General features: G+C 73.1%; 66 protein-coding genes and 1 riboswitch. Of the genes, 48 read left to right on the forward strand and 18 right to left on the reverse strand.

Going from position 1 to position 89,869, the window contains the following annotated elements; genetic code table 11:
* Positions 1 to 568: solute symporter family protein (locus AMK27_RS43625; protein WP_445194849.1), on the forward strand; the 568-nt coding region annotated here is incomplete at its 5' end.
* Between the two features lie 127 nt (positions 569 to 695).
* Here AMK27_RS43625 and AMK27_RS13630 read toward each other — a convergent pair.
* The gene (locus AMK27_RS13630) at positions 696 to 1,385 is read right to left on the reverse strand and encodes a DUF7342 family protein (RefSeq protein WP_073906327.1); all 690 of its coding nucleotides are present in this window, start codon (positions 1,383 to 1,385) and stop codon (positions 696 to 698) included.
* Positions 1,382 to 3,169 (reverse strand): sensor histidine kinase, encoded by a 1,788-nt coding sequence (locus AMK27_RS13635; RefSeq protein WP_073906329.1) that lies wholly within the window; start codon positions 3,167 to 3,169, stop codon positions 1,382 to 1,384. Before AMK27_RS13635 ends, AMK27_RS13630 begins: the two co-directional genes overlap by 4 nt.
* Positions 3,170 to 3,290: 121 nt before the next feature.
* On the opposite strand from AMK27_RS13635, the gene AMK27_RS13640 reads away from it, so the two are divergent.
* On the forward strand, positions 3,291 to 4,346 hold the full coding sequence (locus AMK27_RS13640; protein ID WP_073906331.1) for a CobW family GTP-binding protein: 1,056 nt from the start codon (positions 3,291 to 3,293) through the stop codon (positions 4,344 to 4,346).
* Positions 4,347 to 4,521: 175 nt separating this feature from the next.
* Here AMK27_RS13640 and AMK27_RS13645 read toward each other — a convergent pair whose 3' ends face one another.
* The gene (locus AMK27_RS13645; protein ID WP_073906333.1) at positions 4,522 to 6,981 is read right to left on the reverse strand and encodes a DNA gyrase/topoisomerase IV subunit A; all 2,460 of its coding nucleotides are present in this window, start codon (positions 6,979 to 6,981) and stop codon (positions 4,522 to 4,524) included.
* Between the two features lie 181 nt (positions 6,982 to 7,162).
* On the opposite strand from AMK27_RS13645, the gene AMK27_RS13650 reads away from it, so the two are divergent.
* The 4 genes from AMK27_RS13650 (at position 7,163) to AMK27_RS13665 (ending at position 11,978) form a co-directional block, all read left to right on the forward strand.
* Complete coding sequence (locus AMK27_RS13650) at positions 7,163 to 8,521, forward strand: M16 family metallopeptidase (RefSeq protein ID WP_073906335.1); 1,359 nt, start codon at positions 7,163 to 7,165, stop codon at positions 8,519 to 8,521.
* 26 nt (positions 8,522 to 8,547) lie between these two features.
* The gene (locus AMK27_RS13655) at positions 8,548 to 9,915 is read left to right on the forward strand and encodes a M16 family metallopeptidase (RefSeq protein WP_073907479.1); all 1,368 of its coding nucleotides are present in this window, start codon (positions 8,548 to 8,550) and stop codon (positions 9,913 to 9,915) included.
* A 199-nt stretch (positions 9,916 to 10,114) separates the two neighbouring features.
* Positions 10,115 to 10,280, forward strand: a riboswitch (cyclic di-AMP (ydaO/yuaA leader).
* A gap of 12 nt (positions 10,281 to 10,292) precedes the next feature.
* On the forward strand, positions 10,293 to 11,063 hold the full coding sequence (locus AMK27_RS13660) for a M23 family metallopeptidase (protein WP_073906337.1): 771 nt from the start codon (positions 10,293 to 10,295) through the stop codon (positions 11,061 to 11,063).
* A gap of 231 nt (positions 11,064 to 11,294) precedes the next feature.
* The gene (locus AMK27_RS13665) at positions 11,295 to 11,978 is read left to right on the forward strand and encodes a GntR family transcriptional regulator (RefSeq protein ID WP_073906338.1); all 684 of its coding nucleotides are present in this window, start codon (positions 11,295 to 11,297) and stop codon (positions 11,976 to 11,978) included.
* Between the two features lie 166 nt (positions 11,979 to 12,144).
* On the opposite strand, the gene AMK27_RS13670 is transcribed toward AMK27_RS13665, so the two are convergent.
* A complete protein-coding gene (locus AMK27_RS13670; protein WP_015036698.1) occupies positions 12,145 to 12,426 on the reverse strand; it encodes an HPr family phosphocarrier protein in 282 nt (93 codons plus the stop codon).
* Positions 12,427 to 12,751: 325 nt separating this feature from the next.
* On the opposite strand from AMK27_RS13670, the gene AMK27_RS13680 reads away from it, so the two are divergent.
* The 6 genes from AMK27_RS13680 (at position 12,752) to AMK27_RS13705 (ending at position 19,602) form a co-directional block, all read left to right on the forward strand.
* Positions 12,752 to 15,820, forward strand: a complete 3,069-nt coding sequence (locus tag AMK27_RS13680) for a GNAT family N-acetyltransferase (protein ID WP_073906339.1) — start codon at positions 12,752 to 12,754, stop codon at positions 15,818 to 15,820.
* Between the two features lie 40 nt (positions 15,821 to 15,860).
* Positions 15,861 to 16,457, forward strand: coding sequence for a DUF5998 family protein (locus AMK27_RS13685; protein WP_030325407.1), 597 nt, complete (start codon positions 15,861 to 15,863; stop codon positions 16,455 to 16,457).
* On the forward strand, positions 16,457 to 17,662 hold the full coding sequence (locus AMK27_RS13690; RefSeq protein WP_073906340.1) for an alkaline phosphatase family protein: 1,206 nt from the start codon (positions 16,457 to 16,459) through the stop codon (positions 17,660 to 17,662). Before AMK27_RS13685 ends, AMK27_RS13690 begins: the two co-directional genes overlap by 1 nt.
* A 77-nt stretch (positions 17,663 to 17,739) precedes the next feature.
* Entirely contained in the window at positions 17,740 to 18,387 is a 648-nt protein-coding gene (locus AMK27_RS13695) for a thymidine kinase (protein WP_073906341.1), read from the forward strand.
* 103 nt (positions 18,388 to 18,490) lie between these two features.
* Entirely contained in the window at positions 18,491 to 18,928 is a 438-nt protein-coding gene (locus tag AMK27_RS13700; protein WP_073906342.1) for a hypothetical protein, read from the forward strand.
* Between the two features lie 203 nt (positions 18,929 to 19,131).
* A complete protein-coding gene (locus AMK27_RS13705; protein ID WP_143204851.1) occupies positions 19,132 to 19,602 on the forward strand; it encodes a hypothetical protein in 471 nt (156 codons plus the stop codon).
* 94 nt (positions 19,603 to 19,696) lie between these two features.
* Here the strand turns inward: AMK27_RS13705 and AMK27_RS13710 are convergent, their stop codons facing one another.
* Positions 19,697 to 22,744, reverse strand: coding sequence for an AfsR/SARP family transcriptional regulator (locus tag AMK27_RS13710; RefSeq protein ID WP_198955863.1), 3,048 nt, complete (start codon positions 22,742 to 22,744; stop codon positions 19,697 to 19,699).
* Between the two features lie 194 nt (positions 22,745 to 22,938).
* On the opposite strand from AMK27_RS13710, the gene AMK27_RS13715 reads away from it, so the two are divergent.
* Positions 22,939 to 24,327: a helix-turn-helix domain-containing protein gene (locus AMK27_RS13715; RefSeq protein WP_073906344.1), complete on the forward strand. Its 1,389-nt coding sequence runs from the start codon at positions 22,939 to 22,941 to the stop codon at positions 24,325 to 24,327.
* Positions 24,328 to 24,482: 155 nt separating this feature from the next.
* Positions 24,483 to 25,406: an ornithine carbamoyltransferase gene (locus AMK27_RS13720; protein ID WP_073906345.1), complete on the forward strand. Its 924-nt coding sequence runs from the start codon at positions 24,483 to 24,485 to the stop codon at positions 25,404 to 25,406.
* 90 nt (positions 25,407 to 25,496) lie between these two features.
* Here AMK27_RS13720 and AMK27_RS13725 read toward each other — a convergent pair whose 3' ends face one another.
* Positions 25,497 to 25,709 (reverse strand): MbtH family protein, encoded by a 213-nt coding sequence (locus AMK27_RS13725; RefSeq protein WP_055602877.1) that lies wholly within the window; start codon positions 25,707 to 25,709, stop codon positions 25,497 to 25,499.
* 157 nt (positions 25,710 to 25,866) lie between these two features.
* On the reverse strand, positions 25,867 to 26,136 hold the full coding sequence (locus AMK27_RS13730) for a hypothetical protein (protein WP_073906346.1): 270 nt from the start codon (positions 26,134 to 26,136) through the stop codon (positions 25,867 to 25,869).
* Between the two features lie 258 nt (positions 26,137 to 26,394).
* Here AMK27_RS13730 and AMK27_RS13735 point away from each other — a divergent pair, with 258 nt between their 5' ends.
* The 12 genes from AMK27_RS13735 to AMK27_RS13790 all read left to right on the forward strand — a co-directional run bounded on the left by AMK27_RS13735 (position 26,395) and on the right by AMK27_RS13790 (position 57,027).
* Positions 26,395 to 26,967 carry a cobalamin B12-binding domain-containing protein gene (locus AMK27_RS13735; protein WP_198955864.1) on the forward strand — a complete coding sequence of 191 codons (573 nt, stop codon included), beginning with the start codon at positions 26,395 to 26,397 and terminating at the stop codon, positions 26,965 to 26,967.
* Positions 26,964 to 28,286, forward strand: coding sequence for a methylaspartate mutase (locus tag AMK27_RS13740; RefSeq protein ID WP_073906348.1), 1,323 nt, complete (start codon positions 26,964 to 26,966; stop codon positions 28,284 to 28,286). Before AMK27_RS13735 ends, AMK27_RS13740 begins: the two co-directional genes overlap by 4 nt.
* Entirely contained in the window at positions 28,283 to 29,305 is a 1,023-nt protein-coding gene (locus tag AMK27_RS13745) for an asparagine synthetase A (protein WP_073906349.1), read from the forward strand. Before AMK27_RS13740 ends, AMK27_RS13745 begins: the two co-directional genes overlap by 4 nt.
* A complete protein-coding gene (locus AMK27_RS13750; protein WP_073906350.1) occupies positions 29,302 to 30,597 on the forward strand; it encodes a glutamate synthase-related protein in 1,296 nt (431 codons plus the stop codon). Before AMK27_RS13745 ends, AMK27_RS13750 begins: the two co-directional genes overlap by 4 nt.
* Before the next feature lie 105 nt (positions 30,598 to 30,702).
* The gene (locus AMK27_RS13755; protein WP_073906353.1) at positions 30,703 to 38,970 is read left to right on the forward strand and encodes a non-ribosomal peptide synthetase; all 8,268 of its coding nucleotides are present in this window, start codon (positions 30,703 to 30,705) and stop codon (positions 38,968 to 38,970) included.
* Entirely contained in the window at positions 38,967 to 49,436 is a 10,470-nt protein-coding gene (locus tag AMK27_RS13760) for a non-ribosomal peptide synthetase (protein ID WP_073906355.1), read from the forward strand. The genes AMK27_RS13755 and AMK27_RS13760 overlap by 4 nt, the downstream gene beginning before the upstream one ends.
* Positions 49,437 to 49,765: 329 nt before the next feature.
* Positions 49,766 to 50,683 (forward strand): GHMP family kinase ATP-binding protein, encoded by a 918-nt coding sequence (locus tag AMK27_RS13765; RefSeq protein WP_241847486.1) that lies wholly within the window; start codon positions 49,766 to 49,768, stop codon positions 50,681 to 50,683.
* Position 50,684: 1 nt separating this feature from the next.
* A complete protein-coding gene (locus AMK27_RS13770) occupies positions 50,685 to 51,809 on the forward strand; it encodes a PLP-dependent cysteine synthase family protein (protein ID WP_073906357.1) in 1,125 nt (374 codons plus the stop codon).
* Positions 51,806 to 53,182, forward strand: coding sequence for an ATP-grasp domain-containing protein (locus tag AMK27_RS13775; RefSeq protein ID WP_079188421.1), 1,377 nt, complete (start codon positions 51,806 to 51,808; stop codon positions 53,180 to 53,182). Before AMK27_RS13770 ends, AMK27_RS13775 begins: the two co-directional genes overlap by 4 nt.
* Positions 53,179 to 54,762, forward strand: a complete 1,584-nt coding sequence (gene argH, locus AMK27_RS13780; RefSeq protein WP_073906359.1) for an argininosuccinate lyase — start codon at positions 53,179 to 53,181, stop codon at positions 54,760 to 54,762. Before AMK27_RS13775 ends, argH begins: the two co-directional genes overlap by 4 nt.
* Positions 54,759 to 56,168, forward strand: a complete 1,410-nt coding sequence (locus tag AMK27_RS13785) for an MFS transporter (RefSeq protein WP_073906361.1) — start codon at positions 54,759 to 54,761, stop codon at positions 56,166 to 56,168. The genes argH and AMK27_RS13785 overlap by 4 nt, the downstream gene beginning before the upstream one ends.
* A 55-nt stretch (positions 56,169 to 56,223) precedes the next feature.
* Complete coding sequence (locus AMK27_RS13790) at positions 56,224 to 57,027, forward strand: 4'-phosphopantetheinyl transferase family protein (protein WP_073906363.1); 804 nt, start codon at positions 56,224 to 56,226, stop codon at positions 57,025 to 57,027.
* Between the two features lie 89 nt (positions 57,028 to 57,116).
* Here the strand turns inward: AMK27_RS13790 and AMK27_RS13795 are convergent, their stop codons facing one another.
* The 3 genes from AMK27_RS13795 to AMK27_RS13805 form a co-directional block, all read right to left on the reverse strand.
* Positions 57,117 to 57,590 (reverse strand): hypothetical protein, encoded by a 474-nt coding sequence (locus AMK27_RS13795; RefSeq protein WP_231071282.1) that lies wholly within the window; start codon positions 57,588 to 57,590, stop codon positions 57,117 to 57,119.
* A 7-nt stretch (positions 57,591 to 57,597) separates the two neighbouring features.
* Positions 57,598 to 57,852 carry a hypothetical protein gene (locus AMK27_RS13800; RefSeq protein WP_073906365.1) on the reverse strand — a complete coding sequence of 85 codons (255 nt, stop codon included), beginning with the start codon at positions 57,850 to 57,852 and terminating at the stop codon, positions 57,598 to 57,600.
* An 88-nt stretch (positions 57,853 to 57,940) separates the two neighbouring features.
* A complete protein-coding gene (locus AMK27_RS13805; RefSeq protein WP_073906367.1) occupies positions 57,941 to 58,630 on the reverse strand; it encodes a TetR/AcrR family transcriptional regulator in 690 nt (229 codons plus the stop codon).
* Positions 58,631 to 58,767: 137 nt separating this feature from the next.
* On the opposite strand from AMK27_RS13805, the gene AMK27_RS13810 reads away from it, so the two are divergent.
* The 5 genes from AMK27_RS13810 (at position 58,768) to AMK27_RS13830 (ending at position 65,738) form a co-directional block, all read left to right on the forward strand.
* Positions 58,768 to 59,652: an MBL fold metallo-hydrolase gene (locus tag AMK27_RS13810; protein ID WP_079188422.1), complete on the forward strand. Its 885-nt coding sequence runs from the start codon at positions 58,768 to 58,770 to the stop codon at positions 59,650 to 59,652.
* Between the two features lie 90 nt (positions 59,653 to 59,742).
* Complete coding sequence (locus AMK27_RS13815) at positions 59,743 to 60,345, forward strand: isochorismatase family protein (protein WP_073906369.1); 603 nt, start codon at positions 59,743 to 59,745, stop codon at positions 60,343 to 60,345.
* Between the two features lie 262 nt (positions 60,346 to 60,607).
* On the forward strand, positions 60,608 to 63,232 hold the full coding sequence (locus AMK27_RS13820) for a YfhO family protein (protein ID WP_073906371.1): 2,625 nt from the start codon (positions 60,608 to 60,610) through the stop codon (positions 63,230 to 63,232).
* Between the two features lie 142 nt (positions 63,233 to 63,374).
* Positions 63,375 to 64,340, forward strand: coding sequence for a glycosyltransferase family 2 protein (locus AMK27_RS13825; RefSeq protein WP_073906373.1), 966 nt, complete (start codon positions 63,375 to 63,377; stop codon positions 64,338 to 64,340).
* A gap of 3 nt (positions 64,341 to 64,343) precedes the next feature.
* Positions 64,344 to 65,738: a polysialyltransferase family glycosyltransferase gene (locus AMK27_RS13830; RefSeq protein WP_107425562.1), complete on the forward strand. Its 1,395-nt coding sequence runs from the start codon at positions 64,344 to 64,346 to the stop codon at positions 65,736 to 65,738.
* An 86-nt stretch (positions 65,739 to 65,824) separates the two neighbouring features.
* On the opposite strand, the gene AMK27_RS13835 is transcribed toward AMK27_RS13830, so the two are convergent.
* Positions 65,825 to 66,595, reverse strand: coding sequence for a VOC family protein (locus tag AMK27_RS13835; protein ID WP_073906375.1), 771 nt, complete (start codon positions 66,593 to 66,595; stop codon positions 65,825 to 65,827).
* 173 nt (positions 66,596 to 66,768) lie between these two features.
* Between AMK27_RS13835 and AMK27_RS13840 the strand changes: the two genes are divergently transcribed.
* Positions 66,769 to 67,596: a sulfurtransferase gene (locus AMK27_RS13840; RefSeq protein WP_073906377.1), complete on the forward strand. Its 828-nt coding sequence runs from the start codon at positions 66,769 to 66,771 to the stop codon at positions 67,594 to 67,596.
* Positions 67,597 to 67,948: 352 nt separating this feature from the next.
* On the opposite strand, the gene sepH is transcribed toward AMK27_RS13840, so the two are convergent.
* Complete coding sequence (sepH, locus tag AMK27_RS13845) at positions 67,949 to 68,992, reverse strand: septation protein SepH (protein WP_073906379.1); 1,044 nt, start codon at positions 68,990 to 68,992, stop codon at positions 67,949 to 67,951.
* A 497-nt stretch (positions 68,993 to 69,489) separates the two neighbouring features.
* Between sepH and AMK27_RS13850 the strand changes: the two genes are divergently transcribed.
* Positions 69,490 to 70,392 (forward strand): hypothetical protein, encoded by a 903-nt coding sequence (locus AMK27_RS13850; RefSeq protein WP_073906381.1) that lies wholly within the window; start codon positions 69,490 to 69,492, stop codon positions 70,390 to 70,392.
* Between the two features lie 3 nt (positions 70,393 to 70,395).
* On the opposite strand, the gene AMK27_RS13855 is transcribed toward AMK27_RS13850, so the two are convergent.
* Together AMK27_RS13855 and AMK27_RS13860 are read right to left on the reverse strand one after the other, a co-directional pair.
* Complete coding sequence (locus tag AMK27_RS13855) at positions 70,396 to 71,736, reverse strand: D-arabinono-1,4-lactone oxidase (RefSeq protein WP_073906383.1); 1,341 nt, start codon at positions 71,734 to 71,736, stop codon at positions 70,396 to 70,398.
* Complete coding sequence (locus AMK27_RS13860; protein WP_073906385.1) at positions 71,675 to 72,937, reverse strand: MFS transporter; 1,263 nt, start codon at positions 72,935 to 72,937, stop codon at positions 71,675 to 71,677. The genes AMK27_RS13855 and AMK27_RS13860 overlap by 62 nt, the downstream gene beginning before the upstream one ends.
* Before the next feature lie 211 nt (positions 72,938 to 73,148).
* Here AMK27_RS13860 and AMK27_RS13865 point away from each other — a divergent pair, with 211 nt between their 5' ends.
* Both AMK27_RS13865 and AMK27_RS13870 read left to right on the forward strand, forming a co-directional pair.
* On the forward strand, positions 73,149 to 74,276 hold the full coding sequence (locus AMK27_RS13865; RefSeq protein ID WP_073906387.1) for a ferrochelatase: 1,128 nt from the start codon (positions 73,149 to 73,151) through the stop codon (positions 74,274 to 74,276).
* A 47-nt stretch (positions 74,277 to 74,323) separates the two neighbouring features.
* Positions 74,324 to 75,142, forward strand: a complete 819-nt coding sequence (locus AMK27_RS13870; protein ID WP_073907493.1) for an inositol monophosphatase family protein — start codon at positions 74,324 to 74,326, stop codon at positions 75,140 to 75,142.
* Positions 75,143 to 75,213: 71 nt separating this feature from the next.
* Here the strand turns inward: AMK27_RS13870 and AMK27_RS43000 are convergent, their stop codons facing one another.
* Entirely contained in the window at positions 75,214 to 75,387 is a 174-nt protein-coding gene (locus AMK27_RS43000) for a hypothetical protein (RefSeq protein WP_198955865.1), read from the reverse strand.
* Between the two features lie 376 nt (positions 75,388 to 75,763).
* Here AMK27_RS43000 and AMK27_RS13880 point away from each other — a divergent pair, with 376 nt between their 5' ends.
* The 4 genes from AMK27_RS13880 to AMK27_RS13895 all read left to right on the forward strand — a co-directional run bounded on the left by AMK27_RS13880 (position 75,764) and on the right by AMK27_RS13895 (position 79,427).
* On the forward strand, positions 75,764 to 76,417 hold the full coding sequence (locus AMK27_RS13880; RefSeq protein WP_073907497.1) for a response regulator transcription factor: 654 nt from the start codon (positions 75,764 to 75,766) through the stop codon (positions 76,415 to 76,417).
* A 5-nt stretch (positions 76,418 to 76,422) separates the two neighbouring features.
* The gene (locus AMK27_RS13885) at positions 76,423 to 77,661 is read left to right on the forward strand and encodes a sensor histidine kinase (protein ID WP_073906391.1); all 1,239 of its coding nucleotides are present in this window, start codon (positions 76,423 to 76,425) and stop codon (positions 77,659 to 77,661) included.
* Positions 77,662 to 78,057: 396 nt separating this feature from the next.
* Entirely contained in the window at positions 78,058 to 78,354 is a 297-nt protein-coding gene (locus AMK27_RS13890; RefSeq protein ID WP_003955561.1) for a DUF4193 domain-containing protein, read from the forward strand.
* A gap of 11 nt (positions 78,355 to 78,365) precedes the next feature.
* Entirely contained in the window at positions 78,366 to 79,427 is a 1,062-nt protein-coding gene (locus tag AMK27_RS13895; RefSeq protein ID WP_073906393.1) for a hypothetical protein, read from the forward strand.
* Positions 79,428 to 79,466: 39 nt separating this feature from the next.
* Here AMK27_RS13895 and AMK27_RS13900 read toward each other — a convergent pair whose 3' ends face one another.
* A complete protein-coding gene (locus tag AMK27_RS13900) occupies positions 79,467 to 79,970 on the reverse strand; it encodes a DUF3093 domain-containing protein (protein WP_073906395.1) in 504 nt (167 codons plus the stop codon).
* Between the two features lie 58 nt (positions 79,971 to 80,028).
* Between AMK27_RS13900 and AMK27_RS13905 the strand changes: the two genes are divergently transcribed.
* The 8 genes from AMK27_RS13905 (at position 80,029) to AMK27_RS13940 (ending at position 87,693) form a co-directional block, all read left to right on the forward strand.
* Complete coding sequence (locus tag AMK27_RS13905; protein ID WP_073906397.1) at positions 80,029 to 80,613, forward strand: PaaI family thioesterase; 585 nt, start codon at positions 80,029 to 80,031, stop codon at positions 80,611 to 80,613.
* On the forward strand, positions 80,613 to 81,125 hold the full coding sequence (gene dut / locus AMK27_RS13910; RefSeq protein ID WP_073906399.1) for a dUTP diphosphatase: 513 nt from the start codon (positions 80,613 to 80,615) through the stop codon (positions 81,123 to 81,125). The genes AMK27_RS13905 and dut overlap by 1 nt, the downstream gene beginning before the upstream one ends.
* A gap of 1 nt (position 81,126) precedes the next feature.
* Positions 81,127 to 81,891: a DUF3710 domain-containing protein gene (locus AMK27_RS13915; RefSeq protein ID WP_015036724.1), complete on the forward strand. Its 765-nt coding sequence runs from the start codon at positions 81,127 to 81,129 to the stop codon at positions 81,889 to 81,891.
* A gap of 208 nt (positions 81,892 to 82,099) precedes the next feature.
* The gene (locus tag AMK27_RS13920; protein WP_073906401.1) at positions 82,100 to 82,852 is read left to right on the forward strand and encodes an ABC transporter ATP-binding protein; all 753 of its coding nucleotides are present in this window, start codon (positions 82,100 to 82,102) and stop codon (positions 82,850 to 82,852) included.
* Between the two features lie 122 nt (positions 82,853 to 82,974).
* Positions 82,975 to 85,521 carry a sensor histidine kinase gene (locus AMK27_RS13925; RefSeq protein ID WP_073906403.1) on the forward strand — a complete coding sequence of 849 codons (2,547 nt, stop codon included), beginning with the start codon at positions 82,975 to 82,977 and terminating at the stop codon, positions 85,519 to 85,521.
* Between the two features lie 285 nt (positions 85,522 to 85,806).
* Complete coding sequence (locus AMK27_RS13930; RefSeq protein WP_073906405.1) at positions 85,807 to 86,493, forward strand: response regulator; 687 nt, start codon at positions 85,807 to 85,809, stop codon at positions 86,491 to 86,493.
* A gap of 57 nt (positions 86,494 to 86,550) precedes the next feature.
* The gene (locus AMK27_RS13935; protein WP_073906407.1) at positions 86,551 to 86,949 is read left to right on the forward strand and encodes an OB-fold nucleic acid binding domain-containing protein; all 399 of its coding nucleotides are present in this window, start codon (positions 86,551 to 86,553) and stop codon (positions 86,947 to 86,949) included.
* Positions 86,950 to 86,952: 3 nt separating this feature from the next.
* The gene (locus tag AMK27_RS13940) at positions 86,953 to 87,693 is read left to right on the forward strand and encodes a DUF3159 domain-containing protein (RefSeq protein ID WP_073906409.1); all 741 of its coding nucleotides are present in this window, start codon (positions 86,953 to 86,955) and stop codon (positions 87,691 to 87,693) included.
* 92 nt (positions 87,694 to 87,785) lie between these two features.
* Here AMK27_RS13940 and AMK27_RS13945 read toward each other — a convergent pair whose 3' ends face one another.
* Positions 87,786 to 88,463: a potassium channel family protein gene (locus tag AMK27_RS13945; RefSeq protein WP_073906411.1), complete on the reverse strand. Its 678-nt coding sequence runs from the start codon at positions 88,461 to 88,463 to the stop codon at positions 87,786 to 87,788.
* Positions 88,463 to 89,131: a potassium channel family protein gene (locus tag AMK27_RS13950; RefSeq protein WP_030321520.1), complete on the reverse strand. Its 669-nt coding sequence runs from the start codon at positions 89,129 to 89,131 to the stop codon at positions 88,463 to 88,465. The genes AMK27_RS13945 and AMK27_RS13950 overlap by 1 nt, the downstream gene beginning before the upstream one ends.
* Positions 89,132 to 89,365: 234 nt before the next feature.
* On the opposite strand from AMK27_RS13950, the gene AMK27_RS43630 reads away from it, so the two are divergent.
* Positions 89,366 to 89,869: APC family permease (locus tag AMK27_RS43630; protein ID WP_241847487.1), on the forward strand; the 504-nt coding region annotated here is incomplete at its 3' end.

Raw genomic sequence — 89,869 nt, forward strand, 5'->3', positions numbered from 1 at the left:
CGCGATCGTCGCGGCCGTCGCCTTCGCGACGATCCTCGCCGTCGTCGCGGGGATCACCCTGGCCTCCTCCGCCTCCGTCGCCCACGACCTGTACGCCTCGCTGCGCCGCCGGCACGCGAAGCAGTACAGCGAGGTGACCGTGGCCCGGATCGCCGCCGCGGGGATCGGCGCGGCCGCGATCGGCCTGGGGCTGCTCGCCCGCGACCTCAACGTGGCCTTCCTCGTCGGGCTGGCCTTCGCGGTCGCGGCCTCCGCCAACCTGCCGGTGCTGCTCTACTCGCTGTTCTGGCGGAGGTTCACCACGCGCGGCGCGGTCTGGTCGGTGTACGGCGGTCTGATCCCGGCGGTGGTGCTGGTCCTGGTCTCGCCGGTGGTCTCCGGGAGCCCCGAATCGCTGTTCCCCGGTGTCGACTTCCATCTCTTCCCGTTGCAGAACCCGGGAGCGGTCTCCATTCCGCTGGGCTTCCTCGCCGGATGGATCGGGACCGTGACGTCGGCCGAGCCGCCCGACGAGGCGCGCCATGCCGAGGCCGAGGTCCGGTCGCTCACCGGCGCCGGCGCCGCCTGACGAAGCAGGGGATCCGGGCCTCCGTCCGGCGCCGCCCGACGAAGCCCCGGGAGCCGGGCCTCTGCGGTCTCCCTGGCCTCCGCGGGCCTCCGCGGCCCCCCCCGGGCCTCCCTGGCCTCCGCGGGGCTCAGCCGGTGGTCGGCGAGGTCGCCCAGGCGTAGCGGTGCTCCGGGCGGCCCGTCTCGCCGTACCGGAGGGAGAGGCGGACCCTTCCGGTGCGTTCGAGGAGCTTGAGGTAGCGCTGTGCGGTCTGGCGGCTGACGCCGGCCCGCTCGGCGATCTCCTGGGCGGACAGCGGCCCACCGGAGGCGAGCAGCACCTGGCGGACCAGCTCGGCCGTGGTGGGGGAGTGGCCCTTCGGCAGGTCCGGGGCCACGGAGCCCGCCGAGAGGACCCCGAAGATCCGGTCCACCTCGGCCTGCTCCGCCTCGCCGCCGCTCTCCAGGGTGCGGCGGAGCGTCGCGTACGCCTCCAGCTTGGCGCGGAGACCGGCGAAGTTGAACGGCTTGACCAGGTACTGGAGGGCTCCGTGCCGCATCGCCGCCTGCACGGTGGCCACGTCCCGCGCCGCCGTCACCATGATCACGTCGCACTGGTGGCCGCGCGCGCGGAGCTCCCGTACGGCGGCCAGCCCGTTCTCGTCGGGAAGGTAGTGGTCCAGGAGGATCAGGTCCACCGGCCGCTCGTCCAGGGCGGCGAGCGCCTCGGCGGTGGAGTGGGCGGTGGCGGCGACGCGGAAGCCGGGCACCTTGGTGACGTAGGCGGCGTTGATCCGGGCGACCAGCACGTCGTCGTCGACGACCAGGACGTCGATCATCGGGCCTCCTCGACGGGCTCCGGATCCGGCCCCCGGAGGGCCGGGTCCGCTGCGGCTTCCGGGCCCCGGAGGGCCGCCTCCGCTGCGGCTTCCGGGCCCCGGGCAGCCGTGTCCGCCGCGGATTCCGGCCCCGCGGCCGGCACGTCCGGTACCGGGTCCGGTTCGGTCAGGGCGTCCGGGAGGACGACCGTGAACTCCGCGCCGCCGTCGAGACCGTCGGCGACCCGCGCGGTGCCGCCCCGGCGCTCGGCCAGCCGGCGGACCAGGGGGAGACCGAGGCCGCGCTTTCCGTGCGAGGGAAGAGCCTTCGTGGACCAGCCCTCGGTGAAGATCAGCTCGCGGCGCTCCTCGGGAACGCCCGGACCGCTGTCCGCGACCCGCAGCACGACCGTACGCCCCTCGGCGCGGAACGAGACGTCGATACGGGCGCCCGGGGTGCCCGCGACGGCGTCCAGGGCGTTGTCGACCAGATTGCCGACGACGGTGACCAGCTCGCGCGGGTCGACGAGCAGGTCCGGCAGCAGCGAGTCGGGGGTGAGCCGCAGCGAGGCGCCCCGCTCGGCGGAGACGGTCGCCTTGCCGACCAGGAGCGCCGCGAGCAGCGGATCGTGGACCTTCTCCGTGACCTGCTCGGCGGTGGCCCGGTGCACGCCGACCACCTCGGTGACGAACTCGACCGCCTCCTCGTGCATCTCCAGTTCCAGGAGCCCCAGGAGGGTGTGCATTCGGTTGGCGTGCTCGTGGTCCTGGGCGCGCAGGGCGTCGATCAGACCCCGCGTGGAGTCCAGCTCGCGCCCGAGCCGCTCCAGCTCGGTGCGGTCACGGAGGGTCGCCACGGCGCCGCCGTCGTCCGTCGGCATCCGGTTGGCGATGAGCACCCGGTGCCCGCGGACGGTCAGCAGGTCCTCGCCCGTCACCCGGCCCGCCAGGACGTCGGCGGTACGGCCCCGGCCGAGGACCTCGTCGAGCGGCCGGCCGGCCGCCTCGGGGCCGAGGCCCAGGAGCCGCTGCGCCTCGTCGTTCATGAGCCGGACGGACCCGTTGCGGTCCAGGGCCACGACCCCCTCGCGGATACCGTGCAGCATGGCCTCGCGTTCGGCGAGGAGCGCCGAGATGTCGGAGAAGGCCAGGTCGTGGGTCTGCCGCTGAAGGCGCCGGGAGATCAGGTAGGCGGCCAGGGCACCGGCCGCGAGCGCCCCGCCCGCGTAGGCGAGGAGGCCAGGGATCGCCGCGAGGAGCCGGTCGCGGACGCTGTCGTACTCGATGCCGACCGAGACCGCGCCGACGATGCGCCCGTCCGCGTCCCGCAGCGGCGTCTTGCCGCGCGCCGAGCGGCCCAGGGTGCCGCTGTCGATCTCCATCACCTTGCGCCCGGCGAGGACGTCGGTCGGATCGGTGGAGACGCGCCTGCCGATCGCGGCGGGATCGGTGTGCGACCAGCGCACCCCGCGCGTGTCCATGACGACGACGTACTCGGCGCCGGTGGAGGTCCGGATCCGCTCGGCCTCCGTCTGCACCGGCCCCCGCGCCGACGGCTGCGTACCCGTGAGGTCCGCGGCCAGCCGGGGGGATGCCGTGGTCCCCGCGATCGCCAGGGCCCGCCGCATGGCCTGGTCGTCCAGCTGGGCGCTGAGCGGGGCCAGGAAGAGCCCGGTGGCGAGGACCGTGACACCGGTCGCGATGGCCAGCTGCATCAGCAGGACCTGCGAGAACACCCGCTGCGGCCAGCCGAACCGCCGACGGCGCGCACGCGGGCGCGGAGGGCTGGTCTGTGCGGGGCTCATGCCGGAAACCGTAAGCGGCCACGCCCCGGGACCGGAAATGGCGCCGGCACGGGTGTCCGTGCGGAAACCTATTCTGGGGATCCCACAGCCGTGGGACCCGAAGGAACCGGAGGCACGTCCCTTGACCACGCAGCAGATCCCCGTCGTCGTCCTGGCCGGGTTTCTCGGGGCGGGGAAGACCACGCTCCTGAACCATCTGCTGCGCAGCTCCCGGGGGACCCGCATCGGCGTCATGGTGAACGACTTCGGCGACATCGGCATCGACGCGATGAGAATCGCCGGGCAGGTCGGCTCCACCGTCTCCCTCGGCAACGGCTGCCTGTGCTGCGCCGTCGACGCGAGCGAGCTCGACGAGTACCTGGAGGTCCTCACCCGCCCCGAGTCCCGGCTCGATGTGATCGTGATCGAGGCGAGCGGCCTTGCCGAGCCGCAGGAACTGGTCCGCATGGTCCTCGCCAGCGAGAACGAGCGGATCGTGTACGGCGGGCTCGTCCAGGTCGTCGACGCGGCCGAGTTCTCCGCGACCCGGGAGCGGCACCCCGAGACCGACCGGCACCTGACGATCGCCGACCTCGTGGTCGTGAACAAGACCGACCGGGTCTCCGACGCCGAGCTGCTCGCCGTCCACGAGACGGTGGGGGGTCTCGCCGGGAAGGCCGTGGTCGTGGGCACCACGCACGGGCGGATCGACCCGGAGCTGCTCTTCGACCGGGTCGTCCCCGAAGGGGAGATCGAGGGGCAGATGTCGATCGAGGACATCCTGTACGGGACGGAGGACGGCGACGGCGACCCGCGGGCCCACCCCCACGCGTCCTACGAGACCGTCTCCCTGACCGCCGCCGGACCGCTCCACCCGCGCCGGCTGATGGCCTTCCTCGACGCGCGGCCCGAGGGGCTCTACCGGATCAAGGGCTTCGTCGACTTCGGCGCCGCCGATCCCGACAACCGCTACGCCGTGCACGCGGTGGGCCGTTTCCTGCGCTTCTACCCCGAGCGGTGGCCCGAGGGCGAGGAGCGGCTCACCCAGCTCGTCCTGATCGGGTCCGGCGTCGACGCGGCCGGTCTGCGCAAGGAGCTGGCGCAGTGCGAGCAGAACGGGCCGCAGGACACCCCCGACGAGCCGAGCATGTGGGGTGTCCTGCGGTACGTGCAACGGACGGAGGACGAGCCCGCCTGACCTGACCTGACCTGACCTGACCTGACCTGACCTGACCTGACCGGACCGCGACACGCGGCGGGCGAGGGTCCTTCACTCGGGGAGGGGCGGGTCCCTCCGTGGCCCGGTATGGCAAGAGACCCCGTGCGAGCGGCGGTTGCCGGTTGCGCGGGGTCTCTCTCGGGGTTCGGTTCGGTCAGGAGGCCGGGCTTGCCACCACGTCCACAGGGCGGGCGAGCGGGGTGCCCGAGCCGTCGCGGCGGGGGTCGACGTCCGGGAGCTCCACCGGGGTGCCGGTCTTCTGCGCGGCGCGGGCCGGGGTGGTGCCCGCCCAGGCCAGGATCAGGACGTCCTCGCCCTTCAGGAAGCGCTGGCAGCGGACGCCGCCGGTCGCGCGTCCCTTGCGCGGGTACTGGTCGAAGGGCGTCAGCTTCGCCGACGTACCCGCCGAGGAGTCGAGCGTGCCCGTGGAGCCCGCGACGGTGAAGACGACGGCGTCCGCCGCCGGGTCGACCGCCGTGAACGAGAGCACGTCCGCGCCGTCCGCCAGCTTGACGCCCGCCATACCGCCGGCCGGCCGGCCCTGGGGCCGTACCTGCGCGGCCGGGTAGCGCAGGAGCTGGGCGTCGGAGGTGATGAAGACCAGGTCCTCCTCGCCCGTCCGCAGCTCGGTCGCGCCGACGATCCGGTCGCCCTCCTTGAGGGTGATGACCTCCAGCTCGTCCTTGTTCGCCGGGTAGTCCGGGACCACGCGCTTCACCACGCCCTGCAGGGTGCCCAGGGCGAGCCCCGGCGAGCCCTCGTCGAGCGTGGTCAGGCAGACCACGGTCTCGTCCGCCTCCAGGGAGAGGAACTCGGACAGCGGCGCGCCGCCCGCCAGGTTCGGCGCGGACGCGGTGTCCGGGAGCTGCGGCAGGTCGATCACCGCGATCCGGAGCAGCCGGCCGGACGAGGTCACCGCGCCGATGTCACCGCGCTGGGTGGCGGCCACCGCCGACAGGATCACGTCGTGCTTGACGCGGGTGGCGTCCGGGTCGACCGGCGGCAGCTCCGCCCTCGCCGTACGGGCCAGCAGCCCGGTCGAGGAGAGCAGCACGCGGCACGGGTCGTCCGCGACCTCCAGGGAGACGGCCGCGACGGGCGCGCCCGCCGACTCGAGCAGGACCGTGCGCCGGTCCGTGGCGAACTTCTTCGCGATCGCGGCCAGTTCCGCCGAGACCAGCTTCCGTAGCTCCGCGTCGGAGTCGAGGATCCCGGTCAGCTCGTCGATCTCGCCGTTGAGCCGGTTCTGCTCGGTCTCCAGCTCGATCCGGTCGAACTTGGTGAGGCGGCGCAGCGGGGTGTCCAGGATGTACTGCGTCTGGATCTCGCTGAGCGAGAAGCGCTCGATCAGGCGCTCCTTGGCCTGCGCCGAGTTCTCGCTCTCCCGGATCAGCCGGATGACCTCGTCGATGTCGAGCAGGGCGACGAGCAGGCCCTCCACCAGGTGGAGCCGGTCGCGCTTCTTGGTGCGGCGGAACTCGGAGCGGCGCCGGACGACCTCGAAGCGGTGGTCGAGGTAGACCTCCAGGAGCTCCTTGAGGCCGAGCGTCAGCGGCTGGCCGTCCACCAGCGCCACGTTGTTGATGCCGAAGGACTCCTCCATCGGCGTCAGCTTGTAGAGCTGCTCCAGGACGGCCTCGGGCACGAAGCCGTTCTTGATCTCGATGACCAGGCGCAGACCGTGGCTGCGGTCGGTCAGGTCCTTGACGTCCGCGATGCCCTGGAGCTTCTTGGAGCCGACCAGGTCCTTGATCTTGGAGATGACCTTCTCGGGGCCGACCGTGAACGGCAGCTCGGTCACGACGATGCCCTTGCGGCGCGCCGTCACCGTCTCCACGCTGGTCGTGGCGCGGATCTTGAACGAGCCGCGGCCCGACTCGTACGCGTCCTTGATGCCGGAGAGGCCGACGATCCGGCCGCCGGTCGGCAGGTCGGGTCCGGGCACGAAGCGCATCAGCGTCTCGAGGTCGGCGCCCGGGTGGCGGATCAGGTGGCGGGCGGCCGCGATCACCTCGCCGAGGTTGTGCGGGGGCATGTTGGTCGCCATGCCGACCGCGATGCCCGACGCGCCGTTGACCAGCAGGTTCGGGTAGGCGGCGGGCAGTGCCACCGGCTCCTGCTCCTGGCCGTCGTAGTTCGGCGAGAAGTCGACCGTGTCCTCGTCGATGGACTCGGTCATGAGCAGGGCGGCCGGGGCCATCCGGGACTCGGTGTACCGCATGGCGGCCGGCGGGTCGTCGTTGCCCAGGGAACCGAAGTTGCCGTGGCCGTCGACCAGGGGGAGCCGCATGGAGAAGGGCTGTGCCATGCGGACCATGGCGTCGTAGATCGACGCGTCGCCGTGCGGGTGGAGCTTGCCCATCACCTCGCCGACGACTCGGGCGCACTTGACGAAGCCCCGGTCGGGCCGGAGCCCCATCTCGTTCATCTGGAAGACGATGCGTCGCTGGACGGGCTTCATGCCGTCACGGGCGTCCGGGAGGGCACGCGAATAGATCACCGAGTACGCGTACTCGAGGAAGGAGCCCTGCATCTCGTCGACAACGTCGATGTCGAGGATTCGCTCCTCGAACGCGTCGTCCGGCGGCGGTGTCTTCGTGCTGCGGCGGGCCATCGCGGCTGCGGCTCCTTCACCAACATGGTTGATCTGACGCGGACCATTGTGGACCGTGCCACCGACAACGCCGACCGCGACCCGGAAGAGGGACATCTCCCGGGGGCGGGAACTTCGCCAGGTGTCGGCGCGCTTGCATACAGTGGCAGGACTTTTTCACATCGCGATCGAAGGGACGTACATGCCCATGGGTCACACGGCCACGGCCGAGGCCGGCTCCGGCGGCCTGACAGCGACCGAGCACCGGTTGGCGAACGGCCTGCGCGTGGTGCTCTCGGAGGACCACCTGACCCCGGTCGCCGCGGTCTGCCTCTGGTACGACGTCGGCTCGCGGCACGAGGTCCCGGGCCGCACGGGCCTCGCCCACCTCTTCGAGCACCTGATGTTCCAGGGCTCGAAGCAGGTCCACGGCAACGGGCACTTCGAGCTCGTGCAGGGTGCGGGCGGTTCGCTCAACGGCACGACGAGCTTCGAGCGCACCAACTACTTCGAGACCATGCCCACCCACCAGCTGGAGCTCGCGCTCTGGCTGGAGGCCGACCGCATGGGCTCGCTGCTCGCCGCCCTCGACGACGAGTCCATGGAGAACCAGCGGGACGTCGTCAAGAACGAGCGCCGCCAGCGCTACGACAACGTGCCGTACGGCACGGCCTTCGAGAAGCTGACCGCCCTGGCCTACCCGGAGGGGCACCCGTACCACCACACGCCGATCGGGTCGATGGCCGACCTGGACGCGGCCACCCTGGAGGACGCGCGGAGCTTCTTCCGCACGTACTACGCCCCGAACAACGCCGTGCTGTCGATCGTCGGGGACATCGACCCGGAGCAGACCCTCGCCTGGGTCGAGAAGTACTTCGGCTCCATCCCCGGCCACGACGGCAAGCCCGCACCGCGCTCCGGCGACCTGCCCGAGGTCATCGGCGAGCAGCTGCGCGAGGTCGTCGAGGAGGAGGTCCCGGCCCGCGCGCTGATGGCCGCCTACCGGCTGCCGCACGACGGCACGCGCGCGTGCGACGCCGCCGACCTGGCCCTGACGGTCCTCGGCGGCGGCGAGTCCTCCCGGCTGCACAACCGCCTGGTCCGCCGCGACCGCACGGCCGTCGCCGCCGGCTTCGGCATGCTGCGGCTCGCGGGCGCGCCCTCGCTCGGCTGGCTGGACGTCAAGACCTCCGGCGGGGTCGAGGTCCCGCAGATCGAGGCGGCCGTCGACGAGGAGCTCGCCCGGTTCGCCGCCGAGGGCCCCACGCCCGAGGAGATGGAGCGCGCGCAGGCCCAGTTGGAGCGCGAGTGGCTCGACCGGCTCGGCACCGTCGCGGGCCGCGCCGACGAACTGTGCCGGTTCGCGGTGCTGTTCGGCGACCCGCAGCTCGCGCTGACCGCCGTCGACCGCGTCCTGGCGATCACCGCCGACGAGGTGCGGGAGGTCGCCGCGGCCACGCTGCGCCCCGACAACCGCGCGGTGCTGGTCTACGAGCCGCTGGCGGCCGAACAGAGCGAGAGCGCCGACGGCGACGACGAGGAAGAGGGAGCGGACCAGTGACCGACGCCGCCGCGTCTTTGACGAGCATGGACTTCCACCCGCAGCCGACGCCCGGCACCGCCCGGCCCTGGGCCTTCCCGGCCCCGGACCGCGGCGCCCTGGACAACGGCCTGACGGTGCTCACCAGCCACCGCCCCGGCCAGCAGGTCGTGGCCGTGGAGATCTTCCTGCCGGCCCCGCTCGACGCCGAGCCCGCCGGTCTCGACGGTGTCGCGACCATCATGGCCCGCGCGCTCTTCGAGGGCACGGACCAGCAGAGCGCCGAGGACTTCGCGGCCGAGCTGGAGCGCTGCGGCGCCACGCTCGACGCGTACGCCGACCACCCGGGCGTACGGGTCTCCCTGGAGGTTCCCGTCTCCCGGCTGCCCAAGGCGCTCGGCCTCGTCTCCGAGGCCCTGATCGCGCCGGCGTTCCTCGAGACCGAGGTCGAGCGCCTGGTGCGCAACCGCCTCGACGAGATCCCGCACGAGACGGCCAACCCGGCCCGCCGCGCCGCCAAGCAGCTCTCCAAGGAGCTGTTCCCGGCCGGGGCCCGGATGTCCCGGCCGCGCCAGGGCACCGAGGAGACCGTCGAGGCGATCGACGCCGCCGCGGTCCGCGCCTTCTACGAGGCGTACGTCCGGCCCGCCACGGCCACCGCCGTGGTCGTCGGCGACCTCACGGGGGTCGACCTGGACAAGGTCCTCGCCGAGACCCTGGGCGCCTGGACCGGCGAGTCCGCCGAGCCGCTCCCGATGCCGCCGATCACCGCCGACGACACCGGACGGGTCGTCATCGTGGACCGTCCCGGCGCCGTCCAGACCCAGTTGCTGATCGGCCGGGTCGGACCCGACCGCCACGACAGCGTCTGGCCGGCCCAGGTCCTGGGCACGTACTGCCTCGGCGGCACCCTCACCTCGCGGCTCGACCGGGTCCTGCGCGAGGAGAAGGGCTACACGTACGGCGTGCGGGCCTTCGGGCAGGTGCTCCGCTCGGACGGCCGGGGGAACGGTGCCTCGCTGCTCGCCATCAGCGGTTCCGTGGACACGCCCAACACCGGCCCGGCGCTTGACGACCTGTGGAAGGTGCTGCGGACGCTGGCCGCCGAGGGTCTCACCGACGCCGAGCGGGAGACGGCCGTGCAGAACCTGGTGGGGGTCGCGCCGCTCAAGTACGAGACCGCCGCATCGGTCGCGGGGACGCTCTCCGACCAGGTCGAGCAGCACCTCCCGGACGACTACCAGGCCCAGTTGTACGCCCGGCTGGCCGAGACGGGCACGGTCGAGGCGACCGCGGCCGTGGTCAGCGCCTTCCCGGTGGACCGTCTCGTCACCGTGCTCGTCGGCGACGCGTCGGAGATCGCGGAGCCGGTGCGCGCGCTCGGGATCGGTGAAGTGACCGTCGTGACCGGCTGATTCACGCCGCCTTCACGGCATGGGAGGACCTCGACGGCATGGTTCGTCGGGGTCCTCCTCTTTGTCCGTATTGGGAACATGGTGACTGTATGCCTTGTGGCATGTCTTACAAATTGCTTGTCCGGTTGGTGATTGAAAGACGATCCGCATAGCGTCAGGCCGTCTGTTCGTCAGTTGCACGTGCCGCACCCGCGGCATCGGACAGACATCGCCGAGTCCCCGTCAGGCGCGAGCCTGGGGAGCCGGGGACCCACACGCAGTCCCTGGGGTGAATCGGGCGCCTTCGTCTCGTACGGAGGGGCCCGTAGGAGACCTTCCTGCTCCGAACCCGTCAGCTAACCCGGTAGGCGAGAGGGAAGGAAAGGATCAGCCCCTACATGGCGTTCACCCGTGCCACCGGGAAGCATCGTGCTCCGAGCCGGATGGCGCGCCGCGGCGCGGGCATCGCCGGCGTAGCGACGCTCGCCACCACCGGCGTCATCGGAACCCTCGCTTCCCCGGCGCTCGCCGCCGACACGGACACCCGCTCGCCCGAGGACACCGGCCTCATCAAGGTGATCACCGAGGACTCGCTGGCCGAGCGGATCGACGCCCAGGCCGCCGCCCAGGAGCAGGAGGCCTTCGAGGTCGCCGCCAAGGCGAAGGCCAAGGCCGAGGCGAAGCGCAAGGCCGAGGCCCGCGCCAAGGAGATCCGCGAGGCGGAGCAGCGTGCGGCCCGTGAGGCCGAGCGCCGCCGCCTGGCCTCCTTCCAGCTGCCCGTCGAGGGCACGTACGTGTCCACCGGCTACAAGACCGGCGGCTCGCTCTGGTCCTCCGGCAGCCACTCCGGCATCGACTTCCACGCCGCCTACGGCAGCAACGTCGTCTCCGTCGGCTCGGGCACCGTCGTCGAGGCCGGCTGGGGCGGCGCGTACGGCAACAACATCGTCATCCGGATGAACGACGGCACGTACACCCAGTACGGTCACCTCTCCTCCATCGGGGTCTACGTCGGCCAGACCGTCGAGCCCGGTGAGCGGATCGCCATCTCGGGCTCGACCGGGAACTCGACCGGCCCGCACCTCCACTTCGAGGCGCGGACGACGGCCGAGTACGGCTCCGACATCAACCCGGTCTCGTACCTGCGCGCCCGCGGCGTCAACGTCTGACCCGGGGCGGTCCCAGGGAGCCCCTCACGCAGGACCGGCGGTTCCGCTGCCGCCCCCCCCCGCATCGCAAAAGCCCCGGCTCGTACAGAGCCGGGGCTTTTCGTCGGTCGCGGGACATCGATATTCCGCCGGGGCATCGGAAATTCCGGCGTGCTGCAATAGAGTCGCAGATCGGGCGCAGAACAGGCGTCGTCGTAATTGACTCGCGCAGACCAAAGGCGGAGGTCGGACATGCGCATTCCCGCGCACTCGGTATGCACGGCGATCCGGGACGACATCGTCTCCGGCGTCTTCGAGCGGGGCGGCCGGCTGACCGAGGACCAGCTGGCCCGCCGGTACGGGGTGTCCCGCGTCCCGGTCCGCGAGGCCCTGCGCACCCTGGAGTCCGAGGGCTTCGTCGTCTCCCGCCGCCACGCCGGGGCGCATGTCTCCGAGCCCACCGAGCAGGAGGCCGCCGATCTGCTCGACATGCGGGCGCTGCTCGAACCGCTGGGGGCGGCCCGCGCCGCCCAGCGGCGCACGGAGGCTCATCTCAAGGTGCTGCGCGGCCTGGTCAGGCTGGGGCAGGAGCGGGCCAGGCGCGGGCAGGGCGACGATCTGCGCTCGCTCGGCGGCTGGTTCCACGAGACGCTCGCGCAGGCCTCCGGCAGCCCGGCCCTGACGGCGCTGCTGACCCAGCTGCGGCACAAGATCGCCTGGATGTACACCGTCGACCAGCCCGAGCGGCCGGTGGAGGCCTGGGCCGAGCACGGCGCGATCGTGGACGCCGTGGCGCGCGGTGACGCCGAGCGGGCGCGGACGCTGACCGCGCTGCACGCGGAGCGCTCGCAGTCGCTGCACCGCCTCAAGCGGCCTGACCGCGGCCGTGTGAGGGTTTCGCAACACGCAGTCAACACGGCGAGTTCCCAGAATTAACGCGCGCATCGTATACATGGAATAGGAATTCGACGCCGCTGCTTCGTGCTGCCCTGAAAGAGGGCCGTGCCGCCCGGAAAGAGGGGGCTGCGGAAAAGCGAATGGCCGTGGCCGCCGAAATTCCGGCGGCCACGGCCATTCGCCGTGCGAAGGGGGTCGACCCGGATCAGACGGTCTCGGGAAGCTCGTCCAGGCCCTCGGCGACCAGCTTCGCCAGGCGGTCCAGAGCGGCCTCGGCGCCGTCGGCCTCCGAAGCGAGGACGATCTCCTCGCCGCCCTGCGCGCCCAGGCCGAGCACCGCGAGCATGGAGGCGGCGTTCACCGGGGTGCCGTCGGACTTGGCGATCGTCACCGGAACGCCGGAAGCCGTGGCGGCACGGACGAAGATGGACGCGGGGCGGGCGTGGAGGCCCTCGGCCCAGCCGACGTTGACGCGGCGCTCAGCCATGGTGTTGCCCTTCAAGTCTCAAGCGGGTTGTCTAGACCAGTCTCTCACGGGATGCTGCGTGCTCGCGCCGACCTTCGGCCCGGATCGGACCGCCCTTCGGCCCTCCCTCGCCGTGCCCGGCGTGCTCCCTACCTTGCACGGCGGACCCCCGCCGCGCGAGCGGTGCCGCTCCCGTGTCGCGGCGCGTGCGTCCGCCGTACCGCGCCCCTCGCCCTCGCCGTGACGCGCCCCTCGCCCTCGCCGTGACGAGACCTGTGCCGTGACCCGTGCCGTGACCCGTGACGCGGCCCGTGCCCCCACCGTGCGGCGGTCGTAGGCTGACCCCATGCAGAGCGCGTCGGACCAGCTGCCGGAGCACGACTACCCCGACCACTGGGAAGCGGACGTGGTGCTCCGCGACGGCGGCACCGCGCGCATCCGGCCCATCACGGCCGACGACGCCGACCGCCTCGTCAGCTTCTACGAGCAGGTCTCGGACGAGTCGAAGTACTACCGCTTCTTCGCCCCCTACCCGCGGCTGTCCGCCAAGGACGTGCACCGCTTCACCCACCACGACTTCGTGGACCGGGTCGGCCTCGCGGCGACCGTCGGCGGCGAGTTCATCGCCACCGTGCGCTACGACCGCATCAACGACCGGGGCCTGCCCGCCTCCGCCCCGGCCGACGAGGCCGAGGTCGCCTTCCTCGTCCAGGACGCCCACCAGGGGCGCGGCGTCGCCTCCGCCCTGCTCGAACACATCGCGGCCGTCGCGCGCGAGCGGGACATCCGGCGCTTCGCCGCCGAGGTGCTCCCCGCCAACAACAAGATGATCAAGGTGTTCACCGACGCGGGCTACACCCAGAAGCGCAGCTTCGAGGACGGGGCCGTCCGGCTCCACCTCGACCTCGAACCCACCGACCGCTCCCTGGCCGTGCAGCGCGCGCGGGAGCAGCGGGCCGAGGCCCGCTCCGTGCAGCGCCTCCTCACCCCCCGGTCCGTCGCCGTCGTCGGCGCCGGGCGCGCACCGGGCGGCGTCGGCCGGACGGTCCTCCGCAACCTCCTCGCCGCCGGGTACACCGGACGCGTGTACGCGGTCAACGCCTCGCTCGCCGGGAACGGCGGCCCCGTCGCGTTCGACGGCGTCCCCGCCCACCCCTCCGTCGCGGCCATCGGCGAACCCGTCGACCTCGCGATCGTCGCCGTCCCCGCCGAACGGGTGCCGGAGGTCGTCGCCGACTGCGGCGAGCACGGCGTCCAGGGTCTGGTCGTCCTCTCCGCCGGATACGCCGAGAGCGGGGCCGACGGGCGCGAGCGGCAGCGCCAGCTGGTCCGGCAGGCCCGCTCGTACGGCATGAGGATCATCGGCCCGAACGCCTTCGGGATCATCAACACCGCCGCCGACGTCCGGCTCAACGCCTCCCTCGCCCCGCAGACGCCCGCCGCCGGGCGGATCGGGCTCTTCACCCAGTCCGGCGCCATCGGCATCGCCCTCCTCGCCGGACTCCACCGGCGGGGCGCCGGGCTCTCCTCCTTCATCTCGGCCGGCAACCGCGCCGACGTCTCCGGCAACGACTTCCTCCAGCACTGGTACGACGACCCCGGCACGGATGTCGTCCTGCTCTACCTGGAGTCGATCGGCAACCCCCGGAAGTTCACCCGGCTCGCGCGCCGCACCGCCGCCGTCAAGCCGGTCGTCGTCGTCAAGGGCGCCCGGCACAGCGGCAGCGCGCCGCCCGGACACCGCGTGCCGGTCACCCGCATCCCGCACGCCACGGTCTCCGCGCTCCTCCGCCAGGCCGGCGTCATCCGCGTCGACACCGTCACCGAGCTGGTGGACGCCGGAGTGCTGCTCGCCGCCCAGCCACTGCCCGCCGGTCCCCGGGTCGCGATCCTCGGCAACTCCGAGTCCCTCGGCCTGCTCACGTACGACGCCTGCCTGACGGAGGGGCTGCGCCCGCTGCGGCCGCTCGACCTCACGACGGCCGCGGAACCCGCGGACTTCCGGGACGCCCTCGTGGCGGCCCTCGCGGACGAGACCTCCGACGCGGTCGTGGTGAACGCGATCCCGTGGGTCGGGGAGAACGGCGCCACCGAGTTCGGCGACGGAGAGGTGCTCGCCGCCTCCCTCCGCGAGGCCGTCGCCTCCGCCCAGGCCCCCACGAAGCCGGTGGTCGTCGTCCACGTGGAGATGGGCGGCCTCGCGGAGGCCCTCGCCGTCGCCACGAGCACCCGCCCGACGGCACCGGGCCGGGGTGCGGCCGCCGCCCCGGGATCCCGGCCGACCGGACTCCCGGCCGCACCGGGGACCGGGACCGCCGGGCCCGGGACCGCCGGGATCGCGACCGTCCCCGGAACCGACTCCGTGGGCCCGGGGGAGAGCCCCGTCCCCGGAACGGCCGACGCGGGGCCGAACGGCGCCGTGCCCGCCTCCGCCGGGTCGGGCTCCGCCGTGTCAGCCCCCGCCCCCGCACCCGCGTCCGGTGCCGGGGCCGTCGGAGACGGCGACGCCGACCCGGGGTCCGCGCCCGTCCCCGGCCCGCCCGCCACCATCCCCTCCTACCCCGCCGCCGAGCGGGCCGTGCGGGCCTTGGCCGAGGCCGTGCGGTACGGGCAGTGGCGGCGCCAGGCCGCCGAACCCGGACGGGTGCCCGAGTACGAGGACATCGACGAGGCCGGGGCCGCCGCGCTCATCGAGCGGGTGCTCGGCGGCGACGGCGCCGACCCGCGCGGTGTGACCCTCGACACCGCGCAGGCGGGGGAGCTGCTCGCCCGCTACGGCATCGCCGTCCTGCCCACGCTGCCCGCGCCCACCCCCGACGCCGCCGTCGCGGCCGCCGGCCGGCTCGGCTACCCGGTCGCCCTCAAGACGACCGCGCCCCACCTCCGCCACCGCCCCGACCTCGGGGGCGTACGGCTCGATCTGGCGTCCGAGGAACAGCTCCGCACGGCCTACGCCGAGCTGACCGAGGTCCTCGGCAAGCCCGAGGAGCTCCTGCCGGTCGTCCAGACGATGGTGCCCCGGGGGGTCGACACCGTCGTCCGCTCCGCCATCGACCCGGCCGTCGGCGCGGTCCTCTCCTTCGGTCTCGCGGGCGCCGCGTCCGAGCTGCTCGGCGACACGGCCCACCGGCTGGTGCCGGCCACCGACCGGGACGTCGCCGACCTGGTCCGCTCCCTCCGCACCGCCCCGCTGCTGTTCGGCTGGCGCGGCTCCGCCCCCGTCGACACACCGGCCCTCGAGGAGGTGCTGCTCCGGGTCTCCCGGCTGGTCGACGACCACCCCGAGGTGGTCGCCGTCTCCCTGGAGCCGGTGGTCGTGGCAGCGCGCGGACTGTCCGTCCTCGGCGCCACCGTGCGGCTGGCCCCGCCGCCGCCCCGTACCGACCTCGGCCCGCGCAGCCTGCCGAGCTACTGAAGGGCCTGAGAGGGGCCCGCAGCCCCGTAGGATGGAGTCCATGGCGAAGACCGGTACGACGACCCAGGGGCTGCGCGCGGCGATCGAGCGCAGCGGCTACTACCCGGCCCTCGTGGCCGAGGCGGTGGAGGCCGCCGTCGGCGGCGAGGCCGTCGCGTCGTACGTCGTGCACCAGGAGACCACGTTCGACGCCAACGAGGTCCGGCGCCACGTCACCGTCCTCGTCCTGACGCCGCACCGCTTCATCGTCAGCCACACCGACGAGCAGGCCGCCGACACCAGCTCCCCGACGCCGTACGCCACGACGTCCACCGAGTCCGTGAAGCTCGACCGGATCTCGTCGGTCGTCGTCAGCCGTGTCGTCGCCAACCCGGAGTCGTACACCCCCGGCACACTGCCCCGCGAGGTGGTCCTCACCATCGGCTGGGGCGCCGTCTCCCGCATCGACCTGGAGCCCGCCGCCTGCGGCGACGCCAACTGCGACGCCGACCACGGCTACACGGGCAACGCCACCGCCGACGACCTCAGCCTCCGGGTGAGCGAGGCCGGGGACGGCCCGGACACCGTCCGGCAGACCCTCGTCTTCGCCCAGGCCCTGTCCGAAGCCATCGCGGCCACCGCCGCCCCCACGCGCTGATGGTGCAGCCGACCGCCGTGACCCACGGCTGGCCCGACGACCCGGTTCCGCTCGCCCCGGACACCGCGCCGGTCCCCGAGTACACCTTCGGCTCCCTCGGCGACCTGCTGCCGACGCTCGTCGCCGGTCAGGGCGTGCCCGGGTACGAGGCCCGGATCGCCGAGCTCTCCCCGGCCGACCGGAACTGCGTCTTCCTGATCGACGGACTCGGCTGGGAGCAGATCAAGGCCCACCCGGACGAGGCCCCGTACCTGACCTCGCTCCTCGGCTCCTCGCGCGGGGGCACCGGCCGCCCGATCACCGCCGGCTTCCCCGCCACCACGGCGACCTCGCTCGCCTCCGTCGGCACCGGCCGCTACCCCGGTACGCACGGACTGCCCGGCTACACCGTGCGCAACCCCGAGACCGGCGAGCTGATGAACCAGCTGCGCTGGAAGCCGTGGACCTCGCCGCGTGTCTGGCAGCCGTACCCCACCGTCTTCCGGCTCGCCCACGAGGCCGGGATCCACACCGCGCAGGTGTCCTCCCCGATCTTCGAGCAGACCCCGCTCACCAAGGTCGCGCTGAGCGGCGGAACGTTCCACGGGCGGCTCTCCGGCGAGGAGCGGATGGACTTCGCCGCCGAGCAGCTCGGCGCGGGCGACCGCTCGCTGGTCTACACGTACTACAGCGAACTCGACGGCGCCGGACACCGCTTCGGCATGGACTCCGACGCCTGGCGCGGCCAGCTGATGTTCGTCGACCGGCTCGTGCAGCGGCTCGCCGAGCAGCTGCCGCCCCGCTCGGCGCTGTACGTCACGGCCGACCACGGCATGGTCGACATCCCCTTCGACGACCAGCACCGCATCGACTTCGACGAGGACTGGGAGCTCCGCGCGGGCGTCGCCCTCCTCGGCGGCGAAGGACGCGCCCGGCACGTCTACGCCGTGCCCGGAGCCGAGGCGGACGTCCTCACCTGCTGGCGCGAGGTGGTCGGCGAGCAGTTCTGGGTCGCGAGCCGCGACGAGGCGATCTCGCTCGGCTGGTTCGGGGACGAGATCGACGAGCGCGTGTACGGGCGGATCGGCGACGTCGTCGTCGCGGCCCACGACGACGTGGCGATCACCGCCTCCGTGAACGAGCCCCACGAGTCCGCGATGGCCGGCATGCACGGGTCCATGACCCCCGCGGAGCAGCTCGTCCCGCTGCTCGAAGTCCGCTCCTGAACCCGCCGGGACTCCGGACCCCCGGACGCGCCCCGGCACCCCGCCCCCTCCACGACCCGAAAGGTCCCCGTCCCGTCATGCCCGAGCTGGTCTTCTTCTCCGGAACCATGGACTGCGGGAAGAGCACCCTGGCACTCCAGATCGCCCACAACCGTGACGCGCGAGGGCTCCAGGGCGTGATCTTCACCCGTGACGACCGGGCGGGCGAGGGCAAGCTCTCCTCGCGGCTCGGCCTGGTGACGGAGGCGGTCGAGGCGCCGCAGGGCATGGACCTCTACGCGTACCTCGTCGCCCAGCTCTCCCAGGGCGGCAAGGCCGACTACGTGATCGTCGACGAGGCGCAGTTCCTCGCCCCGGAGCAGATCGACCAGCTCGCCCGGGTCGTCGACGATCTCGGTCTCGACGTCTTCGCCTTCGGCATCACCACCGACTTCAGGACCAAGCTCTTCCCCGGCTCGCAGCGGCTCATCGAGCTCGCGGACCGCATCGAGCAGCTCCAGGTCGAGGCCCTGTGCTGGTGCGGCGCCCGCGCCACGCACAACGCCCGCACGGTGGGCGGCGAGATGGTCGTCGAGGGCGAGCAGGTCGTCGTCGGCGACGTGAACCGCCCGGCCGAGGAGATCGGTTACGAGGTGCTGTGCCGGCGCCACCACCGGCGCCGCATGACCTCCGCCGCGGCCCGGGCGGGGGCCCTCTCCCCGGACGTGCTGCCGGTCAACGGCTGAGCCTCCGCGGGTCCCGGCCCGTACGGCGGGACCGGAGCGGGAGGGAAACGGTATCGGGGCGATCGACTCTGGCGGAGTAGTTCTCTGCAGGAGGAGTCTTTCGATGAAACATCCCCCGGACCGCATCGACGTGGCCGAGGGCCTGCGCCACATCCTTCAGGAGCTGTCCGCCATCGAGCGGTCGGTCGAGGGTGAACGCGCGGGCCTGCCGGATGCCCGTACGGACGGAGAGGGGTCCTGGGACGGGCCCGAGTTCACCGTCGAGACCGTCAGCGACAACAGCATGCACACCGTGGTGGACATCAGGGCGCTGCGCGACCCCGGCCAGCCCCCGCCCGACCGCGCCTCCGGTCCCGGGGAGGAGGAGGTCGCCGCGCTGCGCGCGACCGTGCGCGCGCTGCTCGATCTCGCGGACATCGGATCCGGGCGGGTGTGCACCACCGTGGTCCTCACTGAGCGGGGTCCACGGGTGGTCAGTTGCCGGCTGGGCGGCGGCGCGACCGTGTTCGCGCGGGAGCCGGGGGCGGGGGCGCCGGGCTGAGAGGGGCCGCCGGGGGTGTCCCCGGCGGGCCGTGCGGGATTCCGCAGGAGGGTTGTACCCGGGCTGACCTGGCGTTCCCGGGTGCGTTCCCGTGCCGTACCGGAGGGCGGTATCGGCTCGGGAACGGTCCGGGAACGGGTCACCGGAAAGTACGTGGTGTCGGGAAGCAGAACCGGAGAAAACCACGTAAAGGGGATATGGCCATGGGACGCAAGTCGACTGGATTCGCCGGGATCGTCGTCGCCGCCGCTCTCGCCCTCGGGCTCGGGGCCACGGTGCAGGCGGGTCACGAGCAGAGCCGGCCGGTCGGCGTCCAGGTCCAGGCCGACGACCAGGGCCCGACGGTGATCGGCAAGGGCGGCGTCGTCCAGGCCGGTGCGACGGACGACCAGGGTCCGACCGTCATCAAGCCCCGGGTCGTTCAGGCCGGTGCCACCGACGATCAGGGTCCGACCGTCATCAAGCCCCGGGTCGTCCAGGCCGGTGCGACCGACGACCAGGGTCCGACGGTGATCGGTAAGGGCGGGGTCGTTCAGGCCGGTGCGACCGACGACCAGGGTCCCACCGTCATCAAGCCCCGGGTCGTTCAGGCGGGTGCCACCGACGACCAGGGCCCCACCGTGATCGGCAAGGGCGTGCCCGCGGCCGGCGGCCCGAGCGTCTTCGCCGCCTGATTCCCGCTCGCAGGCCTCAGTCTCCTGGGCCGCCCGCCCCGTAGGCCGCAGCACCGCAAGCCGCCCACCGCGTAAGTCGGCCGCCCCCGTCGCGTCAGCTGCGACGGCGTTCCGCGGGAACGCCCATCTCGCCGAACAGCTCCTCCGCCGCACGCTCGTTGCGCGCCGCCTCCTCCGAGAGGCCGAGGGCGGACTGGGCGCGGGCCATGCCGGACAGGGCGTAGGCCATCTCGATGCGGAAGTCGAGGGAGTGCGCCACCTCGTGGGCGCTCTCGTGCAGGCCGAGCGCCGCCACGTACTCCTTGCGCTTGTAGAGATAGCGGCCGACGGTGTTCTCGACCTTGGCCCGGCGCAGTGGAGAAACGTTTGGCCCGATGGTTTCCATGGCCCGGTCCGCGTACCGGACGGCCTGCTCGTCCCGGCCGAGCCGCTGGGCGACCTCCGCGAGCAGCGCGAGGGCGAGCGCCACCTGCCCCGGGTCGCTGTTCTCGGTGCACAGGGCCCGCGCCCGCGCGAGGCAGGTGTCGGCGGCCTCGTTGTCGCCGAGGCAGGCATGGGCGAACGCCAGGTCCGTGAAGGCCACCAACTTGTTCTCGTGCTGGCCCAGTTCGTCGCAGAGCGCGATCGCCCGACGGGCCGCCGACGCCGCCTCCTCGTGCCGCCCCCACTGCTCGTACAGGGTGCTGAGCAGGGTGAGGCTCTCCGCCTCCGCGCGGCTGGCGCCCAGCTCCCGCTGGTGCGCGATCGACTTCTCCAGATGGGACAGCGCCTGCGGGAACCGGCCGAGCAGACTGTTCAGCTGGCCGAGGGCGCCCTCGCTGTGGGCCAGCGTCTGCACGTCCCCCAGCCGTTCGGCGACGTCACGGCCCTCCGTGGCCACCTCGATCCCCTCGGCGAAGCGGCCCAGCTTCCAGCAGGCCACGCCCAGGTTGGACAGGCTCACCCCCAGCAGCGGCAGCTCGCCCAGCCGGCGCGCGGCCGCCACCGCCAGGAGCCCCATCGAGCGGAACTCCTCCAACTGGCCCCGCGCACTGAGCTGGAAGGCCAGATTGCGGCTCAGGAACACGGTGTGGCGATCGTGCCCGAGCCGGTCGGCCAGACCCACCGCGCCGAGGAGCGACCCCTGCTCCCGCGTGAACCACTGCTCGGCCTGCTCGCTCTCCGGGAACCGCGGAAGCCGCGTGCGCCACTCGTCCGCGTCCTCCACCTCCGCCACCTCGGTGGGAATGCGGCGCCGGCCCGGGAACATCACCTGGCAGGCCGACTCCGTCGCCGCCAGGTAGTAGTCGAGCAGACGGCGCGTCGACGCGGAGTCGTCCTCCTCCGTCGCCGCCGACCGCAGGCTCTGCGCGAAACTGCGCACCAGGTCGTGGAAGGTGTACAGGCCGATCTCGGGCTGCTGCAGCAGATGGACGTCCAGGAGGAGTTCGAGGATGTCCTCGGCGTCGGCCGGATCGGCCTCCAGGAGCGAGGCCGCCGCGTACACGTCGAGATCGCCGCCGGGATGCAGCGCCAGACTGCGGAACGCGGTCCGGCAGTCCTGATCCAGGGCCTGGTACGACAGACGCAGGGTGGCGGCGACGCTGCGCTGCCCCGAACTCAGCTCGTCCAGCCGGCGCGTCTCGTCCCGCAGCCGGTCGGCCAGGTAACGCAGCGTCCAGCGCGGTCTGTTGCGCAGCCGGGCGGTCGCGATCCGCAGCGCCAGCGGAAGATGGCCGCACAGCCGGGCCAGCTCGGCCGCCGCCTCCGGCTCCGCCGCGTACCGCCGCTCGCCCAGCGTCTCCGCCATCAGCGCCGCGCACTCCGCCGGCGACATCACGTCGATCGAGATCCACTGCGCCGAGTCGAGGTCCACCAGCCGGGCCCGGCTCGTCACCAGGACCAGGCAGCCGGGCGTCGTCGGCAGCAGCGGTCGTACGCCGTCGGCGTCGGCGGCGTTGTCGAGGAGGAGCAGCAGCCGCTTCCCGGTGACGGTCGACCGCCACAGCGCGGTACGGCCCGCGAGGTCCTCCGGGATGCGCGCGCCCGGCACGCCCAGGGCGCGTAGCAGGCTGTCGAGCGCCCCGCCGGCGGTCACCGGCTGCTCGCCGGGGGTGTATCCGCGCAGGTCGATGTAGAGCTGGCCGTCGGGGAACTCGGAGGCCAGCGAGTGCGCCGCGTGCACGGCGAGGGAGGTCTTGCCGCTGCCGCCCATGCCGTCCAGGGCCACGATCCGGGAATGCCGCGCGCAGTCCCGGCCGGCCGAGTCGAGCAGCTCCCGCAGTTCGTCGCCGCGCCCGGTGAAGTCGGCCAGGTCGTACGGCAGGGTGCACGGCGCCTCGGTGGGGGCCGTCTGCGGAGCGGCGACCGGGGCCGCGACGGGCGGGGGAGCGGGGGCGGCCAGCTCCGGGCTGTCGCGCAGGATCCCCTCGTACACCTTGGTCAGCCGGGGGCCCGGGTCGACGCCCAGCTCCTCCACCAGGAGCTCGCGGACCCGGCTGTACTCCTCCAGGGCCTCCGCCTGCCGGCCCGAGCGGTACAGGGCGAGCATCAGCTGCGCCCGCAGCGACTCGTGCAGGGGATGCGCCTGCACCAGATCCCGCAGATCGACGACGAGCTCCGCCGTCTCGCCGAGACCGAGCCGCAGATCGAAGAGCTGCTCCGCCGCGGCGAGTCTGCGCTCCTCGAGCGCGGTGGCCGCCGCCTCGATCACCGGGCCGCCCGCCCCCGACAGGATCGGTCCCCGCCAGAGGCCGAGGGCGCGGCGCAGGGATTCCACCGCGTCGACCGCCCGGCCCTCGCCCGGGGCGTCCCGGGCCGATTTCACAAGATTCCCGAACTCCGTCAGGTCCAGCTGCTCCGGAGCGAGCACCACCCGGTATCCGGGGCCGTCGGTGACGATGACCTCGCTGCCCGCGGGGATGCGCCGACGCAGATCCGCGACCGCCTTGCGGACCTGGTGCGAGGCGGTCGCCGGCGGGTCCTCGGCCCAGGCCGACTCCACGAGCCGGCCGATCGTCAGCACCCGTCCCGGCTCCAGGAGCAGCGTCCCGAGCACGCGTTCCTGGATGAGGCCCCCCAGCCTCAGCCGGGAACCGTCGGCCCAGCCCTCGAGGGGGCCCAGCACGTTGAATCTCAGCGATTGCTCCTCGGCAGCGGTCATTGCCGCGAGCACCCCCCCAGGTCTCCCGCCCGCGCCCTCGGCGCCGGTGTTTGCGGATCCTAGCCCGTTCCCGTGACCCCCGGGAACGAGGCGGTACGGGATCGGTAAGCGGTGCGGCCACCGTATGACCCACGAGGCCGACTCCTTCACGGCCCTCGCGACTGAGGACCCCCCATGCAGCAAGGAGACTGGTCATGACCGAACAGGCATCGCCGGACGGGCTCGCCGAGCAGCTGCGGGCGGCACGGCAGTGGGCCGGGATCACGCAGGAGCAACTGGCCGGGCTGTCGACCGTCAGCGTCCGGGCCATCCGTGATCTGGAGCAGGGGCGGGTGCGGCACCCGCGCCGCGAGACGCTCCGGCTGCTCGCCGGCGCCATGCGGCTGAGCGACGCCCGCCGCGCCGCCCTGGAGCTGGCCGTCGAGGGGGCGGAGGCCGGCACGGTGATGCGCGAGGCGTACGGCGCCGAACTGGCGCCGCCGCCCCAGCCGTTGCGCAGACTCGTCGGCCGCGCCGAGGAACTCCGCGTCCTGACCGGCCTGCTGGCCACCGAGCACGAGCGGCTCCTCAGCGTGGTGGGCCTGGCCGGGGTGGGCAAGACCCGACTGGCCCAGGAGGCGGCCCTGCTGCTCCACGGCCGCGACCGGACCCCCGTCGTCTGGGTCGACATGAACGAGACCGCGCCGTCGGCGGCCGGGCCCACCGGGACCCGCAGCCCGCGGTCCGCGCTGACGGGCTGGGCCCGCTCGGTCGCCCTCGGCGGCCGCGGCCTGGACGAACTCGCCTCCGTGATACGCGGCCGGGCCACCCTGCTCGTCCTCGACGGCCACGACACCGGCCCCCACCTCACGCCCCCGCTCCTGGAACTGCTGCACGTCTGCGAGCGGCTCAAGGTCCTGATCACCACCCGCGAGCCGCACCGCACCCCGGGCAACCGGATGCTGCCGCTCGGCCCGCTGCCCGTACCCGACCCGGAACCGGGGGAGTCCCCGAGCGGGCCGGAGACGCCCGGCGCCTCCCTGACCGCCGGCCAGCCCGCCGTCGAACTCATGCTGTCGTACGTCGGTCACATGCGCCCCGACCTGATGCCCGGCGACTCGCTGGTGCGCACGGTCGCCGGGATCAGCCGGGCCCTCGACGGTGTCCCGCGGGCGATGGAGGCAGCCGCCTCCTGGCTGCTGCTGCGCTCTCCCGCGGAGCTGCTGCGGATCGCCCGGACCGCGCCGCTCGACGTCGTGGACGACGTGACCGCCGCGGACACCGGCGGCGACGCGGGCGGCGAGGGGCTCGCCGCGCTGCTCGCGGCGGCCGTGGGCCGGCTCGACGACGGGCCCGCGGCGCTGCTCGGCGACCTGAGCCTCCTTCCCGACGGCTGGAGCGCCGACCAGGCCGCCGCCGGCCTGTCCGCGACGCCGGCCGCCGTGGTGCGCGACGTCCACGCGCTGATGCTGCGCGGCCTCGTGCGGCGCCTTCCCGGCGAGGAGGACGGAGCGCCCCGGTTCGGGGTGCTCAACCTGGTGCGGCAGCTCGCCGCCGAACGCGCCGCCTCGCTCGTACCGGCGACGGCCCTCGTCACCACCTGAGCGGACCCGGCGCCCCCGCTTCCCCTTCCCGCCCCTCCGCTGCCTCCCCTCCCGCTCCTCCCCTTCCTCCCGTTGCTTCCTCCTCCTCCTCCCCTTCCCCTGCTGCTTTCTCTTCCCCTTCCCCTTCCCCTTCTTCGAAGAAAGGCCCGTCCGCCATGCGCAACCTGATCTCGCTCGCCGACCTGAAGCCCGAGCAGCTCGCCCGTATCGTCGCCCGCGCCGTCGAGTTCGGCACCGGCGGCGTCGACGACAAGCCGCTGGCCGGACGCCAGGTCGGTGTCTACTTCCGCAAGTCGTCCACCCGGACCCGGACCTCGTTCTGGAGCGGTGCCACCCGGCTGGGCGCCGACGTCATCACCTTCGGCCCCGACGAACTCCAGCTGACCACCGGCGAGACCGTGGAGGACACCAGCCGCGTCCTCGGCCAGTACCTCGACGCGCTCGTCGTCCGCACCAACGGCGACGTGGCGGAGATGCGCCGCCTCGGCGGCAGCCCGGACCTCGCCGTGGTGAACGCACTGAGCCTCGACGAGCACCCGACCCAGGCGATCGCCGATCTGACCACGCTCGCCGAGCACTTCGGGAAGCTCGCCGGGCTCCACGTACTCGTCGTCGGCGAGGGCAACAGCTCCGGCGCGGCGCTCGCACTCGCCGGCGCGCTCACCCCCGGGCTGCGGATCACCCTGCTCAGCCCCGAGGGGTACGAGGTGCCCAAGAGCACCATGGACCTCGTCGACGAACTGAGCGGCGGCGACCACCAGGTGCGCCGGATCACCGACCCGGCCGAGGTCGAGGGCCCCGTCGACGCGGTCTACACGAGCCGCTGGCAGACCATGGGCGTGCCGAAGGCGGACCCGGACTGGCTGACGGCGTTCGAGGGCTTCGCCATCGACCGCGCGTTCTTCGAGCGGTACAGCGGCCCCGACACCGTCTTCCTGCACGACCTGCCCGCCGTGCGCGGCCAGGAGGTCACCGACGAGGTCCTCGACGGTGAGCGCAGCCTCGCGTGGCGGCAGGCCCACCACAAGATGACCGCGGCGATGGCCGTACTGGAGTGGTGCGTGGTCGGCGAGAACTGACCGGCACACGCCGGAAACGGACGGGGGCGGCGTCGGTACGGGTTCGTGGAACCCGTTACCGACGCCGCCCCCGCGTGTGGGCGACGGTCGTCAGCCGCCCATCGCGGCGACCACCGAACGGGGCCGCAGATCCGTCCAGTTGGCCTCGATGTACTCGGCGCACTCCTGCTTGCTGCCCTCCTCGCGGACCAGCTGCCAGCCCTCCGGGCGGCGGATCCGGGCGGGCCACAGCGAGTGCTGGCCCTCGTCGTTGGCCAGGACGACGAAACGGCCGTCGGCGTCGTCGAACGGATTGGTTGCCATGGCTTCACCTCTGTGGGTTCCGTGGAACGGGGATCCGGTGCCGCACCGGTGCCTCGACGCTACGAGACGGTGCCCGCCGGTTCGGGCAGCCGGGGCGGCAGTTGGGCGGCAGGCCGCCCGGGCCTCGTACGCGCCGGCCGGCCCCGTGCCCGGGCTCCTACACGAGGACGCGGGACACCTCGTTGGCGCGCGTGACGGCGATGCCGGTGGCGACCGCGGCGGCCCGCACCGAGCCGAGCGCCTCGCGCAGCAGCTCCGTGCGCAGCTGCGGCTGGTCCGCCAGCTCCGGCCGGTCGGCGTCGATCAACTGCACCGCCGCCTCCAGTAGGGCGAACGTGGCCTCGCCCAGGGGCTCGTGGCGGTCGGCATCGGTCATGACGTCGCGCAGGGCCGCGGCCAGTTCCGCGGCGGGGGCGATCTGGGACATGGGTCCACTCCTCAGGTTTCTCGGACGCGCGTGCTCCCGCGTTCCGCTCCGGCCGACGGGGCTTCGGAGCGGCGGATTTCGACTGTAGGGCGGGTCGGAAGGGCGGCGGCGACAGGCACCGGCAACTGCCGCCCGGCTGCCGCCCGGGGCGCCGGTCGGCGGGGTCAGGCGTTCCTACGATCGATGCCGAAGGGATGTTCCGAGCGATCCAGGACCTCCTTCTCCCACTTGTCATCCCACGATGTGGACGAAGAAGTGATGATGCAGACTGCGGAATGGGCGTCCCCGGAGCGATCCGGGCCGCTGGACGTCGTTGTCACCGGACTGCCGTCCGATGCGCACACCTGGAACCTCGTATTCATTCAGCTGCTGATCGAGGACCTGGGACACCACGTCATCAACCTGGGCCCGTGCGTCCCCCAGGACGAGATCGTCGAATCCTGCGGCAAGTACCAGCCCGACCTGCTCGTGGTCAGCACCGTCAACGGCCACGGCTTCCAGGACGCCGACCAGCTCATCCGGGCGATCCGCTCGCGCTGGGAGCTGGCCGGACTGCCCGCCGTCATCGGCGGCAAGCTGGGCGTCCTCGGCGCCGAGCAGCGGGCCGGGCACGACCGCCGGCTCCGTGAGGCGGGCTTCGACGCGGTGTTCCAGGACGACCCGGAGGACGGTCAGGACGCGGGCCTCGGCGCCTTCGAGGCGTTCATCGCCCGCCTGGACGCCGAGCGCGCCCCGGCCGCCGGCCGCGTCCCCGTCGGCCGCGTCCCCGGCGACCCCGCCGATCTCGCCCCGGTGGCCTCCGCCGCCTCCCTCGAAGGGGTGGCAGGGTGACGTCCACGTCCTTCGGCCGGTTCGTGGCCGCGGCCCACGCCAGGGGCGCCCTCGTCGTCCAGCCCCGCATGGGCTTCTCCGAGCCCACCCGGATGCGGACCGGGCTCGCGGCCACCAAGGCCGCCACGGACGCCGTCGCCGGCACCCTCACCATCGACAGCTACACCAGGGTCTGCGACGAGCCCTCCGCCGTCCGCGCCCTGAGCGACGGCATCCCGCTCAACGGCTACCCGATCACCTCCTACAGCCCGGGCACCTCGCACTGGGTCCTGGACGGACTCGCGGACGACACCTTCCCCGTCCAGGTCCGGCACGGCTCGGCACGGCCCCAGCGGATCGTCGCCGCGCTCGCCAGGCTCGGCCTCACCGCGACGGAGGGCGGCCCCGTCTCGTACTGCCTGCCCTACGGACGCACCCCGCTGGAGGACTCCGTCCGCAACTGGGACGAGACCTGCCGGCAGCTGGCCGCCCTGCGCGCCGACGGCGCGGAACCCCACCTGGAGAGCTTCGGCGGCTGCATGCTCGGCCAGCTCTGCCCGCCGGGACTGCTCGTGGCCATCAGCGCCCTGGAAGGGGTCTTCTTCCACCGGGCCGGACTGCGGTCCGTCTCGCTCAGCTACGCCCAGCAGACCAACCCCGAGCAGGACCGGCAGGCGGTCCGCGCGCTGCGCCGGCTCGCGGCCGAACTCCTGCCGGACACCGACTGGCACGTCGTCGTCTACACCTACATGGGCGTCTACCCGAGGACCACGCGCGGCGCCCACGCCCTCCTCGCGGACTCCGCCGAGCTCGCGGTCCGGGCCGGCGGGCAGCGGCTCATCGTGAAGACCGCGGCCGAGGCCCACCGCATCCCGACCGTCGCCGAGAACGTCCGGGCCCTGCGCATCGCGACGGAGGCGGCCCGCCGGGCCGCCGCGACCTCGGGCGCCGACAACGGCGAGGGCGGGGACGACGAGACGGGCAACCCCGTCTACGCGGAGGCCCGCGCCCTCGTGGACGCCGTACTCGACCTGCACACCGACCTCGGCAGCGCGCTCCTGAAGGCCTTCGAGCGCGGCTACCTGGATGTCCCGTACTGCCTGCACCCCGACAACGCCGGCCGCTCCCGCAGCCACATCGACGCTGCGGGCCGCCTGACCTGGTCGAACATCGGGGCCATGCCCATCGGCCGGGTCGCCGGACGCAGCGGCGCCCGGCTCACCGCGACCGGACTGCACGACGCGCTGACCTTCGTACAGCGCCGTTACGACCACCTCGACACCCGCACCGAGGACGTCGGCCCCCTCCCCGTCGACGCCCCTCTCCTCCAGGAGGTATGACCATGACCGTCACCATCGCCGAGGCCGTGGACGAGGCGCTCCTGCCGTTCCCGGCGTCGCCCGACGCGCATCTCACCGATCCGCTGACCCGGGCCACCCTGCGCGTGCAGAGCCACATGCTCGCCGCGACCCGCGCCTTCCTGACCGGCCAGGGCTTCCAGGAGCTGCTGCCGCCCATCATCGGCCCGGTCACCGACCCCGGCATCCGCGGCTCCAAGCAGGTGGACGTCGACTTCTACGGCCACAAGTACAAGATGATGACGAGCGCGATCCTCTACAAGCAGGCCTCGCTCCTCGCCTTCGACAAGATCTTCTACATCGCGCCCAACGTCCGGCTGGAGCCCCTGGAGACGGCCGTCACGCACCGGCACCTCGCCGAGTTCCACCAGATCGACGTCGAGATACGCGACGCCCGCCGCGAGGACGCGATGGACCTCGCCGAGCGGCTCGTCACCCATGTCGTCGCCGAGGTCGTCTCCCACATGCCGGCCGAACTCGACGTGCTCGGCCGGGACGCCGACGCCCTGCGCCGGATCTTCGCGGACGCCTTCGGCCGCGTCGGCCACCAGCAGGCCACCGCCGAGCTCATCGGCCTCGGCCACCCCCAGGACCCGGCCGCCGAGATCGACTGGCAGGGCGAGGAGATCGTCTCCTCCCGCGCCGACCGCCCCTTCTTCATCACCGACTACCCCAAGGGCTCCCGCGGCTTCTACGACAAGGAGAACGCCGAACAGCCCGGCGTCCTGCGGAACTTCGACCTCATCGCCCCCGAGGGCTACGGCGAACTCGCCAGCGGCAGCGAGCGGGAGCACGACTACGCCACCCTCGTCACCCGCATGCGGGAGACCGGCGAGAACCCCGCCAAGTACGGCTGGTACCTGGACCTGGCCCGCCGCGGCATCCCCGCCAGCTCCGGCTTCGGCATCGGCCTGGAGCGCTTCACCCGCTACGTCACCGGCCGGCAGGCCGCCTGGCAGGCCAGCGCCTACCCGAAGCTCCCCGGGGTGGTGTCGGCGTGAGCACCGCACTCGTCGCGGACGGCTTCCCCGAGGAGCAGGTCCGGCAGCGCGCCCGGCACGGCGCCGGGGCGGTCTTCCCCGCCGAGGCGGGCTACGGCACCGGACTGCTCGGCGCCGTTCCCGCCCCGTCGCCGGAGCGGACCGGGTACGACCCGGAGGACGTCCTGGAACGGATCCGGATCGTGCCGCCCGTCTTCATGCCCGAGCGGCTGAAGAAGCTCATCGACCTCGCCCGCGAGCCGCTCTACAGCGACGTCGCGCTCGACACCGTCATCGGCGGGTTCAGCAGCCGGCTGCCGCTGTACGTGTCGGCCTTCGGGTCCACCCGGGTCGCCAGCCACGACCTCGGCGAGGCCGCGGGCCGGCAGGCCGGAGCGCTCGGCATCCCGCTGGTCATCGGCGAGAACGTCGTCCCCGTCAACGGCTACCGCAGCGCGGGCGAGGCGGGCGCCTCCCCGCTGCTCGGCCGGATCGCCGCCTACGCCGCGGCGGCCGACGACGAGCACGGCGGCGTCGTCGTCCAGCAGTCCACCGAGGACGCCGACGCCGAGGTGTGGAACCTCGTCTACAGCGACCCCGTCACGGAACCCCTCCTCGCCACCGGCCGCCTCGCCTTCGAGCTCAAGGTCGGCCAGGGCGCCAAGCCCGGCCTCGGCGGACTCACCCTCCTCGACCGGGAGACCGCGGGCCAGGTCTCCGAGCAGTACTCCCTCGACGAGGTGTTCGGCGCCGGCAGCGACCAGGTGCTCCGGGTCGCCAGCCCCGGCACCTTCACCGAGGAGATCCTGCGCCAGCAGATCCGCCTCATGCGCAACAACTTCCCCCGGGCCCGCGTGTGGGTGAAGCTCCACCCCGGCCGGGACGTGGCCCACGCCGCGGCCACCGCCTGGGCGGCCGGCGCGGACTCCGTCACCGTCGACGGCGCGGAGGGCGGCACCGCCTGGGCCCCCACCGGCTTCCTCGGCCACGTCGGCCTGCCGCTCGCCGACTGCCTGCGCCGGGTCGGACCCACCGACCACTGCCTCCTCGCCAGCGGACGCATGTGGGAGGGCACCCGCGCCGTCAAGGCCCTCGCCCTCGGCGCCCGCGCCGTCGGCCTCGGCCGCGCCGCACTGCTCGCCGTCGACGAGGACCGCGAGGCGGGCCTGACCCGGCTCGTCGAAGCCCTCGCCCTCGAACTGCGGATGCTGACCAGCGCGGTCGGTAAGTACCACGTGAACGGCCTGGATCCGGAGGACCTGCTCCTGCCGGACCGGTGGGAGCGGCCCCCGGCCGCCCCCGGCGCCGCCTAGCCCGCCTCAGCACCACCAACGCGATTCCCAGTCGTGGCCGTACGGGATGTCCGGCACGCCGCGAGACCCGTACCCGCCCGAACCTTCGAGAATGGTGTCGAGAAGATGTCTCACCAGCACTCCGTCCAGGCTCCCGCCGTCGACATCGACGCGTACAACAGCACCGCCGTGCGGCTCCCCGAGGGCGCCCTGCACGAGTTGTTCGCCGCCCAGGCCGCACGGACGCCGGACGCCGTGGCGCTGGTGTGCGGGGAACGCGAACTCAGCTACCGCGGGCTGGAATCGGCCGCCACCGCCCTGGCCCACCGCCTGCGGGACCGGGGCGTGCGCTCCGGCGACGCCGTCGGCCTCTTCCAGGACCGCTCCCTCGACTACGTCGTCGCGATGCTCGCCGTGCTCAAGGCGGGCGGCGCCTACGTGCCGCTGGACCCGCGCCAGCCGGAGGACCGGCGGGCGTTCATCCTCGCCGACACCGGGGCCGTGCTCCTCCTCACCGACCGCGACGAGCCGGAGCTGGCCTTCGCCGGCGACCTGCCGGTGCTGAGGCCGGCGGCGGACGTGACGGTTACGGAGCGGGACGACCTGCCTCCTCTCGACGTGGCCGTGCATCCGGACGCGTTGGCGTACGTGATGTACACGTCGGGTTCGAGTGGTGTGCCGAAGGGTGTGGCGAACACCCATCGGAACGTCGTGGAGCTGGCGTTGGATCCGTGGTGGGGTGCGGGTTCCGGTGAGGGTGCGGGTGCGGGTGCGGGTGCGGGTGCGGGTGCGGGTGCGGGGGAGCGGCACCGGCGGGTGCTCGCGTACTCGCCGCTGGCCTTCGACTCGTCGACGTACGAGCTGTGGGTGCCGCTGCTGAGCGGGGGGACGGCGGTGGTGCTGAGCGCGCCGAAGGTGGACATCGGCGAGCTGGCGCGGGAGATCGCCGGGCAGGGCATCACCGCGGTGTACTTCACGACGGCCCTCTTCGACGCGATGGCCTCGGAGGCGGTCGAGTCGCTCGCCGGGCTCGCGGAGATCTGGACCGGAGGCGACGTGCTCTCCGCGCCGGCCCTCCAGCGGGTCCTGGACTCCTGCCCGGACACGTCGGTGGTGCACGCGTACGGTCCGACGGAGTCGACGGTGTTCTGCAGCTACCAGGCCTTCGAGCCCGGTGAGCGGGTGGTGGAGCGTCTGCACCTCGGGGTGCCGATGGCCAACACCCGGATGTACGTGCTCGACGAGGAACTGCGGCACGTCCTCCCCGGGACCGTGGGCGAGCTGTACGTCGCCGGCAGCCATCTGGCCCGCGGGTACGTGGGCCGCCCGGCGCTGAGCGCGGAGCGGTTCGTGGCGGACCCGTTCGGGCCGGCCGGTGAGCGGATGTACCGGACGGGCGACCTGGCCCGGTGGAACGAGTTCGGCGAGATCGTCTTCGAGGGGCGTGCGGACCAGCAGGTGAAGCTGCGCGGCTTCCGCATCGAGCTGGGGGAGATCGAGACCGCGCTCCTGGCCCACGAGTCGGTCGCGCAGGCCGCGGTCATCGTGCGGGAGGACCGGCCCGGCGACAAGCGACTCGTCGCCTACGTCGTCCCCGCCCTCGACGCCCGCGTCGACACCGAGGCCCTCCACGGCCACAGCGCCGATCGCCTCGCCGAGTACATGGTCCCCTCCGCGTTCGTCGCGCTCGCCGAACTCCCCCTGACCGCCAACGGCAAGCTCGACCGCCGCGCCCTGCCCCAGCCCGTGCTGGGCGGCGAGGGCGACGGTCGGGCCCCGCGCAACCCCGTCGAGGAGGTGCTGTGCGGCCTGTTCGCCGACGCCCTCGGCGAGCCCGCCGTCTCCATCGACGACGACTTCTTCCGCCTCGGCGGGCACTCCCTCCTCGCCACCCGCCTGGTGGGCCGGGTCCGCACCGCCCTCGCCACCGAACTCTCCCTCCGCGACTTCTTCCTGTACCCGACCGTCGCCGGACTCGCCCGGCTGATCGCGGCCGGCGCCGGGCAGGCCCCGCGCCCCGCGCTCACCGCCGCCGGCCGGTCCGACGACGACCTCCCGCTCTCCGCCGCCCAGCGCCGCCTCTGGTTCCTCGACCAGATGGAGGGCCCCTCGGCCACGTACAACATCCCCCTCGCCGTACGCCTCACCGGCGCCGTCGACCCGGAGTTGCTGCGGCAGGCGCTCGGGGACGTGATGGCCCGCCACGAGGTCCTCCGCACCACCTACCCGGTGCACGAGGGCGAGCCGCGCCAGCACATCGCCGACCCCGAGCGGATCACCGTGCCGCTCGCCGTCGCCACCGTCACCGACGACGAGCTGCCCGCCCGGCTCGCCGAGGAGACCGCGCACCTCTTCGACCTCGCCACCGAACTCCCCCTGCACGCCGTGCTGCTCGACCTGGCGCCGACCCGGAGCGTGCTCGTCCTCGTCGTGCACCACATCGCCTCCGACGGCTGGTCCCACACACCCCTCATGCGGGACCTCGGTGCCGCCTACACCGCCCGCGCCCAGGGCGCGGCGCCCGAGTGGGAGCCGCTGCCGGCCCAGTACGCCGACTACTCCCTCTGGCAGCGCGAGCTGCTCGCCGACCACGAGGAGGCCCAGCTAGCCCACTGGCGGGAGGCGCTCGACCGGCTGCCCACCGAGGTCACCCTGCCCACCAGCCGGCCCCGGCCGGTCGTGGCCTCCTACCGCGGCGCCACCCACACCGTGCACTGCCCGGCGGAGACCCACCAGGCGCTCAGCACCCTCGCGAGGGAGCACGGCGTCACCCTCTTCATGGTGGCGCAGGCGGCCACGGTGGCCCTCCTGTCCCGTTCCGGGGCGGGCACCGACATCCCCCTCGGCTCGCTCGTCGCCGGGCGGACCGACGAGGCCCTGGAGGACCTGGTCGGGTTCTTCGTCAACACCCTCGTCCTGCGCACCGACGCCTCCGGCGACCCGACCTTCCGCGAACTCCTCGACCGGGTCCGGGAGACCGACCTCGGAGCCTGGGCGCACCAGGACCTGCCGTTCGACCGGCTCGTGGAGACCCTCAACCCCGAGCGCTCGGCCGCCCGCCACCCGCTCTTCCAGGTCATGCTCACCCTCGCCGAGGCCGCCGAGGCCACACCCGCGCTGCCGGGCGTCCGTGCCGAGACCAGCCAACTGAGCGCGGGCATCGCCAAGTTCGACCTCACCGTCAACTTCTACGAGCACCGCGACCGTCTCGGCCACCCCCACGGCCTCGACATCGTCCTCGAGTACGCCACCGACCTGTACGACCCCGACACCGTCGAGGCGGCCGGAGAACGGCTGGCCCGGGTCCTGGACGCCGTCATCGCCGACCCGGACGTCAAGGTCGCCGACATCGAACTGCTCTCCTCCGCCCAGCGCCACGCGCTGCTCGCCGACTACAACGACACCGCCGCACGGCTTCCCGAGGGCGCGCTGCACGAGGTGTTCGCCGTCCAGGCCGCACGGACGCCGGACGCCGTGGCGCTGGTGTGCGGGGAGCACGAGACGACGTACCGCGACCTCGACCGCGCGTCGGACGCGTTCGCCGCCCGGCTCGCCGCGCACGGGGTCCGGCCCGGTGGTGCCGTGGGCCTCTTCCTCGACCGCTCGGCGGAGTTCGTGGTCGCGGCCCTCGCCGTGCTGAAGGCGGGCGGTGCCTATGTGCCGCTGGACCCGCGCCAGCCGGAGGAGCGGCTCGCGTTCATCCTCGCCGACACGGGAGCGCCGCTCCTCGTCACCGACCGCCCCGCCCAGGACGTCGGGTTCGCCCGGGACCTGGACACGCTGCCGGCTCCCGACCTGCGGGCCCTCCTCGCGGAGACGGATGTCCCGGCTCCCGAACCGGCCGTGCATCCGGACCAGTTGGCCTACGTGATGTACACGTCGGGTTCGAGTGGTGTGCCGAAGGGTGTGGCGAACACGCATCGGAACGTCGTGGAGCTGGCGTTGGATCCGTGGTGGCGTTCGGGTTCGGGTTCTGGTTCGGGGGAGCGGCACCGGCGGGTGCTCGCGTATTCGCCGCTGGCCTTCGACTCATCCACGTACGAGTTGTGGGTGCCGCTGCTGAGCGGGGGCACGGCGGTGGTGCTGAGCGCGCCGAAGGTGGACATCGGCGAGCTGGCGCGGACGATCGTGGAGCAGCAGATCTCGGCGGTCTACTTCACCACCGCGCTCTTCGACGCGATGGCCTCGGAGGCGGTCGACTCGCTCGCCGGGCTCGCGGAGATCTGGACCGGAGGCGACGTCCTGTCCGCCCCGGCGCTGCGCCGGGTGCTCGACTCCTGCCCGGACACCTCCGTGGTGCACGCGTACGGCCCGACGGAGTCGACGGTGTTCTGCAGCTACCAGGCCTTCGGTCCTGCCGAGCGGGTGGTGGAGCGTCTCCACCTGGGCGTGCCGATGGCCAACACCCGGATGTACGTGCTCGACGAGGGGCTGCGGCCGGTCGTCCCCGGGGTGGTCGGCGAGCTGTATGTCGCCGGCAGCCATCTGGCCCGCGGTTATGTGGGTCGGCCGGCGCTGAGCGCGGAGCGGTTCGTGGCGGATCCGTTCGGTCCGGCGGGTGAGCGGATGTACCGGACGGGCGACCTGGCCCGGTGGAACGAGTTCGGCGAGATCGTCTTCGAGGGGCGTGCGGACCAGCAGGTGAAGCTTCGCGGCTTCCGCATCGAGCTGGGGGAGATCGAGACCGCGCTCCTGGCCCACGAGTCGGTCGCGCAGGCCGCGGTGATCGTGCGGGAGGACCGGCCCGGCGACAAGCGCCTCGTCGCCTACGTCGTCCCCGCGCCGGGAAACCGCGTCGACACCGACAGCCTGCGACGCCACGCCGCGCAGCGGCTCGCCGAGTACATGGTCCCCGCCGCCTTCGTCGAGCTCGACGTCCTTCCCCTGACCGCCAACGGCAAGCTCGACCGCCGCGCCCTGCCCGCGCCCAGGCTCGGCACGGGACCCGGCGGCCGGCAGGGCCGCACCCCCGTCGAGGAAGTGCTGTGCGGTCTCTTCGCCGACGCGCTCGGGCTGCCCGCCGTCTCCATCGACGACGACTTCTTCCGCCTCGGCGGGCACTCCCTGCTCGGTACGCGGCTGGTCAGCCGCATCCGGCACACGCTGGGGGCGCAGGTGTCCGTCCGCGACCTCTTCCGCTGCCCCTCCGTCGCCGGATTCGCCGAGTACCTCGCCGACCCCGGTGCCGACGGGCAGGGGCGGCGGCCGGCCCTCGTGGCGGGCGAACGGCCCGAGCGGGTACCGCTGTCCGCCGCCCAGCGCCGCCTCTGGTTCCTGGCCCAGATGGAGGGCGCGTCGGCGACCTACAACATCCCCCTCGCCGTACGCCTCACCGGCGACCTCGACGCCGACGCGCTGCGGCTGGCCCTGTCCGACGTCGTCGGGCGCCACGAGGCGCTGCGGACGGTCTTCCCCGCCGAGCAGGGCACGCCCCACCAGGTGGTCGTCCCGGCCGCCGGGGCGCAGCTCGACCTGCCGGTCATCCCGGCGACCCGCGACGCACTCCCCGCGGTCCTGCGCGACCTGTCCGCCACGACCTTCGACCTGGCCCGCGAACTGCCCGTCCGCGCCGACCTGGTGCGGATCGCGGAAGACGAGCACGTGCTGCTCCTCGTGACCCACCACATCGCCTCCGACGGCTGGTCCAACACGCCCCTCATGCGGGACCTCGGCGCCGCCTACACGGCCCGCGTCGAGGGAGCCGCGCCCGAGTGGGAGGCGCTGCCCGTCCAGTACGCCGACTACGCCCTCTGGCAGCAGGCCCTGCTCGCCGCCGACGAGGAGCGGCAGCTCGACCACTGGCGCAAGGCGCTCGACCGGCTCCCGGAGGAGGTGACGCTGCCCGCCGACCGGGCCCGGCCGGCCACCGCCTCGTACCGGGGCGCCTCCCTCACCGTCCAGTGCCCCGCGGACCTGCACACCGCGCTCACCCGGCTCGCCCGCGAGAACGGCACGACGCTCTTCATGGTGGCGCAGGCGGCCACCGCGGTCCTCCTCTCGCGGTCCGGCGCCGGCGCGGACATCCCGCTCGGCTCGCCGGTCGCCGGCCGGACCGACGAGGCCCTCGAAGACCTGGTCGGCTTCTTCGTGAACACGCTGGTGCTGCGCACCGACGTCAGCGGCAACCCGACCTTCCGCGAGCTCCTGGAGCGGGTCCGGGCCACCGACCTGGCCGCCTGGGCGCACCAGGACGTGCCCTTCGACCGGCTCGTGGAGACCCTCAACCCCGAGCGCTCCGCGGCCCGCCACCCCCTCTTCCAGGTCATGCTCTCGGTCACGGACGCGGCCGGTCCCGTGCCGCAACTTCCGGGACTGCGGGCCGAGTCGGAGTTCACGGCGCTCGACATCGCCAAGTTCGACCTCACGTTCACCTTCCACGAGCACCGGACGGCCGACGGCGGCCCGGCCGGCCTGGGCATCACCGTCGAGTACGCCACCGACCTCTACGAGGCGGCCAGCGTCTCGGCCGTCACCGGGCGGCTGGTCCGGCTCCTCGAAGCGGCGGCCGGCGCACCCGACGTCCCGATCGGGGACCTCGACGTCCTGGCGGCCGACGAGCGCGCCCAGCTCCTCGACACCTGGCACGGCCCGGCGCAGTCCCGCCCCGCCGCCTCGCTGCCGCAGCTGTTCGCCGCGCAGGCGGCCCGTACGCCGGACGCCGTCGCCGTCACGTGCGGCGGAGAGCGGCTGACGTACGCCGACCTCGACCGGCGTGCCAACCGGCTGGCCCACCGGCTGATCGCCGAGGGTGTACGCCCCGGATCGCGGGTGGTCCTCTTCCTGGAACGCTCCCTGGAAGCCGTCGTGGCGATCCTCGCCGTGGTGAAGGCGGGCGCGGTGTACGTACCGCTCGACACCCGCTACCCGGCGGACCGCATCGAACTGATCGTGCGGATGTCCGGCGGAAGCCTGTTCCTCACCGACCGGGACATCGCCGACCTCGAACTCCCGGCGGACGCACAGATCATGACGCTCACTCAGGCGGTGGCGCAGGATCTGCCCGACACCGCCCCCGAGGTCGACGTCCACCCCGAGCAGCTCGCCTACGCGATGTTCACCTCCGGCTCGACGGGCGTGCCGAAGGGCGTCGCCGTCACCCACCGCAACATCACCGAGCTGGCCGCCGACACCCGGTTCACCGGCGACGCCCACCGCCGCGTCCTGCTGCACTCGCCGCTCGCCTTCGACGCCACGACGTACGAGCTGTGGGCGCCCCTGCTCTCCGGCGGCACCCTCGTGGTGGCCCCGCCCGGCCTGCTCGACACGGCGGCGCTCGCCTCGGTCCTGGCGGCGGAGTCGATCACCGGTCTGTGGCTGACGGTGGGTCTGTTCCGGCTGGTGGCCGAGGAGGACCCGGGTGCGTTCGCGGGGCTGGGGGAGGTGTGGACGGGCGGCGACGTGGTGCCGCCGGAGGCGGTGCGCCGGGTGATGGACGCCTGCCCGAACCTGACCGTGGTCAACGCGTATGGCCCGACGGAGACGACGACGTTCGCCACCTCCCACGAGATCCACCGGCCGTTCGACTACGACGGCGCGCTGCCCATCGGCCGCCCCATCGACAACACCCGCCTGTACGTCCTCGACGAGCACCTCGGTCTGCTGCCCGCCGGCGTCCAGGGCGAGCTGTACATCGCGGGCACGGGCCTCGCCCAGGGCTACCTCGACCGGCCGGCGCTCACCGCCGAGCGGTTCGTCGCCGACCCGTACGGACCGCCGGGCTCACGGATGTACCGCACCGGCGACCTGGTGCGCTGGTCGCGGCAGGGCGAGATCGAGTACCTGGGGCGGGCGGACCAGCAGGTGAAGCTGCGCGGCTTCCGCATCGAGCCCGGGGAGATCGAGTCCGCCCTCGTCGCCCACGACTCCGTGGCCCAGGCCGCCGTGATCGTCCGCGAGGACCGCCCCGGCGACAAGCGGCTCGTCGCCTACCTCGTCGGCCACGGCGGCACCGCCCCGGACCCCGACGCGCTCCGCGCCCACGCCGACGGACTCCTGCCCGACTACATGGTCCCGTCCGCCTTCGTGGCCCTGGACGCCCTGCCGCTGACCTCCAACGGCAAGCTGGACCGCCGCGCCCTGCCCGAACCCGCCGCCACGCCCGTCAGCAGCGGACGGCAGCCGCGCAACCCGCGCGAGGAAGTCCTGTGCGGCCTCTTCGCCGACGTCCTCGGCGTCCCCGCCGTCACCATCGACGACGACTTCTTCCGCCTCGGCGGGCACTCGCTGCTCGCCACCCGGCTGATCAGCCGGATCCGCACCGCCCTCGGGGCCGAACTCCCGGTCCCCACCCTCTTCGAGAACCCGAACGTGGCCGCCCTGGCCGAGCGACTCGACCGCGCCGAGACCGCGCGACCCAAGCTGCGGCCGATGCGCCGGATGGGAGCCTCCCAGTGATTCCCCTGTCATACGCCCAGCAGCGCCTGTGGTTCCTCGCCCAGCTCGAGGGCCCGTCGGCGACCTACAACATCCCGCTGGCCCTCCGCCTCACCGGCACCCTCGACACCGAGGCGCTGACCCTGGCCCTCGGCGACGTGATCGCCCGGCACGAGAGCCTGCGCACCGTCTACCCGGAGCGCGACGGCACGCCGTACCAGGAGATACGCGAGGCCCGGGACGTACGGATCGACCTGCCCGTCCGCACCGCGACGGAGGAGACCCTCGCGGACGTCCTCGCCGCCGAGTCGGCCCATGTCTTCGACCTGGCCGTCGACCTGCCGGTGGAGGCGCGACTGATCCGCCTCGTGCAGGAGGCCGGGCAGGGTGACGCGGTCGCCGCCGCGGGTGCCGGTCCCGATGCCGCCGCCGTCGCCGGTGCGGCCGACGCCGACGAGCACGTCCTGCTCGTCGTCATGCACCACATCGCCTCCGACGGCTGGTCCGTCGCCCCGCTGCTCCGCGACCTCGCCCACGCCTACCGGGCCCGCGTCGCCGGGCGCGCCCCCGAGCAGGACCCCCTGGAGATCCAGTACGCCGACTACACCCTCTGGCAGCACGAACTGCTCGGCGAGGCCGACGCGGAGGACAGCGTCATGGCGCGGCAGATCGCCTACTGGCGCGAGCGGCTGGCCGGACTCCCCGCCGAGGCCACCCTCCCGGCGGACCGGCCGCGCCCCGCCGTCGCCTCCTACCGCGGCGACACCCGCACCCTCCACTGCCCGCCCGCCACCCACGCGGCACTCCTCGACCTGGCGCGGGGGAGCGGCGCCACCCTCTTCATGGCGGCGCAGGCGGCGCTCGCGACCGTGCTCGCCGCCTCCGGCGCCGGGACCGACGTCCCCGTCGGCTCCCCGGTCGCGGGCCGCACCGACGAGGCGCTCGACGACCTCGTGGGCTTCTTCGTGAACACCCTGGTGCTGCGCACCGACGTCAGCGGGGACCCGACGTTCCGCGAGCTCCTGGAGCGGGTCCGGGCCACCGACCTGGCCGCCTGGGCGCACCAGGACCTGCCCTTCGACCGGCTCGTCGAGGCCCTCAACCCCGAGCGGACCGGCGACCGGCACCCCCTCTTCCAGGTGATGCTGACCCTGGTGCAGGCGGGAGCGGCCGCGTCGGGCACCTCGTCCGCCGGCGCCGACTTCCCAGGCCTCAGGACGCGGGCCGAGTACTCGCCCACCAGCACCGCCAAGTTCGACCTCACCGTCGGATTCGACGAGCACCTCACCGAGGACGGCCGCCCGGGCGGGCTCGACATCACCGCCGAGTACGCCACCGACCTGTACGACCCCGAGACCGTCGAGGCGCTGCTCGCCCGGCTCGGCCGGCTGCTCGCCGAGGCCGTCGCCCACCCCGACACGCCCCTGTCCGGGCTCGACCTGCTCGACGCGGCCGAGCGCACCCTGCTCCTGGACACCTGGACGGGCCGCGCCACGCCCGTACCGGACGCCTCCCTCGCGGCCCTCTTCGCCGAGCAGGCCGCCCGCACCCCGGACGCGGTGGCCCTCACCCAGGCCGGCCGCAGCTACACGTACGCCGAGGTGGACGCCCTCACCAACCGCTTCGCGCACCGCCTCGGCGCGCTCGGCGTGGGCCCAGAGACCGTCGTCGCCGTCCTCATGGAACGCTCGGTCGACCTGGTCCTGTCCCTGCTCGCCATCACCAAGGCCGGCGGTGTGTACGCCCCGCTCAACGCCGTCGACCCGGCCTCCCGGCTCTCCCTCATCCTCGCGGACACCGCCGCCCCCGTCCTGCTCGTCGACCCGGCGCTCGCCGACCACGAGATCCTCACCGAGGCGACCGGCGTCCGGATCGTCCTGGTCGACGGGCTCGACCGGGACGCGGAGCTCGCCGCCCACCCGGAGACCGCCCCCGAGGTCGCCACCCACCCCGACCAGTGGCTGTACGTGATGTTCACCTCGGGCTCGACGGGCGTGCCGAAGGGCGTCGCCGTCACCCACCGCAACGTCGCCGAACTCGCCCTCGACCACCGCTGGACCCGGCCCGCCCACGCGCGCGTGCTGTTCCACTCCCCGCACACCTTCGACGCCACGACCTACGAGCTGTGGGCGCCCCTGCTGACGGGCGGCAGCGTGGCGGTCGCCCCGCCGGGTGTCCTCGACACGGCGGCGCTCGCCTCGGTCCTGGCGGCGGAGTCGATCACCGGTCTGTGGCTGACGGTGGGGCTGTTCCGGCTGGTGGCCGAGGAGGACCCGGGTGCGTTCGCGGGGCTCGGGGAGGTGTGGACGGGCGGCGACGTGGTGCCGCCGGAGGCGGTGCGCCGGGTGATGGACGCCTGCCCGCACCTGGCCGTGGTCAACGGCTACGGTCCGACGGAGACGACGACGTTCGCGACCTCCCACCCGGTCCGCAGGCCCTTCGACTACGACGGCGCGCTGCCCATCGGGCGGCCCCTCGACAACACCCGCCTGTACGTCCTCGACGACCACCTCGGCCTGGTCGCCCCCGGAGTCCCCGGCGAGCTGTACATCGCGGGCGCCGGACTCGCCCGCGGCTATCTGGGCCGCCCGGCCCAGACCGCCGAGCGGTTCGTCGCGGACCCGTACGGCTCCGCCGCCGGCTCGCGGATGTACCGGACCGGCGACCTGGTGCGCTGGTCGCGGGAGGGCGAGATCGAGTACCTGGGGCGTGCGGACCAGCAGGTGAAGCTGCGCGGTTTCCGCATCGAGCCCGGGGAGATCGAGTCCGCCCTCGTCGCCCACGACTCCGTGGCCCAGGCCGCCGTCATCGTCCGCGAGGACCGGCCGGGGGACAAGCGGCTCGTCGCCTATGTCGTCGGCAACGGCGCCAACGGCCACGGCGGTAGCGGCAAGGCCGGCAACGGCGGAAGCGGCGGTAGCGGCCACGTCGGCAACGGCGGCCACGCCGGCGACTCCGGTACCGCGAACGGCGACGTCGACACCGCGGCCCTGCGGCGGCACGCCGTCGACGCCCTGCCCGAGTACATGGTGCCGTCCGCCTTCGTCGTCCTGGACGCCCTGCCGCTGACCGGCAACGGCAAGCTCGACCGCCGCGCCCTGCCGCGGCCCGTGCTCAGCGGAGAGAGCGACGGGCGGGCCCCGCGGAACCCCGTCGAGGAGGTGCTGTGCGGCCTCTTCGCCGACATCCTCGGCCGGGCCTCCGTCACCGTCGACGACCACTTCCTGCGGCTCGGCGGCCACTCCCTGCTCGCCACCCGGCTGGTCAGCCGGATCCGCGCCGCCCTCGGCACGCGGATCACCGTGCGCGACATCTTCCAGCACCCCACCGTGGCCCAGCTCGCCGAGCTGGTCGCGGCGGCGAGCGGAGAGCCGGTCCGCCCCGCACTGACGGTCCAGGACCGCCCCGAACGGGTGCCGCTCTCCTCGGCGCAGCAACGCCTGTGGTTCCTCGACCAGTTGGAAGGCCCTTCGGCCACCTACAACATCCCGCTGGCCGTGCGGCTCACGGGCAGCCTCGACACCGACGCCCTGCGTCTCGCCCTCAACGACGTCGTCGTACGCCACGAATCCCTGCGGACCGTCTTCCGGACCGCCGACGGCGAAGCCCATCAGCACATCCTCGCCGCCGACGGGATCGACGTCCCCCTGGCGACGGCGCGGGCGACGGAGGAGGACCTCCCGGAGCTGCTCGCCGACGAGAGCGCCAAGGTCTTCGACCTCACCAGCGAACTGCCCATCCGAGCAGCTCTGTTCACGCTGGGGGACGCGGAGCACGTCCTCATGGTCGTCACCCACCACATCGCCTCCGACGGCTGGTCGAACGCCCCCTTCTTCGCCGACCTCGGCCGCGCCTACGAGGCCCGCGGCGCGGGCGCCGCGCCCGACTGGGCGCCGCTCCCGGTCCAGTACGCCGACTACACGCTGTGGCAGCGTGATCTGCTCGGCGCCGAACAGATTCCCCAACTCGATCACTGGCGCCAGGCGTTGGCGGGCCTCCCCGAGGAGGCCACCTTGCCGGCGGACCGGCCGCGGCCGGCTGTCGCCTCCTACCAGGGCGCCACCCTCACCGTGTCCTGCCCCGCCCCGGTCCACCGGGCGCTGACCGGGCTCGCACGGGAGACCGGCACCACCGCGTTCATGGTGGCCCAGGCCGCCGTGGCCACCGTGCTCTCGCGGTGCGGTGCCGGCACAGATGTCCCGATCGGTTCGCCGGTCGCGGGGCGGACGGATCAGGCTCTCGATGATCTCGTGGGCTTTTTCGTCAATACGTTGGTTCTGCGTACGGATGTGGGTGGTGATCCCACCTTCCGTGAGGTGTTGGGCCGGGTGCGGGAAACGGATCTTTCCGCGTGGGCTCATCAGGACCTTCCGTTCGACCGGCTCGTCGAGGTGCTCAATCCGGAGCGTTCGGCGTCTCGGCATCCGTTGTTCCAGGTGATGCTCACCGTGGGTGACACGGCGGTGGGCGCACCTGGACTCGGTGATCTGCAGGCGGAGTTCGTTGCTCCGGAGTTGCGGATCGCCAAGTTCGATCTGACGTTCGCGTTCGGTGAGCGGCGTGCGGCCGACGGGAGTCCGGACGGGCTCGACATCACCGTCGAGTACGCCACCGACCTCTACGAGCGCTCCACGGCCGAGGCCGTCGCGCACCGCCTCACCCGCCTCCTGACCGACGCGGCGACCGACCCCGACCGGCCGGTCTCCCGGCTGGCGCTGCTCAGCGAGGAGGAGGACCGGCGGCTGACCGACTGGTCGGGACCGGCCACCGACGCGCCCCGCCTGGGCCTTGACGGTCTGTTCGCGGGTCAGGCGGCGCGGTCGCCCGAGGCGACGGCCCTGGTCTTCGAGGACCAGGTGGTGTCGTACGGGGAGTTGGACGTCTGGTCGAACCGGCTGGCCCGTCACCTGACGGGCCGGGGTGTGCGTCCCGGTGACCTGGTGGCTGTGCATGTGGAGCGTTCGCCGCAGATGGTGGCCGCGCTGCTGGCGGTACTGAAGGCGGGCGCCGGGTACACGATGCTGGACCCGCTGTTCCCCGTCGAGCGGCTGAACGGTGTCCTCAAGCAGGTGGCGCCGGCCGCTCTCGTCACCCAGTCGCACCTGTCGACGCTGTCCACGGAGGCGGTGGTCGTCGATCTGACGGCCGAGATCGCCGAGGTGAGCGGGCTGTCGGGCGCGGCGGTGGAGACGGGCGGGTCGCCGGAGTCGGTGGCGTGTGTGATGTTCACGTCGGGTTCGACGGGTCTGCCGAAGGGCGTGATGGCTTCACATCGTGCGCTGGCCGCGACGTTCGTCGGTCCGGACTACCTGGCCTTCGGTCCGGAGCAGACGTTCCTTCAGTGCTCGCCGGTGTCGTGGGACGCCTTCGCGCTGGAGGTCTTCGGTCCGCTGCTGCACGGCGGTGTGTGCGTCCTCCAGCCCGGCCAGCACACCGACCCGTTCCTGATCGCGGAACTGGTGGAACAGCACCAGGTCACCACGCTCCAGATGTCCGCGAGCCTCTTCAACCACATGCTCGACGAGTACCCGGCGGTCTTCAGGGGGATCCGCGAGGCCATGACGGCGGGCGAGGCCGCCTCACCCGCGCACGTCACCCGCGCGCTCACCGACCACCCGCAGCTGCATCTCCTGAACGGGTACGGTCCGGCGGAGAGCATGGGGTTCACGACGGTGTTCGTGATCGAGCCGGGGGTGGCCGCGGGTGCGGCGAGCATTCCGGTGGGTGGTCCGCTGTCCGGCAAGCACGCCTATGTCCTGGACGTGAACCTGGAGCTGGTCGCTCCCGGCGTACCGGGGGAGTTGTACGTCGCCGGGCACGGTCTCGCCCACGGTTACATCGGCCAGTCGGCGCTGACGGCGGACCGTTTCGTCGCCAATCCCTACGGTCCCGCCGGGGCGCGGATGTATCGGACGGGCGACCTGGCCCGGTGGAACAAGCAGGGTGCTCTGGAGTACCTGGGCCGTGGCGACGAGCAGATCAAGCTGCGCGGCTTCCGTATCGAGCCTGGCGAGATCGAAGCCGCCCTGATGGCCCATGGTTCGGTTGTGCAGGCCGCGGCGGTGGTGCGGGAGGACCGGCCCGGGGACAAGCGTCTGGTCGCGTACGTGGTCGGCGAGGCGGCGCCGGAGGAACTGCGCCGGCACGTCGCCGCCCGTCTGCCCGAGCACCTCGTACCCTCGGCCTTCGTCGTCCTGGACGCCCTGCCCCGTACCGTCAACGGCAAGCTCGACCGCCGGGCCCTCCCGGCTCCCGACGACGCCACCGCCTCCGAGGGCGGGCGAGCGCCCCGCAACCCGGCCGAGGAGATCCTCTGCGGGCTGTTCGCCGACAACCTCGGACTCGAATCCGTCAGCATCGACGACAACTTCTTCCACCGCGGCGGCCACTCCCTCCGCGCCACCAAGCTCACCTCCAGGATCCGCGACGCCTTCGGTGTGCGGCTCGGCGTGCGGGAGATCTTCCAGCACCCGACCGTCGCGAGGCTCGCCGAGCTGATCGCGGTGAGCGGCGGCGCCGAGGAGGAGCGCCCCGCGCTGGTGGCGGGGGAGCGGCCCGAGCGGCTCCCGCTGTCCTCCGCCCAGCAACGGCTGTGGTTCCTCGACCAGTTGGAAGGGCCCTCGCCCACGTACAACATTCCACTGGCCGTACGGCTCACCGGCGGCATCGACGTCGAGGCCCTGCGTCTCGCGCTCGTCGACGTCGTCGCGCGCCATGAATCCCTTCGGACCTCCTTCCCCTCCGAGGGTGGCTCGCCGCACCAGGCGATCCGCTCTCTCGCGGCGACCGACCTCGCGCTCCCGGTGACCCCGGTGACGGAGGAGTCGCTGCCCCAGGTGCTGGCCGGACTGTCCGGCACCACGTTCGACCTCTCCACGGATCTGCCCATCCGCGCGGACCTGCTGGAGCTGTCCCCCGGGAAGCACGTGCTTCTGGTGGTGATGCACCACATCGCCTCCGACGGCTGGTCGAACGGCCCGCTCCTGCGGGACCTCGCCACGGCGTACACGGCCCGCGGCGCGGGAGTAGCGCCCGACTGGGCGCCGCTCCCGGTCCAGTACGCCGACTACACCCTGTGGCAGCGGAGTCTCCTCGCCATCGATGAGGAGCGCCAAGTCGCCTTCTGGCGGCAGCAGTTGGCCGAGCTGCCCGAGGAGGCGACACTGCCCGCGGACCGGCCCCGGCCGGCCGTCGCCTCCTATCGCGGGGCCACCCACAAGGTGACCGCCCCCGCCCACACGCACGCTGCCCTGACCGGGCTGGCGCGCGAGACCGGAACCACCCTGTTCATGGTCGCTCAGGCCGCTGTCGCCACCCTCCTGTCACGGTGCGGTGCCGGCAGTGACGTCCCGATCGGTTCGCCGGTCGCGGGGCGGACGGATCAGGCTCTCGATGATCTCGTGGGCTTTTTCGTCAATACGTTGGTTCTGCGTACGGATGTGGGTGGTGATCCCACCTTCCGTGAGGTGTTGGGCCGGGTGCGGGAAACGGATCTTTCCGCGTGGGCTCATCAGGACCTTCCGTTCGACCGGCTCGTCGAGGTGCTCAATCCGGAGCGTTCGGCGTCTCGGCATCCGTTGTTCCAGGTGATGCTCACCGTGGGTGACACGGCGGTGGGCGCACCTGGACTCGGTGATCTGCAGGCGGAGTTCGTTGCTCCGGAGTTGCGGATCGCCAAGTTCGATCTGACGTTCGCGTTCGGTGAGCGGCGTGCGGCAGACGGGAGTCCGGACGGGCTCGACATCATCGTCGAGTACGCCACCGACCTCTACGGCCCCGAAACGATCACGCGTCTGCTCGACCGCATGCTGCTGCTCCTGGAGTCCGCCGCCACCGAACCCGACGCCCGCGTCGGCGCGATGGAGCTCCTCCAGGAGGACGAGCGGCAGCAGCTCACCGCGTGGGCCGGCGCACGGACCGACGGTCCGGAACTCGGCCTTGACGGTCTGTTCGCGGGTCAGGCGGCGCGGTCGCCCGAGGCGACGGCCCTGGTCTTCGAGGACCAGGTGGTGTCGTACGGGGAGCTGGACGTCTGGTCGAACCGGCTGGCCCGTCACCTGACGGGCCGGGGTGTGCGTCCCGGTGACCTGGTGGCTGTGCATGTGGAGCGTTCGCCGCAGATGGTGGCCGCGCTGCTGGCGGTACTGAAGGCGGGCGCCGGGTACACGATGCTCGACCCGCTGTTCCCCGTCGAGCGGTTGAACGGGGTGGTGGAGCAGGTCGCTCCCGCCGCCCTCGTCACCCAGTCGCACCTGCCACAGCTCGCCACGGAGGCGGCGGTCGTCGACCTCACGACCGAGGTCACCGAGGTCAGCGGGCTCTCCGGAGCCGCCGTGGAGACGGGCGGATCTCCTGAATCCGTCGCGTGTGTGATGTTCACGTCGGGTTCGACGGGTCTGCCGAAGGGCGTGATGGCCTCGCACCGTGCGCTGGCCGCGACGTTCGTCGGCCCGGACTACCTGGCCTTCGGTCCGGAGCAGACGTTCCTGCAGTGCTCGCCGGTGTCGTGGGACGCCTTCGCGCTCGAAGTCTTCGGCCCGCTGCTGCACGGCGGTGTGTGCGTCCTCCAGCCCGGCCAGCACACCGACCCCCATCTGATCGCCGAACTGGTCGAGCGGCACCAGGTCACCTCCCTGCAGATGTCGGCGAGCCTCTTCAACCACATGCTCGACGACCACCCCCAGACCTTCTCCCACGTCAAGGAGGCCATGACCGCCGGTGAAGCGGCGTCCCCGACCCACACGGCCAGGGCTCTGGCCGACCACCCGGAGCTGCACCTGCTCAACGGTTACGGTCCGGCGGAGAGCATGGGGTTCACGACGGTGTTCGTGATCGAGCCGGGGGTGGCCGCGGGTGCGGCGAGCATTCCGGTGGGTGGTCCGCTGGCCGGCAAGCACGCCTATGTCCTGGACGCGAACCTGGAGCTGGTCGCTCCCGGCGTACCGGGGGAGTTGTACGTCGCCGGGCATGGTCTCGCCCACGGTTACATCGGCCAGTCGGCGCTCACAGCCGACCGTTTCGTCGCCAACCCCTACGGTCCCGCCGGGGCGCGGATGTACCGCACGGGTGACCTGGCCCGCTGGAACAAGCAGGGTGCCCTGGAGTACCTCGGGCGTGGTGACGAGCAGATCAAGCTGCGCGGTTTCCGTATCGAGCCCGGTGAGATCGAGGCCGCCCTGATGGCCCACGGCTCGGTGGTGCAGGCTGCCGCGGTGGTACGGGAGGACCGGCCCGGGGACAAGCGTCTGGTCGCGTACGTGGTCGGCGAGGCGGCGCCGGAGGAACTGCGCCGGCACGTGGCCGCCCGTCTGCCCGAGCACCTGGTGCCCTCCACCTTCGTCGTCCTGGACGCCCTGCCCCGAACGGTCAACGGCAAGCTCGACCGCCGGGCCCTCCCGGCCCCCGACGACACCACCGCCTCCGAGGGCGGACGAGCACCGCGCAACCCGGCCGAGGAGATCCTCTGCGGACTCTTCGCCGACAACCTCGGACTCGAATCCGTCAGCATCGACGACAACTTCTTCCACCGCGGCGGCCACTCCCTCCGCGCCACCCGTCTCATCAGCCGCATCCGCGCCGTCTGGGACACCCGCATCACCATCAGCGACCTGTTCCGGAGTCCCACGCCGGCCCTCCTCGCCGAGCAGATCGCCGCCGGCAGCGGCGACGACCCCCTCGGCACCGTGCTGCCCATCCGGGCCGTCACGGAGACGGACTCCGGTGAACCGCCCCTGTTCTGCGTCCACGCCGTGTCCGGGGTGAGCTGGGGGTACGCCGGTCTGCTGCCCCACCTCGACCAAGACCGGCCGGTCGTCGCGCTCCAGGCCCGCCGGCTCGGCGGCCCGCATGACGCGCCGTCTTCCATCGAGGAGATGGCCGCCGACTACCTCGCCGAGATCCGCAGGATCCAGCCGCACGGCCCGTACCACCTGCTCGGCTGGTCCTTCGGCGGTCTGGTCGCCCACGCCGTGGCGGCCGGGCTGGAGGCGGCGGGGGAGGACGTGGCCCTGCTGGCCCTGCTCGACTCCTACCCCCTGCCCGACGGGTTCCGCGCGCCGGAGATCGACGGCCGGCACGTGCTGACCGCCCTGCTCGGCTCCGCCGGTGAGACGGTGGAGGTGAGCTGCGCGGACACGACGCCGGACATCGGCGAACTCGCCGACGCGCTGCGCCGGTCGGACCCCGTGCTCGGCGCCCTCGAACACCCGCAGGCGGCGGCCGTGGTGGCGGCCACCCTCGACAACCTGCGGATGCGGTACCGGTACGTGCCGGACGTCCGGTTCGGCGGCGACGCGCTGTTCTTCGACGCCACCGGCACTCCGGCAGCCTCGTCGGGGTCCGAGGCCTGGGCCCCGTACGTGACCGGACGGGTCGAGGAGTTCGCCGTCGACTGCGAGCACGCCCGGATGACCGAGGCGGAGCCGCTGCGGGAGATCGGACAGGTCCTGGCCAGGCACCTCAGGCCGGCCCGTACCGCACGCATCTGAACACCCGCACCGCCCGCATCCGAGCACCCGCGCGACCAGGGGCCCGTACGGCAGCACCACCGCCGTACGGGCCCCGGCGCGTCCGGCTTCGCACGGGCACGGCGCGTCCGGCTTCGCACGGGCACGGCGCGTCCGGCTTCGCACGGGCGCGGCGCACGTCCCTACGGCCCCCGGCGCGTCCCCCGTCGGCCGGCCGGGCACCGAACTGCCCGCATACTGCCGCCCGACCAGCCGGATCCGGGCCCCCGCGCTGCCTAGCGTGTGGATGTCCGCACGATCGGCCAGGCCCTGTGAGTGGTGCGGTCCGGCCCCCAGAGGAAGTCAAGGACATGGTGGATCATTCCGGTTGGCGGGTCGGCGTCGCCTCGGCCCCCATACATCACGGCGAAATTCTCCAGGGCGTCTTTCCGCACCAGGGCCAGCTCACCCGGGGACTGGTCACCCTGCCGTGCACCGTTTACACCACCCGGGCCTCGTTCATCCCCGCGCGGGGCGAGGAGCTGACCGTCCACCCGACGTGGAAGACCAAGGCGCGACGGGCCGCCCAGCTCACCGCCGAGGCCTGCCTCCCGCCCGGGGAGGGCCCGGTCGGCGGGCATCTCGAACTCACCGGCGACGTGCCGCTCTGCCGCGGCTTCGGCTCCTCCACGAGCGACGTCCTGGCCGCGGTCTGGGCCGTCCAGGACGCCCTGGTGTCCCCGCTGCCGCCCGAGGAGATCGCCAGGATCGCGGTACGGGCCGAGACGGCGTCCGACTCCCTGATGTTCAACGAGAGTTCGGTGCTGTTCGCGCAGCGCGAGGGCAAGGTCATCGAGGACTTCGGGTACCGCATGCCGGCCGTCCGGGTCCTCGGCTTCGGCTCGCGGCCCGAGAACGAGGGCAAGGGCGTCGACACACTGGCCTTCCCGCCCGCCGAGTACGGCACGGCCGAACTCGAACTCTTCGCCGAACTCCAGGTGATGCTGCGCGAGGCCATCCACACCAAGGACGTCGCCCTCGTCGGCGCCGTCGCCACCGCCAGCACCGACATCAACCAGCGGCACCTGCCCATCCCCCGCCTCGACGGCCTGCGCTCCATCGTGCGCGAGACCGGCGCCCTCGGCATCCAGGCCGCGCACAGCGGGGACATCGCCGGGCTCCTCTACGACCGCGACGACCCCGAGGTCGACGCCCGCACCGAGCACGCCCAGCGACTGCTGCACAACATCGGCATCCACGAGCAGTGGATCTTCACGACGGGTGACTGACATGACTACGACCACGATCGCGGGCGTCGGCAGGCTGCACGACTCGGTGGTGGACGCCACCGAACTGCCCCGCATCATCCAGGTGACCGACAACCTCTACGCGGCGGCCTTCAGCCTGATGAAGCTGCTGCCCGCGCGCTACATCATCGACCGGGCCGAGGCCGCCGGACTGCTGCGGCCCGGCAGCCGGGTCATCGAGACCTCCTCCGGCACCTTCGCGCTCGGCCTGGCGATGGTGTGCCGGCTGCGCGGCTACGACCTGACCATCGTCGGCGACTCCGCCATCGACCGCGACCTGCGCAACCGGCTGGAGATGCTGGGCGCCACCGTCGAGATCGTCGAGTACGCCGGGCAGAGCGGCGGCATCCAGGGCGCCCGCCTCGCCCGCGTCGAGGAACTGCGCAGCCTCCACCCCGACAGCTTCGTACCCGGCCAGTACGACAACCCCGACAACCCCGGCGCGTACGCCGTGGTCGCCGACCTCATCGGGGAGACCGTCGGCTCCGTCGACTGCCTGGTGGGCCCGGTCGGTTCCGGCGGCTCCACCGGCGGCCTCGCCGCCGCCCTGCGCCCCGCCGACCCGGCGCTGCACCTCGTCGGGGTGGACACCCACGGCTCGATCATCTTCGGCTCGCCCGACGGCCCGCGCACCCTGCGCGGCCTCGGCAGCAGCATCCACCCGGGCAACGTGCGCCACAGCGCCTACGACGAGGTGCACTGGGTCACCGCGCCCGAGGCCTTCCACGCCACCCACGAACTCTTCCGCAACCACGGGCTGTTCATGGGCCCCACCAGCGGCGCCTCCTTCCAGGTCGCCTCCTGGTGGGCCGCGCGCAACCCGGACAGCAAGGTCGTCATGGTGCTGCCCGACGAGGGCTACCGCTACCAGTCCACCGTCTACCACGCCGAGTGGCTGCGCGAGCAGGGCATCGAGCCGGCGCCGGCCCCCGGCGGCCCGGTCACCGTCGACCACCCGCTGGACGCCCCGTCCTCGTGGACCCGTCTGGTGTGGGCCCGCCGGGGCTTCGACGACGTGATGACCCCGGAGGTCGCCGCCCTCGGCGACGTACTGCCCCGTGAGGTCGCCGACCTCGGTGACCCGACGACGCCGGAGGTCCGGTCGTGACCGCCCCGCTGCTGCTCCTCGTCGAGTCCAACACCACCGGCACGGGACGCCAGTTCGCCGCGCGGGCCCGCGACCTCGGAGTCGTTCCCGTCCTCCTGAGCGCCGATCCCGCCCGCTACCCGTACGCCGCCGAGGACGGGCTGCGCACCGTCGTCGTGGACACCGCGGACGACGACGCCCTGTGGTTCGCCGTGACGGGCCTCGCCGCCGCCGCGCCGGTCGCCGGGGTGCTCTCCAGCTCCGAGTACTACGTCGCCACCGCCGCGGCCCTCGCCGCGCGCCTCGGGCTTCCCGGCCCGTCCGCCGACGCCGTCCGCGCCGTCCGCGACAAGGCCGCGCAGCGCCGCACCCTCGCCGAGGCCGGGGTGCCCGTGCCCCGCTTCTCGGTCGCAGGCGACGTCGCCGAGGCGATCGCCGCCGCCCAGTGGCTCGGCGGCCCGGTCGTCGTCAAGCCGGTGCAGGGGTCGGGCAGCCTGGGCGTACGCCTGTGCCGCGACCGGGACGAGGTGGCCGACCACGCGAAGGGCCTGCTGGCCGCCACCGTCAACGAACGCGGTCTGCGCACCCCGGGCGTGGTCCTCGTCGAGCAGTACCTGACCGGGCGCGAGTTCTCGGTGGAGGTCTTCGGAGAGGAGGCCGTCGTCACGGTCGCCAAACACGTCGGCGCGCCCCCGGTGTTCGTCGAGACGGGACACGACGTGCCGGCCGTCCTGCCCGCCGCGCAGGCCGCCGCGCTCGTGGACACGGCCGTACGCGCCGTCGGGGCGCTCGGCCTGGGCTGGGGCGCGGCCCACGTCGAGCTCCGCCTCGACGGCGACGTCGCCCGCGTCATCGAGGTCAACCCCCGGCTGGCCGGCGGCATGATCCCGGAGCTCGTGCGCCGGGCCCGCGGCGTCGACCTGGTCGGCGCCCAGGTGCGGGCGGCGCTCGGCGAGCCCGTCGACCTCGCCGGTACGCCGGACGCCGCGGGCGCGGCCTCCATCCGCTTCCTGACGGCCGGCGCCGACAGCGTCGTCGCGGACGTCGCCGCCGCGGAGGCGGCGGCCCGCGCCGTGCCCGGTGTCGTCGACACCGCCCTCTACCGCCCGGCCGGAACCGCGGTCGCACCGGCCGAGGACTTCCGCGGACGGGTGGGCCATGTGATCGCCGCAGGTGCGGCTCCGGAGGCGTCGGCCGAGGCCGCCGAGACCGCGCTCACGCGGGGACTGGCCACGGCGCTGACCCCGGTGACGCCCGCGACCGTGACGCCCGCGACGGCGACGCCTGCGACGGAGATTTCCGCGACGGCGCCGACCGCTGCGACCGCGACCCCCGAGACGGTGTCCGCTCCGGTGACGGCGCGCGCGTCCGTACGGGAGGTGGTGCCGGCATGAGCGGCACGCAGGAGGCGGGCGTCCACACCGGGCGGCTCCGCACCGGGCTCGACCCGCGCGCCCACCGCATCGTCTACGACCAGTACCGCGCCGAGGACGGCGACCCGGTCGGCGACGAACTACGGCTGATCAGCGAGGTCGACCGGGCCCACCTGGTGATGCTCGCCGAACGCGGCATCGTCGACACGAGCCGCGCCGCGGCCCTCCTCGACACCGTCGACGCCCTCCGCGCCGAGGACTTCGCCCCCGTGCGGACCCGCCCCATGCCGCGCGGTCTGTACCTGGCGTACGAGGGCTGGCTCGTCGACCGGCTCGGCCAGGAGACCGGCGGGGTGCTGCACACCGGGCGCTCCCGCAACGACCTCAACGCCACCACCGTACGGCTGAAGGTGCGCGCCCCCTACGGGCGGCTCCTCGACGAAACGGCCGAGCTGGCGCGGGTCCTGCTCGACAAGGGGGAGGAGTACCGGGACGTCACCATGCCCGCGTACACCCACGGCCAGCCGGCCGTGCCCATCAGCTACGGCCACTACCTGACCGGGGTCGCGGGCGGGGTGCTCCGCGCGCTCGCCGGACTGCTCGACGCCGGGCGGGAGATCGACGTCAACCCGCTCGGCGCGGGCGCCGTCGGCGGCACGTCCGTGCCGGTGGACCCGGCCCGCACCGCGGACCTCCTCGGCTTCACCGCCGCCGTGCCCAACTCGGTCGACGCGGTCGCGTCACGCGACTTCGTGCTGCGCATGCTCTCCGCCGCCGCCGTCCTCGGCGTCCTCATGGCCCGGGTGGCCCGCGACCTGACCTGGTGGACGACGGAGGAGTTCGGGCTGCTCCGGATGGCCGACGACCTGGTCGGCTCCAGCTCGATGATGCCGCAGAAGCGCAACCCCTTCCTGCTCGAACACATCCAGGGCCGCTCGACCGCCGCCCTCGCCGGCTTCACCGGCGCCGCGGCGGCCATGTCCACCGCCGGCTACACCAACGCCATCGCCGTCGGCACCGAGGCCGCCCGCCATCTGTGGCCCGGTCTCGCCGACACCACCCAGGCCGTGACACTGCTCCGGCTCGTCGTCGACGGGGCGGAACCCGACCGCGACCGGATGCGCGAGCGCGCCCGGGAGGGCTTCACCTCGGCGACCTACCTCGCCGAACGCCTCGTCGTCGACGGCATCCCCTTCCGCACCGCCCACCACCTGGTCGGCGAGACCGTCCTCGGCGCCCTCGACAGCGGTACGCCGCTGTCCGACGCGGCCCGCGCCCATCCCGGCGTGGCCGCGGCCGCCGCCGGATACCCGGCCGACTGGCTCGACCCGGAGACGGTGGCCGCCGCCTGCGCCCACGGCGGCGGACCCGGCGGCACCGGACCCGCCGACGCCCTGGCCCGGGCACGGGCCGAACTCGCCGAGCTCACCGCCGATTCGGCGGGCCGCCGGGCCCGCTGGGACGACGCCGCCGAGCGCCTGTCGGCCGAGGCCGCCAAGCTGGTGGCCGTCGCGTCCGACGGCGTGCGGTCCGACGAGCCCGTCGCGTCCGACGGCGTGCCGCCCGACGCGGCCGCGGCGAGGGCGGTGGCCACCCGATGAACGCGCGGCGCCGGGACGGGCTGCTCCGGCAGCGCGACTTCCGGCTCCTGTGGGCCGGGGAGACCACCAGCCGCTTCGGCAGCAACGTCACCGGTGTCGCCATGCCGCTGGTGGCCGTGGTCACCCTCGACGCGAGCACCTTCTGGGTGAGCGCCCTGGCCGCCGCCGCCTGGCTGCCGTGGCTCTTCCTCGGGCTGCCCGCGGGCGCCTGGGTGGACCGGCTGCCGCGCCGCCCGCTGATGGTGGCCTGCAACGTGGCCTCCCTGGTGCTCCTGCTCAGCGTTCCGGCCGCCGCCTGGCTCGATGTGCTGACCATGACGCAGCTGCTCCTGGTCGCCCTGCTCACCGGGGTCGCGAACGTCTTCTTCTCCATCGCGTACCGGGTGTACGTGCCGTTCGTCGTCCCCCGCGAGCACCTCACCGAGGCCAACGCCAAGCTCCAGGGCAGCGAATCGGCCGCGCAGCTCGCCGGGCTCGGCGGCGGCGGTGCCCTGGCGGGCGCGTTCGGAGCGGTCGCCGGTCTCGTCGCCAACGCCGCGACCTTCCTGGTCGCCACCCTGTGCCTGCTCGGCATCCGCGCCAGGGAACCGGTGCCGGAGCGCCCCGAACGGCCCCAGGCCCTGCGCAAGGACGTCACCGAGGGGCTGCGGCACACCGTGCGCGACCCCTATCTGCGCGTCCTGACCACCTACGGCACCGTCACCAACCTGCTGCTCACCGGCTACCAGGCCATCCTCACCGTGTTCCTCGTGCGGGAACTCCACGTAGGCGAGGCCATGGTGGGCTGGCTGCTGGCCGGCAGCAGCGTGGGCGGCCTGCTCGGCGCCGTCGTCGCCACCCCCGTGGCACGCCGCTTCGGCACCGCCCGGGGCATGCTGCTCTGCAAGTTCGCCACGGCCCCGTTCGGGCTGCTCATCCCGCTGGCCGAACCGGGCTGGCGGGTCGTCCTGCTGCCCGTCGGCGGCGCCATGCTCGCCCTGGGCGTCGTGTCCGCCAACGTCATCCAGGGCGCGTTCCGCCAGCAGTACTGCCCGCCGCAGCTGCTCGGCCGCATCACCGCGAGCGTCTCCGTCGCCAACTTCGGCGCCATTCCGATCGGTTCGCTGCTCGGCGGCGTACTCGGCGGGGTGCTCGGGCTGCGCCCCGCGCTGTGGCTGCTCACCGCCGGCCTCGCGGTCAGCTCCGTACTGCTGCTCGCCGGCCCGCTGCGGGCCCGCCGGGACCTACCCACCGAACCGCCCGCGGAGTCCACTGAGTCCGCAGAGTCCGCCAAGGCCGCCGAGCCGGGAGGCCCACCCGAGCCGGGAGGCCCACCCGAGCCGGCGGACCCGTCCGCCCCGTCCTCCGACCCGGCCGACCCGTCCGACCGGCGGGCCCTCAGGTACGCCGTTCCCGAACAAGGCTGATCCGTCCCGACGGCCACCCGCGTCCGCGCATCCGTCATCGAACAGGAGGGGTCCCGTGAGTGATCCCAGAAGCGGTCCCCGGAGTTCCGCGAGCGGCACCCTGCTGCTCGCCCCCCTGCCACCGCCGCGTGCTCTGCCACGACCAGGCTCCCTGGACCTGTGGCTGCTCAGGGTCTCCGACGCCCGGGGCACCGGCCTCGACGCCGGTGTCCTGGACGCCACCGAGCGGCAGCGCGCCGCGGGTCTGGCGCACGCGGAGGACCGGGTCCGCTTCACCGCCGCCCATCTGGCGCTGCGCCGGCTGCTCGGCACGTACCTCGACACGCTTCCGCAGGACATCCGTTACGGCCGGGAGACCTGCCCCTGCTGCGGTGGTCCGCACGGGCGGCCGACCGTCCTGGGCGCCTCGCGCGGGCTGCACTTCTCGCTCTCCCACCGCGGGGACCTCGTCCTCGTCGGGACGGCGGTGGCGCCCATCGGCGTGGACGTCGACCTGGTCGCCGACCCGGGCGGCGCCGCCGAACTCGCCGCCATGCTGCACCCCGCCGAACAGCGCGAGATCGAGGCGCTGCCACCCCCGCGCCGCCCCAGGGCACTGGCCCGGCTGTGGACCCGCAAGGAGGCCTACCTCAAGGGGCTCGGCACCGGTCTCGGCCGTGACCCGGCGGCCGACTACGTGGGTTCGGGCAGCCCCGACGGAGCGCTGCCGCCCGCGGGCTGGACCCTGCTCGACATCCCCGTCGACCGCGGCTACGCGGCGGCGGTGGCCGTCCACGGCGAGCTGACCACGCCGTCGCCCCGGGTGAACCGCCTGTCGGAGCGGGACATCAGGGGAGACCCGCCACCGGGCCGCGGGTGAGCGGCCGCGGCCCCGACAGTACGCGGAAGGTCCCCGGACAGATCGTCCGGGGACCTTCCGCGTACCGCTCGACAGCCGCTGACCCGAGGTCAGCCGGCCACCGCGATCCATTCGTCGAGCTGCTCCTGCGTGGTGGCCGGATCGGCCACCAGCTCGGCCAGCTCGTCGTCGGCGTGGTGGCGGGTCGAGACGGCGGGGCAGCGTGCGCACGCGGCCACCCCGGTCTGCTTCCACCACTGGCACCGCGCCCTGAGGTGACACCGCGGGACGGGACCGTCCTCCTGCGCCGCGGGCCGGGAGAGCACCCGCTCCACGAGCGTGCAGTCGCCGCCCCTGCGGTTGACGCAGTCGCTGACGCAGTGCGACGCGAACCGCAGGACGCGTCGGGGCTCGACGCCCTGAGGAATCTCGCCGAGCACCTCGGCCGCCGGTACGGGATCGGCCAGGTACACCACCCGCCCGTCCTGCCCGGACCGCACGCCCAGGACGACGGATTCCGGCGCGTGCGCCTCTCCGCTGGGGCACCAGGTCTGCGAGGAGCCGTCCTCGCCCACGGTGGTCACCTCCGCCTCAGCAGGTGCCGGACTGGGTGCCGGCGACCTGCGTCACCCGGCCGCCGACGCTCTGGCTCAGCCCCTGCTCCCCGGCCTGCTCCTCCTGGGCGACGGCGAGCCGGATGCTGTCCTTGAGCTGGGCCGCCGAGGTGATGCGCTCGGCCGGGCCGGTCTCCGCCGCGCCCGCCGCACCGGCACCGGCGACGACGAGCCCTGCGGCCAGCAGTGCGGCGGCACCGGCCGCGGCCACCTTACGGGTCGGGTTCTCCATGGCGTACTCCTCCTCCTGGTATGGGAGTTGCGAGCGTAGGCCGGTGGAGAGCCATGGCCGGAACGTTGCGGCGGCAGTTGACCGGCGGTTACGGCTCCGAGGGCGGTGCCGGTGGGAGCAGCGCCTCTGCCAGCCGGTCGAGGGCGGCGGCGCTCGGGGCGGCGGTGCCCGTGAGGGTGCCGACGAGCGCCTGGGCGAGGACGGTCGCCGTGCCGATCCGGCCGTCCTCCCGCTCGTCGCCGGTGACCTTGCCGATCACCGCGTCCCGTACCGCCGGGGAGGTGTCGGAGTCCCCGAAGAGGTCGGGGAACGACAGCGCCATCATGCAGACGCCCACGTTGGCGGAGAGGATCGCGCGCCCCGCGAGCTCCGGGGGCGTCCGGAGCCGCCCGGCGTCACGGCAGCGCTCCACCGCCTTCAGGAGGATGGCCTGCGCCTCCGTGACGGCCCCCGGCCTGGTGTCGCCTGAGGGCGTGAACATCAGCCGGTAGAGGTGCGGGTTGCGGAGCGCGAAGGCGACGTGGCTGTCCCAGGCCGTCCGCAGGTCCGCCACCGGGTCGTCGGTGAGCGGGTTCTTCCGCTTCTCGGCCAGGAAGCGTTCGAAGCCGATGTCGGCGACCGCCGTGAGCAGGCCCTGCTTGTCGCCGAACTGCCGGTAGATCTCGGGCATGCCGACCTTCGCCCGGTCGCAGATGGCGCGGGTCGAGATCGCGAGGGCGTCCTTGGTGGCGAGGAGTTCCTCGGTGGCTTCCAGGATGCGCGCGCGTGCGGTCGACATGGCTCCCACGATAACAGCGCTAACAGTTCTCTGTAATCGTTGCTTACGAGCTGTGTTAGCGTTGAAAACAGTCCGGGGGGTCGGCGCCGCCCTCCGGGCCGCCCGACCGTTCGCAACGAGAGAGCTGGTGTTCCCCCATGAACCGTTCGACGTTCCGCCGCGTCGCCGCAGGGGCCGTGGCGGCCACCGCGGGCGTGAGCCTCCTCGCCGCCTGTGGAGGGGAGGACGCGGCCGGCGCCGCGCGGCCGTTCACCGTCACGCACGTCGGCGGGCCGACCACGATCCTGGAGATCGGCGGCCTGCGCCTCCTGCTCGACCCGACCTTCGACCCGCCGAAGACGTACAAGAGCGGTCTGGAGAAGCTCCGGGGACCCGCCCTCGGCATCGACGGCCTCGGCACGATCGACGCCGTCCTGCTCTCGCACGACCAGCACGACGACAACCTCGACGACTCGGGCCGCGCCCTGCTCGACGACATACCCGTCGTGCTCTCCACGCCCGGCGCGCGCAAGCGCCTCGGCGACCACGTCACCGCCCTGAGGAGCTGGGAGTCCCGGGAGCTGAAGACCGCCGGCGGCACCGTCGAGGTCACCGCCGTGCCCGCCCTGCACGGCCCCGACGGCGTCGACCGCGGCGCGGACGGCGAGGTCACCGGCTTCGTCCTCAGCGGCGAGGGCGTCCCCACCACCTACGTCTCCGGTGACAACGCCTCGGTCGCGGTGGCCGAGGAGGTCGGCGACCGCGTCAGGAAGGACATCGGCCCCGTCGACACCGTCGTCCTCTTCGCCGGAGCCGCCCGCACCCCCGCGATCCTCGACAACGCGCCCCTGACCCTGACCTCCGCGAACGCCGCCCTCGTCGCGAAGCACCTCGCCCCCCGCAAGGTCGTCCCGGTGCACACCGACAGCTGGAACATCTACTCCGAGGACACGCGGTCCCTCGTGAAGGCCTTCGAGGCCCAGGGGATCGAGGGCACGCTCGTCGACCTCGCGCCGGACGGCACCCCGAAGAACCTCTCCTGAACCCGTCCCCTCCCTCCGCCTCCCGCTCCCGCACTCCTGACGAAACCCCCTGACGAACCCCTGACGAAACCCCCGACGAAAGGAACCGCCATGACCGCCTCCACCACCCTCCGTGATGTGATCGGCCTTCCCCAGGACCTGCCCCGCCTGGGCGAGTCGGCGCTGATCATGATCGACTTTCAGAACACCTACCGCACCGGCGTCATGCGGCTCGACGGCGCCGAGCGGGCCCTGGCCGCCGGCGCGCGTCTGCTCGCCGCCGCCCGTGCCGCGGGGGCGCCCGTCGTGCACGTCGTCAACGACGGCGGCGAGGGCACCCCTTACGACATCCGGGCCGAGATCGGCGCGATCAGCGAGGAAGTCGCCCCGATCGAGGGCGAGAAGGTCGTCGTCAAGCAGTTCCCCGACGCCTTCCACGCCACCGACCTCGAAGCGGTCCTGAAGGACCTCGGCGTCACCGGCGACCTGGTCGTCGCCGGGTTCATGACGCACATGTGCGTCCTCTTCACCGCGCAGGGCGCCTTCCACCGCGGCTACCGCCCGACCGTGGTCGCCGAGGCCACCGCGACCCGCTCCCTGGCCGCCCCCGACGGCACCGTCACGTCGGCGGACGCGCTCCAGGCCGCGAGCCTCACGACGGTCACCGACCTCTTCGGCACGGTGGCCCGCGCGGTCGACGAACTCGTCGCCTAGTGGTGGCCCGCGCGGTCGACGAGCTCGTCGCCTAGCGATCCCCCGGCCGGGCGAGGGGGGCAGCCCCGACCGGGCGGCCCCGGGGCGGCCCCCGCCCGTCCCCTCCCACGCCCGTCGGGCCCGGGGCACCGGGAGTTCACCCGAGGTGTACCGGAACACCGCCTGATGATCGGTTACGGGTCGCCCGACTCGGCGGTAATGGCGGTCGGCCCGTGACGGATCATCCGGGCGCCCCTGATTCCGTACACCCCCTGGAGGACGTGTGCCCCCCGCCGCCGAGACCGTGCTCGACGAGGTCGACGGCGAGGAGGGGAAGGGGGGCCCGACGCGTGCGCCGGGCTCCCCGCGGCGCCGGCCGCTCTCCCCGGCCGTCGCCGGGCCCGTCGCGGCCGCCCTGCTCACCGCCGTCCTGCTCGCCCTCGCCACCCGGCTCTCGCGCAGCTACCCCTTCGGCCCGGTGACCAGGAACATCGTCGACCTGGGCCAGCAGTACCTGCCGTTCCACGCGTACTGGCGCTCGTTCCTCCTCGGCGAGACCCACGGAGACGCCTTCCTCAACTGGAACTCGGGCTTCGGCGCCGGCTTCCTCGGCGACATCGGCACGTACCTGAGCAGCCCCTTCGACCTGCTCGTCGTGCTCTTCCCGGCCGACCGCGTCGAACTCGCCCTGTACGTCGTCACCGCGGTCAAGATCACCGCGGCCGGGGCGGCGATGGCGCTGCTGCTCCTGCGGATGCGACCCGGCCCCTGGCCGGTCGCCGCCGTGCTCGGCAGCGCGTACGCCCTCTCGGGCTGGACCTTCGACCTCGGTGCCACCGTCCCGATGTGGCTCGACGGACTCGTCGCCTTCCCGCTGCTCTGCCTGGTCGGCGAGTGGGCCCGCACCGGGCGCCGCCCCGTCCTCGGCCCCGTCGTGGTCGCCCTGGCCTGGACCGCCAACTTCTACACGGCCTACATGGCCACCATCGGCGCCGCCGTCGTCCTCCTCGTCCGGCTCCTCACCGCCGCGGAGACGGCCGGCGCACGGCAGCGCCTCGCGGGCGCGCTGCGCGCCGCGCGGGGCGTCCTCATCGGCATCGGCCTCGCCGCACCGCTCGTCGTGGTCGTCTTCCTCGGCACCAAGGCCGCCGACCCCACCCCGGAGTCCACCTTCGCGCCCGCCGCGTTCACGGAACTCCTCGCCAGGTTCCTGCCGGCCACCGCCAGCCTCGCGAGCCCGGCCCTCTTCATCGGCACGCCCGCGCTCGTGCTCGCCCTCACCCTGCCCTTCAACGGGGCCGTCGCCCCGCGCGTCCGGGCCGGCTGGTCGGCCGCCGTCGTCCTGGTGACGCTCTCCCTCCAGTGGGAGCCCACCCATCTGCTCTGGCACGCGGGCGCCTCGCCCAACGGCGGCCCGTACCGGCAGGCCTTCGTCCTGTGCGGGCTGCTGATCGCCGCCGGCTGGTTCTCTGCCGCCCGCGGCGTGCCGCGCCCGACCGCGCTCCTCGCGGGCGGCGCCCTGCTCGGGCTCCTCGCGTGGGCGGCCCACGGCAGCATCGACATCGACCGCTGGACCTATCCGGCCCTCGGTGTGGCCGCGGTCCTCGCCCTCGCCGCCGCCATGGCGGCCCTCGCGCACCGCCGCGGGACGGCGGCCGCCGAACCTCCGGCGCCCTCATCCGCCTCCGCCCGGGGACCGCGGACCACCGCGCGCCTCCTGCCCGTCCTCGCCGTCGTGCTCCTCGTCGCCGCGCAGGCCGGCGAGGCGGCCGTCAGCGGGAAGCGGATCGTGGAGCAGCAGCGCGACGAGGTCGCCTGGTCGCCCCGGATCGGGCCCTGGCACACCGCCGTGGCCGAGGAGGTGGCCCGCGCGGACGCCTGGCCCCAGCACCGGACCGAACCGGGAGAGGTCCCCGGCGGCAACGACGTCCTGATCGTCGGCGGTCAGGGGGCCGACTACTACAGCAGCCTCACCTCCGAGGTCACCTCCCGCACCCTCGCCTCCCTGGGCTTCGGCTACTACGCCAAGGGCCGCCACCCGGTCACCCTCGACAACCCGGTCACCGACGCCCTGTTCTCCATCGGCACCCGGGTCCGCTCGGTGCCCTCCGCACCGGTGCGCCAGGACGCGCTGCCCCGGGCGACGGTGACCGTCGCCACCACGCCCGTCCCGCCGCTGGTCACCGTCCGTCCGGCGAAGCGGCCGGCCACCCACCCCGGGGACTCCGCGTTCGCCGAGCAGGAACGGCTCCTCGGCGCCGACGTCTACGAGCTGCCGGCCGTCGAGCGTGCCGGACTGACCGTCAGCGCCCGCTGCCCGGCGGGCTCCCAGGCCTGGTTCTGGGCCCCCGAGTACCGCGGCGGCGCGACCCTCGCGGGGGAGCCGCGCGTGGACTTCGAGGGCAAGCCGCCCGCCGTCCGGGCCCCCATGCGGGCCCTCGGCACCGTGCCCGGCTCCGGCGAGGTACGGATCGAGCTGAGCCCCGAGCGCCCGGTCCGGCTGCCCCGCCAACCGGTCGGCTGCCTGGTCCGGGCCCGGCTCGACTCCGCCGTGCGGCAGCTGACCGCCACCGGCGCCACCGAGGTGCGCGCCACCGGACACACCGTCACGGCCGCACTGCCCCCCGGCAGCACCGGGACCGCGGTGCTCGCCGCCCCCCGCATCTCCGGCTGGCGCTGTGCCGCCGGTGACGCGGAGCCGCGCCCCGCGCGCGCGTACCGGGGTCTCGTCGCGATCCCGCTCGACGGCCGGGCGCACACGGTCACCTGCTCGTACCGCCCGCCGGGCATCAAGCTCGGCGGCGCCGCCGGTCTGACCGCCCTCCTCGCCCTGATCGCCACGGGCGTCCTCCACCGACGGGCCGGGCGGCGTGCGGAACGGCCGGCGGAAGCACCCGCCGTCGCGTGAAAGTGCTTCCGCGCGGACTTTCCACGGGAGACGCCAAGAGTTCACCCGGAGTGCACACGCGGATCGTTCGCCGGGAAAAGTGGAGCGTTACCGTTCCCGCCGTAGCGGCGTTTAACTGTTCGATTCAGTATGGGGATTACGAGTGCCGAAACTGTCCGTCGTCGTACCGTTCCACAACGTCGGGGCCTATGCGCCCGACACCCTGCGCAGTCTCGCGAACAACGCGGATCCGGAATTCGAGTTCCTGCTGGTCGACGACTGCTCGACGGACGACACCCCGGAGATCCTCGACCGGTGGCGCGACCGGCTGCCGAACGCGACGGTCATCCGGCACGAGACGAACAGCGGCGTCGCCCAGGCGCGCAACACGGGAATCGACGCTGCGCGCGGGGACCACATCACCTTCCTCGACGGCGACGACTGGTACGCGCCCGGCCACCTCAAGGCCATGGTGGCCGGGATGGAGCAGCTGGACTGCGACTTCGCCCGTACCGACCACGTCCTCTCGGAAGGCCGCAAGCGGAACATCCGCTATGCCCCCGCCAAGCGCCGCGACACCGTGCTCGACCCGCGTGACGGAATCTCGCCCGCCAGCATGGTGACGATGGTGGACTATCCCTTCGTCCCCTTCGGAATTTACAGCTCCCGTCTCTTCCAGAACGGCGAATCCCGTTTCGAGACGTCCCTGAGAACGGCCGAGGACCGCCTCTGGGTCTGGCGCCTCCACCTCAAGGCGCGCACCTTCGCGGCACTTTCCCTGCACGGCGTCTTCTACCGCCGGGGCGTCACCACCTCGCTCACCCAGATCACCGACAACCGGCAGCTGGACTTCATTCCCTCGTACGACACCCTGCTCGCCGACGTCTCCCGCGACCCGGAGGCTGACCGGTTCCTCCCCAAGGCGGTCCGCACCTACTGCGCGATGATCGCCTTCCACATGGGCAAGGTCGGCACGTACGAGCCCGCCGTCGCCGAGCGGCTCCGCGCCGAGGTGCGCGACGCGCTGCACCGGATGCCGCAGCAGGTCCTCGAAGAGACCCTCTCCACCATGGACACCCCCCGCAGCACCCTCCTCCGGAGCCTGCGCGACACCGTAAGGACCGCCTGACCCATGGCCCCCGCCCCCGCCGCCGACCAGGCACCTGTGCCCGCCCCGGCCACCGACGGCCGACCGGTCCAGATCTTCCAGGTGTCCACCCTGTACGGCGCCGCCACCCTCGCGGCCTCGCTGGACGCCGGCCAGTTCGGCCCCCGCGCGGAGCACCGCCGGCTCCTGCTGATCTCGCGCAACGCCGAGATCCCGGAGACCGCGCCGCGCATGGAGGCGATGACCGGCTACGCGCGGATCGCCGCCCGTTTCGACGGCGTCCTCGACTGGAACGAGACCATCCACCCGTACCACCCGGCCGCCTGGGCCCCCCGGCCCGAGGACGCCCCGCTCTGGCAGCGGGTGATGCGCACCGCGTGGGACCTCGGCACCGTCCCGGTGGAGCTGGTCGTCGAATCCATCCAGGTCAACCCCGCCAAGGCACTGGCCGGCTGCTTCCCCGAGAGCGCCCTCCACGTCTACGCCGACGGCCTCATGAGCTACGGCCCGACCCGCAACGACCTCGCGCAGTCGATCGCCTGCCGCATCCGGCGGGTCCTCCACCTCGACCTGGTGCCGGGCCTGCGCCCCCTCCTCCTGAGCGAGTACGGCGTGGAGCCGGAGCTGGTCCCCGACGACGCGTTCCGCGCGGTCCTCGCGGAGATCGCCGAGGAGGCGGCCGACGACCCCGAGACCGTCCGGGCGGCCGCGGCCGAGCCCACGGCCCTGATGCTCGGCCAGTACCTGGCCGCCCTCAACCTCCTCACCGCCGAGGAGGAGGAGGAACTGCACGTACGGATGCTCCGCGGCGCCACCGCCGCCGGACACCGCTCGGTGGTCTTCAAGCCGCACCCGTCCGCGCCCGCCGGCTACTCGGCGGCGCTGCGGGAGGAGGCGAAGCGGTCCGGCGTGCGGCTCACCGTCCTCGACGGGCCGCTGCTCGCCGAGACCTTCTACGAGCGGTGCCGGCCCCGGCTCGTCGTCGGCTGCTTCTCGACCGCGATGTTCACCGCCGCCGTCTACTACGGGGTCCCCGTCGCGCGCGTGGGCACGGCCGAGGTCCTCGGACGGCTCACGCCCTTCGAGAACAGCAACCGGATCCCGCTCACCGTCGTCGACCACCTGGTCGCGGACCTGGAGCAGGGCGAGGAGCCCGCGGTTCCCGGAGCCGCGCCGGACTCGCTCACTCCGCTCGTCCGCGCCGTCGGCTACTGCATGCGGCACAAGAGCCACCCCGGGATGCGCGAGGAGGCCGCCCGTTTCCTGGCCGAGCACCACGCCGACCCCGGCATCGCGCACCACTTCGACGGCGAGCGGCTGACCCTGCTCGGCCTGCCGGGCGGCACGGAGACGCCGACGCGGGGCGGCGGCGTGCCGTCACGGCTCCGCCGGAGTCTCGCCAGGTCCCGACAGAGCTGATCCCCGGCCCGCTCCACGGCCCGGACCAGGCCGGTCCACCGGGTCGGGGCCGCCGCGTCACCTGTGCGGGCGGCGGCCTCCCCGGCTCATGCCTCGGGGGACCTGACGAGAGTGAAGACAGCGCCCTCCGGGTCCGTCACCAGGGCCGTCCGCCCCGCCGTGGCGTCGCGCGGCGGACGCAGCACATGACCGCCGAGCCGCAGCACGAGGCGGGCGGCCGCGTCGGTGTCGGCGACCTCGAAGTACGTCATCCAGTGCGGGCCCCGGTCCCGGGGGAGCGCGTTGCCGACGCCGTGCAGCGACGCCACCGGGAGTCCGTCCAGCAGGAGCGTGGCGTAGTCGTGGTCGGCGGACACGACCGGTTCCACCTCGAAGCCGAAGACCGTCCGGTAGAACTTGCCGATCGACGTCTCGAAGGTGAGGAGCTCGTTCCACACGGGGGTCCCGGGCGGTCCCGCCGTCGCCGTGCCGTGGTGCGCCTCCGCCTGCCAGACGCCGAAGACCGCGCCCACCGGGTCGGAGCAGACGGCCATCCGGCCCGCCTCGCCCGCGTCCAGCGGACCCACGGCCACGGTGCCGCCGCAGCAGCGGATGCTCTCGGCGGTCTCGTCGGCGTCGGCGGTGGCCAGGTAGGGCGTCCAGGCGATCGGCAGATGCCGGTCGGGCGGCAGCTGGCCGATGCCGGCCACCTCCATGCCGTCGAGCAGCGCGCGCACATACGGTCCGAGATGCTGCGGACCGGGCTCGAACTCCCATCCGAAGAGCGCGTGGTAGAACTCCTGCGTGGCGTCAAGCCCGTGCACCATCAAGCTCACCCAGCAGGGTGTGCCGGGTGTGCGCCGAGTCGCCTCGGTCATCGTGACTCTCTCCTCGGACCATCGTCGTGCCCGTGTCCCCGTCCGATGGTGTCACCGACGGGGCCGTGGCGCGTCCCGGTCGCACCAAAGAGTGGCGCGAACCCGCCGCGACGACGCGGGGAGGACGCCGGGTTCGTCCCCCGCGGCCGCGCGGCTGCGCGAGGATGGCACCCATGAACCCCATCATCGTCGTAAGCGAACTGCTGAGCGAGTCGGCCGGGGCCCGGCCGCCGGTTCTCCTGGACGTCCGCTGGACGCTGGGCGGCCCGCCCGGACGCCCGGCGTACGAGGCCGGACACCTCCCCGGCGCGGTCTACGTCGACCTGGACACGGAGCTGGCGGGCGCGCCCGGGGACGGCGGCCGCCACCCGCTGCCCGACCCGGAGGCCTTCGGGGCCACGATGCGCCGGGCGGGTGTCTCCGCGGACACTCCGGTCGTCGTCTACGACGGCGGTCTCGGCTGGGCCGCGGCCCGTGCCTGGTGGCTGCTCCGCTGGGCAGGCCACCAGGACGTCCGGGTCCTGGACGGCGGTCTCGCGGCCTGGACGGGGGAGCTCACGGAGAAGGTGCCCACGCCGGAGCCGGGCGACTTCCGGCCGCGGCCGGGCGCGCTCGGGCTGCTCGACGCCGACGGGGCGGCGGCGCTCGCCCGCGCGGGGCTGCTCCTGGACGCGCGCGCCGCCGAGCGGTACCGCGGGGACGTGGAGCCGATCGACCGGGTCGGTGGTCACATCCCCGGAGCGGTCTCGGCCCCGACGACCGAGAACGTCGACGCGGAGGGACGCTTTCTGGCCGCCGACACCCTGCGGGACCGCTTCACCTCGCTCGGCGCCGCCGAGGGGACCCCGGTCGCGGTCTACTGCGGCTCGGGCGTCTCCGGCGCGCACGAGGTCCTCGCGCTGGAGATCGCGGGCATCCCGGCCGCGCTCTACGCGGGTTCGTGGTCCGAGTGGTCCGCCGACCCCGCCCGCCCGGTGGCCACGGGCCCGGACCCGCAGTAGTCCGGGCCCACCGAACCGGCAGGATCCACTGAACCGGCAGGATCCACCGAACCGGCGGACGCCACCGTCAGAGGCCACCGGCGACAGGCCCCGGCGCGCCGGACACCCGTGACAGGCCCCGGCGCCCGGCACCCGCACGGCTTCTCCGTGCGGGGCCTCCCCGCTGGGGCTCCCGCGTACCGGGGCTCGCGCCCACCGGCTCTCCGCCCACGGGTCCGCCCACCGGGCTCCTCGCCCACGGGTCCGCCCGCAGGGGGCTCCCCGCCCACGGGTCCGGCCACCCGGCTCCCCGCCCACGGAAGAGGGCCCGCGCCGAATCGGCGCGGGCCCTCTCCTCGTACGGTCGAGGCCGTCAGTCCTGCTTCTTCCTGCGGGTGCCGAAGACGATCTCGTCCCAGCTCGGCACCGCCGCGCGGCGGCCCGGGCGGACGCCGTCCGCCTCGGCCTGCCGGTCGGTGGTGCCGGTGAGCCGGTCCCGGTGGCCCGAGACCGCGCGGGGCATCAGGACGTCGGCGTACGCGGAACCGGCGCCCGCCGAAGCGGCGGGGGCCGGCGGCTCCTCCGCCTCGGCCTCTTCCAGGGGCTCCGACGAGTCCGGCTGCTCGGGTACGACCATGTCGCCACGGAAGCTCGGCACGGCCTCCAGGAGGCTCGTGAGCGAGTCCCGCTCGTCCTCCGCCTCGGCGGACGCGGACGCCCGCTCCAGCTGACGGTCGGACCGGTCGATCTGGCGGTCCAGGGCGCGGTCGAGCGGCCTGTCCCGGGGCAGTCGGGCGATCCGCGGCACGAACGGGAAGCTCGGCTCCGGCGCCGCGGCGATCGTGTCGTCCGTCTCGCCGATCAGGGCGCGGGCCTCGTCGTCCACGGCCTGGACGAGCCGCCTGGGCGGGTCGTACGTCCAACTGGCCGTGTGGACCTCGCCGGCGACCCGGTAGACGAGCAGCACCTCCCAGGTGCCGTCGTCCCGGCGCCAGGAGTCCCACTGCACGGTGTCCTTCTCGGCGCCGCGCAGCAGCAGCCGCTCCTGCACCGCCTCGCCGAGCTGGGGGCCGCTGTTCTCGCCCGGCCTGCGGACCGGGGTCTTGCGGGCCCGCTCCGCCATGAAGGCGCGCTCGGCGAGCACGGGGCCCTCGAAGCGGCGCACGCGGTCGACGGGGATCCCGGCCATCTGGGCGACCTCCTCCGCGGAGGCACCGGCTCGTATCCGTGCCTGGATGTCGCGGGGGCGGAGGTGGCTCTCCACCTCGATCTCGATCTGGCCGAGGCGCGCACGGTCGTTGCGCACGGCGGCGCGAAGCCGCTCGTCGATCGGAAGTGTGTACTCCGTGCTGTCAGCAGCCTTCAGCACCAGTCGTGTGCCGTCGTTGGAGACGGCCACGACACGCAGTTCGGGCATGGGGACCTCCCGGGTGGTGCCTGCCGACGTCACGTGCGTCGCTGCTTCCGCTAGTCGAGTGTGGCCTGCCCGGGTGCAGCCTGCCACTACCTTGCCGAGTTGCCCGGCGTGTCGGGCGTGGACCCTGGGGCGCCGTTATGACACGGTGACCTGTTGGCTACCCGGAGTGACAGGCGGTCACTCTGTGCAGTCGGTTCCCGTGCGATGCCGCCGCGCCGCCGGTCGAGCGCCGTGTCCGGCCCCCTCCCCTTGATCCCGGGCACCCGTGAAGGCGTCCGGACCCAGGGTTCGTCAATGTACTCCATTCGGGCCACCTGGGTGGACCGGCGCGCCGCCCAACTTTGCGGGCGGTACGGGAGTTGAGTGTCCGCGATCTTCCCCCTTACGTGTCGCTCTTCACAGAAAGAGCAGAAATGGAACTATTCCCTTCGCCCATTTGTCCCTTCTGGGTGCAAGGCGAACGGATGAGCCACCAGGGGCTGGATCAGGGGTTGGAGATGCGTCACAGGCCGGACACCGACACGGACGAGCGGGAGGAGACGGACGGCGGAAGGAGAAGGATCGACCTGAGCGTGGCCCAGGTCTCGGGCAGCGCCCTGGCCGCGGTCATCGCCGCCAAACTCGCCTCCACCCTCGGCGTGTACGGCACGATCCTCGGCGCCGGTGTGATCAGTGTCATCGCCACCTGCGGCGGTCCGCTCTTCCAGCACCTCTTCCGGCGCACCGGCGAGCAGGTCCGCGACGCGACGGTCGCCGCCAAGCCGAAGGCCCGTCAGGTACCGCTCGTCCCGGTGCCGGGGGATGACCACACCCTGATGCTGGGCACGGTCCGGGCACCCGCCCCGTACGCCGACGAGCCCGACGGGGAGTTCGGCGCGGCGACCACCCACGGCACCCGGGTCCGCGGCTGGAAGCGCCCGGCGATCGCCGCCGCGCTCGTCTTCGGCGTCACCATGGGCGGCATCACCGCCTACGAACTCGTCTCGGGGCAGGACTTCAGCGGCAAGCAGGGCACCACCACGTTCGGGTCCGTCGTCAGCGGCGGTGGCGGTACGGACCGGGAGGCGCCGCCCGCCGGGGACGAGGTCCCCTCGACCGCGCCCTCCGGACCCACCGACGGCACCAGGCGGCCCGGCGACGGCGCCGGCAGCCCCTCGACCGGCGCCACCCCGACCCCCGGCGACCAGGGCGGCGGGCAGGGCACGGCCACTCCCTCGCCCGAGCCGACGCCCTCCGGGTCGACCGGCGGCGAGCCGACGCCCACCCCGACGCCGACGGCTCCGACGACGGAACCGACCGTCCCGACCGAGGAGCCGACCACCGGGACGGCCACGCCGGGGACCCCGTCGGCCCCGACCCCGGCGGGAGCCGGGGACGGAGCCGTCACGGGAGCCGAGTGACCGTCAGTCGCCCAGGACCCGGCGCAGGTAGTCGTTGGCGAAGAGCCGGTCCGGGTCGAGCCGGTCACGCAGCGCCGTGAACTCGGCGAAGCGCGGGTAGACCCCGGAGAAGTAGGCGGCGTCACGGGTGTGCACCTTGCCCCAGTGGGGGCGGCCCCCGTGCGCCGTCATGATGCGCTCCACCGCCGTGAAGTACGCGCGGTGGGGCGTCCCCTTGTAGAGGTGGACGGCGATGTACGCCGTCTCCCGGCCCGAGGCGGTGGACAGCGCGATGTCGTCGGCCGGGGCCGTCCGTACCTCCACAGGGAAGCTCACCTTGAGCGGCGAGCGCTCGACCATCGCCTTGAGCTCGCGCAGCGCGGCCACCGCCGCCTCTCGCGGAAGCGCGTACTCCATCTCCAGGAAGCGCACCCGGCGCGGCGAGGTGAAGACCTTGTACGGGATGTCGGTGTACGTACGGGCCGACAGCGCCCGGCTGGAGAGCTTGGCGATCGAGGGGATGACCGGCGGCACCGCCCGGCCCAGCGAGCACGCCACCTGGAAGAGCCCGTTGGAGAGCAGCTCGTCCTCCACCCAGCCGCTGACCCGGCCGGGAGGAGCGGCGGGGCCCGCGCTGCGGTTGTTGCGCTTGGTGTTGCAGTTGTCCGTGTGGGGGAACCAGTAGAACTCGAAGTGCTCGTTCTCCGCGTGCAGCGCGTCGAACTCCGAGGTGACCCGGTCGAAGGTCATCGGCTCCTCGCGCGCGGTGAGCAGGAAGACCGGCTCGACCGCGAAGGTGATCGCCGTGACCACGCCGAGGGCGCCGAGTCCGATCCGGGCGGCGGCGAAGACCTCCGGGTTCTCCTTCTCCGAACAGGTGAGCAGTTCGCCCGCGGCGGTCACCAGCTCCAGCTCGCGGATCTGCGCGGCGATCGAGGCGGAGTCGCGGCCCGTGCCGTGCGTCCCGGTGGAGGTGGCGCCGGCGACGGTCTGCTCCATGATGTCGCCCATGTTCGTGAGCGACAGGCCCTCGCGGGCCAGCGCCACGTTGAGCCGCTTGAGCGGGGTGCCCGACTCGACCGTCACGGTCATCGACTCGCGGTCGATCCGCCGGATCCCGGTCAGCAGACCCGGCCGGATGAGGACGCCGTCGGTGGCCGCGATCGAGGTGAAGGAGTGGCCGGTGCCGACCGTCTTCACCCGCAGCCCGTCCTCGGCCGCCCGGCGCACCGCCTCGGCGAGCTCCTCGGCCGAGGCCGGGCTCACCTCCCGCACGGGGCGGGAGGTGACGTTCCCCGCCCAGTTACGCCACGGGTTGTCCGCCGTCCTGACGCTGCCCGACCCCGCTGTTGTCGTCCCGCTCACGCTGCCCCTCCCGGTTAGGCGCCGGCCTGCGCAGCCGGCGGTGTCCGAGGAGACCCACCGCGACCGCGAGCGCGCCCGAGACGACGGGCACCACGTACCCCGCCTCGGCCCCCGACGCGTCGACCACCCAGCCGGCGGCCGAGGAGCCGAGCGCCACACCGATCGCGAGGCCAGTACCCGTCCAGGTCATGCCCTCGGTCAGCTTGGTGCGCGGTACGTGCGCTTCGACGAGGGCCATGGTGGTCACCATCGTCGGTGCGATGGACAGGCCCGCGACAAAGAGCGCCACGGCCAGCAACGGCAAGTTCCCGGCCAGTAGGAGGGGGATCATACTCACGGCCATCGCGCAGATGCCCAGGAGCCAGCGCCGTGACGGGTCGCTCTTGAGGTGGAGCAGGCCGAAGACGGCGCCGGCCAGGCCGGAACCCAGCGCGTAGACGGCCAGGACGAGACTGGCGGCGGCCTTGTGGCCCTGCTCCTCGGCGAAGGCCACGGTCACCACGTCGACCGAGCCGAAGATGGCACCGGTGGCGACGAAGGCGAGGGCCAGCACCTGGAGGCCGGGGGAGCGGAGCGCGGAGCCGGTCTTGCCGCCCTGGTGGGGGTGCGGGACCGGCTCGGTGGCGCGCTGCGAGGTCAGCCAGAAGACGCCGATGGTGAGGAACACTCCGGCGAACAGCGGACCGGCCTCGGGGAACCAGGTCGTCGACAGGCCGATCGAGAGGATCGGCCCGAAGATGAAGCACACCTCGTCGACGATCGACTCCCAGGAGTACGCCGTGTGCAGGCGCCGCTCGTCGCCCCGGTAGATCTCCGCCCAGCGGGCCCGGGTCATCGCGCCGACGCTCGGCACGCAGCCGATGACGGCCGTGAACACGAAGAGCGTCCAGTCGGGGGCCTGCTGCTGCACGCAGAGGAGGAGGCCTGCGGCGGCGACCAGCGAGACCAGGGTCACCGGACGGAGCACCCGGCGCTGACCGTGCCGGTCGACGAGCCGGGAGACCAGCGGGCCGAGGACGGCGGCGGACATCGCGAGCGCCGCCGAGAGGGCGCCGGCGAGCCCGTACCGGCCGGTGACCTGCGAGATCATGGTCACGATGCCGATGCCCATCATGGACAGCGGCATCCTGCCGAGGAAGCCGGCGACGGAGAACGACGCGGTGCCGGGCGCCTTGAAGAGCGCGCGGTAGGGACTGGCCAAGAGGTTCTCCGGATCTCCGTGCTTCGGAGCTGGCTCCGCACGACGACTCAACACGTGTAATTAATAGCTAAAGCCTACGGTGTTGAAGTCGATGGGTCATCCCCCTTTTTCGGCCGGGCCCGGGACGGGCCCTCCAGGTGAGCCCGCCGGTCGGACGCCGTCGGACGGGCCGCGCCGTGCCCCGCCGCGGGCGGGTGGGAGGATCGGTGCCATGTCCGATCAGCACGATCCCGCCCCGTACGACGCCCTGCTGCTGCTCTCGTTCGGCGGCCCCGAGGGCCCGGACGACGTGGTCCCGTTCCTGGAGAACGTGACGCGCGGCCGAGGCATCCCGAAGGAACGGCTCAAGGAAGTGGGGCAGCACTACTTCCTCTTCGGCGGCGTCTCCCCGATCAACGACCAGAACCGCGCGCTCCTCGACGCGCTGCGGACGGACTTCGCCGACGCCGGCCTCGACCTTCCCGTCCACTGGGGAAACCGGAACTGGGCCCCGTACCTCACCGACACCCTCCGCGAGATGATCACCGACGGCCGACGCCATATCGCCGTCCTCACGACCAGCGCGTACGCCTCCTACTCCGGCTGCCGCCAGTACCGCGAGAACCTCGCCGACGCGCTCGCCACCCTCGAGGCGGAGGGGCTCCCGCTGCCCCGGGTCGACAAGCTCCGGCACTACTTCAACCACCCCGGCTTCGTCGAGCCCATGGTCGAGGGCGTCCTCGCCTCCCTCGCCGAACTCGACCCGTCCGTCCGCGCCGGCGCCCACCTCGCCTTCACCACCCACTCCATCCCCGACTCCGCCGCCGACTCCTCGGGACCGGTCACGGAGCACGGCGACGGCGGCGCCTACGTCCGCCAGCACCTCGACGTCGCCCGGCTGATCGCCGACGCCGTCCGCGAGCGCACCGGGGACGACCACCCCTGGGAGCTCGTCTACCAGTCCCGCAGCGGAGCCCCCCACATCCCGTGGCTCGAACCCGACATCTGCGACCACTTGGAGGCGCTGCACGGCGCCGGGGCGCCCGCGGCCGTCATGGTCCCCATCGGCTTCGTCTCCGACCACATGGAGGTCCTCTACGACCTCGACACCGAGGCCACGGCCAAGGCCGCCGAACTCGGCCTGCCCGTCCGGCGCTCGGCCACCGTCGGCGCCGACCCGCGCTTCGCCGCCGCCGTCCGCGAGCTCCTCCTGGAGCGGGCCGCGCACGAGCGGGGGACCCGCGCCGAGCGGTGCGCGCTGGGCGCCCTCGGCCCCTCCCACGACCTGTGCCCGATCGGCTGCTGCCCGGCCAGGGCGGAGCGCCCGGCGGCGGCCGGCGCCGACAGCCCGTACGCGTGAGGAACCCCGTGACCGAGATGGCCGACGACGTGACCGAAGGGACCGACGTGACCGACCCGCTGCTCACCGAACTGCTCGACCTCGCCCTGGAGGCCGCACGGCGGGCCGGAGCGCTGCTGCGCGACGGCAGGCCGGACGACCTGGCCGTGGCCAAGACCAAGTCGAGCCCCATCGACGTCGTCACCGAGATGGACATCGCCGCCGAGAAGCTGATCACCGGCTTCCTCGCCGACCACCGGCCGCAGGACGGGTTCCTGGGCGAGGAGGGCGCGTCGAGCCCCGGCACCAGCGGCGTCCGCTGGGTGATCGACCCGCTCGACGGCACCGTGAACTACCTCTACGGACTCCCCACCTGGGCGGTCTCGATCGCCGCCGAACGGGACGGCGAGACCGTGGTCGGCGTCGTCGAGGCCCCGATGCGCGGCGAGACCTACCGGGCGGTCCTCGGCGGGGGCGCCCACGCGGAGGGCGGGGCGTACCCGGACGAGCGGCGCCTCGCCGTCCGGCCCTCGCCCCCGCTCGACCAGGCGCTCCTCGGCACCGGCTTCGGATACGTCCAGGCCCGGCGGGCCCACCAGGCCGACGTCGCCCAGAGGGTGATCCCGCGCGTCCGCGACATCCGGCGCGGCGGCTCCGCGGCCATCGACCTCTGCGACGTCGCCGCCGGCCGCCTCGACGCCTACTACGAACGGGGCCTCAACCCCTGGGACCTCGCCGCGGGCGCCCTGATCGCCCGCGAGGCGGGCGCGCTGACCGGCGGCCGCCCCGGGGAGCCGGCGTCCGGAGAACTGGCCCTGGCGGCCCCTCCGGGCCTCTTCGAGCCCCTCCAGGAGATCCTGGAGGACCTGGGCGCCTGGCACGACTGACGGACGCGCGAGGGCCCCGGTGCCGGGAACGGCGCCGGGGCCCTCGCACGTGTACGGGTCGAGCGGTCGGGTCAGACGGCCTGCGCGGCAACCTCCACGCCGTGCTCGGCGGCCAGCCGGTGCAGGTCCTCCAGCTCCGCCTGCTCCACCTCCGCCAGGTAGTCGTCGCCCGTCTCACGAGCCCGCGTGAGGTCCGTCTGCGTGGTCCTGATGCGGTGCAGCAGGCCTGCGGTGAAAGCGTCCATCGAGCGCCCCCTCGTCATGGGTCCGGTGGCACGGGGGTGTGCCGAGGGTGGGTGGATCACACACTGCGGCCTCTGGGGGACAGAGAGCGGTAGGTGGCGCGCCACATACAGGGCGTGATCACGGGGTGTGCAGTCGTCCTCCCCAACCCCTTCCTCAGAGAAACCTCAACTGGCCCGTGAATCCGGTGAATTCTTCGATCAGGGCCCCGCGCCCCGCCCCGCGCCCCCGTTCTCCACCGGCCCTCCCGGGGCCCCGCACCGCCGTCTTACAGCCGGTTTACGCGCGTACGGGGCAGGATGGACACGCACAGTCAGTGCTCAGGTCTACAGCCGGTCCGCCTCCTGGACCACAGCTCGAACGGGAAGGATGTACGACGTGCGCGTACTCGTCGTCGAGGACGAGCAGCTGCTCGCCGATGCGGTGGCCACCGGACTGCGCCGGGAGGCCATGGCCGTCGACGTCGTGTACGACGGCGCCGCGGCCCTGGAGCGCGTCGGGGTGAACGACTACGACGTCGTCGTCCTCGACCGCGACCTTCCCCTCGTCCACGGTGACGACGTCTGCCGCAAGATCGTGGAGCTGGGCATGCCCACCCGCGTCCTGATGCTTACCGCCTCCGGCGACGTCAGCGACCGGGTCGAGGGCCTGGAGCTCGGGGCGGACGACTACCTCCCCAAGCCCTTCGCCTTCACCGAGCTCACCGCGCGGGTGCGCGCGCTCGGCCGGCGGACCAGCGTGCCGCTGCCGCCCGTCCTGGAGCGCGCCGGCATCAAGCTCGACCCGAACCGCCGCGAGGTCTTCCGCGACGGCAAGGAGGTCCAGCTGGCGCCGAAGGAGTTCGCCGTCCTGGAGGTCCTCATGCGCAGCGAGGGCGCCGTCGTCTCGGCCGAGCAGCTCCTGGAGAAGGCCTGGGACGAGAACACCGACCCGTTCACCAACGTCGTCCGCGTCACCGTCATGACCCTGCGCCGCAAGCTCGGCGAACCGCCCGTCATCGTGACGGTCCCCGGCTCCGGGTACCGGATCTGAACCCGATGCCCACCACCTCCGTACCCCACCCCCACGCGCCCCCGAAGCCGGCCTGGGACCCCCGGGACCCGGTCAGGCCCCTGCTGCGCCCGACCATCCGGATACGTCTCACGCTGCTGTACGGCGGGATGTTCCTGATCGCGGGCATCCTGCTGCTGTCGATCATCTACCTCTTCACCGCGCAGGCGCTCACCCACAGCGTGTCCGAGCTGCCCTTCAAGGTCGTCCAGGGCCAGGTCCAGCCGACCACCTCCTGGTGCGAGCTGCCCGCGCAGGGCACCGGGGAGCAGCTCAACCAGGCGGTCTCCGTCTGCCTCCGCTACCAGAGCGACCAGGCGCTCGAGGACCTCCTGCGCCGCTCGCTCTTCGCCCTGCTCGGACTGAGCATCATCGCCTTCGCCTTCGGCTACGCCATGGCGGGGCGGGTGCTCTCGCCGCTCGGCCGGATCACCAGGACCGCCCGCCAGGTGGCCGGCTCCGACCTGTCCCGGCGGATCGAGCTGGACGGCCCGGACGACGAGCTCAAGGAGCTCGCCGACACCTTCGACGAGATGCTGGAGCGCCTGGAGCGGGCCTTCACCGCCCAGCAGCGCTTCGTCGCGAACGCCTCGCACGAGCTGCGGACCCCGCTCGCGATCAACCGCACGCTCCTGGAGGTGCACCTCTCGGACCCGGGCGCGCCGGTGGAGCTCCAGCAGCTCGGCAAGACGCTGCTGGCCACCAACGAGCGCAGCGAGCAGCTCGTCGAGGGGCTGCTGCTGCTCGCCCGGAGCGACAACCAGATCATCGAGCGCAAGCCCGTCGACCTCGCCGAGGTCGCCGAGCGGGGCGTGGACCAGGTGCACGCGGAGGCGGCGGCCAAGGGCGTCGAGATCCGGGGCGAGCGCGAGCCGGCGGTCGTGCAGGGCAACGGCGTCCTGCTGGAGCGGATCACGCTGAACCTGCTCCAGAACGCCGTCCGGTACAACGTGGCGGAGGGAGGCTGGGTGGAGGTGACGACGGCGACCGAGCGCGGCCAGGCGGTCCTGACCGTCTCGAACACCGGCCCGGTGGTTCCCGCGTACGAGATCGACAACATCTTCGAGCCGTTCCGGCGGCTCCGGCAGGAGCGGACCGGCAGCGACAAGGGAGTCGGCCTCGGCCTGTCGATCGCGCGCTCCGTGGCGCGCGCCCACGGCGGCCGTATCATCGCGGAGCCCCGCGAGGGCGGCGGTCTCGTGATGCGCGTCACTCTGCCGATCTGACACACTGCACGAGCCGACCCGGTTCCGTTCGCTTTGCGCGGAATTCCGTGGGCCCGATTCTGAGACGCTCATGTGTGATCGATCACAGGAGAAGGTGTCCGGACATCCACTCTCCGTAACGGAGAAATCCCCGTGAAAACCCGGAAAAGTCCGGGTTTCCCGGGCCCGGATTGACGGGAAGTACACGGGGTGGCGCCTGCGGGCGGTGCCCCCAGGACCGTGTACGGTCCGGTTCGCCACCCGAAGCCGATCACTCGCGAGAGGACGGAACGGGTGTCGATTGAGTAACAGACCTTGATGTGAGGCAAAATCTCCGCCTCAGGTCGGGCACAAGTCCGACCTCTCACGCGTTACGTGCGCTGGAGACACCGCAACCACCCAGAGGGGGAGAGCGACATGGCAACGGATTACGACACCCCACGCAAGACCGACGACGACGTCGATTCGGACAGCCTTGAGGAACTGAAGGCCCGCCGGAACGACAAGTCGACCTCGACCGTCGACGTCGACGAGTTCGAGGCAGCCGAAGGCCTGGAGCTTCCCGGCGCCGACCTCTCGAACGAGGAGCTGGCCGTCCGGGTCCTGCCCAAGCAGGCCGACGAGTTCACCTGCATGAGCTGCTTCCTCGTGCACCACCGCAGCCAGCTGGCCAGGGAGAAGAACGGCCAGCCCATCTGCCGCGACTGCGACTGAGACCCTCGGTCGTGGCAGGCGACACACCGTCCCGGAAGCGGCGTCTACGGCTCCCCGGGAGCCCGAAGACGTACAAGGGCGGCTCAGGCCCGGCAGAGGGCGCCCAGGAGGCCCCTGAAGCCGAGCACGCCGCCTCCCCGCCCTCCCTCGGCGTACGTGACGACGAGCGGGGCCACCCGGCCTCGCTCGAGGCCGTCACCGAGCCGGACCCGGCGCGGCTGCCGGCGGAGCGGGAAGCGGGACGGAGCGACGCGCTGGACGAAGCGGGGAACGACGGGACGCGGCAGGACGGCCGTTTCGGCGCCGTCAGGCGGCTCGCCAATCCCGCGCGCGCCCAGCTCGACAGAATCAAGATCGACTCCGACCGGATCGACGCCGTCCGGCGCGGCGTCGCGCAGGGCGTCCGCCAGGGCGTGAAGCGCGGCGGAGACAGCGCCAAGGCCGGCATCGGCCATCTGGCCGACCGGCTGATCGACCTCGCCCCGCGGATCCCCGTCCGCGATCTGGCGACCCTGCGCAAGCAGTTTCCCGGGCTCGGCCCCGAGGAGCTCGCCGACAAACTCGTCGCGGGTGCGGCGAACGCGAGCTCGACCGTGGGCGCCAGCATCGGTGCCGCCGCCATGCTCCCCGTACCCCCGGCCATGCCGGCGGAACTCGCGGCGGAGATCACCGGCGTCGCCGCCGTGGAACTCAAACTCATCGCCGAACTGCACGAGGTCTACGGGCTGAGGCCCCCCGGCCGGCTCACCCAGCGTTCGGCGGCCTATCTGACCTCCTGGGCCGAGGAGCGGGGCATCGACCCCACCAAGCCCACCACGGTCAACGCGGCGCTCGGCGGACAGCTCAAGCGCGAGCTGCGCCAGCAGATCATGAAGCGCATGGTGCGCAACCTGCCGAACCTCACGCCCTTCATGGTCGGCGCGGCGGTCGGCGCGGTCATGAACCGCCGCGACACCAAGAAGCTCGCGAGCCACATCCGCAAGGACCTGCGGAACCGCCAGGTCCCCTGGGACGCGCTCAGGGAGCTGCCCCCGCTGGAGCAGCCGGAGAACCCGAAGGAGCTCGGCTTCTAGCCGGCCCTCCCGGGCCCTCCCCGGTCCACCCCGGCCCGCTCAGTCCTGGGCGTCCGCGCGGACGGCGTCCAGAGCCGCCACCAGCTCCTCCGGCTCACGGCTCGACAGGTACACGTACGGCGTCGGGTCCGACGGGTCCGTCACCTCGATCCGCACCGCCCGGGACACATAGCCGCGCATCAGCATGAACGCGCGCGGGTCGGCCTTGTACGTGCGCCACGCGCGCGCCTCCTCCGCGTCGAGCGCCTCCGCCCTGCCCAGCGCCGAGACCGGAATCCGCGCGTCGCCCGCCACGAGCGAACCGGCCACCACCCGGATCCGGGCGGAGCCGTACGAGGAGACCGCCGCACCGGCGAGCACCGCCACCACGATCAGGCCGCCCAGCATCGGGACCGTGCCCATCGGAACCATGATCAGGCCGCCGGAGAGACCGAACAGACCCGCGATCAACCACCAGGAGCGGGGCGCCGTCAGCCGCTCGTCGAAGAGCGGTGCGGCGGAGGTCGCGGGCGAGGGGGCGGGGGACGATGCGGAAGGCTGCATACGTCCAAGCTTGGCACGGCGCGACCTGCGCCCATCCGCGCGGGTAAGGTCTGCGCCTGTGACTGGAACATCTGCCGCCCTCACCCCGCCGGCCGACGCCATACCGCCGGTACGCCACCCCGACGCGCCGGCCCCCGGCGAGCTGCTCGGTTCGCACTACGAGTACTGCTTCGGCTGCGGCGGCGGGCAGTCCCACGGCCTCCACCTGGAGGCGCGCGCGGGCGAGGGCGTGACCGTCACCGCCGAGTTCACGGTGACCCCCGACCACCAGGGCGCCCCCGGCCTCGCGCACGGCGGCGTGCTCGCCACCGCGCTCGACGAGACCCTCGGCTCCCTGAACTGGCTGCTGCGGGTCATCGCCGTGACCGGACGGCTCGAGACCGACTTCGTCCGGCCCGTCCCGGTGGGCACCGTGCTCCACCTGGAGGCCGCCGTCACCGCCGTCCGCGGCCGCAAGATCTTCTCGACCGCCGTCGGCCGGATCGGCGGGCCCGAGGGCCCCGTCGCCGTCCGTGCCGAGGCACTCTTCATAGAGGTCAAGGTCGAGCACTTCATCGACAACGGCCGCCCGGAGGAGATCCAGGCCGCCATGTCCGACCCCGACCAGGTCCGGCGCGCCCGCGCCTTCGAGGTGAACCCCTGATGAGCAACCCTGTCGACGTACTGATCCGGCGTGTGGACCCGGACGTGCCGATCCCGGCCTACGGCCACCCCGGTGACGCCGGGGCGGACCTGGTCACCACCGAGGCCGCCGTGCTGGCCCCGGGGGAGCGCGCCGTGCTGCCCACCGGGATCTCCATCGCGCTCCCGGACGGGTACGCGGCCTTCGTGCACCCGCGCTCCGGACTCGCCGCCCGCTGCGGAGTGGCACTCGTGAATGCCCCGGGGACGGTGGATGCCGGGTACCGTGGAGAGATCAAGGTGATCGTGGTCAATCTCGACCCGCGCGAGAGCGTGCGGTTCGAACGATTCGATCGGATTGCCCAACTTGTCGTCCAACAGGTCGAGAAGGTGCGCTTCCACGAGGTGGCGGAACTTCCCGGCTCGGCGCGGGCCGAGGGGGGCTTCGGGTCCACCGGCGGTCATGCCGCCGTGGACGGCACAGCGGGTGGGAATCGATACGCTTCGGTCGTATCCGACCGGGAAGGACAGTGACGTGTTCGGACGTCGCAAGAAGAGCGGTGCCGCAGAGGACGCGGCGGGCGAGGCCGAGCAGGTCGTCGACGCGGTGGACGGCGAGGACGCGGACGACGCGGCCCCGCGCCGTGTGAACCTTCCGCCGGCGCCCAGGCCCGACGGACCCTGGGACATCTCCGAGGTCAGCAAGCCCGAGGACGGCCGTGTCGACCTGGGCGGCGTCTTCGTCCCCGGGGTCGAGGGCATGGAGCTGCGGGTGGAGGTGGCGGGCGACGCGATCGTCGCGGCCACCGTCGTCCTGCGGGACAGCGCCGTGCAGCTGCAGGCCTTCGCCGCCCCCAAGAACGAGGGCATCTGGGGCGAGGTCCGCGACGAGATCGCCACGGGCATCGTCCAGCAGGGCGGGGTCATCGACGAGGTCGAGGGCCCGCTGGGCTGGGAGCTGCGCGCGCAGGTCCCCGTACAGCTGCCGGACGGCAACCGCGGTGTGCAGCTGGTCCGCTTCGTGGGTGTCGACGGACCCCGCTGGTTCCTGCGCGGAGTGATCTCCGGGCAGGGCGCGGTCCAGCCCGAGGCCGCCGGCCTCCTGGAGCAGATCGTCCGGGACACCGTGGTCGTCCGCGGGGACGGCCCGATGGCCCCGCGCGACCCGATCGTCCTCAAGCTGCCGAACGACGCGCAGATGGTGCCGGACGGCGTGCAGCAGGAGGAGCAGGAGAACTCCCGCTTCTCCGGCGGCATGGGTCAGCTCCAGCGCGGTCCGGAGATCTCCGAGATCCGCTAGTCCGCCGCGCCGACCGGTGACGGTCACCGGCGGACCCCCGGGCCCGCCGGGCATCACCCTGGGCCGATGGGCCCGCCGGGCACCAGCCTGGACCGATGGGCCGCTTTCCGTACGACACGTACGGGAAGCGGCCCATCGGTCGTTTTCCACAGGTTCCGCCCGCCGGCTCTGGCCCTGGGACCCGGCCGCGGACCATACTGGCGGGCACATGTTCGAGGAGGGGGAGCCCAGGGTGAGTGAGAGCAGCACGCGGTCCGCGACGGCCGTCGCCGAGGACCCGGCCGGCCCGCCGATGGTCCGCGTGGAGGACCTGCGCCGTTCGTACGGCACCGGGGAAGCGGCCGTCCACGCCCTGCGCGGGGTCTCCTTCGACATCCCGCGCGGCGAGCTCGTCGCCCTGAAGGGCCGCTCGGGCTCCGGCAAGACGACGCTGCTCAACCTGGTCGGCGGACTCGACAGCGCGGACGGCGGCTCGATCGTCATCGACGGCGTCGACCTCGCCACCCTCGGTGAGAACGGGCTCCTGGAGCTGCGCCGCGACCGGATCGGCTTCATCTTCCAGTCCTTCGGACTGCTCCCGATCCTCTCCGCAGCCGAGAACGTGGGCGTACCCATGCGGCTGCGCAAGGCCGACCCGAAGGAGCGCGAGGAGCGGGTGGCCCTCCTCCTCGGCCTGGTGGGCCTCGCCGACCACGCGAACCAGCGGCCCGGTGAGCTCTCCGGCGGGCAGCAGCAGCGCGTCGCCATCGCCCGCGCCCTCGCCAACAAGCCGGCGCTGCTCATCGCCGACGAGCCGACGGGCCAGCTGGACCAGGAGACCGGCCTCGCCGTCATGCAGCTGCTGCGCGCGGTGGTGCGCAGCGAGGGCTGCACGGCCCTGGTCGCCACCCACGACCCGCAGCTCCTGGGCCTCGCCGACCGGGTCCTCGAACTCAGCGACGGCGAGATCATCGAGCACTGACCCGGCACGGCCGGTCCCCACCGCGGAGGCCGGCGCGGTCCCGACATCAGAAACACGTCAAGACCGCTCCGGCCCGCTCCATGCGTGCGGAATGTCCGATTGGCTGGACGTATGGTCGTCGCATGGGACGCGGCAAGCTTCGGATCTACCTCGGCGCTGCGCCGGGCGTCGGCAAGACCTACGCGATGCTCTCCGAGGGGCACCGGCGGGTGGAGCGCGGCACCGACTGCGTCGTGGCGTTCGTCGAGCACCACGGACGGCCGCGCACCGAGGTCATGCTGCACGGCCTGGAGCAGGTGCCGCGCCGCACCCTGGAGTACCGGGGCAGCACCTTCACCGAGATGGACATCGACGCCGTCCTGGAGCGGCGCCCCGCCGTCGCGCTCGTCGACGAGCTCGCCCACACCAACGTGCCCGGATCCCGCAACCCCAAGCGGTGGCAGGACGTCGCCGAACTGCTCGCGGCCGGCATCGACGTCATATCGACCGTCAACATCCAGCACCTGGAGTCGCTGGGCGACGTGGTCGAGGCGATCACCGGCGTACGGCAGCGGGAGACCGTCCCCGACGAGGTGGTGCGCCGGGCCGACCAGATCGAGCTGGTCGACATGTCCCCGGAGGCCCTGCGGCGCAGGATGGCCCACGGCAACGTCTACACCTCGGACAAGGTCGACGCGGCCCTCTCCAACTACTTCCGCCCCGGCAACCTCACCGCCCTGCGCGAGCTGGCCCTGCTCTGGACCGCCGACCGGGTCGACGAGTACCTCCAGCAGTACCGGGGCGAGCACAACATCCGCTCCCCCTGGCAGGCCCGCGAGCGCATCGTCGTCGGCCTGACCGGCGGACCCGAGGGCCGCACCCTCATACGGCGCGCCACCCGACTGGCCGAGAAGGGCGCGGGAGGCGAGGTCCTCGCCGTCTACATCGCCCGCAGCGACGGCCTCACCGCCGCCTCGCCCAAGGAGCTCGCCGTCCAGCGCACCCTCGTCGAGGACCTGGGCGGAACGTTCCACCACGTCATCGGCGACGACATCCCCTCGGCGCTCCTGGAATTCGCCCGGGGGGTCAACGCGAGCCAGATCGTCCTCGGCTCCAGCCGCCGCCGCACCTGGCAGTACATGCTCGGCCCCGGCGTCGGCCAGACCGTCGCCCGCGACTCGGGGCCCGACCTCGACGTCCACATCGTCACCCACGGAGAGGTCGCCAAGGGCCGCGGCCTCCCGGTCGCCCGCGGGGCCCGCCTCGGCCGCTCCCGCATCATCGGCGGCTGGGCCGTCGGCGTCGCCGGCCCCCTCCTCCTCGCCCTGCTGCTCACCCATGTCGACGCCGACCTCGGTCTCGCCAACGACATGCTGCTCTTCCTGGCCCTCACCGTCGCGGCGGCCCTGCTCGGCGGGTTCCTGCCGGCGCTCGCCTCCGCGGCGGCCGGCTCCCTCCTCCTCAACTGGTTCTTCACCCCGCCCGTCCACCGGCTCACCATCGCCGACCCCAAGAACATCGTGGCGATCGCCGTCTTCCTCGGCGTCGCCATGTCGGTCGCCTCCGTCGTCGACCTGGCCGCCCGCCGCACCCACCAGGCCGCCCGGCTGCGCGCCGAGTCCGAGGTGCTCTCCTACCTCGCCGGGAGCGTACTGCGGGGCGAGACGAGCCTCGACGCCCTCCTCGAACGGGTCCGCGAGACCTTCTCCATGGAGTCCGTCGCCCTCCTGGAGCGGGCGGACGACGTCGAGCCCTGGACCCGGGCCGCGAGCGTCGGCCCCCACCCGGCGGCCCGGCCCGAGGACGCGGACGTGGACATGCCGGTCGGCGACCACCTGGCCCTGGCCCTGTCCGGCCGGGTGCTGCCCGCCGAGGACCGGCGCGTCCTCGGCGCCTTCGCCGCCCAGGCCGCGGTCGTCCTCGACCGCCAGCGGCTGGTGGGCGAGGCCGAGCAGGCCCGCAAGCAGGCCGAGGGCAACAAGATCCGCACCTCCCTGCTCGCGGCCGTCAGCCACGACCTGCGGACCCCGCTCGCCGGCATCAAGGCCTCCGTCTCCTCCCTCCGCTCCGACGACGTCGAATGGTCCGAGCAGGACCGCGCCGAATTCCTGGAGGGCATCGAGGCCGGCGCCGACCGCCTCGACCACCTCGTCGGCAACCTCCTCGACATGTCCCGCCTCCAGACCGGCACCGTCACCCCGCTGATCCGTACCGTCGACCTCGACGAGGTCGTCCCGATGGCCCTCGGGGGAGTGCCCGACGGCAGCGCCGAGCTCGACATCCCCGAGACGCTGCCCATGGTCGAGGTCGACAAGGGCCTCCTGGAGCGGGCCGTCGCCAACATCGTCGAGAACGCCGTGAAGTACAGCCCCGAGGGCGTGCCCGTGGCCGTCGCCGCCAGCACCCTCGGCGACCGCGTCGAACTCCGGGTGGTGGACCGCGGCCCCGGCGTCCCCGACGAGGCCAAGGACGGCATCTTCGAGCCCTTCCAGCGCTTCGGGGACGCCCCGCGCGGCTCCGGCGTCGGCCTGGGGCTCGCGGTCGCCCGCGGCTTCGTCGAGGCCATGGGAGGGACGCTCGGCGCCGAGGACACCCCCGGCGGCGGTCTGACGATGGTGCTCACCCTCAGGGCCGCGCGGGGCGGACCGCCGACGACGGCCCCCGACCTGCCGGCACACGCCGTGACCTGACGACCCGACCCGCCCAGGCCGTCCGGAACCACGGACCGCCCAGGCCGTCCGGAACCACGGACCGCCCAGGCCGTCCGGAACCACGTCCCGCGTCGGGTCCCGAAGCGCACCACCCGCCCCAGCCCGCCCCGCAGCACCACCCGAGTCCGTCCGCCCCCGAGCGCACCACCCGCCCCCTCCCGAGGCGCGCGCCGTTCGCTCCCGTACCCCGCGCGCCGCCCCCTCCGCTCCCGTACTGTCTTGCTCCCGCCCGCACGGGCGACCGAAGAAGGAAGGCCCACCTCCATGACCCGGGTTCTCGTGGTCGACGACGAGCCTCAGATCGTCCGCGCCCTGGTGATCAACCTCAAGGCGCGGAAGTACGAGGTCGACGCCGCGCCCGACGGTGCCACCGCCCTCCGGCTCGCCGCCGACCGCCACCCCGACGTCGTCGTCCTCGACCTCGGCCTGCCCGACATGGACGGCGTCGAGGTCATCAAGGGCCTGCGCGGTTGGACCCGGGTGCCGATCCTGGTCCTCTCGGCCCGCCAGACCTCCGACGAGAAGGTCGAGGCGCTCGACGCCGGCGCCGACGACTACGTCACCAAGCCCTTCGGCATGGACGAGCTGCTCGCCCGGCTGCGCGCCGCCGTGCGCCGCGCCGAGCCCGTCGGCGGCGTCGAGGACGGTGTCGTGGTCGTCGAGACCGAGGGCTTCACCGTCGACCTCGCGGCGAAGAAGGTCCACCGGGACGGCCGGGACGTCCGGCTCACCCCCACCGAGTGGCACCTGCTCGAAGTCCTGGTCCGCAACAGCGGGCGCCTGGTCAGCCAGAAGCAGCTGCTCCAGGAGGTCTGGGGACCCTCGTACGGCACCGAGACCAACTACCTCCGGGTGTACATGGCGCAGCTCCGCCGCAAGCTGGAGAGCGACCCCTCGCACCCCCGGCACTTCGTCACCGAACCGGGCATGGGCTACCGCTTCGAACGCTGAACCAGCACCCGTCCGCGGGCAGGGCCCGGTGACGGCGGTGGCCGGTAGGCTTTCTGTATGAGTGCTGCACCACGTACAGAGAAGCCGGCCGGTAGATTCCGCCGGATGCTCGACCGGCTCTCCTCCTCGCCGGAGGACCTGGAGTCGGAGGAGCTCCAGGAGGACGCCGAGGCGTCGGGGTGCACGCGTATCTGCGACTGCTCCGACCGCCAGATAGTCAAGGTGACTGGTACCTTGCGCACGGTCACGCTGCGTCCCCGGGCCGGTGTGCCCGCGCTGGAGGCCGAACTCTTCGACGGCACGGCACCGCTCGACGTCGTGTGGCTCGGCCGGCGCTCCATCGTGGGCATCGAACCGGGCCGCAAGCTGATCGCCTCCGGCCGGATCTCCATGAGCCACGGCCGGCGGGTCCTCTTCAACCCCAAATACGAGCTCCGACCGCTCGGACAGGAGTAGCCGGTGACGTCCCTCGACAAGCCGACCACCACGGACCAGGACGCCCAGGCATCGAAGGAGGTCACCGAGGCCGCGCTGTTCGAGGCCTTCGGCGGCCTGCGGGGCATGGTCGAGACGGTCGTCCCGGGCCTGTTGTTCGTCACGATCTTCACGATCAACAAGAACCTGCAGATCTCGGCGATCGCCGCCCTCGCGGTCTCGCTGGTCCTGGTCGCCGTCCGGCTCATCCGGCGGGACACCGTCAAGCACGCGTTCAGCGGCGTCTTCGGCGTCGCCTTCGGTGTCGTCTTCGCGATGATGACGGGCAACGCCAAGGACTTCTACCTGCCGGGCATGCTGTACACCCTGGGCCTCGCCCTCGCGTACATCGTGACCGCGATCGCCGGGGTCCCGCTGATCGGCCTCATCCTGGGCCCGGTCTTCAAGGAGAACCTCTCCTGGCGGACCCGCAACCCGGGCCGGAAGAAGGCGTACACGAAGGCGAGCTGGGCCTGGGGCCTGATCCTGCTCGGCAAGTGCGCGATCCTCTTCCCGATGTACTGGTGGGCCGACACGACCAAGTTCGGCTGGGTGCTCGTCGCGCTGAAGATCCCGCCGTTCCTGCTCGCGGTCTACCTCACCTGGGTGTTCCTCGCGAAGGCTCCGCCGCCGATCGACGTCTTCGCCGAGATGGAGGCCGAGGAGCGCGCCGAGAAGGAGCGCAAGGCGGCCGCCGCCGCGGCGCGGACCCACCCGGAGGCCTGAGACGGCACGCGGAAGGGCCCGGACCTGACGAACAGGTCCGGGCCCTTCCGCGTACGACCGGCTATCGGCTACCAGCTACCGGCTTCCGGCGCTCAGGACTCCGTCGGCTCGCGGCGGACCTGCAGCAGGTCCTCCAGCTGCTCCTCGCGGGCCTGCGCGGCCACGAACAGCAGCTCGTCACCGGCCTCCAGGGTCTCCTCGGGGCTCGGCGTCAGCACCCGCGAACCGCGGATGATCGTCACGAGCGAGGTGTCCTGCGGCCAGGCCACGTCCCCGACCGCGGTGCCGGCGACCGCCGACTCCGGCGGGAGCGTCAGCTCGACCAGGTTCGCGTCGCCGTGGCTGAAGCGCAGCAGCCGGACGAGGTCGCCGACGCTCACCGCCTCCTCCACCAGGGCCGACATGAGGCGCGGGGTCGAGACGGCCACGTCCACGCCCCAGGCCTCGTTGAACAGCCACTCGTTCTTCGGGTTGTTCACCCGGGCGACGACCCTCGGCACGCCGTACTCGGTCTTGGCGAGCAAAGAGACGACCAGGTTCACCTTGTCGTCGCCGGTCGCCGCGATCACCACGTTGCAGCGCTGGAGCGCCGCCTCGTCGAGCGAGGTGATCTCACAGGCGTCGGCGAGCAGCCACTCCGCCTGCGGCACCCGCTCCACCGAGATGGCGGTCGGCGCCTTGTCGATGAGCAGGACCTCGTGACCGTTCTCCAGGAGCTCGCCCGCGATGGAACGGCCCACCGCACCCGCGCCCGCAATAGCGACACGCATCAGTGACCGCCCTCCTCGGGACCCTCGGCGAAGGCCTCCTCGACCTTCGCGATCTCGTCCGTACGCATCATCACGTGCACCAGATCGCCTTCCTGGAGCACCGTCTGCGAGGTGGGCAGAATCGCTTCGCCCAGCCGCGTGAGGAAGGCGACACGCACACCGGTCTCCTCCTGGAGCCGACTCACCTTGTGGCCGATCCAGGCCGGGGAGGTGTGCACCTCCGCGAGCTGCACGCCGCCGCTCGGGTCCCGCCACAGCGGCTCCGCGCCCGAGGGCAGCAGCCGGCGCAGCATCTGGTCGGCGGTCCAGCGGACCGTCGCGACCGTCGGGATGCCGAGGCGCTGGTAGACCTCGGCGCGCCGCGGGTCGTAGATCCGCGCCGCCACGTTCTCGATGCCGAACATCTCGCGGGCGACCCGCGCCGCGATGATGTTCGAGTTGTCGCCGCTGCTCACCGCGGCGAAGGCGCCCGCGTCCTCGATGCCGGCCTCACGCAGCGTGTCCTGGTCGAAGCCCACGCCCGTGACGCGCCGACCGCCGAAACCCGACCCCAGACGACGGAAGGCCGTCGGGTCCTGGTCCACGACCGCGACGGTGTGCCCCTGCTGCTCCAGGGTCTGCGCGAGAGCGGCTCCCACTCGCCCGCAGCCCATGATGACGATGTGCACGTCCCCTTACCCCGCACTCCTGATCGCCTTGCTGACCTGCGAAAACACCCTGCTCACAACTTTCCTCACCCGATGCGCCCGGGTCGCGGCGGGCAACACCCTGCCGGGTCACCCGGTCCGAGCTTAAGCGGCAACGCTGGCCGGGACCGCATCCGAGGTGGTACTCAGGGAGATTCCGTGCCTATCGGGGGTGCCGGTGCGCATGGCTGTTTTCGAACGCTTACGATCCTCTCCGTGTCCAAACTGACCGACCTTCCCAAACGGATCCTGATCGGGCGGGCCCTGCGCAGCGACAAGCTCGGAGAGACCCTGCTCTCCAAGCGGATCGCGCTCCCCGTCTTCGCCTCCGACCCGCTGTCCTCGGTGGCGTACGCACCGGGCGAGGTGCTGCTCGTTCTGTCCGTGGCCGGTCTGTCGGCCTACCACTTCAGCCCGTGGATCGCCCTCGCGGTCGTCGTCCTGATGTTCACGGTCGTCGCCTCGTACCGGCAGAACGTCCACGCGTACCCGAGCGGCGGCGGCGACTACGAGGTCGCCAACACCAACCTCGGGCCGAAGGCCGGACTGACCGTCGCGAGCGCCCTGCTCGTCGACTACGTCCTGACCGTCGCCGTGTCGATCTCCTCGGGCATCGAGAACCTCGGCTCGGCGATCCCCTTCGTCGTCGAGCACAAGGTGGCCTGCGCGGTCGGCGTGATCGTGCTGCTCACCGTGATGAACCTGCGCGGAGTGAAGGAG

The sequence above is a fragment of the Streptomyces sp. CB02009 genome, assembly GCF_001905825.1.
GTDB lineage: Bacteria > Actinomycetota > Actinomycetes > Streptomycetales > Streptomycetaceae > Streptomyces.

What these genes read in the sequence shown, in the direction of transcription:
- AMK27_RS13630 (WP_073906327.1), bottom strand. Translation starts at nt 1,385, where the DNA reads ATGATCGACGTCCTGGTCGTCGACGACGACGTGCTGGTCGCCCGGATC.
- AMK27_RS13635 (WP_073906329.1), bottom strand. Translation starts at nt 3,169, where the DNA reads ATGAGCCCCGCACAGACCAGCCCTCCGCGCCCGCGTGCGCGCCGTCGG.
- AMK27_RS13645 (WP_073906333.1), bottom strand. Translation starts at nt 6,981, where the DNA reads ATGGCCCGCCGCAGCACGAAGACACCGCCGCCGGACGACGCGTTCGAG.
- AMK27_RS13650 (WP_073906335.1), top strand. Translation starts at nt 7,163, where the DNA reads ATGCCCATGGGTCACACGGCCACGGCCGAGGCCGGCTCCGGCGGCCTG.
- AMK27_RS13655 (WP_073907479.1), top strand. Translation starts at nt 8,548, where the DNA reads ATGGACTTCCACCCGCAGCCGACGCCCGGCACCGCCCGGCCCTGGGCC.
- AMK27_RS13660 (WP_073906337.1), top strand. Translation starts at nt 10,293, where the DNA reads ATGGCGTTCACCCGTGCCACCGGGAAGCATCGTGCTCCGAGCCGGATG.
- AMK27_RS13665 (WP_073906338.1), top strand. Translation starts at nt 11,295, where the DNA reads ATGCGCATTCCCGCGCACTCGGTATGCACGGCGATCCGGGACGACATC.
- AMK27_RS13670 (WP_015036698.1), bottom strand. Translation starts at nt 12,426, where the DNA reads ATGGCTGAGCGCCGCGTCAACGTCGGCTGGGCCGAGGGCCTCCACGCC.
- AMK27_RS13680 (WP_073906339.1), top strand. Translation starts at nt 12,752, where the DNA reads ATGCAGAGCGCGTCGGACCAGCTGCCGGAGCACGACTACCCCGACCAC.
- AMK27_RS13685 (WP_030325407.1), top strand. Translation starts at nt 15,861, where the DNA reads ATGGCGAAGACCGGTACGACGACCCAGGGGCTGCGCGCGGCGATCGAG.
- AMK27_RS13690 (WP_073906340.1), top strand. Translation starts at nt 16,457, where the DNA reads ATGGTGCAGCCGACCGCCGTGACCCACGGCTGGCCCGACGACCCGGTT.
- AMK27_RS13695 (WP_073906341.1), top strand. Translation starts at nt 17,740, where the DNA reads ATGCCCGAGCTGGTCTTCTTCTCCGGAACCATGGACTGCGGGAAGAGC.
- AMK27_RS13700 (WP_073906342.1), top strand. Translation starts at nt 18,491, where the DNA reads ATGAAACATCCCCCGGACCGCATCGACGTGGCCGAGGGCCTGCGCCAC.
- AMK27_RS13705 (WP_143204851.1), top strand. Translation starts at nt 19,132, where the DNA reads ATGGGACGCAAGTCGACTGGATTCGCCGGGATCGTCGTCGCCGCCGCT.
- AMK27_RS13710 (WP_198955863.1), bottom strand. Translation starts at nt 22,744, where the DNA reads ATGACCGCTGCCGAGGAGCAATCGCTGAGATTCAACGTGCTGGGCCCC.
- AMK27_RS13715 (WP_073906344.1), top strand. Translation starts at nt 22,939, where the DNA reads ATGACCGAACAGGCATCGCCGGACGGGCTCGCCGAGCAGCTGCGGGCG.
- AMK27_RS13720 (WP_073906345.1), top strand. Translation starts at nt 24,483, where the DNA reads ATGCGCAACCTGATCTCGCTCGCCGACCTGAAGCCCGAGCAGCTCGCC.
- AMK27_RS13725 (WP_055602877.1), bottom strand. Translation starts at nt 25,709, where the DNA reads ATGGCAACCAATCCGTTCGACGACGCCGACGGCCGTTTCGTCGTCCTG.
- AMK27_RS13730 (WP_073906346.1), bottom strand. Translation starts at nt 26,136, where the DNA reads ATGTCCCAGATCGCCCCCGCCGCGGAACTGGCCGCGGCCCTGCGCGAC.
- AMK27_RS13735 (WP_198955864.1), top strand. Translation starts at nt 26,395, where the DNA reads ATGATGCAGACTGCGGAATGGGCGTCCCCGGAGCGATCCGGGCCGCTG.
- AMK27_RS13745 (WP_073906349.1), top strand. Translation starts at nt 28,283, where the DNA reads ATGACCATGACCGTCACCATCGCCGAGGCCGTGGACGAGGCGCTCCTG.
- AMK27_RS13755 (WP_073906353.1), top strand. Translation starts at nt 30,703, where the DNA reads ATGTCTCACCAGCACTCCGTCCAGGCTCCCGCCGTCGACATCGACGCG.
- AMK27_RS13765 (WP_241847486.1), top strand. Translation starts at nt 49,766, where the DNA reads ATGGTGGATCATTCCGGTTGGCGGGTCGGCGTCGCCTCGGCCCCCATA.
- AMK27_RS13770 (WP_073906357.1), top strand. Translation starts at nt 50,685, where the DNA reads ATGACTACGACCACGATCGCGGGCGTCGGCAGGCTGCACGACTCGGTG.
- argH (WP_073906359.1), top strand. Translation starts at nt 53,179, where the DNA reads ATGAGCGGCACGCAGGAGGCGGGCGTCCACACCGGGCGGCTCCGCACC.
- AMK27_RS13785 (WP_073906361.1), top strand. Translation starts at nt 54,759, where the DNA reads ATGAACGCGCGGCGCCGGGACGGGCTGCTCCGGCAGCGCGACTTCCGG.
- AMK27_RS13800 (WP_073906365.1), bottom strand. Translation starts at nt 57,852, where the DNA reads ATGGAGAACCCGACCCGTAAGGTGGCCGCGGCCGGTGCCGCCGCACTG.
- AMK27_RS13805 (WP_073906367.1), bottom strand. Translation starts at nt 58,630, where the DNA reads ATGTCGACCGCACGCGCGCGCATCCTGGAAGCCACCGAGGAACTCCTC.
- AMK27_RS13810 (WP_079188422.1), top strand. Translation starts at nt 58,768, where the DNA reads ATGAACCGTTCGACGTTCCGCCGCGTCGCCGCAGGGGCCGTGGCGGCC.
- AMK27_RS13815 (WP_073906369.1), top strand. Translation starts at nt 59,743, where the DNA reads ATGACCGCCTCCACCACCCTCCGTGATGTGATCGGCCTTCCCCAGGAC.
- AMK27_RS13830 (WP_107425562.1), top strand. Translation starts at nt 64,344, where the DNA reads ATGGCCCCCGCCCCCGCCGCCGACCAGGCACCTGTGCCCGCCCCGGCC.
- AMK27_RS13835 (WP_073906375.1), bottom strand. Translation starts at nt 66,595, where the DNA reads ATGACCGAGGCGACTCGGCGCACACCCGGCACACCCTGCTGGGTGAGC.
- AMK27_RS13840 (WP_073906377.1), top strand. Translation starts at nt 66,769, where the DNA reads ATGAACCCCATCATCGTCGTAAGCGAACTGCTGAGCGAGTCGGCCGGG.
- sepH (WP_073906379.1), bottom strand. Translation starts at nt 68,992, where the DNA reads ATGCCCGAACTGCGTGTCGTGGCCGTCTCCAACGACGGCACACGACTG.
- AMK27_RS13850 (WP_073906381.1), top strand. Translation starts at nt 69,490, where the DNA reads ATGCGTCACAGGCCGGACACCGACACGGACGAGCGGGAGGAGACGGAC.
- AMK27_RS13865 (WP_073906387.1), top strand. Translation starts at nt 73,149, where the DNA reads ATGTCCGATCAGCACGATCCCGCCCCGTACGACGCCCTGCTGCTGCTC.
- AMK27_RS43000 (WP_198955865.1), bottom strand. Translation starts at nt 75,387, where the DNA reads ATGGACGCTTTCACCGCAGGCCTGCTGCACCGCATCAGGACCACGCAG.
- AMK27_RS13885 (WP_073906391.1), top strand. Translation starts at nt 76,423, where the DNA reads ATGCCCACCACCTCCGTACCCCACCCCCACGCGCCCCCGAAGCCGGCC.
- AMK27_RS13890 (WP_003955561.1), top strand. Translation starts at nt 78,058, where the DNA reads ATGGCAACGGATTACGACACCCCACGCAAGACCGACGACGACGTCGAT.
- AMK27_RS13900 (WP_073906395.1), bottom strand. Translation starts at nt 79,970, where the DNA reads ATGCAGCCTTCCGCATCGTCCCCCGCCCCCTCGCCCGCGACCTCCGCC.
- dut (WP_073906399.1), top strand. Translation starts at nt 80,613, where the DNA reads ATGAGCAACCCTGTCGACGTACTGATCCGGCGTGTGGACCCGGACGTG.
- AMK27_RS13920 (WP_073906401.1), top strand. Translation starts at nt 82,100, where the DNA reads ATGTTCGAGGAGGGGGAGCCCAGGGTGAGTGAGAGCAGCACGCGGTCC.
- AMK27_RS13925 (WP_073906403.1), top strand. Translation starts at nt 82,975, where the DNA reads ATGGGACGCGGCAAGCTTCGGATCTACCTCGGCGCTGCGCCGGGCGTC.
- AMK27_RS13930 (WP_073906405.1), top strand. Translation starts at nt 85,807, where the DNA reads ATGACCCGGGTTCTCGTGGTCGACGACGAGCCTCAGATCGTCCGCGCC.
- AMK27_RS13935 (WP_073906407.1), top strand. Translation starts at nt 86,551, where the DNA reads ATGAGTGCTGCACCACGTACAGAGAAGCCGGCCGGTAGATTCCGCCGG.
- AMK27_RS13945 (WP_073906411.1), bottom strand. Translation starts at nt 88,463, where the DNA reads ATGCGTGTCGCTATTGCGGGCGCGGGTGCGGTGGGCCGTTCCATCGCG.